Here is a 115,343-nt window from a genome sequence, read left to right as displayed (position 1 = left end):
CCGTATCGACGACAAGTACGGCAAGCTCTGGTTCACCATTCTCGACTTCAAGAAGGCCACCGAGCTGTTTGCAGATCCCCGTTTCGACGGTGAGCCGGAGCGCGTCATGGTGGTCAAACCGGCAGACATCAACAATCCGGATGAAGGCTTGGGCGATATCATCGATGGCGCCGATCCACTGCCTGCCGATGAACCCGGCGACCATTGCGATCCGTTTGCCCCCGGAGTCGATGAACAACCCGGCAGCTACACGACCGGTAGTGATGGTGGTCAGAGTGGCGCAGCTGGCCAGGGCACAGGCCCGCTGGGTGGCCCCGAGCCCGGAGTCAGCAAGTATTATGTCAACGGCGTGGCGGTCAGCGTCATCGCCGAGCGGGTGCAGTATTACGATGCCGATGGCAAGTTGGTGACCGAATCCTTCAAGGACTACACCAAGAAGACCCTGCTCAAAGAGTTTGCCACCCTCGATGCGTTCACCAAACGTTGGCAAGCCGCCGAACGCAAGCAAGCCATCATGGATGAATTGGCTCAGGCGGGCGTGCTGTGGGAGTTGTTGGAGCAGGAAGTGGGTAAGGAGCTCGACCCGTTCGACCTTATCTGCCACGTGGTATACGATCAGCCGCCACTGACCCGCCGTGAGCGGGCCAACAACGTCAAAAAGCGCAATTACTTCACCAAGTACAACGACACCGCCCAGCAGGTGCTTACCAGCCTGCTCGACAAGTATGCCGATCAGGGGGTGACCGAGATTGAGACCAAGGATGCGCTAAAGGTCGCCCCCTTTACCGAGTTGGGGCGCCCGCTGGAGTTGGCCAAGAAGGGTTTTGGTGGCCCCAAACAGTTCGAGCAGGCTATCACCGAACTGGAGCAAGAAATTTACCGTGAGCAGCAGAGCGCCTGACGGCCTGACTGCTTCTGAACTACCATGCGGCCATTCCAATGATGGCCGCTTGTTTGATCGATCTTCCTGACGCATTCGCCCCTGTATTCGTCACCATTTTTGTAAAAAGCAGAGAATCCCATGTCATCCATCAGCTCAGTCATCAAATCCATTCAGGACATCATGCGCAAGGACGCCGGTATCGACGGCGATGCCCAGCGCCTCGGCCAGCTCTCTTGGCTGCTGTTTTTGAAAGTGTTCGACGCCCAGGAAGAGGAGCTGGAGTTTGAGCAGGATAACTACCGCTGCCCCATCCCCGAGCGCTTCCTGTGGCGCAACTGGGCGGCCGATAGCGAAGGACTGACCGGCGATGCCCTGCTCGATTTCGTTAACAACGATCTGTTCGACAGTCTGAAAAACCAGCCTGCCAATATCGATCTCAACCCTCGTGGCTATGTGGTGAAAGAGGCGTTCAGCGATGCCTTCAACTACATGAAAAACGGCACCCTGCTTAAGCAGGTGATCAACAAGCTCAACGAGATCGACTTTACTGACAGCAGCGAGCGCCACCTGTTTGGCGACATCTACGAGCAGATCCTGCGCGACCTGCAAAGTGCCGGTAACGCGGGTGAGTTCTACACCCCCCGCGCCGTCACCCGCTTTATGGTCAACCGCATAGACCCCAAGCTTGGCGAGCGGATCATGGACCCGGCCTGCGGTACCGGCGGCTTTCTCGCCTGCGCCTTCGACCATGTCAAAGAGCACTATGTCGAGACCTCAGCCGACCACCAGACCCTGCAGCAGCAGATCCTGGGGGTCGAGAAGAAGCAACTGCCACACCTGCTCTGCACCACCAATATGCTACTGCACGGCATCGAGGTGCCGGTGCAGATCCGCCACGGCAACACCCTCGACAAACCGCTGTCGAGCTGGGATAGCGATATCGATGTGATCCTCACCAACCCGCCCTTTGGCGGTACCGAAGAGGATGGCATCGAGCAGAACTTCCCGGCCGATCTGCGCACCCGCGAGACCGCCGACCTGTTCCTGCAGCTGATTATCGAGGTCCTGAAAAAAGGCGGTCGCGCCGCCGTGGTGCTGCCCGATGGCACCCTGTTTGGCGAAGGGGTCAAAACCAAGATCAAGCAACTGCTCACTGCTGAGTGCAACCTGCACACCATAGTGCGGCTGCCCAACGGCGTGTTTGCCCCCTATACCGGCATCAAGACCAATATCCTCTTCTTCACCAAGGGCCAGCCCACCAAGGATGTCTGGTTCTACGAGCACCCCTATCCGGCTGGGGTGAAGAACTACAGCAAGACCAAACCGATGAAGTTCGAGGAATTTGAGGCCGAGATCGCCTGGTGGGGGGATGAGGCGGACGGCTTTGCTGTCCGGGTAGAGAACGAGCAAGCCTGGAAGGTCAGTATCGAGACCATTATCGAGCGCAACTTTAACCTCGATATCAAAAACCCCCATGTCGGCGAGCAGATAAGCCATGACCCCGACGAGCTGCTGGCGCGCTATGCCACAGAGCAGGCCGAGATCCAGACCCTGCGTGACCAGCTAAAAGCCATTCTGGGCGACGCTTTGGGCAAAGGTGCGGCCACGCAAGGGGGGCAGGCATAATGGCGATCGAGAAGCTGATTACCGACCACCTGGATCTCTGGACTGCGGCGGTGCGCCCGAAAAGCAGTGCCGGACGTGGTAGCAATAGCAAGCTGGAACTCACCGGCATCAAAAAGCTGCGTGAGCTGATCCTGGAGCTGGCCGTGCGCGGCAAGCTGGTACCGCAAGACCCCAGCGATGAACCGGCCTCTGTGCTGTTGGAACGAATTGCCGCCGAAAAGGCGCGGTTGGTGAAAGAGAAGAAAATTAAAAAGTCTAAAGCCTTGCCGGAAATAGGTGAGGAAGAGAAGCTGTTTGAATTACCCTATGGGTGGGAGTGGGCAAGGTTAAATGACCTTGGGGATTGGGGGGCGGGAGCTACTCCGACTAGAAGCAACTCAGATTTTTACGGCGGGAACATTCCATGGTTTAAATCTGGAGAGTTGACATCGGATTATATATTTAATTCTGAAGAGTCCGTGACTGAATTAGCTCTTAGCAAGTCATCACTACGTTATAATGATGTAGGTGATGTGCTAGTAGCCATGTATGGTGCAACAATTGGTAAAACAGCTATTCTTGGTGTTAAGGCTACAACTAACCAAGCTGTTTGTGCCTGTACAACATTTGATGGTTTTTTAAATTTATATCTGCTTCAACTGTTAAAAGCATATCGACCCAGGCTGATTGGTATGGGGGCCGGTGGAGCTCAACCGAATATATCAAAAGATAAATTAATAGCGACTATTGTTGCTCTCCCCCCATTTAATGAGCAGAAACGTATTGTTTCTAAAATTGATGAGGTTATGGCTCTATGCGATCAGTTGGAGCAGTGCAGCGAGTCGCAACTGGCGGCGCACCAGACTCTGGTGGAAGCCCTGTTGGCGACCCTGACAGACAGCACCGACGCCGATGAGCTGGCCCAAAACTGGACGCGGCTAAGCGCTCATTTTGATACCCTCTTTATCACCGAGGCCAGCATCGACGCCTTGAAACAGACCATCCTGCAACTGGCAGTGATGGGCAAGCTGGTACCGCAAGACCCTAGCGATGAACCCGCATCCGCCCTGCTGGAGCGCATCGCCGCCGAAAAGGCACGACTGGTCAAAGAGAAGAAAATCAAAAAAGAGAAACCGCTACCTGCGATCAGTGAAAACGAAAAGCCGTTTGAGCTACCGCAGGGATGGGAATGGTGCCATTTAAAAGACATCATAACCATAATGGATGCAGGCTGGAGTCCTGCTTGTCCTCCTGAATCCTCACCAGATATTGATACTTGGGGTGTCCTGAAGACAACAGCAGTTCAAACCTTGGAGTATCGAGAATATGAGAACAAAGTTCTTGATAAAACAAAGACTCCGAGACCAGAGTATGAAGTTATGGTTGGCGACATCCTAATTACTCGTGCTGGCCCTAAAAATAGAGTAGGGATTTCATGCTTGGTCGAAAAAACCAGACCAAAGCTGATGATTTCTGACAAGATAATTCGATTTCACTTGGTTGACGTTGGTTTGTCGGAGCGTTTTATATCTCTATGCCTAAATGCTGGTGCAACAGCTGTCTATATTGATGATTCCAAATCTGGCATGGCTGAAAGCCAAATGAATATATCTCAAGATAAGCTTAAACTTGCTCCTATTCCGTTGGGTCCTATAAAGGAGCAAAACCATATTATGGATAGAGTGGATCAGTTAATGACCCTCTGCGATCAACTTAAATCCCGCCTGCAAACCAACCAGCAGACCCAGCTTAAATTGGTTGACTCGCTTGTTGAGCAGGCCTTTTAATCATGGGCACCGTATACTATCAAGTTAAAAAGGTCGGGGCGCTGCTTGAGCAGCACCTCGAGATCCCCTCATATCAACGCCCCTACAAATGGCAACAAAAACACGTCAATCAATTGATCGATGATGTGTTGACCCATCGTAGTAAACAGTGCTACCGCCTTGGAACAGTGGTGTTGCACAGGGATGCGTTAAAGCCATCTTATAAAGGTGAACTTAATATTGTTGATGGTCAGCAGCGCCTGCTGACCTTAACTTTGCTTTGTTCATTACTTGACCATAGTTGTGAGTTTTCAACTCCGCTATTGGAACACGCTTTTGCGTCAAGGATCAGCATCAACAACCTTGAGCATAATGCCAAAGTCATTGAAAACCGCCTTGTGGGGCTAAAGGATGACGAACGTAAATCACTGCTGCACTTTGTGCTTAACAAGTGTGAACTGATCGAAGTGACGCTCGATGATTTGAGCGAAGCTTTTCAGTTTTTCGACTCGCAAAATGCCAGAGGCAAGGCACTTGCCCCCCATGATTTGCTAAAGGCATACCATTTGCGCGAAATGATGGATGCTACAAAGCAAGCCGAACGACTACATCACGTCAGCCTGTGGGAGCAAGGGGTCAGTCCAGATGATGAGTCCGCTAACCTTCACATTATTATGGGCGAGTTCTTGTTCCGTCTACGCCGATGGTTGGATGGTGATTATGGCGTTCAGTTTAGTCGCCATAATCTTGAGGTGTTCAAAGGCGTTAACCTGGCCACAGCGGATTATCACTATATACAGTCTATGCTCGCTCTGGATTTCGCTATTGAGCATTACAATACTGATCTTGCCAGGAAGTGGGATAAGCAAAGTAAACCTTATCCGTTTCAAGTTGATCAAGTAATGATTAACGGAAAGCGCTTTTTTGAGTATATCCAGCACTACAAAGCCCTTCATCACACTCTGTTTGAACGTGACAACGCGCGACTTGGCGAGTTTTTAACAAAATACACCAATTATGCTGGCAGTTCACGCAAAGGGGATATGTATATAAAAAATCTCTTTATGTGTGCGGTGATGGCTTATTACGACAAGTTTGGCGAGAAAGAGTTAGATAAAGCAGCAAGAGTCTGTTTTTGCTGGAGTTACTACTTACGGCTGCAATATCAAAAAATCGGCATGGATAGCGTTGATGGTTATGCGCGTGAACCCTGGGGGTTATTAAGAGTTCTCGGCAAAGCTGTTCATCCACAACAAGTACTAAATTTTCAACCACCGCGTTGTGAGAATATCCGCTTCAAAAATGCTAAACCCGTAGAAGATTCAATCGCTAAAATGCTGGGAGATGCTCATGCCACCGAGTAACGATTTAGCCTTGCTGACTATCGAAGAGTTATTTGGTGACAATAGTCATTATGTCATTCCCATTTATCAGCGTAACTACGCTTGGGGTGCATCAGAGATAGAGCAGCTGGTTCGAGATATAGCGGATGCTGCTCAAGCCGCCGATAATGCAGACAAGCCAGAAGAGTCTAAATACTTTTTAGGCAGCTTGGTGGTGTATGTTCGTGACAATAATGATGGCTTGCATAATAGAACGACGGTTTATGAAACCATAGACGGTCAACAACGGCACACCACGCTGTCGATTTTATTGGCGTATTTAAAACAGATTGCTGACAGCAGTCAGCAGGATTTGACCCCGCTCAACCTTAACCTTGATTTCGACAGTCGTCCTAAATCAGCGAGAACGCTGCAAAACCTATATCAACCAGTTCAGAGTGATGCACCAGAGGAGCCCTCAATCAGAGCGGCGTTTACCATTATAGAACGCTACTTTAAGACCCAAGCCATAGATATCTCCAAATTTTGCCAGCATCTGCTCAAGAACGTCACGATTTTGCGAGTTGCTGTGCCACAAGATACCGACCTCAATCACTATTTTGAGATCATGAATAACCGGGGAGAACAGCTAGAAAAGCACGAGGTGTTGAAAGCGAATTTGATGTCAGTTTTTAACGGTGAGGCTGCAGCAAGAAACTGCTTTTCTGCAATATGGGATGCTTGTGCCGATATGAGTCGCTATGTACAACTGGGTTTTAGCTCGGAGGCTCGCAAAGCGTTATTTGGAGAAAAGTGGTTAGGATTTCCTGCAGATTTTGAGTCGATCAAATGTGCGATAGACACCAATTGTGACACGGACGATAAGCCTACTCTTCTGAGTATTATCAAGAAGCGGCGCTTTCATCAGCGTGATGGCGATGATGAAAAAGCAAAGAAACAGCGGTTTGACTCGATCATCGATTTTTCCAACTTCCTACTGCATGTGCTAAAAGTAACTGTGGATGACGCAGTCTCCTTAGATGACAAAAAGTTACTTCAAGCGTTTGAAATCATAAAAAGTGATAGGGAGAAGATCATTCTATTTGCCTTTAATCTGCTGAAATTTAGAGCGCTATTTGACCGCTACATTATCAAGCGCGATCAGGATGAGAAGTGGAGCCTGCTGACACTTGAGTATTATGACAGAGATCGGAATTCAAGTTTTAGCTATAACAACTCCTTCGACAAAGATGAACGCTCGGATGTTAACGAACAACTGGTGATGATCTTGTCGATGTTCCATGTCTCGCATCCTGCCTATGTGTATAAGCGATGGCTCAATCGTTCGCTAGCCATTTTGAATGCTCTGGCGTTGGACGAGCTGAACGTTGATGGAGCTACTTATCTCAGTGAGCTTGAGCAGCTCAGCCATGAATTCTTGACTGAAATTTGTGGTGAAAAGGAACAATTCAATGCCGAGGCTTTACATCGTGGTACCGGTGTACAGAACTTTGTGTTCAATTTGCTCGATTATCGTTTGTGGCGTGAGCTTGCTGCTGGCCAATCATTCGATGGTAAGGGGATTAATAATCCCGAGATTAAGAAGCACTTTGATGGCTTCCAATTTTCACCGAGTCGAACGTCGGTTGAGCACTATTTTCCGCAAACAGATCCCTCCGGTGCAAACAAAATGGGGGATGATGTCCATCGGTTTGGCAACCTGTGCCTTATCTCGCCAAGCAGCAACTCGAGACTTAGTAACTATTCCCCAGCAGATAAAAAAGCCTTTTATCGTGATAGCAACCGTGCTGAGAGCTTGAAACAAGCCATCATGATGAGCTATGACGAGTGGGGGCCGGAGGGGCAAGGTATCAACAACATAGAAAGCCATGAATGTGCGATGTTGACGTTACTTCGAAGGCGTTGATATATCTGCAATGTCCGTACTTGCTGAGCAAGCTCCATGATTTTCGTCACGAACAGGTGCAACCTTGCTGCGATTGCACCTGTTTAGGTATTAACTGAACTCTCGCCAAAATTTCACATGTGAAATTTTTTCCATTTCATCTGGCTCTACCAACCCCCTTCCTGTTTCCATCTTAAATTTCACATCCGAAAAATTTTCCAGAAAACGCTGTAAGTGCCCGAAACGGGCAGTTACAGAGGCGAGGCTGAACGAGTCTGCATCTTATGATTGCTCATGACACATCACGATGTTATGGGAGGACATATGAATGCTCATTTTCAGTTCACGACCGACAATCTTCTTACCTATGAGGAAGTTTGCGCGGTCACTCGACTGTCTCAGCCGACATTGCGCCGATATGTAAAAGCTGGGCGCTTTCCCCACCCGATCAAACCCAATCCAGTTGGAAAAGCTGTGCGATTCCGGGCCGCCGACGTGCGTCGCTGGATGGCTGAGCTGTGATAGGGAGGCGGGATGGAGTTTCGATTGACGGATGATGGATTGGAGTGCCTGGACCGGGACCGATGGTTGCGTGTTGGTAGTTGGATCCGGGTGTCGGCCAGAACACGGGACGCCTCATATCAAAGGGGATTTGGCGCCCTGATCCAGTGGCGAAATCTGGATGGTGTGGTGCAGCAGGAAGTGATTTTCAACCGAGTGCTCTATGGGGAGCAGTCGCGACAAATCCGCGAAAAACTGGTCGATGCGGGTTATTGGCTGGAACCATATCCACAGAGCTGGCCTCGCCTGCAGCTCTATTTGATTCGAGAAATGGCAAAGGCACCCACCGGTATCTGTGTGGAACGCACAGGGTGGCATGAACGGGTATTTGTCACACCGGATTGGTCTGTGGGTTCGGCTGGGGAACCCTATTTTTATGCTGGCCAGCTGGGTGACGTAAGGCCGCAATGTTCAGGTTCATTGGCTCAGTGGCAGGCAAATATCGGTGAACACTGTATCGGTAATCCGATGATGATTTTTGCTGTGGGCGTGGCCCTGATGGCTCCTCTTCTGTATCCGGCGGGTTTGGAAAGCGGCTTATTTCATCTGGTGGGCCATTCATCCACAGGGAAAACGACCCTGTTGGCGGTCGCCGCATCTGTCTATGCAGGACATCAGTTTGTGAGAGGGTGGATTGCTACCGCCAATGGCCTGGCGGCAGTGGCCGCCGAACAGCATGACATGCTGCTGCCACTGGATGAGATCGGTATGGCTAAGCCTGAGGACGTGGATGTCATCATCTACCACCTTGTATCCGGGGCGAGCAAGCTGCGCGCCACGGAGAATGGTAGTCTCGCCAGATCAACCCATTGGCGCACACAGGCGTTGAGCTCTGGGGAGATATACCTGTCTGAGATTTTTGCATCGTTGGGCAAAAGGCCGTTGGCCGGTCAGCAGACCCGATTGATCGAGATTCCGACCTTTGGCAGGTATGGTGCATTTGATGAATTGCACAACCTTCAGAGCTCACAGCAGTTTGCCGATCACATAAAGCTTCAGACAGGCCAATATCATGGAAGCCTGTTTAAAGAGTGGATATATCTGCTGACATCCACCGATGAGTTGGCTCGCTATGTTTCAGGGGAGACCCAGCGACTCACCGATCTCTGGCGTACAAGTCAAATGTCCTCCCAGGTTGTCAGAGTGCTGAGGCGATTTGCGCTGGTTGCAACGGCCTTGGGGTTGGCATCACGCAATTATCTGGTGCCCTGGGAAGAGGAGGAATCCATCGCATCTGTACGAGCAGTGTGGCAGCAATGGCTGGTTGCCAGAGGCCATGTGATGAACCTGGAAGAGCATCAGGTGTTAGCGCGTTTGAAAGAGCTGTTGCCGAAATGGGAGAAGGGATTGCAGGCATTAGATCAACATCGCACCGTTTCGTCGCTGGGATATACCCGAGAGGTCAGTGGCGAGAGGCAGTGGCTGATCGATAAAAATCAGTTTCTGCAGCAATTGGGTTTGCCTAGCCAGTACATGCGGGAGGTAATGCCGCTGCTGCAGCGAGAGTGGTTAGCTACCAATGAACCGGAACGGGCGACAGTGAAGATCATGATTCAAGGGAAATTCTATCGCTTCTTTGCCCTGTGGCCGGATCGCATTTATGCGGGAATACAGGAGTTGGACTGCGATGAATGAATGTTTCCCACTTTCCCATTTTTCCCAGCGCTGTTTTGAGGTGTCATACCATGGATAAATCTCTATTTGCGGCTCCGAATGATGAAAGGAGAGCCCAAGTGCTTCACTGCTCTGGCCAATGTGAGCGGTTGGTTCGAGAAGCGGATCGCCGAGCCATTACTGGCGTTACTCGAACGCTGTGGTGGAAGATGGAGAGGGAGGGGCTGGCGCCAAAGCGGGTGAGGCTGAGCATCCATTGTGTTGCCTGGCGACTGTCTGATCTGCTTTGGTGGATTGAGCAACGCAAGGCTGCCTAGAGGTAGAGTTGAGCCCCTGTTATGGGGCTCTTGTATTAACTGACTTCATCAAGCTTGGCACCAGTGTAGTTGACCGGGCCATTGACGATGGGGGCCAACCATTCAGCGAGTTTTATGTGTGCCTCTGTGCGCTCTGCAAAGTAGGCATGGCGGTTGTAGATTTCATCAACACGACTCCCCGCTTGCTGGTTCAAGCAGCGTTTGGCGAGGGCATCATCAAATCCCATTTTGCCGAGCATTGTCCTCGCGGTACCGCGCAGGTCATGAACGCGTCGTTTATCAAACGAGAAGAAGTTCTGTTCGAACAACTTTTTGATTGCATGATTCAGAGTGTTTTCGCAGACATGGGGTGTTCGAGCCTGCTTGCTGATCCTCCTGGCCGGGAAAACCCACTCACTGCCACAGCTACGAATTTTCAGCTCTTTCAGCCAGGACATGGCAGGTTCACTGAGTGGAATGTCGATAGACTTGCGCTTTTTGGTGCGCTCTTTGGGGAGATGCCAAACCTTCTGCTCCAGATCAAACTCGCTCCATGGCGCAGCCAGCAGTTCCATTTTTCTGGTGCAGGTAGCGATCAGTAGGGCACAGGCCAGATAGTTTTCACGACTGAACTGGGCCGGGATCGCACGAAGCTTGGTGAAAAACTCGATCACCTCCGGTTCTGTCATTGGATAGTTGGCAGCCCGCTCTGGCCCACCTGCATCTCTGGGGCGGAATGGACTGGCAGGATTAAAGCGAGTGACATCCAGCTTCATACCATGATCAAAGGTACGTTTGAGCATACGCATCACATCATTCGAAATGGTCGGTCTTGGTGGTTTTCCGCCATATCCGTTGGTGATATCGCGCAGGATTTCACTGATATCCAGCGGCCTGATTTTATCTAGTTCAAGATGACCGATGCGCCCGGCGATCTCACGCTCATAGAGGCTGCGCTCTTTTTCATATGAGGTTATTTCGCGTTTGCGTAACTGGTGATAATCCTCAAAGAGATCGTTCAGTGTCTTGAACGGGTTCCTGTTGATCTTGAGGCGAACCTGAACCGGGTCAACACCGTCGCGCTTGATGGCCAGCCGCAGCTTGGTCGCTTCGTCCCGGGCATCTGCTAGAGACCAGTCAGATACCTGACCTATGGTGTACTCTCGCCGAAGTTTTGTCGTGGGCGTGGTGTAGCGCAGCATCCAATAAGCTTCACCGCGAGCAGGGGTCATCAGGTATAGCCCGTTACCATCGGCATGCCGGACGGCGGATTTTTCCTTGATCAGTTTTTTGACTGTTTTGTCGTACAGCTTACCCATTTTCCTGCCTTAAAAAATTGGGGAGTACAATTTCGCTAGCAAAACTATAGCGAGATTGAACTCCCCAATCTACTACCCATCACTACCCAAACTAAAATGCGTTTGGATGAATGTTGTGATTTTCAAAACAAGAAAGGCGTTTGATTTTAATAGATTTATTATCCTGCTTGGATAAAGAAAACCATCATTCAATATTTTGGATCTGCTCGCGCATCTGCTCGATCAGGACTTTCAGCTCGACGGCGGACTGGGTCACTTCGGCGTTGATGGACTTGGAGCCAAGCGTGTTCGACTCGCGGTTGAACTCCTGCATCATAAAGTCGAGACGACGGCCGCAGGCGCCACCCTTTTTCATGATCTTGTTGGTTTCGCTGATGTGCATCTCCAGACGATCCAGCTCTTCGGCCACGTCGATCTTCTGGGCCAGCAGCACGATCTCCTGCTCGATGCGGGCGGATCCAGCTCAACCTTGGCTTCGGCCAGACGGTCGGTGAGCTTCTGGCGCTGCCACTCGATGATCTGCGGCAGGTGGACGCGCACCTTCTTCACTTCCACCTGAATACCGGCCAGACGCTGCTCGATCAGCGCCTTGAGGTTGGCCCCTTCGCTGGCGCGGGAGGCGAGGAAATCTTCCATGGTCTGGTCAAAACCGCCGAGCAGCTCGGTGGCGACCGCGTCCATGTCCTGCTCGGCGGCAGCCATGACGCCCGGCCAACGCAGTACGTCGACCGGATTGAGTTGGCCCTGACCCGCCTCTTTCATTACCCAGCTGGCGCTGTCGATGATGAGCTTGGCCAGCTCTTCATTGATGTGCAGCTGGCTGGCTGCGGCCTGAGCAGCCTCGAAACGCAGGTTGCACTCGACCTTGCCGCGCTGCAGTTTGGCGCGGAAACGCTCACGCAGTACCGGTTCCAGGCTGCGCAGTTGCTCCGGCAGGCGAATGTAGGTCTCCAGATAGCGCTGGTTGACCGAACGAATTTCCCAAACGGCTGTGCCCCAGTCGCCCTTGAATTCCTTGCGGGCGTAGGCGGTCATGCTGTGAATCATTGATTGTTCCGGGCTTGATGAAGTGTGCGGCCAGTATACTCAGCCCAGCCCTGCTCGTCAGCCGATGCCGTGGTTTTAGCGGCTGATATTTGGGGCGGGATCACTTATAATCCCCCGCCAATTTGAGCCAGCCCAGAGGTCCGTTCCATGTCACGTCCAAGCGATCGCAGTGCCGCGCAACTTCGCCCGGTTACCATTACCCGCAATTTCACCAAACATGCAGAAGGCTCAGTGCTGGTGGAGTTCGGTAACACTCGCGTGCTCTGCACCGCCAGCGTTGACACCAGCGTGCCGCGCTTCCTGAAAGGGAAGAATCAGGGCTGGGTAACTGCCGAATACGGCATGCTGCCGCGCTCCACCCACTCCCGGATGAACCGCGAAGCGGCCTCCGGCAAGCAGAGTGGCCGCACTCTGGAGATCTCCCGGCTGATCGCCCGCTCCCTGCGCGCAGCGGTAGACCTGACTGCGCTGGGCGAGCACTCCATCACCGTTGACTGTGACGTGCTGCAAGCCGATGGTGGCACCCGCACCGCTTCCATTACCGGTGCCTGCGTGGCGCTGGTGGATGCGCTGAACTGGATGGTCGAGAAGGGCATGATCAAGCAGAGCCCGCTCAAGCAGATGATCGCCGCCGTCTCCGTCGGCATGTATCAGGGCGAAGCCATCTGCGATCTGGAGTACATCGAAGACTCCGCCGCCGAGACCGACATGAACGTGGTGATGACCGAAGATGGTCGCATCATCGAGGTGCAGGGCACCGCGGAGGCCGAGCCCTTCACCCATGAAGAGCTGCTGGAGATGCTGGCGCTCGCCAAGGGCGGCATCGCCGACATCATTGCGCTGCAGAAGCAGTCGCTCTCCTAATTTCTGTTTTGAAAAACGCGGCATTGACCGCGTTTTTTTATACCCCCACACCAGTAAACGACAAGCCAAGCAAGGAGCCAGAATGAAAGCCTACCAGCGTCAATTTATCGAGTTCGCCCTGGAGAAACAGGTCCTCAAATTCGGTGAATTTACCCTGAAATCCGGTCGTAAAAGCCCCTACTTCTTCAACGCCGGTCTGTTCAACAGCGGCCGCGATCTGGCCCGTCTCGGCCGCTTCTATGCCGCCGCCCTGATGGATGCCGGTATCGAGTTCGATGTGCTGTTTGGCCCGGCCTACAAGGGGATCCCCATCGCCTCCGCCACCGCCGTGCAGCTGGTGGAGCAGCACGATGTGGACGTGCCCTGGTGCTTCAACCGCAAGGAGGCCAAGGATCACGGTGAGGGTGGCAATCTGGTGGGCAGCCCGCTCAAAGGGCGCATCATGCTGGTGGACGACGTCATCACCGCCGGTACCGCCATCCGCGAATCCATGGATCTGATCCAGGCCAACGGCGCCTCGCTGGCGGGCGTGCTGATCGCGCTGGATCGTCAGGAGAAGGGTAAGGGTGAGCTCTCCGCCATTCAGGAGGTGGAGCGTGACTACGGCGCCCACATCATCGCCATCATCCAGATGAGCGACTTGATCCAGTATCTGGAAGAGAAGCAGGCCGAACAGCCGGAGCTGGCAGCGCAACTGGCGGCCATGAAGGCTTACCGCGCCCAGTACGGTATCTGAGCTCCGCTCACACCGCGCAATAGCTGAATGCGGCGCCTGTTTGCTCTCTGGCAGCAAACGGGCGCCGTTTTTTCATCTGCAAAAAGTGGATCATGTGGCTTGAGCTTGCCCTTACAGTAAAGGTTAGGGTTTGCCCGTCGGCGTTTTGTGGTGCCGACGGGTTCCGGGGAGGAACAACATGACCACTCATCTTCAATCACCCATTCATCTGCAGTTGCCGCTCAGCGGCATGAGCTGCGCCAACTGCGCAGGCCGCATCGCGACCAGCCTCAACAAACTCGACGGGGTATCGGCCACCGTCAACTTCGCGCTGGAGCAGGCGGCCATCGAGCTGGCCAGCCCCGATCGCCTGCCTGCGGTGCTCGAAAGCATCAAGAGTCAGGGTTACGACTACGGCAGCGAGACCTTTTTGTTCCAAATTACCGGTATGACTTGTGCCGGTTGCTCGGCTCGCCTCAACAAGATGCTGGCCGCGCTGCCCGGCGTTATCTCGGCCGAGGTCAACTTCTCCATCGAGCAGGCCCGGATCGTGCTGGTCCCCGGGATGCAGACGCCAGCCGCTTTGCGCGAGCAGATCGAGGCGCTTGGCTTTGGCGCCCAACTGGCACAGGGTTCGGCCAGCGGCCGCCGCCAGCAGTTGCTGGAGCGCGAAGCGCAGGAGGCCGCCACTGCCCGTCAGGCGCAGACCCGGGTCATCGTCTCGGCTTTGCTGACCCTGCCGCTGCTGGTGGGGATGCTGGCCATGGCCGGGTTGTTCCCCTGGCATCTACCCGCCTGGCTGGAGCTGCTGCTCGCCACCCCGGTGCAGTTCTGGATCGGTGCCCGTTTCTATCGCGGCGCCTGGCTCGCCATCAAGAACCGCGCAGCCAATATGGATGTGCTGGTGGCCACCGGCACCAGCGCCGCCTACTTCTACAGCCTCTATCTGCTGCTGACGCTGGGGATGGCTGCCAGCGGCAAGCTCTATTTCGAGGCGAGCGCCATCATCATCACCCTGATTTCTCTCGGCAAGTTGCTGGAGGCGCGGGCCAGACGCAGCACCCAGTCCGCCATTCGCGAACTGATGGCGCTGCGGCCGGAAACCGCCACCGTCTGGCGTGGCGAGAGTTGGCAGAGCGTCGCCATCGACGAGGTGCTGCGCGGCGATCGACTGCGGGTATTGGTGGGCGAGCGGGTGCCGGTGGATGGCAGAATCGTGAGCGGCGCCAGCGAGCTGGACGAATCGATCCTCACCGGCGAGAGCCTGCCGGTGCCGCGCGGTGAAGGCGACAAGGTGCTGGGCGGCGCTATCAACCGCTCCGGCGTGCTGGAGATCGAGGCCACTACCGTGGGGGAGGATTCCAGCCTCAGCAAGATCATCGCACTGGTGGAGAGCGCCCAGATGGGCAAGGCGCCGCTGCAACAGCTGGTGGACAAGGTCTCCGCCGTGTTCGTGCCGGTGGTGATGGCTATCGCCCTGTTCACCCTGCTGGTGTGGTACGCCATCAGCAACGACTTCGGTCAGGCGCTGCTGGCGGCGGTGGCGGTACTGGTGATCGCCTGCCCCTGTGCGCTGGGGCTGGCGACCCCGGCGGCCATCGTCACCGGTACCGGCGTCGCGGCGCGCCACGGCATTCTGATCAAGGATGTGGATACCCTGCAGAAGGCCCACGCCATCAAGGCGCTGATCTTCGACAAGACCGGCACGCTCACTCAAGGCAAGCCTGTGCTGGCCAGCTGGAGCGGCAATGGCGAGCAGTTGCATCTGGCCGCCGCCCTGCAGCAGGCGAGCGAACACCCGCTGGCGCTGGCCATGCGCGAGGCGGTCGGCAGCGGGGTGGCGCTGCCTCAGCCGGAGGCGGTCGAGGTGCGGGTCGGTGCCGGCATAGTCGGTCAGGTGGCGGGCCACAGTGTCGCCATCGGCAATGGTTCCCTGCTGGCCCAGCTCGGCATTGAACCGCCGCAACAGGATGAACAAGCCGCCGATGGGGCGACCCGGGTTTGGGTCACCATCGACGGCACGGTGGCTGGTATCGCCGCACTGGCCGATACCCTGCGCCCCGAGAGCCCGGAAGCCATCGCCACCCTGCGCCAGCGCGGTATCGCCAGCTGGCTGGTGAGTGGCGATGCACCGGCGCCGGTGGCCCATATCGCCGCCAAGCTGGGGCTGGACGGGGCCTTTGACTCCGTGCTGCCAGCGGGCAAGGTGGAGAAAGTGGAGGCGCTGCGGGCGCAAACCCGCGGGCTGGTGGCCATGGTGGGGGATGGAGTGAACGATGCCCCGGCGCTGGCGGCGGCGGACGTCGGTATCGCCATGGGCTCCGGCTCCGATGTGGCGATGGAGACAGCTTCCATCACCCTGATGCGATCTGACCCGCGGCTGGTGGCCGATGCCATCGATATCTCGGCGGCGACCTGGCGCACCATCCAGCAGAATCTATTCTGGGCCTTCGTGTTCAACATCATCGGCATTCCGCTGGCGGCGCTGGGTTACCTCAGCCCCGAGCTGGCGGGGGCGGCCATGGCCCTGAGCAGCATCACAGTATTGAGCAATTCCCTGTTATTGAAACGCTGGCAGCCTAGGGCGGCGCACGGGCCAGCATCCAATCCGATCAGTAAGGAGGCATAAATGAACATCAGCAAGGTTGCCAAGGCCACTGGGCTGACCGCCAAGACCATCCGTTATTACGAGAGCATTGGCCTCATCACAGCCCCGGTACGCAGTGACAACGGCTATCGCAGTTACACCGAGGGGGCGCTGCGTGAGCTGCGTTTCGTCAAACGGGCGCGGGAGACCGGCTTCAATCTGGAGGAGTGTCAGGAGCTGCTGGCGCTCTACCGTGACGAACACAGAACCAGCGCCCAGGTGAAGAAGCTGGCGCAGGAGAAGATCGTCGATCTGCGCGCCCGCATCGCCGGGTTGCAGGCCATGCTTACCTCCCTGGAAGGGTTGGTCTGCTGCTGCCACGGGGATGAAAATCCCGAGTGCCCGATCCTCGACGAATTGGAGAAGGGGTGAGCAAGGACTCACCTGCCAGCGCAGAAGAAATCGTTATTGATTGATTAACTTCTTAATAAGCGGCGCTTTATTGTTGCGGGTCAGGGGGTAATGGTAGACTGCTCGGCTCTTGTACAGGAGTACTCAGTTGACCCAGAGTGTGACACGCCAGGTTAAGCAGGCCATCATGGCCCAGCTCTATACCCATGCATCATTCAGTCTCCCCTGTTTGGGCGTGTTGGCATTTGGCTGGAGTCTGCTGTTTCACGACTATCTACCCGCCATCGAAGCGCTCGGTTGGCTGGCAGGCACTTTCCTGTGGCTGCTGGGTCGGGGCTGGCACCTGCGCTGGCGTCGAGCCCGCCTGCACCAGACTCCGTTGCCGGTGCTGGAGCGGGAGCTCTTTATCGGAGCCACCATCACCTCCATCATCTGGGCCCTCGGGGTGCTGCTCTACATGGACAAGCTGCCCGATACCTACCGGGCCGCCATGATGATGCTCTCCAGCCTCATTCTTACCGGCAGCGCCATCATGCTGTTTGGCAGCCGCCGTACCCTCTATGGTTCCGCCCTGCCGCTGGGTATGGCGATGCTGTTCGAGCTGGGTAATGGCAACGAGCAGGAGCGGATCGTATCCTGCATGCTGGCGGGCTATCTGTTTGTCTTTCTGCCGACCCTGCTGCGCCGGATGCGGCGGGATCAGATCGCCTCGCTCCACCACCGTTTCTCCAACGCCGAACTGGTGGCCGAGCTGAAGGCGGTCTCCGAGCATTTGCGTCTCACCTCCCGCCTCGACGGCCTGACCGGCATCGCCAACCGCGCCCATCTCGACGACTCTCTGGAGCGGGCCTGGCGCCGTTGCCATCGTGCCCGGGCGCCGCTGTCGCTGGTGCTGGTAGATGTGGATTACTTCAAGCAGTTCAACGATCTCTACGGTCACCAGCTGGGGGATGACTGCCTGCAACAGGTGGCGGGCTTGCTGGCCGAGGTGGAGCGGCGCGAGGACGATCTGGCGGCCCGTTACGGTGGCGAAGAGTTTGCCCTGCTGCTGCCCTGCACCGGCATGCAGGGTGCGTTGCAGGTGGCGGACAATGTGCGGCAGGCACTCAAGGAGCTTGCCATCCCGCACCAGAAGTCACTGGTCTCCGGTCGGGTCACATGTAGTTTTGGTGTTGCGACACTGATACCGGACAACAGCATGAAAATCGCCGATTTGATCCAAAAAGCGGATGCGGCACTCTATCAGGCCAAGCATAATGGGCGGGATCGAATCGAAGTAGCCTTGATGGGTAAGGTTGCCTGAATTTAACGTGACAGATTAAAGAGGTTGTCTATGCAATGTCATCGTATCGAAGAGCTGCTGGAGTTGTTGCAGCCTGCCTGGATCAAGGAACAGGATCTCAGCCTGGTGCAGTTTGTTGCCAAACTGGCCCAAGAAGCGGGATTTGAAGGGCCTCTGTCCGAGCTGACCGACGACATGCTGATCTATCACCTCAAAATGCGGGAATCCGACAAGCAGGCGATGATCCCCGGTCTGGCCAAGGATCATGTGCCCGATTTCAAAGAGGCGCTGCTCAAGGCTCGCGGAATCAAGTGAATCTTTAGCGGAAGCGTATCACCTCGTGGTGATGCGCTTTTTTGTTGCCGAAAATTGCGATCCAACCCCAATATTAGATACATCTAATCCACACAATTAGCATGCTGTTTAAGATATAATCCGCTCCATAACAAATAAGGGAGCGATGTCTTGCAATGGCCGACCACGATAAAATCGATATCAAGGACGTCACCGACAAGGGCGTAACCGGGACCTTCAACCCCAATACGTTCAAAGCCAGCGACGACAGATTCAACCCGGGCAACCGCATCTATGTGCGGGCCCAGAAAGGGTATTGGCAGCGGATGCGCAAGGCCATGGGCTGGTTCTTTGTGGCGCTGTTCGTGCTGCTGCCCTGGCTGCGTTACGACGGGCGACAGGCGGTGCTGTTCGACCTCGGTCACCAGCAGTTCCATATCTTTGGCGCCACCATCTGGCCGCAGGATCTGACCCTGCTCGCCTGGCTCTTCATGATCGCCGCCTTCGGACTCTTCTTTATTACCACCTTCCTCGGTCGGGTCTGGTGTGGCTATCTCTGCCCGCAGACGGTCTGGACCTTCATGTTCATCTGGTTTGAAGAGAAGCTGGAAGGGCCCGCCAATAAGCGGCGCAAGCTGGACGAGGCGCCCTGGAGCGGCGAGAAGCTGGCCCGCAAGGGAGCCAAGCATCTGGCCTGGCTGGCGATCTCGCTGGTGACCGGCCTGACCTTCGTCGCCTACTTCCAGGATGTAACTGAACTGGTGCCGGACCTCTTCACCCTGCAGGCCAGCGGATGGGTGCTGTTCTGGGTGATCTTCTTCACCATCATTACCTACGGCAACGCTGGCTGGATGCGTGCCATCATGTGTATCCACATGTGCCCCTATGCCCGCTTCCAGTCCGCCATGTTCGACAAGGACACCTTCATCGTTGGCTATGACACCAAGCGTGGCGAGACCCGTGGCGCCCGCTCCCGCAAGGCGGATCCCAAGGCGATGGGGCTGGGCGACTGTATCGACTGCGATCTCTGCGTGCAGGTCTGCCCGACCGGTATCGATATCCGCGACGGCCTGCAGTACGAGTGCATCAACTGCGGCGCCTGCGTCGATGCCTGCGACCAGACCATGGAGCGGATGGGCTACCCGAAAGGGCTCATCAGCTACACCACAGAGCACAAGCTGGCCAACGACTCGACCCATGTGGCGCGGCCCAAGCTGATTGGTTACGGGCTGGTGATGGCGGTGATGCTGGGGGTATTTGTCTACAACGCCATGTCCATCATGCCGATGGGGCTCGATATCCTGCGGGATCGCAACCAGCTGTTCCGCGAAAACAGCGAGGGGCTTATCGAGAACACCTACACCCTCAAGATCCTCAACAAGACCCTGCAGTCCCAGACCTACCAGCTGGATGTGGAGGGCTTGCCCGAGTATCAGTGGTTCGGCCCCCGTGAAGTGACCCTGAAGGCGGGTGAGATCTACACCCTGCCGGTCAGTCTGGCGGTCGATCCCTACAACCTGAAACGGCCGGCGCTGGATATCCAGTTCGTGCTGAAACGGGAGGGGGCGGCGCTCGATGACAGCAAGGGCAACCTGCGCCAGGGCAGCAAGTTTATCAGCCGGTTGTAACTGCGTGTGGCTGCGGGCCGAGCGTGACACCGGTCCGGTCACCAGCGAGCACGGCAATGGTGGGTAGTAGTGATAGAATGGGGCGCAACGGCGCCCCTTTCTTATGGTGGATGACATGCGTTTCAACTATTCCGACCTCAATCCCGACCTCATCATGGATGCGCTCGATCTCAGTGGCCTGCGGCTCGACTCCGGCCTTATCGAGCTCAACAGCTACGAAAACCGGGTCTACCAGTTTCAGGATGAGGATCGTCGCCGCTATGTGGTGAAGTTCTACCGTCCCGGCCGCTGGAGCCGGGCCCAGATCCTCGAGGAGCACGAGTTTGCCACCCGTCTCGCAGAGGCGGAGATCCCGGTCGCCGCGCCGCTCGCCTTCGCGGGCGAGACCCTGCTGGAGCACGAGGGCTACCCCTTTGCCATCTGGCAAAGCGTCGGTGGCCGCCAGTTCGAAGTGGATAATCTCGATCAACTGGAGTGGGTGGGGCGTTTCCTCGGCCGCATTCATCAGATCGGCGCCAGCAAGCCGTTTCATCATCGGGTGCGGCTCGATGTGGAGAGCATGCTGCACGAACCGCGTCAGCTGCTGGCGTCTGGCGAGTGGCTGCCAAGCGGGCTGGCGAAGCAATTCTTCGGGGTGCTGGACGAGCTGATCAAGCATGTCAGCGACGCCATGACCCTGGATGTGGCGCAGATCTCCCTGCATGGCGATTGCCACCCGGGCAACATCCTCTGGCGCGATGGCCCCATGTTTGTCGATCTCGATGATTGCCGCACCGGCCCCGCGATTCAGGATCTCTGGATGATGCTGAGCGGCGAGCGCCACGAGCAGCAGATCCAGCTCGACACCCTGCTGGCGGGCTACGAGGAGTTTATGGAGTTCGACTCGCGGGAGCTGGCGCTGATCGAGCCGCTGCGGGCGATGCGCATCGTTCATTACATGGCCTGGCTGGCACGGCGCTGGGAAGATCCCGCCTTCCCCCGTCACTTCCCCTGGTTCAATACCGATCACTACTGGCGTCAACAGATAGCGACACTGCACGATCAGCTGGAGGCACTCAAGGCGCCACCGTTGAGCCTGATGCCAAACTGGTGAAATAGAAGGGATCTTGCGCGGCAAGGGGGACTCGATCTCCGGCCCTGACCATTGACGTCAGCATGGCGAAACAATAGGCTTGGCACTGCTTCGGTTCGCCGGGCGTGCCTCACAGTGATCCCTTAACAGGAAACATCATGAAAAAAGTTCTATTTTTCCTTGCTGCCATGCTGATGATCCCCATGGTTCACGCCGCCCCCGAGTTCAAGGAAGGCGTCAACTACGATGTGGTCAAACAGACTGGCAGTGCCCAGCCGGAAGTGATGGAGTTTTTCTCCTACTACTGCCCGCACTGCGCTACCTTCGAACCGATCGTTGAGCAGTTGAAGGCCGGGTTGCCAGAGGGTGTGCCCCTCAAGAAGAACCCGGTTGCCTTCCTCGGTCGCGAGATGGGCCCCGAGATGCAGCGTGCCTATGCCGTTGCCAGCCTGCTCAATGCCGAAGCCAAGCTGACCCCGGCCATCTTCACCAAGATCCACACCCAGCGTCAGCCGCCGATGAGCCGTGACGATGTGAAGAAGATCTTCGTGGATAACGGCGTACCGGCTGAAGAGTTCGACGGTGCCGTCGACAGCTTCGCCGTCTCCGGCATGGTCTCCCAGTTCGATCGCAACACCGAGAGCTACAACATTCGCGGTGTACCGGCCTTCCTGGTGAACGGCAAGTACATGGTGAAGATTGAATCCATCACCTCTCAAGAGCAGTTCAACAAGCTGGTGCAGTTCCTGCTGGCCAAGAAAGACTGATACCCCTTGAGTCGATAAAAAAGCCCGCCGGTGCGAACCGGCGGGCTTTTTGTTTTCTGGTGCTCGGAAAGATCAGACCCCGACGTGGAACGCCTGTTTGAGGTTGCGGATAAACTCCGCATCCCGGCAGAGGGTCTTGCCCGGGCTGTCGGAAATCTTGGCAACCGGGCCGCCATTGCACTCGATCAGCTTGAACACGATGTTCATCGGGCTGACACCGGGCAGATCGCAGGTGAGCTTGGTGCCGATACCGAAACTGGTGTTGATGCGGCCACGGAAGTGGCGGAACAGCTGCACCGCCTTGTCGAGGTTGAGCCCGTCGGAGAAGACCAGGGTCTTGTCGGTGGGGTCGATGCCGAGACGCTGATAGTGGCTGATCGCCTTCTCGCCCCACACCACGGGATCGCCGGAGTCGTGACGCAAGCCCTGATAGCTGCTAGCCAGCTCGAAGTCGAAGTCCCGCAGGAAGGCATCCATGGTGATGCAGTCGGTCAGGGCGATACCGAGATGGTCGGTGAACTCGTCCAGCCAGCTGGTGAGGGCTGCGCGCTGGCTGTGCTCCAGCGGGAAGCCAAGCTGCTGGTGCGCCTGGAACCACTCATGGGCCTGGGTGCCGACCGCGGGCAGCTTGTACTTCTGGGCCAGCATGTAGTTGCTGGTGCCGCGAAACGCCGGCAGCCGCTCCTTGAGGCGACCCACTACCGCATCCTGTACCGCGTGAGAGAAGCGGCGGCGGGTGCCGAAGTCGATGAGGTTAAACTCGCTCATCTCGTCGCTGCTCAGCTCCTTCTCCAGCTTGTCGATCTTCTGATCGAGCCGCTCCAGCGCGTGGCTGACGCCGAACTGGGGGTAGCGGAAGCGGTTGCGCATCTCGCTGATGATGGCGAGCACCGGGATTTCCCACAGGATCACATCCTGCCAGGGGCCCTCGACCCGCACATTGATGCGGCCATCCTGCTCGAACACTTTGAGTAGCGAGGCGTCGAGCGGCTTGCGGCGCAGGTGGTCGAGGTAGTCAGGGGTGAAGAAGGGACGCTCGGCCAGAAAATCGAGCTCTGGCTTGGTCAGTCGCAGGGATCCGGCGAGGCGCAGTTGCTCTTCGATCTGCCCCATCATGGGCAGCAGATCCTCTTCATTGCGGCTGTGAAACTCGGCCACCACCTCGGCATCCGGATAGCGATGGAACACCGCCTGCTGCATATGCAGCTTGTAGGCATCGGTGTCGAGCAGGCTGGTGAGGATTGGGGGCATATCAGGCGTCCAGCAGGCGTTGTACATCGATCAGGGTCTGGGCCAGTTCGGCCCCTGCCTCGATCATCTGGGTGTGGGCGCTGGCAACCGTCTCGGGGGCGATGCCACGGCAGGCATCGAGATGGACGATCACCCGGAAACCGGCGCGGCGCAGTTGCAGCACGCTGGTTTTGACACAGTAGTCGGTGGCGAGGCCGCCGACCAGCACAGTGGTGACACCACGGGCTTGCAGGAATTCGATGAGGCCGGTGCTGCGCCGTTCGGCTAGATCGTGGAAACAGGTGCCATAGGGGTGCAGGTCCGGCTCGACTCCCTTCCAGATGAAGAAGTCGTAATCGATGGGAGCAGGCAGGCCGTCGAGCAGCTCAAAGCCCTTGCTGCCCGGAACGCAGTGCACCGGCCAGGTGAGGTCTGCGTTGGGCAAATCCAGCGGCAGCAGCATGCCGGCGGGGTCAGAGACGGCCCAGTCGGCATTGGCGGGGTGAGAGTCCTTGCTGCCGATCCGCAGCGTGGCGAGGGTGGCCTGAGCGTTTAGCGCAGCCACAATATCATCACCGCCCGCGACGGGCAGTTCGTTCGGGCAGAGGGGGGTAAAGCCCTTCTGCGCATCAATATCCAGGCTGGCGACGGTTCCCATGATTGGCTCCTGCACATACTATTCGTGTGATATTATCTACCAAACATTAATGGAAGGCGAGCAGGGCGATCGGCATGCTGAGAATGAGTCTGGATATGGTGGTGCTGCGGTTGCATGAGGAGCGGCTCGAGCTGCTCCTCGAGACCCGCGATCGCCCCCCCTTTGCCCACTGCTGGCAACTGCCTGCGCTGCGCATCGACGAGACCCGTGATCGGGATCTCGATGCCGCCCAGCGCCGCCTGCTGGCGGAGTGGGGGCTAGGTCACTGCTACAGTGAGCAGGTCTGCACCCTCGGCAATCTGGAGCGGGATCCCCGCGGCTGGTCCACGACCCTGGTCTATCTCTGTCTGGTGGATCCGGAAGTGGAGGCGATCCACGGCTGCTGGCATCCACTCGCCAACCTGCCGGGGCTGAGCCTCGCCTTCGACCATGTCCAGCTTATCGCCAAGGGGCTGGAGCGGCTGCGGATCAAGAGCCGCTACAGCACCCTGCCGCTGCAACTGCTGGGGCCCGAGTTCACCCTATCCGAGGTGCAGCGCGCCTTCGAAATCATCCTGCAGACCCCCATGAATACGGCGGCATTTCGCAAGCGGATCCATCGCGCTGACATTCTGGTGGATACCGGCCGCAAGCGCACCGGCAAACAGCGTCCCGCTATCCTCTACCGGCTGGAGAGCCCCTGCTGCGTGATGTTCGATCAGGTGATGCATGGAGCGGAAGCATGAGTGAGACCGGCGTGCACAAGGTGCTGGTGAGTGCCTGCTTGCTGGGTCAGCCGGTGCGTTACGACGGTCAGAGCAAGGGAATCGTCAGCGACTGGCTGAGTGCGCTGGGAGCCGAAGGACGGGCGCTGGCCTTCTGCCCCGAAGTGGCGGGCGGTCTGCCGACCCCGCGTCCTCCTGCCGAGCGGCAGGGCGAGCGTGTAGTGACGACGAGCGGGCTGGATGTGACTGAAGCGTTTGATCGCGGCGCCGAGCTGGCGTTGGCTATTTGTCAGGCGCAGGGCATTCGCTTCGCCCTGCTGAAAGAGGGGAGCCCCTCATGTGGCAGCGGCCGTATCTATAACGGCCGCTTTGAAGGTGTTTCTGTAGCGGGCGAGGGCAAGACCACCGCCCTGCTGCTCCGCCATGGGATTGCAGTCTTTTCCGAAGATCAGTTGGCCGAGTTGGCTTCTGCGCTCTCTTTGGATTCCTCCCCGGATTTGGCGGCAATCGGTAGCGGCACCTGACCGCTCTGCCACCCCTCCAGCACCTCGTCCTTCTCCTGCCAGCGCTGGTTTAGCCACTCCTGAAAACCGCGCTTGAACTGCTTGTCGTTGAAGTAATCTCCTATCAGCTGTTCATTCACCGGCAGCTCCTCAATCCGCACCTGAATGCGTTTTACCCGTCCCATCAGGAAGTCCTTGAACGGGGTCTCGGCGTTGTCCGGATAGCGGATGGTGACGTTGATCAGGCTGTCGAACTGTTCGCCCATGGCGGCCAGTGTGAAGGCCAGCCCCGCCGCCTTGGGCGGCATCAGGTGACGATAGCGGGAGCGGGCCGCATCCCGTTTCTGCTCGGTGAAGCGGGTTCCTTCCACGAAGTTGATGACGGTAGTGGGGATGTGGCGAAACTTCTCGCAGGCGTTGCGGGTGGTCTCGATATCCTTGCCGCGCAGGTGCGGGTTCTTCAGCAAAAACTCCCGTGAGTAGCGGCGCATAAAGGGCATATCGAGCCCCCAGCAGGCGAGCCCCAGCAGCGGGATGTAGATGAGCTCGTGCTTCATGAAGAACTTGGGCACCGGCAGCCTATCGCGGAACAGGTGGCCGAGCACCACGATATCGGTCCAGCTCATATGGTTGCTGATGATGAGATACCAGCCATCCTTGCGCAGCTTGGTATTGTCCTCCACCTGCCAGTCAATACGGGTGGTGAGGCGGATCACCAGCGCATTGCAGGCCAGCCACAGTCTCATGAAGCGGTTGTTGAGCCGGCTGCAGGCACGGCCAAAGGCCGGGATCGGCAGTGCTAGTTTGGCCAGCGACACCAGCAGGATCAGGCTGGCGCACAAGGCGGTGAAAAGGATGGTCAGGCCCGCGCTGATGATCAGCACCAGCGGGCCGGGAAGCAGGGATAGCATGAATGTTTACTGCGCCTTGGTTGCCAGCAGTTGGCTCAGGGTCTGGTCCTTTTCGTGCCAGATCCCGTTCAACCACTGTTGAAACTCTTGTTGGAACTCGGGGTCATTGAAGTAATCCCCCACCAGCTTACGGTCGATCGGCAAATAGCGGACCTGAACCTTGATTTGCCCGACCCGGCCACACATGAAGTCCCAGTAGCTGGGGATGCCGTCCGGATAGGCGATGGTGACATCCACCAGTTGATGCAACTGATCACCCATGGCGGCCAGAGTAAAGGCGATGCCCCCCGCTTTCGGGAGCAGCAGATGACGATAGGGCGAGCCCTGCTTCTGATGCTTGCTGCCGGTGAAGCGGGTGCCTTCGACGAAGTTCATCACACTCACCGGAATGTGGCGGAACCTGGCGCAGGCCTTACGGGTTGTTTCTATGTCTTTTCCCTTCAGATGGGGATGCTTTTCCAGAAATTTCCGGGAATATCGCCGCATGAAGGGGAAGTCGAGCGCCCACCATGCCAGACCGAGAAAAGGTACCCAAATCAGCTCTTTCTTGAGGAAAAACTTCAGGAAGGGGATTTTTTGGTTAAAAACCCGCTGCAGTACCAGTATGTCGACCCAGGATTGATGGTTGGCAATCACCATATACCACTCATTCCGGCGCCCTTTGTCCACTCCGACCACCTCGAAAGGGGTTTTGATGATGGTTTTCTGGATCAGATTGTTGAAACCGATCCAGCAGCTGGCACAGCCATCGAGCAGCCAGTTGCAGAGGGTGCGCCACCCCTTGAGGGGGAGCAGGAGCTTGAGCAGACCCAGCGAGAAGATGGGGACAAACCAGAAGAGGGTGTTGAAAAAATAGAGCAGGGTGGAGAGGCTGCCGCGCAGTCGCTCTGTCAGCTTGTTGGGCATGAGTCGGGTCCGTCTTGCTGTCGATAAAGGGCCATCAAGTGGTCAGATCTGTGGCCATAATATCAGCCGATTGCCTGCGAGACCATTCAGAGCCTTTACGGGGTTGGACTCACCCTTTCCCTTCTGTCAGCTGCTGCGCAGTCGCGACAGCAGCCTGTCCATGGCGCGATAACCGAGCGCCTCGATAAGATGCTCCTTGCCGATGGCGGGTTGCCCGGCCAGATCGGCGATGGTGCGTGACACCCGCAGGATGCGATGCCAGGCCCGGATGCTGAGCCCCAGCTTCTGGATGGCGTTCTCCAAAAATTCGGCATCTTGCGGTGATAAGCGGCAAATATCCTCTATCTCACGGCTATCCAGCAGGTTGTTGAGCTTGCCGTTACGGCTCAGCATGCGCTCTCGCGCCGCCAGTACCCGATCGCGGATCTGCTGACTAGACTCCCCCCGCTCCGCCTTGCCGGTCAGGCTCCCCTTGGGTAGCAGTGGCACTTCCACAGTCAGATCGAAGCGGTCGAGAAAGGGGCCGGAGAGTTTGCCGAGATAGCGCAGGATCTGATCCGGGCTGGAGCGAGTCTGGCCGTCGCCATAGTGGCCGCAGGGGCTGGGATTCATGGCGCCCACCAGCTGGAAGCGAGCGGGAAAATCCACCTGGCGGGCGGCCCGGCTGATGGTGATGTGGCCCGTCTCCAGTGGCTCGCGCAGTGAGTCGAGCACCTTGCGCTCGAATTCGGGCAATTCATCCAGAAACAGCACCCCGTTGTGGGCCAACGAAATTTCGCCGGGCCTTGGGTGGCTGCCGCCGCCCACCAGCGCCACCGCCGAGGCGCTGTGGTGGGGTGTGCGGTATGGTCTGTGGTGCCAGTGACCGGCGCGCGGGGTGAGGCCGCCGATGGAGTGGATGGCGGCGGTCTGCTGCGCCTCCTGCTCGTTCAGCGGCGGCAGAATGCCGGGCAGACGGCTGGCCAACATGCTCTTGCCGGTGCCGGGCGGGCCGATGAACAGCAGGTTGTGGCTGCCGGCGGCAGCGATCTCCAGCGCCCGCTTGGCCTGTGACTGGCCGATCACATCCTGCAGATCCGGTACATCGGGCAGGCTCTCCGCGCTTTGTTGAGCCGGCAGCGGCAGTTCGTACTGACCGGCCAGCCAGGCGGTGACGGCCAACAGCTGGTGAGCGGTGCGCACCTCTGCATCCTGAATGAGGGAAGCTTCGGGGCCGTTCTCCCGCGGTACCAGCAGGGTGCGCCCCGCATCGCGGCAGGCGAGTACGGCGGGCAGTACCCCGAGCACGGGACGAATTTCGCCGGTCAGGGCCAACTCCCCTAAAAATTCGTGATCGAGCAGGTATTTTGCCGGTATCTGCTTGGAAGCGGCGAGAATGCCGATAGCGATAGCCAGATCGAAGCGGCCCCCCTCCTTGGGTAGATCAGCGGGGGCCAGATTGACCGTGATGTGTTTGCTTGGGAACTCGAAATTGCCGTTGAGCAGGGCGCTGCGGACCCGATCTCGCGACTCCTTCACCGAGGTTTCCGGCAGGCCGACCATGTTGAAGGCGGGCAGGCCGTTGGAGAGGTGAACTTCCACTGTAACTTGCGGGGCCGCGATCCCGAGGCTGGCACGGCTATAAACCACAGCTAATGACATAAATCCCGTCCTTGAGTTGATATATGTTCTGACTAACTGCTTGTTGTTGGTTTTTTATTCCAGAGTTCCGGCTGGGGACTAGCCAAAATCAGTGGGTTGTCACAGAAAAAAGGCTTGCCCAATAAAAATCACCGTGCTAGTTCTAATAGCCATTCGCGGTAGAAACCGCCCCAATTTCACAGGATTTCCGGTTGTAACTATGAACATGGCCTCCCGTTTCGTCAGCATTATTGTGGTCCTAGTGGTGATTATTATCTCACCGCTCGGGGCTCGTTTAGCTGCACGGAACAAGGGATAGACCCACCACCGGACAGAACGAAACAAGCGACCCCCGAGCCTCACAGCCCGGGGGTTTTTTTTCGACCAAAGGACAGGATTTTCCACATGAACGGCGCGCAGTTTTTGGTACAGGCTCTCAAAAAACAGGGTGTGACCCAGGTGTTTGGTTACCCGGGCGGGGCCATCATGCCGGTCTACGATGCCCTGTATGACGGTGGTCTGGCCCATCAGCTCTGCCGCCACGAGCAGGGCGCCGCCATGGCGGCGGTGGGCTACGCCCGCGCCTCCGGTCAGGTGGGGGTCTGCATCGCCACCTCCGGCCCCGGCGCCACCAATCTGGTGACCGGTCTGGCGGAGGCGCTGCTCGATTCGGTGCCGCTGGTGGCCATCAGCGGTCAGGTGCCCTGTTCTGCCATCGGCACCGATGCGTTTCAGGAGGTCGACGTGCTCGGCATGTCCCTCTCCTGCACCAAGCACTCCTTCATGGTGACCGATGCCGCCGATCTGGGGCGGGTGTTGGCAGAGGCTTTCGCCATCGCCACCGAAGGGCGCCCGGGCCCGGTGCTGATCGATCTGCCCAAGGATGTGCAACTGGCCGCGGTGCCGCCCCAGAGCCCGCTGTTTGCAGTGGAGGAGCCGGAGGCGCTCAACCCCTCGGAGCTGACTGCAGCCCACACCCTGCTGGCTGCCGCCAAGTGTCCGGTGCTCTACGTTGGTGGCGGAGTGGGCATGGCCAATGCCGAGCAGCAGTTGCGTGACTTTGCCGCCGCCACCGGCATGCCTGCGGTCACCACTCTTAAGGGGATTGGCGCGCTCGACCCCGATAGCCCCGTTTACCTCGGCATGCTCGGCATGCACGGCACCAAGGCGGCCAACTATGCGGTGCAGCAGTGCGACTTGCTGCTGGTGGTGGGCGCCCGTTTCGATGACAGGGTGACCGGCAAGCTGGAGGAGTTCGCCCCCGAGGCCAAGGTGATCCATCTCGATGTGGATGCCGCCGAATTCGGCAAGCGCCGCGCCGCCGAGGTGGGTATCACCACGGATCTCAAAAAGGTATTGCCACGTCTCGCTATGTCCCTCGACATCGCCCCCTGGCGTGAACACTGCGCCGCCATGGCCCGCGAATATGCGTTTCGCTACGACCATCCGGGGCAGGCCATCTATGCGCCGGCCCTGCTCAAGCAGCTCTCTACCCGGCTGGCGGAGAGCAGCGTGGTGGCCTGCGACGTGGGCCAGCACCAGATGTGGGTGGCCCAGCACATGCGCTTCACCAGCCCGCGCAACCACCTCTCCAGCGCCGGTCTCGGCACCATGGGCTTTGGTCTGCCCGCCGCCATCGGCGCCAAGATGTCGCGCCCGGAGGATGAAGTGGTGTTGGTAAGCGGTGATGGCTCTTTCATGATGAACGTGCAGGAGCTCGGCACCATCCGCCGGGCCCAGCTCAAGGTGAAGATGGTGCTGCTGGATAACCAGCGCCTCGGCATGGTGCGCCAGTGGCAGGAGCTGTTCTTCGACGGCCGCTACAGCGAGACCATCCTCTCCGACAACCCCGATTTCGTCGCCCTGGCTGCCGCTTTCGGCATTCCGGGTGAGACCATCACATGCAAGGAGCAGATAGCCGGTGCCCTCGATCGCCTGCTGGCAAGCGAGAGTGCCTACCTGCTGCATGTGGCTATTTCAGAGGAAGAAAACGTCTGGCCCCTGGTTCCGCCGGGAGTCGCCAACCACCAGATGATGGAGCAACGCCCATGAACCCGCACACCCTTGCCCAGCCAGCATTTGCACAGCACACCCTGCATATCCATGCCCAGCCCAGACCGGAAGTGATGGAGCGGGTGCTGCGGGTGGTGCGTCACCGCGGCTTCAATCTCTGCGCCCTCACTATGGAGACGAGAGCTGAGCAGGATTGCCAACAGCTGCGGATCACGGTTACTGTCGAGTCGGTGCGTCCCATCCAGCAGTTGTGGAGCCAGCTGGTTAAGCTGGTGGACGTCTCCCGGGTCGATGCACTGGAACAGCAACCCCGGATCAGAGCTTAAGGAGCCAAGCCAATGTCACAGCCTTCCCAATCCGCCACTCACCCCCAATACATCTGGTTTAACGGTAAACTGGTGCCCTGGCAAGATGCCCAGGTGCACGTGATGAGCCACGCCCTGCACTATGGTTCCTCGGTGTTCGAGGGGGTGCGTGCCTACGATACCCCCAAGGGCACCTGCATTTTCCGTCTGCAGGAGCACACCCGCCGCCTGTTCGACTCCGCCAAGATCTACTGGATGGACGTCCCCTACAGCGAGTCTGAAGTGAATGAAGCCTGCCGCACCGTGGTGCGCGAGAACGGCCTGAAGAGCTGCTACCTGCGCCCGCTGGCCTTTGTCGGCAACGTGGGGCTGGGGCTGCATCCGCCGCTGGATGCCAAGGCCGATCTGATGGTGGCGGCTCTGCCGTGGGGCGCCTATCTGGGGGAAGAGGGACTGAAGAACGGGGTGGATGTGTGCGTCACCTCCTGGAACCGGCTCGCTCCCAACACCATCCCCACCGGCGCCAAGGCGGGTGGCAACTATTTGTCCTCCCAGCTGATCAGCCGCGAGGCCAAGCGCAACGGCTTCGCCGAGGGGCTGGCGTTGGATGTGAACGGCTACCTGAGCGAAGGGGCGGGGGAGAACCTGTTTCTGGTGAAGAACGGCGTGCTGTTTACCCCGCCTGCCACCGCCGCCATCCTGCCCGGCATCACCCGTGACACCATCATGACGCTGGCCCGTGACTTGGGTTACGAGGTGCGCGAGCAGGCGCTGCCCCGTGAGGCGCTGTACGTCGCAGACGAAATCTTCATGACCGGCACTGCCGCCGAGGTGACGCCGGTGCGTTCCGTCGATCGGATGAAGGTGGGCGCTGGCAGCCGTGGCCCGGTGACCGAGCAGCTGCAGAACGCCTTCTTTGGCCTGTTCAACGGTCAGACCGAAGATAAGTGGGGCTGGCTGACGCCCGTCAACGACTGATAAGAGAGGGGAGGCGTCATGCCTCCCCGAGTCGCTTCCGGTGAGCGCTTCCCAGAGGAGTCTTCACCAGGGTCGATTCCGATCCACTCGTATCATCACCGCATAACGCATCGAGCCCATATGGGCATTCAGGGAGTAGAGACATGCCGAAGTTGAGATCCGCCACCACCACCCACGGACGTAACATGGCCGGGGCCCGCGCCCTGTGGCGTGCCACCGGAATGACCGATCAGGATTTCGGCAAGCCCATCATCGCCGTGGTCAACTCCTTCACCCAGTTCGTGCCGGGCCACGTCCACCTCAAGGATCTGGGCCAGCTGGTGGCCCGCGAAATCGAAGCTGCGGGTGGCGTTGCCAAAGAGTTCAACACCATCGCCGTGGATGACGGCATCGCCATGGGCCACGGCGGCATGCTCTACTCCCTGCCATCGCGCGAACTGATTGCCGACTCGGTGGAGTACATGGTCAACGCCCACTGCGCCGACGCCATGGTCTGTATCTCCAATTGCGACAAGATCACCCCGGGGATGCTGATGGCGGCCCTGCGCATCAACATTCCGGTGATCTTCGTCTCCGGCGGCCCGATGGAAGCGGGCAAGACCAAGCTCTCCGACCAGATCATCAAGCTGGATCTGGTGGATGCCATGATTCAGGGCGCCGACCCCAAAGTTTCCGACGCCCAGAGTGAACAGGTTGAGCGCAGTGCCTGCCCTACTTGCGGCTCCTGCTCCGGCATGTTTACCGCCAACTCCATGAACTGCCTGACCGAAGCGCTCGGCCTCTCCCAGCCGGGCAACGGCTCTATGCTGGCTACCCACGCCGATCGCGAGCAGCTGTTCAAGCTGGCGGGTCAGCGCATCGTGACTTTGGCCAAGCGCTGGTATGAGCAGGACGATGCCTCGGCACTGCCGCGCAATATCGCCACCAAGGCGGCGTTCGAGAACGCCATGGCGCTCGATATCGCCATGGGCGGCTCCACCAATACCGTGCTGCACCTGTTGGCGGCGGCGCAGGAGGCTGGGGTCGACTTCACCATGGCCGATATCGACCGCATGTCGCGCAAGGTGCCGCAACTGTGCAAGGTGGCGCCCTCCACCCAGAAATACCACATGGAAGATGTGCACCGCGCCGGTGGCGTGGTCGCCATTCTGGGCCAGCTGGAAAAAGCGGGTCTGGTGCATGGGGATACCCGTACCGTGCTGGGTTGCTCCCTCGTCGAACAGCTCAATGAATATGACGTTAGCCGCCAGCCGAGTCAGGAGGTGGTGGACTTCTATCGCGCTGGCCCGGCCGGCATCCGCACCACCAAGGCGTTCAGTCAGGATTGTCGCTGGCCGGAGCTGGATCTGGATAGGGCCGAAGGGTGCATCCGCTCGCTGGACAACGCCTACAGTCAGGAGGGCGGTCTGGCGGTGCTCTCTGGCAACCTCGCTGTCAATGGCGCCATCGTCAAGACTGCTGGGGTGGATGAGGAGAACCTCACCTTCCGTGGCCCTGCCCGGGTGTTCGAGAGTCAGGAGAGCGCGGTGAACGGCATCCTCGACGGTACCGTGAAAGCGGGCGAGGTGGTGGTGATCCGCTACGAAGGGCCGAAAGGGGGCCCGGGCATGCAGGAGATGCTCTACCCCACTACCTATTTGAAATCCATGGGATTGGGCAAGGCGTGTGCGCTGATCACCGACGGCCGCTTCTCCGGCGGCACCTCGGGTCTCTCCATTGGCCACGTCTCGCCGGAGGCCGCTTCCGGCGGCACCATAGGTCTGGTGGAGGATGGCGACATCATCAGCATCAACATCCCGGCCCGCAGCATGGTGCTGGAGGTGGCCGACAGCGTGCTGGCCGCCCGCCGTGTCGCCGTAGAGGCTCGGGGCTGGAAGCCGCTCGATCGTCAGCGTCAGGTCTCCTTTGCCCTGCGCGCCTATGCCATGTTCGCCACCAGCGCTGATAAAGGCGCGGTGCGCGATCGCTCAATGCTGGGGGAATAAATCATGGTCTCTGCGGCTGATTATCTACGCAAGGTGCTGCTCTCCCCTGTCTATGAGGCGGCGCGGGTCACCCCATTGCAAACCCTGAAGAAACTCTCCGAGCGGCTCGGCAACCACGTCAGCCTGAAGCGGGAGGATCTGCAACCGGTCCACTCCTTCAAGCTGCGCGGTGCCTACCACAAGATCGCCACTCTGAATGAGGAGCAGAAGGCGCGTGGCGTCATCGCCGCCTCCGCCGGCAACCACGCGCAGGGGGTCGCCCTGTCGGCCGCCAAGCTCGGTATCAAGGCGATCATCGTGATGCCCAAGACCACGCCGGACATCAAGATCGATGCGGTGCGCCGTCAGGGCGGCAACGTCATGCTGTTTGGCAACAGCTTCGACGAGGCCTACGGCGAGAGTCGCCGCCTCTCCGAGCTGGAGGGCTACACCCTGATCCCGCCGTTTGACGACGTTGAGGTGATCGCTGGGCAGGGCACCATCGGCAAGGAGCTGCTGGAGCAGGATACCCACCTCACCCACGTGTTCGTGCCGGTGGGGGGCGGCGGCCTGGCCGCCGGGGTAGCTGTTTACATCAAGCAGCTGCTGCCGGACGTCAAGGTGATAGGGGTGGAGGCCGAGGGCTCCGCCTGCCTCAAGGCCGCCATGGAGGCCGGCGAGCCGGTCAACCTGGAGCGGGTCTCGCTGTTTGCGGACGGGGTGGCGGTCAAGCGTATCGGCGAGGAGACCTTCCGCCTCTGCAACCAGTATCTTGATGAAGTGGTAACCGTCTCCAACGACCAGATCTGCGCCGCACTGAAAGACATCTTCGACGACTGCCGTGCTATCGCCGAGCCGTCGGGCGCCCTGTCGCTGGCGGGCCTCAAGGCCTACAGCGAGCGGGAGCAGGTCAGGGGTGGCCGGATGGCAGCCATTCTGTCCGGCGCCAACGTCAACTTCCACAGCCTGCGCTACGTGTCGGAGCGCTGCGAGATTGGCGAGAAGCGCGAGGGCATGCTGGCGGTGACCATACCCGAGCGCAAGGGAGCCTTCCTCGACTTTTGTCGTCAGCTGGGGCCGCGCATGGTGACCGAGTTTAACTACCGCTACGCCGATGCCGAGCAGGCTTCGCTGTTCGTCTCGGTGCGCCTCACCGGCGGTGACGAAGAGCTGGGCCAGATCATCGATCAGCTCGGCGGCAACGGCTACCCGGTGGTCAACATGACCGAGAGCGAGCTGGCCAAGAATCATGTGCGTTACATGATTGGCGGCCGCCCGGCCCGGCCCCTTGGTGAACGTCTCTACAGCTTCAAGTTCCCGGAGCAGCCTGGCGCCCTGATGCGTTTCCTCGAGACCCTGGGCTGTCGCTGGAACATCAGCCTGTTCCACTACCGTAACCACGGTGCCGACTACGGCCGGGTGCTCTGCGCCTTCGAGCTGCCGGACGAGGACGTGGCGGCCTTCCACGACTACCTGCACGAGATTGGCTACGGCTGGAAAGAGGTGAGTGACGACCCCGCCTACCGGCTGTTTCTGGCCAGTTGAGTAAGGGGGCTTCAACAACTCATCAGGAGGGAGGCGTTATGCCTCCCTTGTTTTTAAATTACCCCATAAATATCGCTTTCATCAAAAGAAACAAGCGTCATGGAATGACGCTTGGTCGCAGATAATGTCTCCAGCAAGAATGAAAGAACCTGCACATTTCGTTTAGAGGTGTTCCATGCGGCAGTTATTGAAGAATTGCCTTGTGTTTTCCTCTTCATCAATCCTGCAGTCAGTATAATTTAAAGGGCCGATAAGCATCCAAGGCCAGTTATCGTAATGTTGAGCAGAGGGGGGGGGAGAGGGCATTAATATAGATTATTTCATATACATAAAAATAAATAGTCTAATGATCTATTAATTCCATACATATCATAATCATGAAGAAAACTATTATTTCAATAAATTCTACACGATTAAAAATGCAGATGAAAATAAACGGCAGTATTTATTGACTCGATATCAGGTAGAGAATTCTCTAAAGATGATCTTTTCTTCTACATTAAAAAAGAACATGGGTATTGCTTTGTGTACACATATCTTAATGATAGAAATACGAAGATTGTATATGGCATGTTATTTTTTAATGAAGAATCGGTTTATGACTTTCATGTTCACATAAGCAATCTGATGCTATGACGAGCACATATCCCATTTATTTAACAAAGAGTTTATTAACCATGTTAGTTAATGCAGAAGAATTGCTAAAAAACAAACTCATTGAGCACAACATTCCGTACGAGCATGTTGGAGATCACACGTGGATTGCATTAAGAGCAATCGACAGTCGTGTTGTTGAAATTATAAATAATGTGTTTTCGCCATACTTTTCATTCATAGCCTCAAAAGGCCTTGTTGCCTATTCATATAGTGATAAGCCGACGTTGTATTTTGCTGAACAATTTAATTTAAAAGCGATTAACAGCTATGGAGGATTTAGAGTCGTGGGCTCCCGCCTCGAAGCTGCGTATTCAACGCGGCAGCGAATAGCCGATGAACAAAAAACGTTCATGCAGGTAGCTGATGCGTCAGGTTTCTGTAAGCCTCACAATGAAAAAAAAGATTGGTATTATGCCAATCTAGATATGGCCGCAGCGTCTGAGTTAACAGCGCTAAACGAGGTGTGGTTCTCTTCATTCTCTGAAATTAGTAAGAATGTGGTTGCGGTTACAGGAAAAGTCACCATGCCTAGCCCGACCTCAATGGAAATTGCTATCAAGACGCTTGATAATGAAGTACTGGGTTTCAAGTTGAACAGCCCAAATGATATTAATTTGTCTATTGGTGATATTAGCTATCAAGCTGTTTTAAGACACACTGATAACAACAGCTATTGGATTAGTCCATTTTGTTTTAGAAATAGTAACAAGCTCAAACTTATTGATGTCTTGAGTAGCGCCGGTTTCAATAAAAATGATTCTGTAGATATTTATTTTACAGGACATAACGGGCGTATCTCTCCGGCAAAAAACAGTTCATCTGAGGCTGTTATTCTAAGTGCCAAGGTTATTAATAAAATAGAAATTAACCAGATACTATTTGGCCCTCCTGGGACAGGCAAAACCTATAACACAGTAGCAGAAGCGCTCGATATTATTGAGCCAGGGATTGTTGAGTATCATATTGATGACCGCGATGAACTGCAGGGCCGATTTGGTGAGCTGCTCGCTGAGCAGCGCATCCAATTTGTTACCTTCCACCAAAGCTTCAGTTACGAAGATTTTATCGAGGGTATCAAGGCGGAGAGCCAAGAGGGGGGGTTGCATTATCGAGTAGTCGACGGTCTGTTCAAACAGATCTGCCAACTGGCCGAGGCTGATCCAGAAAATCCCTATGTGTTGATTATCGACGAGATCAACCGGGGTAATATCTCCCGTATTTTTGGTGAGTTGATTACTCTGCTGGAGCCGTCCAAGCGCCTGGGTGCCGAAGAGGAGCTTGAAGTGGTTCTCCCCTACTCGAAGAAGCCTTTTGGCGTGCCCAACAACCTCTATCTGATCGGTACTATGAATACGGCAGATCGCTCGCTGGCTGGCTTAGATTTGGCGTTGCGTCGCCGCTTCTTCTTTAAAGAGATGCCGCCCCGTCCCGACTTGCTCGACAACTTGTATGTAGAGGGGATCCAGATCGGTAAATTGCTGCGGACCATCAACCGTCGCATTACTGCCTTGCTGGGCCGTGACTATTGTCTGGGACACGCCTTCTTTATGCCGCTGCAAAAGGATCCCGACTTGCAACACCTGGGGCGGATTTTCCAAAAACAGGTGCTGCCCTTGCTGCAGGAGTACTTCTTCGAGGATTGGCAGAAGATAGCCCTGGTGCTGAATGACCATCGCAAGTCCAAGGGTGACCGTTTTGTGACTCAGGATGATGATCTCGATCTGCAGAAGCTATTCGGTGAGGAGGCTGAACTGGGCAACTTGTCCGCCGGCTGGAAGATTAAACCGGAAGGGGATGCCGTCTGGTCACTCGCTCCAGCATACGCCGGAATAATATAATCATAGTAAGAACCTGTTGCTATTGTATACACAGAGAATTCATATGAAAGTTGAAGATATTTTAACCAACAACAGATTGGAAAAGCTATATCGGCAATGGCCAGAGGTTACCAAGAAACTATTTTCAGACTTTATTGATATCTTTGACGCTATTTTTCCGGTCTATGATGCTTTTGCTGTTAATAGTCCATCGACCCCTCTCCGATTTGGGGTGAAAGAGCCGAGTCTAAACCAAAAAGGAAAAGTCTTAGTTCGGGTTATATTTAAAAGTCGCACCTTTGGGATAAAAGTAAATAAAAGCGTATGTTCATCTTTTATTCCCAGCTTCGAACAGATGAGAGAAGTGAATGGAAAGTTAATTGTTGATGCTATCAGTGACGAAAGCACGTTGAAACATGTTTCAGCGTTTCTTCGCCAGCTGTGTCAAACGACAGATTTTATTTTCCCGTCAGGTCGCAAAGGATATGTGCCATCCGACTATCAGGAAAGTGAAGATCCTGATGATGATGTGAACATTGTACCTCAAGGAAAAAGTGGTGTAACACAAGCTATAAATCAGATCCTATTTGGTCCGCCAGGGACCGGCAAAACCTATAACACAGTGACAGAGGCACTCAATATTATTGAGCACGACTTTACCGACCACAATCACGATGATCGCGATGAATTGCAGGACCGATTTGGTGAATTGGTCGCTGAGCAGCGCATCCGGTTTGTCACCTTCCACCAAAGTTTCAGCTACGAAGATTTTATCGAAGGCATCAAGGCGGAGAGCCAGGATGGCGTATTGCACTACCGGGTGGTCGATGGCCTGTTCAAGCAGATCTGCCAGCGGGCAGAAGCGGATCCCGAAAATCCCTATGTGCTGATTATCGACGAGATCAATCGGGGCAATATTTCCCGTATATTTGGTGAGTTGATTACTCTGCTGGAGCCTGCCAAGCGCCTGGGGGCCGAAGAGGAGCTTAAAGTGGTTCTCCCCTACTCGAAGAAGCCTTTTGGCGTGCCCAACAACCTCTATCTGATCGGTACCATGAATACGGCAGATCGCTCGCTGGCTGGCTTAGATTTGGCGTTGCGTCGCCGCTTCTTCTTTAAAGAGATGCCGCCCCGTCCCGACTTGCTCGACAACTTGTATGTAGAGGGGATCCAGATCGGTAAATTGCTGCGGACCATCAACCGTCGCATTACTGCCTTGCTGGGCCGTGACTATTGTCTGGGACACGCCCTCTTTATGCCGCTGCAAAAGGATCCTGACCTGCAACACCTGGGGCGGATTTTCCAAAAACAGGTGCTGCCCTTGCTGCAGGAGTACTTCTTCGAGGATTGGCAAAAGATAGCCCTGGTGCTGAATGACCATCGCAAGTCCAAGGGTGACCGTTTTGTGACTCAGGATGATGATCTCGATCTGCAGAAGCTATTCGGTGAAGAGGCTGAACTGGGCTACTTGCCCGCCGGCTGGAAGATTAAACCGGAAGGTGATGTAGTCTGGTTTCAAGCGGGCGCTTATATGGGCATTACGGCTCACAACTGGCGCAAGGTTGAGCAATCGGCAGAGGTGGGGAGCGCGCAGTGAAAGGTCACGTCATCGTCCGTGAATACGCTCGTCTGACCTGTGAGCCGCTGGATACGCCTTCACTGGACCGCGCCCATATTAGCCGCTCGGCGTTTATGTGGTTGTGCGAGCTGGCGGGACAATTTAGCAAGCAGGGGGCGCCCATGCTCCATCTGGATGGGCGTCAGTGGCTTCGTCTCGACAACTATGTGGGTGTGTTGGAGTCACCCTGTGGCCAGATCATCGAGATCCTGCCCAAGACCCATGATGCGGCGCCGGATGAAAATATGGCGAGCGAGGTAAGCCGTAGCCGACGCATGCTCAAGAAGATGCTGGCCAGCGCGATGGATCTTCCTCTGCGCGAGGCAGAAGAGGCCGGTCTCGAGCTGGGTGAAGGTTCCTTGAGCGAGTGGGTGATGGGGCGATTTCTCTCCGAGCTGGAGCATCTGGTCAGGCACGGGCTGCGCTTTGATTATGTGCAGGTCGAAGAGGAGGCACCATTTCTGCGTGGGCAACTGGATATGGCGAGGCAACTGCGCCAACCCGCCGGGCGACAGCATAAATTCCGGATCCGCCACGACCTGTTCCAACCAGAGAGCGCAGAGCACAGATTGATCCGCCTTGCGCTCGATCTGGTCTGCAAAGCAACCAGAGTGGCGCATAGCTGGCGGTTGTCCTACGAGTTACAAGGCATGCTCCATGAGTTGCAGCCATCCCGCGAAATAGAGCGAGATCTGCGAGCCTGGCGCACCGACCGCTTGATGGCTCGTTATCAAGCCATCAAGCCCTGGTGCGAATTGATTCTGCAGCGACAGATGCCTATGGCGCTCCACGGGCAGTGGCGAGGACTCAGCCTGCTCTATCCCATGGAGCGACTATTTGAGGCTTATGTTGCTCGCCAACTGAGGCGTCAGCTCCCCTCAGGTCTTGGCCTGAAAACTCAATCGAGCGCTGAATATCTTTGCCACTATGGTCAACTGGGTCATGCTGAGGGAGCCATGTTCCAGCTCAAGCCGGATTTGCTGCTTGAAGGGCACGCCAGTCTGCGGGTTATGGATACCAAGTGGAAACGGCTCGAGCAGGATAATCGTCGAGACAAGTTCGGCCTTGGCCAGCAAGATTTTTATCAAATGCTGGCCTATGGGCAGACCTATCAGAAAGGGGTGGGAGATATGCTCCTTATTTACCCCAAATGGCGTGGGCTGAACCGGGTCATTGGACCATTCTTGCTGGCGAATGCGGCCAGGCAGCCTTTGCGGCTTTGGGCCGTACCGTTTGACCTGGATTCCGGGCAGATGCACCTTCCCGATGAGATAAGTTGGTCGTCACAGCGTCCAGTGGCCAGCTAGCAGTGTGCAGAATAATTGGCCAGCCCTTTACGCAGGCTGGCCAGCATGGTGTCGCGCAAGTCGGGCGGAGATATCACCTCGCTGATATCGGCAATAGACATCAGCCACCAGCGCAACTCTTCCGTGTCATTGACGGTGGCATGGATGATGAAATGGTATGAGCCGTCTGGTTCGATGCGCTGGTTTTCACTTAGCCAGCTCTCTTGCAGGTGATACCCCTTGATATAATCAACTCGCAATGCCAGCTCAATGCTGCGATGGCGGGCGAAGGCCAGGTTCCCCTTGGCCAGATAGTCGGTAAGACTAAATCCTGGGGGCGTGGTGACTGGCTTATCAATGATCTCGATCCGGGTTGCTCTATGGAGGGCAAAGTTTCGATATTCCCCGTTATCTACCAGCGTTGCGATGAGATAGAGGGTTGACCCCTTGGTTACCAAGGCAAGAGGATTAACCAGATAATGCTTGGCCGCGTTTGGCGGGCGGGGGGTATATTCGATATCGATAACCCGCTTTTCCAGCAGCGCCTGTTCGACACCTTCGAGCACAAGTGTATTCACTTTGGGTGGACATAACTGAAAACCTGCCGGATGGGAGGCAATGCAGTTGGGCCACATCGCCAGCTTCTCGTGGGAATTGGCGAGCCGCTGTTCCGCTTGGGCAAAGAAATCGGCCAGATTACCTTGTAACTGGCGTGGCAACAGCCCCTGCAGGTGTTGCTTGGCCATACAAAGTGCCAAGGCTGTACTGGGTGTCATATCCAGCCAACCTTTACTGCCTTGTTTGCGTGACCAGCGATACGGACGCACTGTCTCATCGCTGAGGATGCTATGACGGCAGCTCAGGCTCTCTAGGTCGCGCTGCACTTTGCGCAGGGTGACATCAAAGCCATCGCGCTCCAGTTTGAGTACGATTTCTGTCGTAGAAATTGATTGGGGTTCGTAAGGCAGATAGCTAAGGATAGCGAAATGGCGTTGGGTCTGGATATCGGACATGGCAATGGAGTCAGAGCCTATTGAAGAGGGGGCATACTAGCCCCCGGCTTTAGTCTGACTCAAGTGACACGTTGATATTTTCTGAACCAGAGCCAAGTTTGTTGCCAGAACAAGCTGTTGTTAGGTCTGATGTCATTTAACTCTTACGATTCCACCACGATGATCGACCTGAATGCGCACCAATTTTCGGCAATTGCGACACTGGCCGACACCGGTACCATTACGTGCTACGGAGGTGGAAACTGTGGTTGTCGTACCACAATGTGGGCAGAGGATGGTGAAGTAATGACTCATAGAACTCTCCTGCTAACTTTGTTGCTGTGATGTGTGCAACGTTATAAACGGGAGTTGCGTCACTCAGAGTTGTTGCGGCAAGCGTCACCGGATGACGTCAGTGTGTTATTCAATAACTGCCAGCCGATTAACCCGGAATGCTCCCATGCTGATGTTGATTACCGAGTCGCCGCCAATAGGTGTTGAGCCTGAAGGCATCCTTTATCGCACCCCGGATGAGTTGGCACATACAGATGCCAATACCCCTGTTGCTGTAGTGATTGACCTAGCTTCTCCCTCTCTCGCCTTTTTGGAATGGGTGGCAAACCGCACCAGGATTACTATCTGGTTATCCCCCTCGTTTCTGCCCCCGGAACACCAGTCACAGCTACATGCTCCTGGGCTTGATGGGGTGGCTGTTATCAATTGGTTGTATGGCTGGATGGCACCGGATGATTACTTGCAACCAGATCAATGTCATGAGGTTCAGACATTATTGCAGTCTCATCGTTATGGTTGGTTGTTGGCGCAGAATGATTTGCCGCGCCATGCCGCGTCTCTGCAAGGAATTGATTACTCACTGAAGATTGCTTCAGAGGAGGAATGCATAGGGATGACGTTAGAGGGTTTTGAGAGCCAGTATCAGGAACTTAAAGCAATGCTGGCACCCAAGGTGTTACACAATGCCCTGTTTAACTACTTACCGCAGGAAAGTTGCTTATTGCTGTCGAGGCATCCACGTCATGTCTTGCTCTGATAAAGCTAAAAAGCGGCGATTGGCGAGACTATGCAATCTCGGGATTGAATTCTATTACGGGGTCGGGTCGTCATTTGAGCGTAAACAGATCGATAAAAACCACGCTCGCCAATTGTGGCTACAGGGGGCGAGCGAAGGCTGTGCCGATGCCATGAATATGTTGGCGGGCACCAGTGAACACCCGATGGAAGGCCGCTACTGGTATGAGGCCGCTGCGCGGCAGGGAAGCGTAATCGCTATGTGTGCCCTGGGCGATATCCACTCTCTGGCGGGAGAGTGGGAGCAGGCAAACGCCTGTTTTCTGCAGGCAGCACAATTCGGGTCAGATAGTGCGATGTATTCTCTGGCTTTCAACATCCAGCATGGGCGGGGGTACCGTCAGGATGAGAAGTTGGCGATGTATTGGTATCGCCGGGCGGCAACCAAGGGGCATACATGGGCTATCTACTGCCTTGCCAGATTGCTTGAGTCCGGATCGCCGACAGAGCAGAAGGCATCTCGTGAATGGCTCAAGAAAGGTGTTAGTTTGCGGCATAAGGCGAGTGTCATGTGTTTTGCTTTACTGGAAGCCAAGAAGGGTAAGCGGGGGATGCAATGGTTAGAGATGGCATGTGTGATGCGGCATGTAACGGCAATTTCCTGGCTGGTTCGAGAAGTTGAGCAGGGAAGGCTTGCCCTAAGGGGGGACGTGACTTGCTGCCAGCTACGTACCTTGATTAGCGAGCTTTCATCCTTGCCTGATGACCTGTTGCCTGAAGAGCGATGTTTCTTGCCCTCAGATTATTGGGCCGAGATCACCCCCATGATTGATGAACAGTTGCCAGCTTGGCCGTTGGTACAAAACAGACCACTTTCCATACACCTGCCGCTCTCAAGCTGTTGGATGAAGATATAGTTAGCGACTACCTGCGTGAACTTGGTTGCGTTTGGAAAGAGGTGTACGACGCCCCTGCCTACCGGCTGTTTCTGGCCAGTTGATGCTGCGATGAGGAGAGAGGGAGGTGTTGGCCTCCCTCTGTTTTTAGGCTGCAATTGGCCACTTCTGTCTGAGCCATTGAAATCCATGAGCCAGCACCATCAGTAGCAGGGTTCCGGGTAGTACCGTTTGCCACAGGAAAGCTGGCTCTTGTCCTGTCATCAGGATCAGCAAGGGATTGGCGCCCGCCGGAGGATGGAGGATATTCAGTCCCTGCATCAGGGCGATGGCCAGCCCGGTTGCCAGCGCCATCTGCACTTCAGCGGGGAGCGGAAGCAGGCCGATAACCAGTCCGACGCAGGCCGTCAGCAGGTGACCGCCCAGCACGTTTTTGGGGCGCGCCAGCGGACTATCTGGCAGGGAAAACAACAACACACAGCTGGCCCCAAAAGGTGCCATGACTAGCGCGACATGCCAGCTCAGATTGAGCCATCCCAATATGCCGATGGTGAGTGCGGCGCCCACACCTGCCCATAACGGGCCATACCATTTTGTCATCATGCTTTCCTCTTGGTTTGCCAGAACTGATTAGGCACATTAGGTAGACAGATCGGTGTACTTCAAGAGGCAAATCATGAGTGAGAAGCGTCAACAACTGGTGGCGACGGCCTACCGTCTGTTCAACCGTCATGGCTTTCATGCCACCGGCATAGATCGCATCTGGACCGAGGCGGGGAGTACCAAGCGTACCCTCTATCGCCACTTCCCGACCAAGGATGCCTTGATTGAGGAGGTGCTGCTCGCTCGTGACCGGGAGTTCTTCGCCCTGCTTGACCAACGGCTGGCCGACGTGACCGGACGCGAAGATCGCCTGCAGGCGCTGTTTGATGGCTTTGCAGAGTGGTTTGGCCGCTCTGATTTCTATGGCTGCAACTTTATCAACGCCAGCGCCGAGTTTGCCGACCCACGCCATCCGGTGCGCAAGCTGGTGATGGCCCACAAGCAGGCGTTACTGGGCTGGGTGATAAACCAGCTCAACTGTTCTCTGGCACAGGCCACCGAGCTTTGCCTGTTGCTGGAGGGGGCTATCGTGATGGCTCACAGCTATCAGCAGCCACTGGCGCTGGAGCAGGCCAGAATGCTGGCGAAGACCATTTTGACCGACGATACCACGATAATGCAGGCCGCTTCACACTCCTGAGCTGCTGGTCATTTGAGGCTGCGTTCGGATGGGATACCCTGAATAGCGGAGAGGCCGCCTGACGGCTTCACACAGGGAAAGTGCGCACTCAGGCGCCCATAACGACTTATTGCAGAGGCGAAAATATGAATAAATCCATGCTTGCCGTATTGGTCAGTGGTTTGCTGGCGGCCGGAGCCGTGCAGGCCGCCGCTCAGGACAATACCTGGTATGTCGGTGGCAAGGCCGGTTGGTCCAATTACTATGGCGTTGACCACAACCAGTATGCCGAGTCGATTGCCCAGACGTTGGGTAATACCAGCGAGAACACGGATGATCTGGGTCTGGGCCTGTTCGCCGGTTACCAGCTCAACCCCAACCTGGGTTTCGAGCTGGGTTATGACTGGCTTGGCAAATACGACACCACTTCGGGCACTGGCGCCAATACCCTCAAGACCGAAGCCAAGAGCCAGATGATTCAGGCCACCATGAAGATCAGCTTCCCGGCAACGAACGTGCTCGATCTTTATGGCCGACTGGGCGGTGCTTATGCCTGGACGGATAGCGAGATCAGCTTCGCCAATACCAGCGAGACCGGCAAGAAGCATGGCGCCGCCTTCGTTGGTGCGCTGGGTGCCGAATACGCCATCGATCGTGACTGGGCTGCCCGTCTGGAGTACCAGTACACCACGCCGCTGGGAGATGCCTCTCTCGATCGCTCCGGTATCGAGATGGATAACGGCCTGATTTCGTTCGGGATGCTCTATCGCTTCGGTCAGCAAGGTGGCGAGGTCGTAGCACCGGCTCCCGCTCCGGCCGCCGAACCGGCACCTGTAGCCGTGGTTGAGCCCAAGACCTTCAGTCTGAGTTCCGATGTGCTGTTCGAGTTCAACAAGGCGACCCTGAAACCGGCTGCCAATCAGGCGCTCGATGCCCTGTTCAGCCAGATTGTGGCGGCCAATCCGAAAGATGGTGTCGCAACTGTCATCGGTTATACCGACCGCATCGGTTCCGACAACTACAACCTGGCCCTCTCCGAGAAGCGGGCCCAGAGCGTGGCCAGCTATCTGGTATCCAAAGGCTTGTATGCCGACAAGGTACGGGTCGAGGGACGTGGCAAGGCCAATCCGGTCACTGGCAGCAGCTGTGCCAGTCGCTCCAAGCAGGAGCTGATCGCCTGTCTGGCACCGGATCGCCGGGTGGAAATCCATCTGGAAGGGGTTTCCCAGCCTGTCCAATAAGCAGAGCGACGGGAGCAATAAATGTAAAAACGGGAGGCTTGGCCTCCCGTTTCTTATGGGGTGTTTACGATGTTGAGCCTCAGAGCCCGAACAGCGGCCGCAGGCGAATGCCGATCAAGCTGCCAGCGAGGGCCATCAACATCCAGACCCAGCCGTGCAGGCTGCCGGAGGCGGTGCCATCGAAGAAGCCGCCGAGGTTGCAGGCGGCGTACATGGCACCCATCCCCATCAGCAGACCGCCGATGATGGAGGCCAGGCTGTTGCCGAGTCGCATCGGGGCGAAGTTGCCGCCACCGCTGATGCAACGAGCCAGCATGGCCCCCAGAATGCCGAGCCAGAACATGCCGACCATGGGATTGATGAAGAGTGGCTGGGCCAGCTTGGGGTTGCCCTCGAACAGGCCGAACAGAGAGGCGCAGCGCAGCGCCATGTCATAGACGGCGCCGGTGATGGTCCAGGCCGAGCCGTGCAGAGCGACCACGGACGAGTTGAGCAGAGCTATGATGATGCCGCCGGTCAGCACGGTAAAGCGGCCATCGCGCCAGAACAGATTGCCGCCGCTGAAGAGGGGCTTGAGCTCGCCGGTACGCTTGAGTTCGCTCTTGCGAAACAGCAGAAACAGCGCGGCGACCAGCGCCAAGTTGAGCAGCATGCCGCTCCAGATATTGCCGGTCAGATCCCGGGCCAATACCACATGGCTGGAGAAGGTGGCCTCCAGTTCGGGGCGGAACTGGTTGCTGATAAGGGTGCCGATGCCGTAGCAGATCAGCACCAGCCAGAAGCGGGGTTGTCCCTCGCCGCAGCAATAAAGAGTGCCGGTGGCACAGACGCCTGCCAGCTGCATACCGATGCCGAACAGGAAGGCACCGACGATGAAGGGAATGCCGATAGCCATCACGTTACCCACCATGGCATCGCCAAACAGGGCGTGGCTAAAAGAGAGGAAGGTGGTGAACAGCAGAATTTCGATAGCGATGGTGAGCAGGTGAACCCGCACATAGTAACTGTTGCGCTTGGTCAGCATTTCGCGCCAACCGAAGACGATGCCGAAGCGGCTGAAGGAGAGGGTGAAGCCGAAGCCGAATCCGATCAGGGCCATCAGAGCCCATTTCATACCAAAGGTGTTGCCAAGCCAGAGTAACGCTCCCCCCGCGATTGCCACGATGGGGAGCGACCATTTTCGATTCATGTCTGTTGATCCTTGCAGTTGGTTTTCAGAGGGGCGGATCCTATTCCCTCGTGGAGTCCAATGCTACCCATTTAGTCAATGCAGAGAAAAAGGGGGGTGCTGACTCCCGTCAGCGCCGGGGATCAATGGTGGGTGGTGTCGAGATGGAAGTGGTGAGTCTGCCTGGTCAGGATGCGGGCGTGCTGGGCGACCATGGTCGCCTCTTCGGCGGCGTGGCTGGCGCTCTGATTGACTTCGGCCGCCAACCGCGACATCTCGCCGACCTGATGGTGGATCCCCTGCACCAGCCGGGTCTCATCGCTCATCAGCTGATCGACCTGAGCGATGCGCTGGTTGATCTCCTCGCAGCTCTGCGCGATCCGGGCGACGCTCTGGCGCGCTGTCATCGTGTGAGTGACTGCTTGTTCGACCCGTGCCAGTTCGGTATCCATCTCGCTGGCGGCGCGCAGACTGACATCCTGGATCTTGCCGATGATGGTGTTGATCTCGGTGGTGGCGCTGCCGGTGCGGGTCGCCAGCGAGCGCACTTCATCGGCCACCACGGCAAAACCGCGTCCCTGTTCACCTGCCCGTGCCGCTTCAATGGCAGCGTTCAGCGCCAGCAGATTCGTCTGCTCCGCAATATCGTGAATGGCGCCCGCCAGCCCGGCAATCTGCTGCGAGAGGCCGGCCAGATCCGAAATGGTATGGGAGACCTGCTTCACTCCCGTGACTTGCTCCCCGATCACCTGTTCCACTGTGTGGATGGCGAGTGTCGCCTCTTGTGCCCGCTCTGCTGACTGCAGGGTTTGCTCCCCTACCTGATGCAGCTGGCTACCCGCCTGTTCAATGGAGTGGGTGAGCTGTTCGATGGCCTGTTCGATATGGTGGGCCGCCCCGACCTGCGCCTGACTGTCATCGGTGTGCCGTTGTGCCATGGCGGTCAGGCTGGTGGCGCGATCATCCAGCGTACTGGCGCTGCGCTGCAGTGACTCCACCAGGGTTGCCAGCTGGTCACGCATGGCCCCGATCTGGCGGATCAGCTCGCCGATGGCATCGAGGCCCGGCTCCGGCATGGGGCGGTTCAACTCCCCTTCGGCGATGGCGGCGGTCGCCTTGCCAGCGGCCAGCAGCCGCTGTTGGGTGGGGCGTCCCAGCCAGAAGATGAGTCCGGCCCCCAGCAGTGCGGCGCACAACAGCAGGCCGTAGCAGAGTCGGGTGGTGTTGGCGAGATGGGCCATCTGCTCGGCGGCATACTGGTTACCGCGGATGACGGTGGCGTCCACCCCTAGCCGGTGGGCGTTATAGAGGGTGTGCAGGCGCGCCGCAATCGCGCCCGCCTGCGCCAGATCCGCCTTGATGGCGGGGACAAACTTGTCGTTGAGCAACTGCCAGAACAGCTCCCCCTGCACTTTTTGCTCCCCCAGCAGCAGCTCCCTGAGGGGCTCGTTCAGGCTGCTCTCTTGCCAGAAACGGTTACGGCTCTCGAACTCTTGCTGCAGTCGGGCGAGGGTTTGCAGCAGGGCCTCCCGCTCCTCCGGTTTGGCATGGAGCAGGGTGTAGACCTGCAACTGGGATTCGATAAGGTAGAGAGGCGGCGGCAGAATATCGGCTACCACATCCTTCCCCTGTCCCATCTGATCGGCTGCGCTCCGGACCGAGTAAAGCCCGAAAAAGCTGATGGAGATCAGCGTGATAATGACCATGATCCCCAGAACCTGACCAAAAAGCAGGGATCTGTCGTGAATGTGCTTGAGCATGTTGCCTCCATTCGGCTCCGTTCATGGATAGCATAGCTCTCTGGCGGGATAGTGAGACTCGGGTGTGGTCTGTTGATGGTCAGTCGGCTCTGGAGAAGGAGAAGTCGCAGTCAGAAGGCCGCTGGTGGCACGAAAAATAACCCCGGCTGATGAGCCGGGGTCGCTGGTGGTGAGGCTGTGTCAGGTCCGGCTTGGCGCGGCTTTGCCGCTGCGCAGCCCATCCAGACTGAACAGCACCAGCGCACTCCAGATGCAGGCAAAGGTGAGCAGTTTGTCCATCGCCAGCGCTTCCCCATAGAGGGTGACCGCGAGGATGAACATCAGGCTGGGGCCTATGTACTGGAAGAAGCCCAGGGTGGAGAGCTTGAGCCGGGTCGCGGCGGCGGTGAAGCAAAGCAGGGGGGCCGTGGTGACGGCGCCTGCGGCGATCAGCAGCAGGTTGAGGTGCCAGTCATTCTGGGTGAGATGGCTGGTGGGGCTGTCGGCAAAGCCCCACAGATAGATGGCCGCTGGCGGCAGCATGATCATGGTTTCGATCAGCAGACCGGTGAGGGCATCGAGGGCCAGTTTTTTGCGCACCAGCCCATAGATGGCAAAGCTCGACGCCAGCACCAGCGCAATCCAGGGCAAGGAGCCAAAGGCGATAAGCTGGATCGCCACCCCGGCAAAGGCCAGCGCCACGGCCCACCACTGCAGGCGGCGTAGCTTCTCGCTCAGAAACACCATCCCCAGCAGCACGTTGAACAGCGGGTTGATGTAGTAGCCGAGGCTGGCATCCAGCATATGGCCGTTGTTGATGGCCCAGATGAACAGCAACCAGTTGCCGCCGACGGTGACCGAGGTAAACGCCAGGGTGAGCAACACTTTTGGCTGGCGCAGCACCGCCTGCACCTTGTGCCGCTGGCGCCCTGCCAGGGTCAGTACCATCAGCAGCACGCAGGACCAGATCATCCGGTGGGTCAGGATCTCAGCGGCCGGAACGGCAGAGATGGTCTTGAAATAGATGGGGGCTATGCCCCAAAGGGTATAGGCGCACAGGGCGTAGATGACGCCCTGACGCTGGATCTGTTGCGGCATGCGGATGACCTTTACTGAAGCGTTGAATGCGGGAAAACATCGCAAAAAATCAGTGTAGCGATCCTTTTGCGGGGACAGAAGCGAATAAACGAAGTTTGAGGGAAAGGAGGTGTGTTGCTGGCCGGTCAGCCTTTACCACGGCGGATCTTGTCGACGTCCATCAACAGCCACAACATCAGGGCGATGGCGGAGATCCAGGGGCCCCAGGTCACGTAGGCCTCGCCGTGCCCCAGCACGAAGAACAGCAGGGGCAAACCGATCACCAGAAAAAGTACGCTTCCCAGAAAAAATAGCATTTTTGTCTTTATATTTAACATGTTGGCTTTTTTATCATTATAAGGATTGAGCCCGGTGATGGAAGGCCAAAAATGCAAAAGGGGGATTTCTCCCCCTTTTTGATCCGATAGTGCTGCTTTGTCGTGTTATTCCAGCTGAATCCAGGTGCTTTTCAGCTCGGTGTACTTCTCCAGCGCATGAAGTGACTTGTCGCGACCGTTGCCGGACTGTTTGAAGCCGCCAAACGGCATGGTCATGTCACCACCGTCCCAGTTGTTGACGAACACGGTACCGGCGCGCAGGGCGCGGGAGCCCTTCACCGCCTTGTTGAGATCCGCCGTCCAGATCGCCGCGGCCAGGCCGTAGTCGGTGTCGTTGCCCAGCGCAATGGCCTCTTCCAGCGTATCGAAGCCGGTCACTGCCAGCACAGGGCCGAAGATCTCCTCGCGGAAGATGCGCATCTGCGGGGTCACGTCGTCGAAAATGGTGGGTTCGATATAGAAGCCGCCACTCTCCATATTGGTGCGGTTGCCGCCCAGCAGCAGCTTGGCTCCCTCCTGCTTGCCAATCTCGATATAGCGCAGCACCTGCTCCATCTGGATGTGATCCACCATGGCGCCGATGCGGGTCGCAGGGTCGAGCGGGTTGGCCGAGATCCACTCGCGGGCATGGGCCAGCAGTCGCTCCATAAATTGCGGTTTGATGCTGTTTTGCACCAGCAGGCGGGAGGCAGCGGTGCATACTTCGCCCTGGTTGTAGAAGATAGCGCCAGCGGCGCTCTTGGCCGCAGCGTCCAGATCCGGCGCATCCGCAAGTATGATGTTGGGGCTCTTGCCGCCGCACTCCATAAAGGCGCGCTTGAGGTTGGACTTGCCGGAGCACTCCACCAGATGTTTACCGATCTTGGTGGAGCCGGTGAAGGTGATGCAATCCACATCCATGTGCATGGCCAGCGCCTCGCCCACGGTGTGGCCAAAGCCCGGCAGCACGTTGAACACGCCGTCCGGAATACCCGCCTCCTTGGCCAGACCTGCGATACGCAGGGCGGTCAGGGGGGATTTTTCGGAAGGCTTGAGAATGACCGAGTTGCCGGTAGCGAGCGCCGGGCCCAGCTTCCAGCAGGCCATCACCAGCGGGAAGTTCCATGGAACGATGGCGGCAACCACCCCGAGCGCTTCGCGGGTCACCAGCGCCAGTGCTGACTCCTCCACCGGGGCGACCTGATCGTAGATCTTGTCGATCGCTTCGGCGTTCCAGGCGATGCAGTTGGCGGCGGCGGGGGCGTCATAGCCCATGGCATCGCCGATGGGTTTGCCCATATCCAGCGACTCCAGCAGCGCCAGCTCAACCTTGTTGAGGCGCATCAGCTCGGCGAAGCGCTGCATGATCTGCTTGCGCTGTTTCGGCGGTAGGCCGCTCCAACGCTTGTCGTTGAAGGCGTCACGTGCAGCCTGTACCGCCAGTTCGGCATCGGCGGCATCGCAGGCTGCCACCTTGGTCAGCAGCTTGCCGTTGGCCGGGTTGATGCAATCGAAGGTGGCGCCATTGACGGCATCCCGATAGCTGCCGTTGATAAAGGCTTGCGAGGGCAGGGTCAGATGGGCGGCCTTGTGTTGCCACTGGGCCAGGGTCAGGTCACTCATGTTCACTCCTTGAACCGGCAAAAGTCAGTTTCCGCGTATCAATATGCTAAACATCCTGCCGCTTGTAAATCCATCCTGTAACAATTCATTAAACATTGCTCCCCCGCCGATGCGCGTCTGAATGTCAGAAACTGGCGGGGGTGTTGGCCGAGATCAGCACGCACTCCTGTTCACCACTATTGCGAAAACGGTGGGGGGTGCGGCTGTCGAAGTAGTAGCCATCCCCGGCGCCCAGCAGGTAGATCTGCTCGCCCACTGTCACTTCAACTTCGCCCTTGATGACGATGCCGCACTCTTCACCCTCGTGGCTCAGCATGTCGTCGCCGGTATCGGCACCCGGTGGCAGTACCTCCTGCAACATGCCGATGGCGCGGTTGGCGCGGCTGTGCCCGACCAGCCGGTAGCTGATGGGATGGGTGCCGAGATCCGGCATATCGGCGGCGCGAAAGATCACTTCGGTGCCCATTTCGGTCTCTTCGGTGAAGAAGCTGGCCAACGACATGGGGATCCCTTCCAGCACCTTGCGCAGGGAGGCGACAGAGGGGCTCACCTGATTTTTCTCGATCTGGGAGATAAATCCGTTGGTCACACCGGAGCGCTTGGCCAGCTCGCGCTGGGAGAGGGCTGCCTTGGTGCGAACCGCCTTGAGGCGGTGACCGATATCCATCTATAGACACTCCTTGACTGTTTACTATTATTAAAATTGTGTTAAATATCTTATACCACCCTGCTGATGCGTCTAGCTAGGGGTGGCACCAGACAGGGCGATAACGGGCCCTTTTTTATGGATTCAGGTGTTTAATTTAATAGGCATTGGCCGACAGTTGCTAAACACCTTAAGGATGAGGTGACCATGAAACCGATCAGCGACATCAATACGCCCTCCGACATGTCCGCCTTCTGGATGCCGTTCACCGCCAACCAGCAGTTCAAGGCGGCGCCGCGTATCCTGAAGTCGGCAGAGGGGATGTATTATCACTCAGAGGATGGCCGCAAGATACTGGATGGCACAGCCGGACTCTGGTGTTGCAACGCGGGCCATGGTCGGCGCGAGATTGCCGAGGCGGTCTCCCAGCAGATTTCCCACCTCGATTTTGCCCCCACTTTCCAGATGGGCCACCCCCTGCCGTTTGAGCTGGCCAACCGGCTAGTGGAGATCGCCCCCAAGGGGTTTGGCCACGTCTTCTATACCAACTCAGGTTCCGAGTCGGTCGATACCGCGCTCAAGATTGCGCTGGCCTGGCAGCGGGCTCGCGGTCAGGGCACCCGCACCCGGCTGATTGGCCGCGAGCGTGGCTATCACGGGGTTGGCTTTGGCGGCATCTCTGTGGGGGGGATTCCCGGCAACCGCAAGTGGTTCGGCTCCCTGCTGACCGGGGTGGATCATCTGCCCCATACCCTCAACATCGCCAAAAACGCCTTCACCAAAGGGCTGCCCGAGGAGGATGTGGCGCTGGCCGACGAGCTGGAGAAGATCGTCTTTCTACACGATGCCAGCAATATCGCGGCGGTGATCGTCGAACCCATCGCTGGCAGTACCGGCGTGCTGATGCCCCCCAAAGGCTACCTCAAGCGGCTGCGGGAGATCTGTACCAAGCATGGCATCCTGCTGATTTTTGACGAGGTGATCACCGGTTTCGGCCGCCTCGGTTCCCCCTTCGCCGCGCAGGAGTTCGATGTCATTCCCGACATGATCACCTGCGCCAAGGGGCTCACCAACGGCGCCATCCCCATGGGGGCGGTGCTGGTGCAGAAGCACATTTATGACGACATGATGGCGGCAGGCAAGGGGGCCATCGAGCTGTTCCACGGCTACACCTACTCCGGCCATCCGGTGGCTGCGGCTGCGGGGCTCGCGACCCTCGAGATCTATCGCAACGAGAACCTGCTCAGCCGCGCCGCCGATCTGGCGGGCTACTGGGAGGAGGCGGCCCATTCGCTGAAGGGCTGCAAGCATGTGAAGGATGTACGCAACTACGGGCTGGTGGCGGGTATCGAGCTGGAATCGATGCCGGATGCACCGGGCAAACGCGCCTACGAGGTGTTCGTGCGCTGCTTCGAGAAGGGGGCATTGATCCGGGTGACCGGCGATATCATCGCCCTGTCGCCACCCCTTATCATCGAGCGCAGTCAGATCGACGATCTCTTCACCCTGCTGCAGGATGCCCTGCAGGCACAACCCTAACCCATTTGATGGCCCCGCACTGGCGGGGCCTTGCGTTGGTTTGCTCAGCGCATTTACCACATCAGTTATCACGGAGGATACATGACATACAGGGTCAGCAACTTCATCAACGGCCAGCCGCAGGAGAGTCGCAGCGAGCGCCAGGGTGCCATCTTCAATCCCGCCTGCGGCAAGCAGCAGGGGAGTGTGGGGCTGTCCAGCGCCGCCGAGTGTCAGGAGGCGATCGCCATCGCCGAGCGCGCCTTTGCCGACTGGTCGCAAACCCCGCCGCTGGTGCGTGCCCGGGTCTTTTTCCGCTTCAAGGAGTTGATGGAGCAGCACAGGGACGAGCTGGCCCAGCTCATCAGTCGCGAGCACGGCAAGGTCTTCTCCGATGCGCAGGGTGAGCTGACCCGCGGGCTGGAGGTGGTGGAGTTTGCCTGCGGCATCCCCCATCTGCTCAAGGGGGAGCACTCCCTCAACGTCGGTCGCGGGGTAGACAGCTACTCCATGATGCAGCCGGTCGGGGTCTGCGCCGGTATCACCCCGTTCAACTTCCCGGCCATGGTGCCGCTCTGGATGTTCCCGGTCGCCATCGCCTGCGGCAACACCTTCATTCTCAAACCTTCCGAGAAGGATCCCTCCCTCTCGCTGCGGATGGCCGAGCTGCTCAAGGAGGCCGGTCTGCCGGACGGCGTGCTCAACGTGGTGAACGGTGACAAGGAGGTGGTGGATGTGCTGCTGACCGACCCGCGAGTAGGTGCCGTGTCGTTTGTCGGCTCTACTCCCATCGCCCAGTACATCTATGCCACCGCGTCGACCCACGGTAAACGGGTACAGGCGCTGGGCGGCGCCAAGAACCACATGGTGGTGATGCCGGATGCGGACCTCGATCAGGCGGTCTCCGCCCTGATGGGGGCCGCTTATGGGGCGGCGGGTGAGCGCTGCATGGCTATTTCGGTGGCCGTGGTGGTGGGTGACGAGACCGCCGATGCGCTGGTGGCCAAGCTGACGCCGTTGGTGGAAAAACTGCGGGTGGGTCCGGGGCAGGGCCAGAGCCCGGAGAACGAAATGGGGCCGCTCATCAGCAAGGAGCATCTGGCCAAGGTGCGCGGCTACGTTGATCAGGGGGTAGCCGAAGGGGCCGCGCTGCGGGTCGATGGTCGCACGCTGAGCCACGACGAGGGTTACTTTATCGGTGGCTGCCTGTTTGACGAGGTGACCCCCGAGATGCGCATCTACCGCGAGGAGATCTTCGGCCCTGTGCTCTCCATCGTGCGGGTGCCGGACTACGAGACGGCGCTGCGCCTCATCAACGAACACGAGTACGGCAACGGTACCGCCATCTTTACCTGTGATGGCGACACCGCGCGGGACTTCACGGCGCGGGTGCAGGTCGGTATGGTAGGGGTGAACGTCCCCATTCCGGTGCCGATGGCGTTTCACAGCTTTGGCGGCTGGAAGCGCTCCATCTTCGGGCCGCTCAACATGCACGGGCCGGACGGGGTTCGCTTTTATACCCGGATGAAGACGGTGACGGCGCGCTGGCCCCAGAGCCTGCGCAGTGGTGCCGAGTTCTCCATGCCGACCATGAAGTGACGCGCTGGCGCGTGCTCATGGCCTAACCTCTTGCCCCCGCCGGTCGCTGATTGGCGGGGGCGAACTCTGTAAAGGAACAACAGATGCGATTGGGAATTCTCGATTGTGACCGGCTCGATCCCGATCTGGCGGATCGTTTTGGCCCCGTTTACTCCGAGATGTTTATCAGGGGCTTTGCGGCCCTGGCCCCCGAACTGGAATTTCGGGTCTGGTCGGCTCTTGATGGGGAATTGCCGGAGGATCTGCACGAGTGCGATGCCTGGCTCATCACAGGCTCGCGCCACGACGCCTATAGCGATATCCCCTGGATTCAGGCACTGCGGGCGTGGATCCGCCAGGCGCACGATGCTGACGTCAAGCTGGCCGGTGTCTGCTTCGGTCATCAGGTGATCGCCCAGGCGCTGGGCGGAGAGGTGGTGAAGTCCACCAAGGGATGGGGGCTGGGAGTGTCGGTGCACCCCATGCTGGCAGATGAGCCCTGGATGGCGCCTGCGCGGGATCAGATCCGCATTCTGGCCAGCCATCAGGATCAGGTGGCCCTGCTGCCGCCGGGGGCGACCCGGTTGGCAGGCAATGATTTTTGTCCCAACTTTATGTTTTTGCAGGGGGATCACATCGTGGCCATTCAGGGGCATCCGGAGTTCTCGGTGGAGTACAACCGGGCGCTGATCGAGCGGCGCCGCGGCCTGTTGCCCGACGAGCGCTACCAGAGCAGCCTCTCCTCGCTGGAGGGGGAGGTGGATTCGGCGACCATGATGCAGTGGCTGCTGCAGTTTCTGGGGATCCTGCCGCTGCGGGCTGGCGCGGCCTGAACCCGGTTTGTCAGCCACCCCTTCGGATGCTAGATTTTGTAGCAAAATGAAGGATCAAGCGCTGAGATGTCGGGATCGGATGGTACACTGGCCGCCCATGTGGCGGCCTGTTTGTCTGGCTTGATTGCCGTCCCGGCCTGAGCCAAACCTGTCTGAGCCAAACCAGTGTGAGAGTGTGACGCCTTGAAACTACAGCAATTGAAGTATTTGATCGCGATCCGGGACCACAACCTCAATGTGTCCGTGGCTTCTGATGCGCTCTTCACTAGTCAGCCGGGGGTCAGCAAACAGATTGGCCTGCTGGAGAGCGAGCTGGGGGTGCGGATCTTCGAGCGCCGTGGCAAACACCTGCACCGCATCACCCCGGTGGGGGAGGAGATCATCAAGTGTGCCGAGGCGATGCTCAACATCGAGAGCAAGATCAAGGCGATCTCCCGCGAGTATCTGGATCCGACCGTGGGTACCCTCAATATCCACACCACCCATACCATCGCCCGCTATCTGCTGCCCAAGTCGGTTACCTACTTCACCAAGAAGTACCCCAAGATCTCGTTCCACCTCCATCCGGTAATGTCGGCAAGCAAGGAGCAGATCAGCAAGGGTTACTCCGATTTCTCTATCGTTGCCCACGAGATTGGCTTCGACAAGGAGCTGATCGCGCTGCCAGCCTACCTCTGGACCCTCTCGCTGGTGGTGCCGCAGGATCACCCGCTGGCCAAGGTGAAGAAGCCGACGCTGGAGCAGCTCTGCCACTACCCGATCCTCAGTTACGAGAGCGGTGCCACCGGTCGGCAGGTGCAGGACGAGGTGTTTCAGGCGGCGGGGCTGACCCCAAGCTACTACATGACGGTAATGGATGCCGGGGTGATCAAACGCTACGTGGAGCTGGGTTTTGGTATCGGCATCATCTCCTCGCTGGTGGCCAACGACACCGACAGCCCCGGGCTGGTCTCCATCAATCTGGAGCACCTGTTCAAGCCCTGTCCGGCCCAGATCTGTTTCAGCAAGAGCATCTTGCTGCAGAACTACATGTATGACTTCATCAGCTCCTTCTCACCCCACCTCACCAAAGAGGTGATCCAGAGCGTGATGCAGCAGCCGAGTCAGGCGCGCATCGACGAGCTGCTGGCCGGGGTGGAGCTGCCCATCTATTGATCCCGATCGGATTCCCGATCGCTGCCGGTTGTCTCTTCTGTCAGGCTGGGCTCTACTCGGGGTTCAGCCTGTCTCTTTTGGGCTATCTCCATCGTCCGAGGTCTCTATGTCCCGCATTCTGCTGCTTGCCAATCTCAACTGTGATCATGTGCTCTCCCTCTCCGAACCGCTGGTGGCGGGGGCCCGGCTGCAATATGTGGATCAGGGGCGCAGGCTCGGCGGTGGCGCCGCCAACACCGGCATAGGGCTGGTATGGGCGGGTCACGAGGTGACCATCGCCTCCCGTATCGGGCTGGACGAGACCGGCGACTGGCTGCTGGAGCAGGCGGCTGGTTACGGGCTGGATTGCAGCCATGTGGAACGCTTTGGCGGCGAGACCGGCGAACTGCTCATTCTGGTGGACTCCACCGGCGAGCGCACCATACTGCGCCGCCCGCGGCGTCCCGATCTGCCCGGCGATCTGCCGCTGGAGGGGGTGGATTGCCTCTATGTGAACTATCCCGGCACCTCCATCATCAGCTACATGCGCCAGATGCTCGGCAAGAGCTTCGTGGTGGCCCAGTATCCCAAGGGCGGCCAAGCGCGCCGTCCCTGCCATGTGCTGGTGGCCTCCCGCTCCGATCTCGGCGAGGTGAGCGACCCCTGGCAGCATGCCCGACAGCTGGCGGGGGAGCAGCTCGAATGGCTGGTGCTGACCGAAGGAAAGGAGGGCGCGGTGGCCATCCATGGCGACGAGCAGATCCGGGTTGCCGCCCGGCCAGTATCTGTGGTTGATACCACGGGGGCGGGGGATGCTTTCGCTGGCGGATTGATCCATGGTCTGGCGCGGGGCATGGCGATCAAGGATGCACTACAGTGCGCGGTGGACTGGGGGGCGTTTGCCGTCGCCTCCGAGAGTTCCATCCCCTCGATCGCGCTGAAAAACTGGCTGAAACAGCCCCACTGAACCACCTTTCTGGCGGTCGATTCAGGGGCGGCTCGCAGGCCATATGGCTGCTGGTCGAAGGGGCTTGGTGAGGGGGATGGTTCGGGAGATTTACCCGCTATAAAGCGGGTAAACGCCGGGCTAACCCGGCAAGTTTGCGATCAATCAAAGAAAGTGTCGATTTATGTGCATCTTCATCGACACCCGGTTGTGCTGCTCTTAACCTGTCACTCCGCAACTCAGATTAAGAGACAGGCCCCCTCTGGCGAACCAATGGGCAAACAGAGGCAAACCGGTTGTCTCCTGCCTCTTAGCTCAATGTTGTCGTCCTGATTCCTGGCTTGTAGTAAGAGGCAAGTGCGACCATGCAACTGACACGATTTACCGACTACGCCCTGCGTACCCTGACCTTCCTGGCGGTTCAGCCGGGGGATCGTCTGTCGACCATTACCGAAGTGGCCGATACCTTTGGCATCTCTCGCAACCACGTGGTCAAAATTGTGCACCAGCTTGGCATCAAGGGGTACATCGAGACGGTACGCGGCAAACATGGCGGTATCCGCCTCGGTCGATCGGCGGTCTCCATTAACCTGCGGGATGTGGTGATGGACATGGAGCATGTGCTCTGTCCGGTCGACTGCAAGCGAGAAAACTGCCGTCTCTCCGGCGGTTGCCGCATTCAGGGCATTTTGCGCCGCGCCATGAACGCCTTCCTCGAAGTGCTGGGCGAGTACACCCTGGCCGATGCGGTGCGCGATCCCAACCGTCTCTGCCATCTGCTGGGTATCGAGCAAGAGACTATTGTGACCATGGCCTGACGGGGCGCGGAATATTGAACAAGATGTGAAAGGGGCCTGATGGCCCCTTTTGCTTTTGTAGGCAGGTGGTTTTTAGCGACTGCCCGGCTGTCGGATCAGGGTGATGGCGCCGTGCAGGCAGGCGAGGCCGCAGGCACCGCAGCCATTGCAGGCATCCATATTGACGTTGATGCCGTCGGCGGTGGCCTTGATCGCCTGCTGGGGACAGGCATCTTCACAGAGCAGGCAGTAGAAGCCCTGCCGTGCCTGACAGCTCTCTTCAATCTGCACCCGGGTCTGCACCTGCCGACCCAGTTGCAGGTCGAGGGCGCCAGTGGGACAGGCTCTGGCGCAGCTGCCGCAGTAGCTGCACTGGCCGCAGGCGAGATCGAGCACCGGGGTACCGGCGATGGGGCTCCCCTCGTACTCCTCCTGGGTGGCCGGTTTGAGCAGACCACGCGGGCAGGCCTTGAAACACTCGCCACAGCGGGTGCAGAGGGAGAGGTACTGGGACTCCTCGATGGCCCACGGCGGGCGCGCTTCATGGCAAACCACGGCGGGCTTGCGGGAAGCTTGCCAACCTTGTGTCAGCCAACGGAGGAAATAGTGAGTCATGCTCGCCCCTGATACCTATTAGGGGTTAATTTTATCGAAGTTTCGGGAAGCAGGCCAGAGAATAGCGGCCGTCAGGATCGCAAGCGCAGTTGCCCTTGTGTAAGCTAGGCGGGTCTTTTTACGTGGTTGAATGAAATCATATGTGGCTATTTCTCTGGCGTGCGTCCCTGCTCTATGTCTTTCCCCTGCTGATGTGGGCCTACTGCCGCATCAAGGATATCGAGTTCGCCGAGCTCGATACCGGCGTCAACACCCACAAGTGGGTGGTGCTGGCCGCCTACCTTATCTACGTGGTGCTCTGGATCCTGGTTAACCGCTATCTCGAACTCTTCCTGCGTCAGCGGAGCCGCAAATGATTGACCCCGGACTCTGGGGGATCTTGTTGCCCGCCGCCGTGCTGGCCCTCGGGCTTGGCTGGCTGATCGGGCGACGGGCCGCCACGGCACAGGCTCAGGAGCTGATGCTGGCGCAGGAGCGGCATCAAGCGCTGCAGGATCGCTTCGACGAGTTGCAGGATGAGCGGATGCAGGGCCAGCAGAAGCTGGATCAGCAGCAGACCCTGCTGATCAAGCTCACCGCCCGCCTCAAGGATGCGGAAGCGACCCTGCGCAGCGAACGGTTGGCCGCCGCTGAGAAGCTGCAACTGCAACAGGAGGCGGAGCAGCGCCTCAGCCAGCAGTTCGAGAACCTTGCCAACCGGATCTTCGAGCAAAACTCCGGCAACTTCCGCGAATTGAACCAGAACAGCCTCGATCTGCTGCTCACCCCGCTCAAAGAGCAGCTCGAGGGCTTTCGTCGTCAGGTAGGCGAGACCCACGCCCAGGAGACGGCCCAGCGCCACAGCCTCAAGTTCGAACTGGAGCGCCTCGCCGAGCTCAATGCCCGCATGACCGAGGAGGCGGCAGCGCTAACCCGCGCCCTCAAGGGTGACAGCAAGCAGCAAGGCAACTGGGGGGAAGTGGTGCTGGCGCGGATCCTCAGCGAATGCGGCTTGCGCGAGGGCCACGAGTACCACACCCAGGTCAATATCGAGGTGGAGAAGGGCAAGCGCTACCAGCCCGACGTGATTGTCCACCTGCCGCAGGAAAAAGACATCATCATCGACGCCAAGGTGTCGCTGACCGCCTACGAACGCTGGTACAACGCCGATGACGAGCTGGAGAAGGCGGTGGCGCTCAAGGAGCACGTCGCCTCGGTGCGCAACCATATCCGCGAGCTGGGCCGCAAGGATTACCAGCAGTTGCCCGGGGTGCGTACCCTCGACTATGTGCTGATGTTCGTGGCGGTAGAGCCCGCCTTCCTCACTGCCATGGAAGCCGATCCCTCGCTGGTGCGTTACGGCCTCGACAACAACATCCTGCTGGTGAGCCCCACCAACCTGATGGTGGCGCTGCGCACTATCGAAAACCTGTGGCGTTACGAGCGGCAGAACCAGAATGCCCGCCAGATTGCCGAACGGGCCGGTCGTCTCTACGAAAAGCTGCGGCTGTTTGTCGAGGAGATGCAGCAGATGGGCGGCAGCCTGCACAAGGCGCAGGAGAGCTACGACAAGGCGATGGGACGGCTGGTCAACGGCCGTGGCAACCTGATTGCCCAGGTCGAGCGTTTCCGCGAGTTGGGGGTGGAGGTGACCAAGAGCCTGCCCGAGCCGCTAGTGGAACGGGCGCTGGAGCGCGACAAGGAGCGGGAGTAGTTTTTCCCCTTACAGCCATCAGCAAAAGGCCCAAACCTGGTTTGGGCCTTTTGCCATTTAACTTTGTTAACAGGCGATGGCTCCCATTCCCACTCGTCTTCTGAGTTTTTGGTATTGCTGGCCAAAGCTGGTTGTTTTTAGATCTGCACTGGTTGGTTGAGTCAATATATGAGCTGCGAGATAAAACATCCCTCGTTGTTTTAATGTCTGCGATCCATATTCCCCCCAACGGCTACCCCCTGTCTCATAGCTCGCTTCTTGCAAGGCGAAGATAACTTTCTCGGTAGGGTATGTATCTTCCTTACCGAATTGACCGAAAAACGAAGCGCGGAAGTGCCCAACAATATCTGGTGTAATATCCATCAAAAAACCTCTTTGTAAGAAGTAACCTCACGGTTACGCAATTAGAATGAGGGTGTTTGGAGTATTGCTCAACTCATTGTTTATAATGGTTTTTCATTGACGAATTCGTCATGTGAGGCTTTTTGTTTTATGTCTGACCATGTAACAGGCAAATAGAAACGGCCCACCGAAGTGGGCCGTTTTTATTCGTACTGCGGGTGTTAATCAGCGGCTGGCGGCGCGGGCGCTCAGCTCGGTTTTCTCGCTATCGCTCAGGAAGGCCAGGGTCAGGCCGTTCTGCTGGGCAGTGCGGATTTCGCTTGCCGTCATGCCAGCGGCCGGGGCAGCCACCTCATATTCGTGGGGCAGGTCGATGCCCTCTACTGCCGGGTCGTCGGTGTTGAGGCAGGCCAGTACACCGGCAGCCAGGAACTGGCGGATCGGGTGTTCGGTCAGGCTCGCCACCGTGGTGGTCTGGACGTTGGAGGTGAGGCAGGATTCGATGCCGATGCGGTGTTCGGCCAGATAGGCCATCAGGGCCGGATCCTGAATCGCTTTGACGCCGTGGCCGATACGCTCGGCGCCCAGCTCGCGAATGGCCTGCCACATGCTCTCGGGGCCAGCGGCTTCACCAGCGTGTACGGTGACGCGCATACCTGCATCGCGCACCTTGCGGAAGTGGTCGACAAAGAGTTCGCCTGGGAAGCCCAGCTCGTCACCGGCCAGATCGATGGCGACCAGCTTGTCGCGGTGAGCCAAGCAGGCGGCCAGCTCCTGATTGCACTGCTCGGTGCCGAAGGTGCGGCTCATGATGCCGATCAGGTTGGTCTTGATACCGAAATCGCGGCTGCCAGCGGCCACGCCGTCGATGATGGCTTCCACCACGCCCTGAGGGTGCAGCTTGTGGGCCATCGCCATATAGGCTGGGCTGAAGCGCAGCTCTGCATAGTCGATACCGGCGCGCAGCAGATCTTCCACGTTTTCGTAGGCGACCCGGCGGCAGGCGTCATAGTCAGCCAGCACGGCCACACCCCAGTCCAGTTTCTTCAGGAAGGCAACCAGACTCGGCTCGTTTTCGACGATCTGTACGTGGGGGCGCAGCGCTTCCAGTTCAAAGGCGGGCAGCTGGATATTGTGTTGGCGACCCAGCTCGAGGATGGTTTGCGGGCGGATGTTGCCGTCCAGATGGCGGTGCAGGTCGGTCAGGGGGAGAGATCTGTCAATCATGGGGGCGCCCTCGTCGAGTCAGGTTTGAAAGCCTGCCATTCTAGGCGGGGCTTTCAAAAAAGATACCCCGTTTATGGTTAAACGGGGTTCTGGCGGACGGTGATTTGTCAGGGCGTGATGGGAATCGTTTTTCCCCGGGACTCAGGAGAGATCGAGTTCCTTCAGCTTGCGGGTCAAGGTATTGCGGCCCCAACCGAGCAGGCGGGCTGCCTCCTGCTTGTGGCCATGGGTGTGCTCCAGCGCCGTCTCCAGCATGATCCGCTCGAACTGGGGCATGGCATCGGCCAGGATGTCTGTCTCTCCCAGCGCCAACTTGCTGGCCACCCACTCTTGCAACTGTTGCTGCCAGCAACCGGGCAACGCCGGTTGGCCCGGTTCGGCGTTGTGGGTGATGGGGGTGAGCAGCTCGGCAGGCAGGTCGCCGACCAGCACTTCTTGCCCCGAAGCCATCACGGTAAGCCAGCGGCAGACGTTCTCCAGCTGGCGCACGTTACCCGGCCAGGGCAGGCGGCTGATATAGGCCTGGGTATCCGGGTGCAGGCTCTTGGCCTCGACGTTCAGCTCTTTGGCGGCGCGCAGCAGGAAGTGTCGGGCCAGCTGGGGGATATCCTCACGGCGCTCCTTGAGGGCGGGGATGTGGATGCGGATGACGTTGAGGCGGTGGAACAGATCCTCGCGAAACTCGCCATCGGCGACCCGCTTCTCCAGATTTTGGTGGGTGGCGGCGATGATCCGCACATCCACCTGCACCGGCTGGTGGCCACCGACCCGGTAGAACTGGCCGTCGGCCAATACCCGCAGCAGCCGGGTCTGCACATCCAGCGGCATGTCGCCGATCTCGTCGAGAAACAGGGTGCCGCCGTCGGCCTGCTCAAAGCGGCCGTGGCGGATGTTGTTGGCGCCGGTAAAGGCCCCCTTCTCGTGACCGAACAGCTCGGATTCGATGAGGTCTTTCGGAATGGCAGCCATGTTGAGGGCGATGAAGTTCTTGTGGGCGCGCGGGCTGTGCTTGTGCAGCGCATGGGCGACCAGCTCCTTGCCGGTACCGCTTTGGCCGTTGATCAGCACCGAGATGCTGGAGCGAGACAGGCGGCCGATGGCACGGAACACCTCCTGCATCGCTGGTGCTTCACCGATGATCTCGGGAGTGGCGGTGGCTTCTTGCTGGCGAGACTTGCGCTTGGTGCGTTGCTCCTTGAGATGATTCTCGGCGCGGCGCACCAGGGTCACGGCTTCGTCGATGTCGAACGGTTTGGGCAGGTACTCGAAGGCGCCGCGCTGGTAGGCGTTGACCGCGCTGTCGAGATCCGAGTGGGCGGTCATGATGATGATGGGCAGATCGGCCTGACGGCGGTGGATCTGCTCAAGCAGGCTCAGGCCGTCGATACCGGGCATCCGGATATCGGAGAGGATCACATCGGGCGAGCGCAGCTCAAGGGCGTGCAGCAGGGCTTCGCCATCGGCAAAGCTCTCGCAGTTGAAGCCTTCGCTGCCGAGAGTGCGCTCCAGCACCCAGCGGATAGAACTGTCGTCATCGACGATCCACACTTTGGCGGTCATGGGGTTCCCTTACTTGCGAAGCGGTAGAAAAATGGTGAATTCGGTGTGACCCGGCCAGCTGATGCAGTCAATTCGCCCCTTGTGCTGGTCGATCAGGTTCTGGGCGATGGAGAGGCCGAGCCCGGTTCCCCCCTCCTTGCCGGTGATCATGGGATAGAACAGGGTGTCGCGAATGGCGTCCGGAATACCGGGGCCGTTGTCGATGATCTTGATCTCCGCCGCCAGCCGGTAGCGCTGGCCGTGGATGGTGATCTGGAATGCAGTGCGGGTTTTGATACGAATAAGCCCGGTTTGATCGCCCAGTGCTTCGGCGGCATTGCGCACTATGTTGAGAAACGCCTGCTGCAGCTGATCCGGCTCCATCTCGAATTCGGGGATGCTGGGGTCGTAATCCCGCTCGATGCGAACAGAGGGAGGGAGTTCGAGCTCCACCAGTCGGCGTACCTGCTCCAGCACCGAATGGACATTGTGCATCTGGTGACGGCCGGGGCGCTGGGGGCCGAGCAGCCGATCGACCAGTACCCGCAGCCGATCGGCCTGTTCGATGATGATGCCGGTATATTCGCGCAGCGCCGGGTCCGGCAGCTCCTTTTGCAGCAGCTGGGCCGCGCCGCGCAGGCCGCCGAGGGGATTCTTGATTTCGTGGGCCAGCCCGCGCACCAGCTCCTTGGCCGCCAGCTGCTGGGCATGTTGCTGCTGCTCCTGACTGATCTTCTTCTGCTGGTCGATCTTGCGCAGCTCCACGACCAGTAGACGCTGTTCGTGGTCGGCCATCGGGGTCGCGCTCAGCTCCACCAGTCGCGGTTCTCCTTCCACCACCAGAGTCACTTCGCTGTCGGTAAAGCCCTGCCCTGAAACGAGGCACTGCTTGAGCCGCTGCAAATCGAGGGAGATATGTTCCAGTAGATGGGGCAGTTCGATGCCGATCAGCCGGCGTTCACTGAGAGAGAGCAGCTGTTCAGCCGCCGGGTTGACGAACTGGATGCAGAGCCGCTCATCCATCAGGATCACGGCGGTCAGCAAATTATCCAAGAGTGTTTTGGCGTTGTCCGAGCGGGTTGGCACAGGTTTCTCCCTAAAACGGTGCTACACACCTGTCATGCACCGATATGGTGCATAGAGTTTACCCGCATCGGTGCGCTATATCACCCCTAGTCGGCTTTGGGGGTGGGTTTGGGAGCCGGCGTCACGCTCGCTCTATGCAGGTAAAAGGTGACTGCACTGGATTTAGCAAGGATCGTACCGTCTTTGGCGAGCAGCTCGAGTTGAGCCTCGTGGGCGCCGCGATCGACGTTTTCGACCCGGACAGAGAGGCTGTTGCTGACGATGGGGGCGGCTTTGCCATCCAGGGTCAGGCGCACATCATACTGGGTCGGAGGTTTGGGGCTGATGGTGCCCTGAAAGACGATGTTGCCTGTGTTGTCGCGCAGGGTGCTGCCCTGTTCCGGGGAGAGCAGTTCGATGGTCAGCTTGGCCGCCTCTTTCTCTTTCTTGGCATCGGCGCCAGTCAGGCTGTTGAAGTTATCCACCTGCACCGATCTGGGGGCGCTGCTGCCCAGCAGCGGGGCGACCCGCAGATCGACCTCTTTGGCGTTTTTGCCGGGTGGTGGCGCATCCGAGTAGTGGGTGATGCCATTGCCATCGACCCAGGAGTAGACCTTGGCCGCGTCCGCACCGAACGAGGTCAGCAACAGGAGGCCGAGCACCCCTATGCCATGCTTGTTGTTCATCCATCTCTCCTTGACGGTATTTTGCTTAATCCTATCAGAGAAAAAACCCGCCAGATGGCGGGTTTTGTCACGATTAAGCAAGCTGACCAGATTTAAACGGCCAGTCTGCTGAGACTTAGACGGAGTAGTACAGTTCGAACTCCAGCGGGTGCGGGGTCATGCGCACACGGTCAACATCCTGCTGTTTCAGTTCCAGATAGGAGTTGATGAAGTCATCGCTGAACACGCCGCCACGGGTCAGGAACTCGCGGTCAGCATCCAGAGCGGCCAGTGCTTCGTCCAGAGAACCGGCAACGGTCGGCACTTCTGCGGCTTCTTCCGGCGGCAGGTCATACAAGTTCTTGTCCATGGCATCGCCCGGATGGATCTTGTTGATGATACCGTCCAGACCGGCCATCAGCTGGGCGGCGAAGGCCAGGTACGGGTTGGCAGCCGGATCAGGGAAGCGCACTTCGATACGACGGGCTTTCGGGCTTGGTACCACCGGGATACGGATGGAAGCAGAGCGGTTGCGGGCAGAGTAGGCCAGCATGACCGGTGCTTCATAACCCGGAACCAGACGCTTGTAGGAGTTGGTGGTCGGGTTGGCGAAGGCGTTGATGGCCTTGGCGTGCTTGATGATACCGCCGATGTAGTGCAGCGCCATCTCGGACAGACCGCCATACAGGTCGCCAGCGAACAGGTTGACGCCGTTCTTGGCCAGAGACTGGTGGCAGTGCATGCCGGAGCCGTTGTCACCGAACATGGGTTTCGGCATGAAGGTAACGGTCTTGTTGTAGGCGTGAGCCACGTTGTGGATCACGTACTTCAGTACCTGTACTTCGTCAGCTTTCAGCGTAAGAGTGTTGAAGCGGGTAGCGATCTCGTTCTGACCGGCAGTGGCCACTTCGTGGTGGTGAGCTTCAACGACCTGGCCCATCTCTTCCAGCACCAGACACATGGCGGCACGGATATCCTGGGAGGAGTCGACCGGTGCAACCGGGAAGTAACCGCCTTTAACGAACGGACGGTGACCCTTGTTGCCATGCTCATAGGCAGTGCCGGAGTTCCATGCGGCTTCTTCAGATTCGATTTTCACGAAGCTGTGGCCCATGGTGTTGGAGAAGGTGATGTTGTCGAACATGAAGAATTCCGGCTCCGGCCCGAACAGCACGGTGTCAGCGATGCCGCTGGACTTCAGGAAATCTTCTGCACGCTTGGCGATGGAGCGCGGATCGCGGTCGTAGCCCTGCATGGTGGCAGGCTCCAGCACGTCACAAACGATGTTCAGGGTGGTCTCTTCGGTGAACGGATCCAGCTTGGCGGAGGCTGCGTCCGGCATCAGTACCATGTCGGATTCGTTGATGCCCTTCCAGCCGCCGATGGAGGAACCATCGAACATCTTGCCGTCTTCGAAGAAATCTTCATCAACCTGGTGAGCAGGGATGGATACATGCTGCTCTTTACCCTTGGTGTCGGTAAAGCGCAGATCAACAAACTTGACTTCGTGTTCCTGGATCAGGGCCAAAACGTTCTGGGCTGACATGCTAAGTAACCTCCGGTGTTAAAACTCTCTGGGTGAATGCGTCGTCGTATTCACATAAGCCAGTATCGTGCCAAGTTTGTGACAGCTTGATTTCAGGGCAATCTCGCTGAAGAGGCTCCCCAAAATCAGGCGATCTCGACTCGCGTTGCATCAATTTAGTGCGATGGTGGATCGTTTTGGTGCACTGTAATGGTGCGCGAAATATGGTCACCGCCCATCTAAGCAGGGTTTGTCAGAGAGGTCTATGATCCAGATCTGTTGTTATGCGCGAATGTACTGCAATTCTGCTAGGCAGATCACAAAGGCAAGAGTACAATTAGCGCCCAATTTTACCCGGTGATTGAGGCGAGAATGTTAGAGAATTTACGCAATATTGCGATTATTGCGCACGTTGACCACGGCAAAACGACTCTGGTTGATAAGCTGCTGCAGCAGTCCGGCACCCTGGACCGCTCCACGGAAGGCCAGGAACGGATCATGGACTCCAATGATCTGGAACGGGAACGTGGCATCACCATTCTCGCCAAGAACACTGCGATCCGCTGGAATGACTACCGCATCAACATCGTTGATACCCCGGGTCACGCCGACTTCGGTGGTGAAGTAGAGCGCGTACTGTCCATGGTTGACTCCGTGCTGCTGCTGGTTGACGCCGTAGACGGCCCGATGCCGCAAACCCGTTTCGTGACCCAGAAAGCGTTCGCTCAGGGTCTGAAGCCGATCGTGGTCATCAACAAGGTTGACCGTCCGGGTGCTCGTCCTGACTGGGTAATGGATCAGGTATTCGACCTGTTCGACAACCTGGGCGCAACTGACGAACAGCTGGATTTCAAAGTTGTTTACGCCTCTGCACTGAACGGTTGGGCCACCATGGACCAGGACGTCGAGTCCGAGAACATGGAGCCGCTGTTCCAGGCTATCGTTGACAACGTTGAAGCGCCGAAGGCTGATGCCGAAGGTGGTTTCCAGATGCAGATCTCCCAGCTGGACTACAACTCCTACGTGGGCGTTATCGGTATCGGCCGTATCACTCGTGGTCGCGTCAAGACCAACCAGCAAGTCACCATCGTTGGTGCTGACGGCAAGACCCGTAACGGTAAAGTCGGTCAGGTGCTGGGTTACCTGGGTCTGTCCCGTACTGAAGTTACCGACGCGCAAGCGGGTGACATCATCGCTATCACCGGTCTGGGCGAGCTGAAAATCTCCGACACCATCTGTGACAACGGTGCCGTTGAAGCCCTGCCGCCCCTCTCCGTTGACGAGCCGACCGTGAACATGACCTTCCAGGTCAACACCTCACCGTTCGCCGGTAAAGAGGGCAAGTTCGTGACCTCCCGTAACATTCTGGAGCGTCTGAACCAGGAGCTGGTCCACAACGTGGCCCTGCGCGTGGAAGAGACTGATGATCCGGACAAGTTCCGTGTATCCGGTCGTGGTGAGCTGCACCTCTCCATCCTGATCGAAAACATGCGTCGCGAAGGTTACGAACTGGCTGTGTCCCGTCCGGAAGTAATCCTGCGTACCGTTGATGGCGTTCTGCAAGAACCGTTCGAAACCGTAACTGTGGACGTTGAAGAAGCGCACCAGGGTTCCGTAATGGAGCAACTGGGTCTGCGTAAAGGCGAAATGACCAACATGACGCCGGATGGCAAGGGTCGTGTCCGTCTGGACTTCATGATCCCGAGCCGTGGCCTGATCGGTTTCCAGACCGAGTTCATGACCATGACCTCAGGTACCGGTCTGCTGTACCACACCTTTGACCACTACGGTCCGCACAAGGGTGGCAGCATCGGCGAGCGTCAGAATGGCGTGCTGATCTCCAACGCTACCGGTAAAGCACTGACTTACGCCCTGTTCGGTCTGCAAGACCGTGGTCGTCTGTTCATCGGTCACGCGACCGAAGTGTACGAAGGCCAGGTGATCGGTATCCACTCCCGTTCCAACGACCTGACTGTTAACTGCCTGAAAGGCAAACAGCTGACCAACATGCGTGCCTCCGGTACCGACGAAGCTCAAGTGCTGACTCCGCCGATCCGCATGACTCTGGAACAGGCTCTCGAGTTCATCGATAACGACGAATTGGTAGAAGTGACTCCGAAGAACATCCGTATCCGCAAGAAATTGCTGACCGAGCTGGATCGCAAGCGCTCTGGCCGTGGTTAATGCCATGTGCTGAGCCTCGACAGCCTTCGTGGCCGCTGACGGTTCACTGATAAACGGACCCAAACCTCTGGTTTGGGTCCGTTTTTTTATGCCTGTGATCCGCTCTGGCCATCCTGATGAGCTCGTTCAGGCCATCCGGTAATGGGGCTGATGAGCGTTGAGCGAAGGTCGTGGGGGTGGGTGAGATAAAAAAGCCGCAGCGGATGAACGCTGCGGCTTTTTGCCGGCTTGCAGTAAGGGGTTACTGGCGCCAGAAGGAGGGGAAGAAGAGCACGGCGACCGTCAGGATCTCCAGTCGTCCCAGCAGCATGCCGAATGACAACAGCCATTTGGCCGATTCCGGCAGGCTGGCAAAGTTGGTGCTGGGGCCGACCACCGGGCCCATGCCCGGGCCAACGTTGGCAACGGCTGTGATGGAGCTGGATATGGCTGTCAGGGGGTCAAGCCCGATGGCGCCCAACAGTGCGGCTATCACCAGAATGATGGCGAAGTAGGCCAGCACGAATGAGATCATCGAGCGGATGATGGCGTCATTGACCGTCCGGCCGTTGTACTTCTGCGGGAAGACAGCGGAAGGGTGCATCAGTTGGCGCATCTGCTTTCTGAACAGGGCGAATGCCACCTGTACCCGGAAGATCTTGAGACCACCCGCAGTGGAGCCAGAGCAGGCTCCCAGCGCCAGCAGCACGATGAAGACGATGCTGGCGAGCGGCCCCCAGGTGCCAAAGTCACCAAGGCCGTAGCCGGTGGTGGTGAGCACCGAGACGATGTTGAAGCAGCTGATGCGCAGGGCATCCCAGAAGCCAAACAGATCTCTCTCCCACAGATAGAAGGTCATGATGACGGTGACCCAGACCACCAGCCAGAAGAAGCCGCGCACCTGGGCATCCTTGAACAGGCTGTAATCCCTGTGGTTGAGGCTTTGCACATAGAGCAGGAAGGGCAGGCCGCCGAGGAACATGAACAGGGTGCCAATCCAGTGTGCCGAGTTGGAGAAGTGGGACATGGATTGATCGGAGGTGGAGTAGCCGCCGGTACTGAGAGTGGTCATGGCGTGGTTGATCGCCTCGAACATGTTCATGCCGCTGGCCCAGTAGGCCATGAAGCAGAGCATGGAGAGCACCAGATAGACCACGACGATGTTGTTGGCGACTGTCTTGGCACGCGGTGCGCTTTTGTCCGACCAGTCCGAGCTCTCGGTCTGGAACAGCTTCATGCCGCCGACGTTGAGGTAGGGCAGCACGGCTACCGCCATCACGATAAAGCCGACCCCGCCCAGCCACTGCAGGATGGAACGCCACAACAGGATGCTGTGGGCCATGTTGTCGAGGCCGGAGAGCACGGTAGAGCCCGTGGTGGTTACCCCCGACATGGTCTCGAAGTAGGCGTCGGTAAAGTTGATGTGGGTGATGAAGACAAAGGGCAGGGCGCCGAAGGCGCAGGCCACCACCCAGACCGAGGTGGTGAGCAGGAACATCTCCCGCACCCCCAGATGAAACTCCGCCTTGCGGCCGTAGTGGAGGCAGAGCAGGGCGGCGCCGTGGGTGATCAGCACGGACTTGAGAAACTCGACAAATCCCTCTGACCCGGTAAGCAGTGCCAGCAAGGTGGGCAGCCACATGAAGAGCGCCAGCTTGGAGAGCACCAGCCCGAGGGTGAAGATAATGGGACGCAGCTTGATCATGTTCGATAACCTGGTCGTTGATTAACAAAAGACCCGGACCATCCCCTTGGGGGAGCTGAGCCGGGTCTGGTTTGACAGCCTGTGCGCATGAAGACGTTACAGGAAGAAGGGGCTTGGCTGGAACAGCCGCTCCACTTCCGGGATGTACTTCTTGTCCACCAGGAACATGACCACGTGGTCATCCTGCTGGATCTTGGTGCGATCGTGGGCGATCAGTACCTCATCCCCGCGCACTACGGCACCGATAGTAGTGCCCGGCGGCAGCTTGAGCTCACCTACCGTCTTGCCGACCACCTTGGAGGTGTTCTCGTCACCATGGGCAATCGCCTCGATCGCCTCGGCAGCACCGCGGCGCAAGCTGTAGACGTTGGCGATATCGGCCCGGCGCACGTGGGTCAGCAGCGCCGAGATGGTGGCCTGCTGCGGCGAGATGGCGATATCGATGGAACCACCCTGCACCAGATCGACGTAGGCGCCGCGCTGGATCAGCACCATGGTCTTCTTGGCGCCCATTTTCTTGGCGAGCAGCGCCGACATGATGTTGGCCTCATCCTCGTTGGTCACGGCGATGAAGACGTCGATCTGGTCGATGTGCTCCTCGGCCAGCAGCTCCTGATCCGCCGCATCGCCACAGAAGACGATGGTGTTCTCCAGCAGTTCGGAGAGCTGCTCCGCCCGCTTCTGGTTGCGCTCGATGAGCTTGACGCTGTAGCGCTTCTCCAGCTGGCGGGCGAGACCCGCGCCGATGTTGCCACCACCGACGATCATGATGCGACGGTAGGGGCTCTCTAGGCGCTGCAGCTCCGACATCACGGCGCGGATATGGCCCGCTGCGGCGACGAAGAAGACCTCGTCATCCGCTTCGATGATGGTGGTGCCTTGCGGACGGATCGGGCGGCCCTGACGGAAGATGGCCGCTACCCGAGTTTCGATGTTGGGCATGTGCTCGCGCAGGGTGGAGAGGGCGTTGCCCACCAGCGGGCCACCGTAGTAGGCCTTGACCGCTACCAGACCGACGCGACCACCTGCAAAATCAACCACTTGCAGGGCACCCGGATATTCGATCAGGCGACGCACATAGTCGGTCACCAACTGCTCCGGCGCGATCAGGTGATCCACCGGCACCGATTCCGGCAGGAACAGGCGATCCCGCTCGGTCAGATAGGCTGGCGAGCGGATCCGCGCCACCTTGTTCGGGGTATTGAACAGGGAGTAGGCCACCTGACAGGCGATCATGTTGGTCTCGTCACTGTTGGTGACGGCGACCAGCATGTCGGCATCCTGAGCCCCCGCTTCGCGCAGCACTTTGGGGTGGGCGCCGTGCCCGTTGACTACCCGCAGGTCAAACTTGTCCTGCAGTTCGCGCAGGCGCTCGCTGTCGGTGTCGACGATGGTGATGTCGTTGTTTTCCCCGGCCAGGTTCTCGGCCAGGGTGCCGCCGACCTGGCCGGCTCCCAAAATGATGATTTTCATAGGGAACGTCTACTCACGTTGAGGCTGTAAAGGGGAGCGCCAGAACGGAGCTGGCGGCTCTCCCGAATGAGGTTTGTCATGTCCGGCTCAGAGCTTGACCAGTTTGGCGTAGTAGAAGCCATCCATTTCGGCTTCACCCGGCAGGAACTGGCGACCCGGGCAGTCCGGGGTGTCCTGTTCGTGCAACGGTACCAATTTGGCATCTTTGGTCGCGGCAAGGAAGGCGCGGATCTGTTCGCGGTTCTCTTCCGGCAGGACGGAGCAGGTAGCGTAGAGCAGGGTGCCGCCGCTTTTCAGCTTGCCCCAGAGGGCATTGAGAATGCGGCGCTGCAGCTCGGCCAGCTCGCGAATGTCCTGATCACGGCGCAGCCACTTGATGTCTGGGTGGCGGCGGATGACGCCGGTGGCGGAGCAGGGGGCATCCAGCAGGATGCGGTCGAACTGGCCCTCCGGCCACCACTGTTCCGGCGCCGCCGCATCGCCGTGGATCACCTTGGCGGTGAGGCCGATGCGGTCCAGGTTCTCCTGCACCCGCTTGAGGCGGTTTTCATCGGCATCGACGGCAACCACGCCAGCCAGCTTGGGTTGCCGCTCTAGCAGGTGGGCAGTCTTGCCACCGGGGGCCGCGCAGGCATCCAGCACCCACTCGCCCGGTTGCGGGTCGAGTAGTGCCGCGGCCTGTTGTGCTGCTCCATCCTGTACCGAGCAGTCACCCACTTCAAAGCCGGGCAGTTTGGTCACATCGCAAGGACGCTCCAGCAGGATGCAATCCTCGCCCTCTTCACCGGCCACTGCATTGATGCCGGCTTCGGCCATGCGAGCCAGCATGGCATCGCGGCTCTGGCGCTGGCTGTTGTTGCGGATCCACATGGGGGGACGCTGGTTGTTCGCCTCCATGATGAATTCCCACTCATCGTGATAGGCCTGACGCAGGCGCTTGGTGAGCCACTCCGGATGACCGAGGCGAATGCTGGGAACGCGGTCGATACGCAGCAGAATGACTTCGGCGCTGCGCTGGAAGTTGCGCAGCACGCCGTTGATGAGGCCACGCAGGGAGGTGCCCTTGAGCAGTTTGACGGCGTTGACGGTCTCGGCCACCGCGGCGTGAGCCGGAATGCGGGTGTAGATGAGCTGATAGAGACCGACCAGGATGAGGTAGTGGAAAATGCGGCTCTTGTTTTTGAGCGGCTTGTCCATCATCTCGTTAACTGCCGCATCGAGGCGGGGCAGCCAGCGCAGGGTGCCGTAGCAGAGTTCTTGCAGGAGAGCGCGATCACGGGGCGCAACTTTCTCCTGGGCAGCAGGCAGAACAGCGGAGAGGGATTGACCCTGATCCAGCACCTGTTGAATAACGAGAGCGGCCTGTGCACGTGTTTTCATAGAGTTACCTTAGATGCGCAAGTCGGGGCCTGGGCCCCGCTTGTGTCAATTCAATCCAGTTCAATTCAATTGCGTGCCGGGTTCAAACCAGTCGCGGCGAGAGTTGAGCAGATCCGCAACGGACATCGCCTTCTTGCCGGGCGGTTGCAGGGTCAGCAGGCGCAATACCCCTTTGCCGGTGGCGATATCGATCCCCTGCTTGTCGGCCTTGAGCAGGGTGCCGGCGGGTTGGCCGTGGTCGCTGTCAATGACGGCGGCTTGCCATACCTTGACGGTCTGGTCAGCCACTTCAAACCAGCTGATGGGCCAGGGGTTGAACGAGCGGATGCAGCGTTCGATGGCAACAGCCTCCATCGACCAGTCGATGCGGGCCTCTTCCTTGGAGAGCTTCTCGGCGTAGTTGGCCAGCGCATCATCTTGTGCCTCGGCAGCGGTTTCACCGGCGGCCATGGCATTGATGGTGTCGACCAGTGCCTGCGGGCCCAGCTCGGCCAGTTTGTCATATAGGCTGGCGGAGGTCTCGTCGGCGGCGATGGGGCAGGTCACTTTGCGGATCATGGCGCCCGTATCCAGTCCCACATCCATCTGCATGATGGTGACGCCGGTTTCGGCATCGCCCGCCCAGATGGAGCGCTGGATCGGTGCCGCGCCGCGCCAGCGGGGCAGCAGGGAGCCATGGACGTTGATGCAGCCCAGACGCGGGGTATCGAGCACCACCTTGGGCAGGATCAGGCCATAGGCCACCACCACCATCAGGTCGGCGCCAAGGGCGGCCAGTTCGGCTTGCGCCTCTTCCTTGCGCAGAGAGGCAGGTTGGTAAACCGGCAGGTTGTGGGTCAGTGCCAGCTCTTTGACCGGGCTGGCGGTGAGCTTCTGGCCACGGCCAGCAGGCTTGTCAGGCTGGGTATAAACGGCAACGACCTCGTGGTCGGAAGACAACAACGCCGCCAGGTGACGGGCGGCGAAGTCGGGAGTACCGGCAAAAATCAGTTTCAGCTTATTCAATGGGGCAGATCCTCAGAGGACTTTGCGATCTTCACGGGCCATCTTTTCCAGCTTCTGGCGAATGCGCTGGCGCTTGAGCGGGGACAAGTAATCAACAAACAGCTTGCCGACCAGATGATCCATCTCATGCTGGATGCAGATGGCGAGCAGATCATCGGCTTCCAGCTCGAACGGCTTGCCGTTGCGATCCAGGGCGCGGATTTTGATCTGTTCGGCGCGAGGCACCAGAGCACGGCTGCCGGGCACGGAGAGGCAACCCTCTTCAATGCCGGTGCTGCCGCACTGTTCGATGACCTCCGGATTGATCAATACCAGAGGATCTTCACGGTTTTCAGAGACATCGATCACTATGATGCGCTGGTGAATGTCGACCTGAGTCGCGGCCAGGCCAATGCCTTCCTCCGCGTACATGGTTTCGAACATATCATCTACAATCTGTTGTAACTCGGGTGTAAAGGTCTCGACAGGGGCTGCAACAGTGCGCAGGCGCTCATCGGGAAAACGCAATACATCTAGAATGGCCATAGTTTTTTCTTTAGTTTCGTATAAATGCAGTCAATATTGGCGTAATTCTAGTCATTTACGCCGACAAAAAACAGCAACACTTTGCGTACAGAAGTAACAGGGAGTGTTATGTATCTGAAGCAAACCATCTTCGCCTGCCTGCTGGTGACAGTGAGTCAGGCAGCACTGGCCGATCAGCTGAGGCTGAAAGCGGGTTACCCCGAAAGCTATGTAGTGCAAAAAGGCGACACCCTGTGGGATATCTCCGGCAAGTATCTTTCCGAACCTTGGCTCTGGCCCCGTCTCTGGAACATCAATCCGCAGATAGCCAATCCTCACTGGATCTACCCCGGTGATGTACTGCATCTGAGCTGGGTCAATGGTGAACCCCGGCTCGGCAAGGCGATGCAGGGTAGCAAGCAAGTTATCCGTCTCGGCCCGAAAACCCGTTACGAAAACAAAGCCAACCCCATTCCGACGCTGCCTATCAGCGAGATCGGCCCCTTCCTGCAAACCGACCATATTCTGGCTGACAGCCAGCAGCAGAAAACCTTGCCCTATCTGCTGGGGTCGGATCAGAAACATATCGGCATGCTGGAGGGGGACACCCTCTATGTGCAGGGCTCCCTGACGCCGGGGCAGGTTTATGGCATTTATCACCCCGGAGTGGTCTACAAGGATCGCGAAACTGGTGAACTGCTGGGCCAGGAGGCGATCTTTGCCGGTGTGGTGCGGGCCGTTGCGCGTCTTGATGGCGATCGGACCGAGGTGATGCTGACTCATAACCAGCGCGAAGTGCTGCAGGGCGACAAGGTGATGCCGCTGCCCGCTCAGGAGAACATGCCCGCCGTCTTCACACCGAAAGCGGCACCTGCCATCACGCCGGGCTATATTATCGATTTGCCGAACAAGACCCGGGGCGGTGGCAAGTTTGATGTGGTGCTGATCAACCGGGGTGGCCGCGATCAACTGGTCGCCGGGGATGTGTTGGATGTCAGACGGCCCGGTGCTGCTCTGGTCACCAAGAATGGCGATGTACAGTACAAGGAGCTCTCGTCGGTTTTTAACCGGGTGTTTTACAGCAGTAACAAGAAGGCACCACTGCCCTCTGAAGCGATTGCCCGTGTCATGTTGTTCAAGGTGTATGACAAGCTGAGTTACGGTCTCATCATGCAGAGTAACGACATGGTGAGTGCGGGCTATCAGGTCACTCACTTCTGAGGTGAACTACCCCGACGCGCGTCTGGCGCTCTGGCTCACTCTCGATGCGGTCACCGGTATCGGTCCGGTGACCGCTGCACGTCTGTTGGAGCGGGCCGGGGGAAGTATTGAGACCCTGTTCCAGAGCGATGAAGCGCAACTGCATGGTATGGGGTTATCGTCAGAGCAGATCAAACAACTGCGCTGGCCCTCGCTGGTGGTTGAGCAGAGCCTGGCTTGGGCCGCTTTGCCTGACAATCTCCTTATTCCGCAAGATCACCCGATTTATCCACCCTTGTTGCGGGAAATTCCCGCGGCACCCCTGCTGCTCTACTGTCGTGGCGATCTTGCTGCGCTGTCGCTACCCCAGTTGGCAATGGTGGGGACACGCCATCCTACCTATGCAGGCAAAGATAATGCGTCCCGCCTCTGTAATGAGCTGGTTGGATGCGGGTTAGCCATCACCTCGGGCCTTGCGCTCGGTATCGATGGTGTCTGCCATCAGCAGGCGCTGGCTTGTGGCGGTATCACCCTTGCCGTGTTGGGTTCCGGGCTGGATTGCCTCTACCCCAAACGCCATCAGGGGCTGGCAGGACAGATTCTGGAGAGTGGTGGTTTGCTTATCTCCGAGCTGGCGCCGGATAAAGGGCCGCTGGCTGAACATTTTCCTCGTCGCAACCGTATTATCAGTGGTCTGTCGCTGGGAACTCTGGTGGTGGAGGCGACCGAGCAGAGCGGTTCGCTGATCACCGCTCGCTATGCGCTTGAACAGGGGCGCGAAGTGTTTGCGGTACCCGGCGCCCCGCAAAACGCCCAGGCGATAGGGTGCAACAGATTAATTCAGCAGGGGGGCAAACTTGTGCTGAGTGCGGCCGATATAGTGGAAGAGCTGCCAGAGTGGGTCGCACGGCCACATTCGTCGGTCATACCATCTGAGCAACCGAATAATAGCGAATTGCCTTATGCCGATTTGTTGGATAACGTAGATTATGAGACCACGAGCGTGGATACCGTTGCCGAGCGGGCCCAGCTTCCTGTCGAAGTGGTATTGGGCAGGTTGGTAGAGCTGGAGCTGGCCGGTGCAGTGATGGCGGTAGCCGGTGGATACGTCAGAGCGAGGAGGGCGAATCATGTTTGATGTATTGATGTACCTTTTCGAGACCTACATCCACAGCGATGCAGATGTGATGGTCGAGCAGGATGAGCTCACCGACGAGTTGAGCCGGGCCGGTTTCGATAAAGAAGAGATCGACAAGGCGCTCGACTGGCTGGAGCGGCTGGCCAATCTGCACGATAGCGAGCGGGAGGTCTATGTTACCGCCAGCGCGCAAGGCTCGATGCGTATCTATGCTCCGCAAGAGCTGGCACGCCTCAGCACCGAGTGCCGCGGCTTCCTGCTCTTTCTGGAACAGGCCCAGGTGTTGAATGCCGAAACCCGCGAGATCTGTATCGAGCGCCTGCTCGAGCTGGACAAGCCGGATATCGAGCTGGATGACCTGAAGTGGGTCGTCATGATGGTGCTGTTCAACGTACCGGGCAGTGAAAATGCCTACCAGCAGATGGAAGAGCTGGTGTTTGATGAGTCAGACGGCGTCATTCACTGACAGTCCGGTGCCGCGCTGGTAGAATTCAGGCCATCTGGATTTCAAGGCGCAGCCCATGTCAAAAATCGATCATCACCTCTTTTCAGCCCACGAACATGCCTTCGAGCGCGAGCCGTGCCCGCAGTGCGGGGCCGAGCTGGTGATCCGCCAGGGCAAACATGGCCCCTTTCTTGGCTGTTCTGCTTATCCTGCCTGTGATTACATACGCTCCCTGACGCCATCCGGCCGCGACATCGAAAAGGTGCTCGAAGGTTCTGCCTGTCCCGATTGCGGAGAGCCGCTGGCGATCAAGAAGGGGCGTTATGGTCTGTTTGTCGGTTGTACCCAGTATCCGGCCTGCCAGCATATCGAATCCCTGCAGGAGAGCGACGATACCCAGATCCTCTGCCCCGAGTGCGGCAAGGCTCATCTGGTGAGCCGTACCTCCCGCTACGGCAAGCAGTTTTACTCCTGTGATGGCTATCCACACTGCAAATATGTGGTGAACGACAAGCCGATCCCCATGCCTTGTCCCGCGTGTGGTTGGGGCATCATGGTAGAGAAAAAAGTGAGGGGAACTCTGCGTTGGGTCTGTCCGCAAAAGAAATGCGGCCACCAAAGTGAGCAGGTATAATCCCGCCGCCGCAACCGGATTGAAACGTTTTCGGTGAACTTCAACCCCCCACTTGGAGTAAGGAAATTCCCACCATGAATAAACCCTTTGTTGCCGTATTGATGGGCTCTGATTCTGATTTCCCCGTGATGCAGACTACCCTCGAGGTGCTCAAGTCATTTGATATCGCAGTGGAAGTCAAAGTCACCTCCGCGCACCGCACGCCGGCTGCGACCCATCAGTATGTGACCGATGCCGAGGCCCGTGGCTGCAAGGTCTTTATCTGTGCTGCCGGTCTGGCGGCGCATCTGGCGGGTGCCGTAGCCGGCATCACGACTCGTCCCGTGATCGGGGTGCCCATCGATGGTGGCCCGCTCAAGGGGCTGGATGCGCTGCTCTCCACCGTGCAGATGCCGGGTGGTGTACCGGTAGCGACCGTGGCGATCGGCAAAGCCGGTGCCAAGAACGCAGGTTATCTGGCAGCCCAGATGCTGGCAGTAGCCGATGATGAACTGGCGGCCAAGGTTCGGGCCGAACGCCAGAAGAATGCCGAAGAGGTGATGGCCAAGGATGCCGCCCTGCAGGCTCAACTCAAGTAAGTGAACGGGTGGCGCTCCGGATGTGTCGTATTTTTCCTGTGCTACAGCAAAACGTCATTTTGCCATGGTCGCCGCCATACGGATTCAACTTGCTACTAAGTGACGAGGCGGCAGCTTGGCTGCCGCATTTTTCCTATGCCAAATGAATTTGAACAGGCGGTTGCTGCTCTCCAACAGGAAGGGGTGATTGCCTATGCGACCGAGGCCGTGTTTGGTCTGGGGTGTGATCCCGACTCCGAAGTTGCGGTGCAGCGACTGCTGGCCATCAAACAGCGTCCGGTAGAGAAAGGGTTGATCCTGATTGCTGCCGACGTGGCGCAATTACAGGATTACATCGATCTGAGTCAGCTTAGCGGTGAGCAACTGGCTCGGGTTGAAGCCAGCTGGCCCGGTCCTTTTACCTGGATCATGCCTGCCCGTGCAACGACGCCGGCCTGGCTGACCGGGCAGTTCGAGACCCTCGCGGTACGCGTGACGGCTCATCCTCAGGTGCAGGCGTTGTGTCGCGCCTTTGGCAAGCCGCTGGTCTCTACCAGCGCCAACCTGACCGGTGAGGAGCCTGCCCGTCGGGTGGCCGATATCGGTGAGCGGCTGGCAAGCAAGTTAGCCTATATCCTGCCCGGTGAAGTGGGTGGTCAAGCTAACCCGTCCGAGATCAAGGACGCCCGAACCGGAGCCATTATTCGCCCCTCCTGAGCAGGCGGATACGTCATGATTTGCTATCAATCCGCTGAGCGGTGAGCTCATCGGATTGATTTAACTATAAAAATGGACAGGGCGTTCACGATCCTGCCTGACTGGAGACAAGATGAGCAAACCGGATGTGGCCCAGGTCAAGGCCTTCCTGTTGCAGTTGCAGGACGAGATCTGCCGTGGTCTGGAGCAGGCCGACGGCAGTGGACACTTTGTGGAAGATACCTGGAGCCGTGAAGGCGGTGGCGGTGGTCGCACCCGTGTGCTGCGCCACGGCGCGGTGATCGAGCAGGGGGGCGTCAACTTCTCCCATGTCTATGGCGATGCCATGCCTGCCTCTGCTACAGCCCATCGGCCCGAGTTGGCCGGTCGCAAGTTCGAGGCGATGGGCGTGTCGCTGGTGATCCATCCGCACAACCCCTATGTGCCGACCAGCCACGCCAACGTCCGTTTCTTCATCGCCGAGAAAGAGGGTGAAGAGCCCATTTGGTGGTTTGGCGGTGGCTTCGATTTGACGCCCTTCTACCCGTTTGCCGAGGATGTGCAGCACTGGCATCAGGTCTCCCATGATCTCTGCCAGCCCTTTGGTGATGAGATCTACCCCGAGTTCAAATCCTGGTGCGATCGCTACTTCTTCCTCAAGCATCGCAACGAGACGCGAGGGGTGGGCGGCCTCTTCTTCGACGATCTGAATCGCTGGCCTTTTGCCGACGGCTTTGCCTTTATGCAGGCGGTAGGTCGGGGATATCTTGATGCTTACCTGCCGATCATCGAACGACGCAAGGCGCTGCCCTATGGCGAGCGGGAGCGGGAGTTCCAGCTCTATCGTCGCGGCCGTTATGTGGAGTTCAATCTGGTGTATGACCGTGGCACCCTGTTCGGGCTGCAGACCGGCGGACGTACCGAGTCGATCCTGATGTCGATGCCACCGCTGGCACGTTGGGAGTATGACTGGCAGCCGGAGGCGGGCACTCCTGAAGCCTTGCTCTACACCGATTACCTAACGCCGCGAGAGTGGCTGTGACCAGAGGGACCATGATGGTCCCTTTTTACTGGCCGTTATTCGGCTTGTTCCCGAGTGCGAAAACCCGTTAAATCGGAATATTGCCCTCTGATGGAACTCTTTGATGGATCGTTATCTGGTTTTTGGCCACCCGGTGCGCCACAGCAAGTCCCCCTTCATTCACACCCTGTTTGCCAGACAAACCCAGCAAGAGCTGGAGTATGGGCTGGCTGAACCCGCCGTCGACGAGTTTGCCCAAGCCCTGTGCACCTTCTTTGACCAAGGGGGCAAGGGCTGTAACGTCACTGTGCCGTTCAAGGAGCAGGCATTCGCGCTGGTTGATCGGTTGAGCCCAAGGGCCAAGCGGGCGGGCGCGGTCAATACCATCAAGCTGACCGATGATGGCGTGTTGCTGGGGGATAATACCGATGGCGCCGGATTGGTCGCCGATCTCAAGTCCCATGGTGTGACGCTGGCGGATAGCCGGATCCTGCTGCTGGGGGCCGGTGGCGCGGCTCGTGGTGCATTGGCGCCGCTGCTGGCTGAGTTGCCGAGCGAGCTGGTGATCGCCAACCGTACCCACACAAAAGCGCAACAGTTGGCTGCCGAATTCCACGATCTGGGGCCTGTGACTGCCCAGACCTATGAGCAGTTGGCTGGTCCGTTCGATCTCGTCATCAATTCGACTTCAGCCAGCCTGCAAGGAGAGCTGCCGCCGTTGGCCCCTGCCCTGATCCACACTGATATTGCCATCTACGACATGATGTATGGCGCCTCGGATACGGCGTTTATCTGTTGGGCCAAACAGCATGGGGCCCGTCAAACCATGGATGGACTCGGCATGCTGGTGGAGCAGGCTGCCGAAGCGTTTACCGTGTGGCGCGGAATTCGTCCCGGGACTAAACAGGTATTGAGAGAGTTAAAGCGTAACTTGGGGGTGATATGAACCAGGGTATTCTGTTTCCTGATCTGATGGAGTGGCAGGCTGACGAACAGCGGGTGCGTTTTCCTGCCCAGCAGATGGGGGCGCTGATAGATTGTTACATCAGTCAGCGGCGGCTGGAGAGAATGACCGGTCTGGCGCTGACGAGAGAGGATGACATCGTTAGAGCCTTCGAAAGTGTACGTTTTGATATTGAAGATATGGCTGAAAAACTCATTGAAGAACAAGAGTTTGCTGAAGATGGCGCTATCTATCTCTGATTTTTCAAAGTTTTTTTGTTTTGTAGCGGAACTACTTTGAAATGGCGCTGACTAACTAGATAGTTGAGGAAGTGCTAGCTAGTCACCTTTATAACTCCCCGGTATTCGTACTGGGGATTTTTTTATCTACATGAAAATAAAAGATTTTTTCTTAATCTGTAAGTTGTGAAACTAAATTACATAAATTACTTTCACTTTCTGCTGCTTTGCTGTACAGTTGTCTGCGTAGGGTACAGAGGTAAGATGTTCTATCTTTCAGACCTTTTATTTCACGTAATTGAATGTGGCTGAATAGCTGCCCCGATGAGGTTCTCGTCGGGGTGTTTTTTTATGCGCATCATTTAGAGTAAATGCTTTAAATTGGCGATGCATTTGATAGAATGAGGCTGCTTCTTGAGGAATACCTGTCGTCTGGTACTCAAGATTCAGCTTCTTCCCAATTTTTTGAACTTATTATTTCAGGCTGGATGGCATCACTGTCGTCCGGCCTCATTTTTGTCCCTTTCGGTTAGATCTTGTAATTAAATTTCATTTTTGTCTCTTTTTGTAATTCTGGTTCGTTTTGAAAGAACGAATTTGAAAACGCTCTCAACGTCTTTAGAGGTTAATTCCTTGTGTAAATTAACTGCCATCTATATGAACTGTAAGCGGTAATGGATATAGCAGGGGAGGCGAATGCAGGGTGTTTGTTGTGAGGCAGGTGAAAGCGGCAATCTGAAACCCTTTCAATCAGCGGAGGAGTGCTCCGCCAATTGCAAGGAGAGCGAGGAGTAGATTACTCCTCGGCAGGTTGCTGTTCGTCAGCGTCCAGCAGGTCGGTATCGTCACCACTGACGTACCATTCGGTCAGGGTTTGCGCCAGCTTCTCCACACCGATATTGGTGAGGGAGGAGAACGCTTCGACCTGGATCTGGGAACCGAGGTTGGCAACGGCCTGGCGCACCTTGATCACCTGGTTGTTGCGCGGGCCGGGGCTCAGTTTGTCAGCCTTGGTCAGCAGCAGCATGACGGGCAACTGACGGTGCGAGCTCCACTCCAGCATGTTCATGTCGGTATCTTTGAGCGGGTGGCGGATGTCCATCAGGATCACCAGACCTTTCAATGACTCACGGCGCTGCAGATACTCTGCCAGTGACTTTTGCCACTTGAGCTTCATTTCCAGCGGAACTTGCGCATAACCATAACCCGGCAAGTCGACCAGACGCTTGCCCGGTTCCAGCTCAAACAGGTTGATCAGCTGGGTACGACCGGGTGTCTTACTGGTGCGCGCCAGGTTCTTGTGTTTGGTTAAGGTGTTCAATGCAGATGACTTACCGGCGTTGGAACGGCCGGCAAACGCGATCTCGACACCCCCATCATTTGGCAGGTGACGGATGTCGGGTGCGCTGGTCACAAAATGCACCTTATTGAAATTCAGAGTTTGTGTATCCAACGTAAATTCCCCATTGAGATAGAGGGTTATAGAGTTACTTTTTTGTAAAATGGTGTAAAATAGCGTCGCTTAAACGCGTTTATTTTAACATGCCTTCAGCGGCATGGGATCTGGAAGCCTAATAACGAAAAGTTGGAACGCCATGAAGAACCTAGTCATTACTCTTGCTCTGATGGTTGGCGTAACGGGGATGGCACAAGCCAAGGGCGATGCCGCTGCGGGACAGACCAAGGCTGCCGTTTGTGCGGCTTGTCATGGACCGGACGGAAACAGCCTGGTTGATATGTACCCCAAAATTGCTGGTCAGCACGCATCATATATCAAAAAACAGTTAGTTGAACTGAAGGCTGCCGCTTCTGGTCAAATTGGCCGGGTTGCGCCAGTGATGGGGCCGATGGCGTTACCTTTGTCGGAACAGGACATGGATGACCTGGCGGCTTATTTCTCCAGCCTGAAGGTTACCCCTATCGCTGTCCCTGACGACGTGGTCGAAGTGGGCAAGGCACTCTATATGGGTGGTGACATGAGTCGCGGTCTGGCAGCTTGTACGGCTTGCCATGGTCCCCGTGGCTCGGGTGTCGAACAGGCGAAGTATCCAAACCTGTCCGGCCAGCATCCTGCCTATATCAAGGCTCAGCTCACCGCATTCCGTGCCGGCACGCGTGACAACGATCCGAATGGCATGATGCGGGACGTTGCCAAGAAACTGACTGATCAGGATATCGAAGCCCTCTCCAAATATGTGGCGGGTCTGCACTGATATAGTCGATACGGTCGATTTTAGTTGAAACGGGGAGCCTGGGCTCCCCGTTATTTTTATGGCTTTCAGATAATTCTCGGTTTAATCCCCCCGTTCTGTAAGAGATCTCCCATTCTCAAGGCAGGCCAAGGCTCATAAAATTGCATAAAATATTAAATAATCATTATTTATCAACAGATTATATAAATATTGATATTTTTCGACATGTTGAGAATGTTTTGAGTGGATTGAGCCGCTTTATAGAGTTGGTACAGTAGGCTTAATGGATTCACCCACGGATTGGGTGGCGGTTTCACGACAGGGTGTTGTGAGCAGAGGATGGCTGGCGTGGCGGGATGCCATGGGCTCGGATGAGCTGGCAAAGGATTGAAGGATCAGGATGGTGACCATCTCCGGAGCGGGATGGGGTTGCGGGATGCAGACTCCCCGGCACGATGGCAGGATGCGGTCGAGACGGGTCAAACAAGCACACGCATATTCAGGAATGACCAATATAAGGTCAGGATGACCACACAACGATATGATGCGGCGACAAGTTGTCACGAAGAGGACGAAACAGATTGTTTTGCCATTCAGGATGGCGCACGCATGAACATATCAAGGCAGCTTCGGCTGCCTTTTTTCTTTTGGGTCATTAACCCGATTAGCCATTCTGTGTCAAAATAGCAGCAACATGCCCAGAGGATACCGATCCTGCGGTGTTCAGTGGCCTGATTTGGCCGGATTGGTGCGGGATCCTGCTCTTGTTCCAGCCTTACTGTTCCTCGCATCGTATCCCACCGGGTGAGATCATCCCGGGTACGGGTCAAACCAGTTATTTTCGGAGTTAGCCATTCATGTCTGCCAAACAACCCACTCGCAAGCCTACTGGCAAGCGCAAAGAATCTGATGTCAGTGCTCAGGAAGGCCGTGAGCGTAAACGGGCTGCCAAGCGCAAGGGCCTGAAGGCTGGTTCTCGTCAGCAAGTTGAACAGCCGAAGAGCAAGTCTGGCAACAGCCAGTCCAAAGATCCGCGTATTGGTTCCCGCAAGCCGGTAGTACTGGTAGTTGATGACAAACAGAAGAAGCCGGCAGCACCCAAGGCGGTGAAAGAGAAGAAGCTGGTGATGACCCCCGAGCAGGAGCTGGCTTCCATCGAAAACGATGACCGCTTGAATGATCTGCTGGATCGTCTTGATGCCGGTGAAACCCTGGAAGCGGCCGAGCAGGCCTGGGTTGATCAGCGTGTCGACCGTTATCAGGAGCTGATGGATGAGCTGGGCATCATCGACAACGACGATGATGAAGATGATGAGCTGCCGTTTGATGATGGCGATGACGCCGAGTTCGACGAGCAGAAACCGGCCTCCGAAGAGGAGTTGTGGGACCGTTTCAACCAGGTCGATTTCAAGCCGGAACCCAAGCCTGAGCCGAAGAAAAAGTGATGAGTGGATGGATGCTGGCCGCCCTGTTGGGCGGCCTGATTTTGTCAGGATTGGCCATCTATGCAGGCATGCTGCTGGCCAGGCTGAGACGACAGCAAGCGATGCAGTGGCAGGCGATTACCGCTCGCAATGAACGAATTCTGGAGAGCGTGCGGGTCATTGCTCATGCGGTGCAGGAGGGGCAGTGCGATTACTCCGAAGGCGCCATTCGGCTGACCAATCTGCTGGATGCGTTGCAGATCAAGGGGGGGCGAGCATTCGTTGCCGAGTTCCCGGGTCTGTACGGGCTGTATGAGAAGGTGAAAGATATGCCGACTCATGAGGCCAGACGTGCCCTCAAGCGCAATGAAGTGATGAAGATGGATCTCGAACGAAGCGGCTACGAGGCCGAGCTGGAGGCTCAGATCCTCAAGGATGTGGCCCAGCTGAAGGATTTTCAGTTAGGTCGGTGAGCCAACAATAACAACAAGAGAGGAAGCGAGCGTGCAAGCAGAACAGATTGTGTGGGATCAGGCCCTGATCGAAAAATATAACTACAGTGGCCCGCGATACACCTCTTATCCCACTGCGCTGGAGTTCAACGAGAGCTTCGGCTATCCGGATTTTGTCCGCGCTGCCGGCCAGTATCCCAAGCGCAATCTGTCGCTCTACGTGCACATCCCTTTCTGTCACAAGCTCTGCTACTACTGCGGCTGCAACAAGGTCATTACCCGCCATCAGCACAAGGCTGACGAGTACCTCGACTATCTGGAGCAGGAGATCAAGGCGCAAGCCCCGCTCTTCAAGCACCGTATGGTCACCCAGCTGCACTGGGGTGGCGGTACACCCACCTATCTGGATGAAGCGCAAACGCGCCGCCTGATGGCCATGCTGCGTGAGCACTTCCATTTCGCCGAAGAGGGGGAGTTCAGCATCGAGGTCGATCCGCGCGAGATTGCCATTACCATGCTGGATGTGTTGCGAGATGTCGGCTTCAACCGCATCAGCCTTGGGGTGCAGGACTTCAACAAGGATGTACAGGTCGCAGTCAACCGCGAGCAGGACAACGACTTTATTAAAGCCATGTTGGAACGGGCCAGAGAACTGGGTTTCCGCTCGACCAACCTCGACCTTATCTATGGCCTGCCGCATCAGGATCGTGCCAGCTTCCACCATACGCTGGAAGAGGTGCTCAAAACGGATCCGGCGCGCCTCTCCATCTTCAACTATGCCCATCTGCCGAGCCGCTTTGCCGCCCAGCGCAAGTTGAAAGAGGTGGATATGCCTGCGCCGCAGGAGAAACTGGCCATGCTGCAGGACACCATCGCCTTCCTCACCGGTCAGGGTTACCAGTTCATCGGCATGGACCATTTTGCCAAACCCGATGACGAACTGGCGGTCGCGCAGCGCGAGGGTAAGCTGCACCGCAACTTCCAGGGCTATACCACTCAAGGTGATTGCGATCTGCTGGGGCTGGGGGTCTCCTCCATCAGCATGATCGGTGATGCCTACTCCCAGAACCAGAAAGAGCTCAAGGCCTATTACGCACAGGTTGCAGAGCTGGGTCATGCCCAGTGGAAAGGCTGCTCGCTCAATCAGGATGACCTGATCCGCCGTGAGGTGATCAAGCGGCTTATCTGTGATTTCCGTCTGAACTTTGCGTCTGTCGAGCAGGCGCACGGTCTCAATTTCAGAGAGTATTTTGCCGACGATCTCAAGCTGCTGCAGACCTTCATCAACGATGGATTGGTGCGTATGACGGAGGATGGCCTGGAGGTCTCCTCCACGGGGCAGCTGCTGATCCGCAATATCTGCATGTGCTTCGACGTGTACCTGCGCAACAAGGCGCGTCAGCAGCAGTTCTCTCGCGTGATATAAGCTTGTTTGCCGATTAGAAAACAGAAAAGGGTGCCATAGTGGCGCCCTTTCATATGTATTTTGCTTAGGCAGCGGGTCGGGAAGGTTCTGGCAAGAAGGCCGTGGGCTGAGGCAAGCGATAGGGCTGTGAAACGCAGATAAAAAGATGGGGGCGACTTGCGTCGCCCCCGGTAGTCGTATCGCTCAGATCCTTGAACGAAGTTGCTCCCTGCAATCCCTGACTGTTTACCTCTTCCTTTAGGTTTCCCCTTCCCAATCCTTTGGGGTGTCCTTTAGCCATCTTGGCCTGACGAGTCATCCTGTCCCGTCGCACTTTCTCCGTCCTGGGAGGTGTCCTTTACCACATCCTGTGGTGAGTCCATTTGCCCAACCCTGGCAGCCAATCTTCCTGACCGACTTCATTGCGTCCGTGCATGAGTAACTATAAGGATTTTCTAACCGGCTACAACGCCAGATTGGAAAACGTTTTTGTCATTAGCTGTTTCGAAAGTGATGAGTTTCGATTTATTCATTTATAAACAGATAGTTAAGTTTATCGTCTTCATGTTTTAAGATCTTATCTTCCGATTATCTCGGGGATCTTTTCGGCTGTTGGCTTACATATGGAATGGCAGATCTCTTACACGGCGTTTTGGTTGCTTCAGAAACAGATGTCGCAGTCTGATGATGGTCATTCGGGGTGAGTTGGCGAGGCACACAAAGAGCGGTTGAATGGAGAAATTATTAGCGCTGGTTGAGCCGCTCATAGATGGTCTGGCGCTCTTCAGGAGTCAGCGAAGAGAAGTAATGGGTAAAAAGGCGCAGCAACAGGGACTTGTTCATTCCATCTTGCTGGGTCAGATTACCCAGCTCGTCGATGGCCACCGTGCTCATGGAGAAGGTGGCCTTTTTGTAGCTGGGCTTCAGGTGCTCGCCACTCTCGATAAAGGCCAACGCCGACAACGCCTCGTCACGGTGCAGGCCCAGTTCAAGGCTGACCACCTTGGGTTTGCCCTTGGCGTAGAACTCCGCATCTTCGATAAATTCGTCGACGGTGAACTTCTTCTGGTGATGCAACTGGTGCTTTTTCTTCAGATCGGCCAGACCCATCTCACACCCCCACTTGCAGGAACTCTTTGGCGATGGCCCGGATCTCTTCGGCGGATTTGCCATCCGGCTCGATCTCCATCACCGACAGTCCCTTCTCTTCGCTGTCGTCATAGACGTTGCGGCCATAGGTGATGGCGTTCAGGACGTCGACACCGAACGAGGAGCAAACCTCTTTCGCTTCCAGAATGCGTTTTACCTGATTGGGCAGGGCGGGGCACTGGGTCAGCACTACGGCTGCATTTAGGGTCGGGTTGACCATCTTGCAGGTGGTGATGAGATCTTCCATGTGGGGCAGGGTCTTGAGGTCGCGGCGTTTCGGGCGCAAGGGGATCAGGGCGTGGGTGGCGACAGCCATGGTGGAGCGCAGAGCCCGGTTGTCTTGCCCGCCGCAATCGACGATGACGTAGTCGTAGCGGTTTTTCAGGCTGAGCAGGTCGTTGCGAATATTGCCATAGAGCTGCACGCAGTTGATTTGTGGTAGCTCCGGGTTGTCATTGCGCTCCTGAATCCAGTCAGAGGTGGTGCGCTGTGGGTCGCAGTCGACCAGTAACACCTCCCCCTGAAATTGGGATCTGAGGTAGACCGCCAGATTTTGTGCCAGGCAGCTCTTGCCACTCCCCCCCTTCTCTCCACCGACCAACAAGATCATGACGTTCCCCTATCCATGAGAAAACCGCTGATTTCAGTATAGGAGGGGCCAGTCTCATCACAAGGCGAGAGGAGTGATGCTCCTCTCGTTGTTTCGACTAGTAATGAACACTGCCTCCCTGCCAGCGGCAGATATAGTCAGGCACCAGCATCTGGGGGGCCTTGTCGACATGGCATACCACCATGGGCATGGCAGGGGCTCCTTCAGCCTGACTGAGGGTGGGGAGCGCAGAGAGCAGCAAAGTCGCGAGCAACAGCATGGGTTTCATCTTCATAACAACTCCTTGGTAGTGCCATTCCTGTGTGATCTGGATCACTTTCTGAGTTAAGTCGAGGTTGGCGCCAGTGCAAGGTGAGACGAATAAATTCAATTAATGAAAAAAGTATCAAAAGGCGTTGTGGTGACCGACGAGGATGGTTGCCCACCTTGATGCGGACTTTGTGCATATTAAGTTGAACCGCACAAAGAGGTGGTGACTTATGGGGCCGAGCCTGATGGGGTTGGCATCAATGCCATGATCTGGAACAAGAAAAGATTTATGCAGTGAATGTGGTCGATGTGAGTATTTATTTCTCACGTGTTCATCCCGTCACGGCGATGTATTCAATACCTAGGGAATAATATTCAAATTATATTTGTAAAGTTACTTATGGTAATGATTTTTAACGGTTTTTGTTATTTGCATTTAATCGCTCCAGTGAACTGGCATGAATAAAAAATGAATCAACTTGAAATATAGCGGGGTGGTTTTGCATGGTTATTCGGTGCGCTTTGTGTGGAAAATGCGCAATTTGCTACCGGTGTCATAGAATGGATGGTGAATATATTCAGTTCTGAGTGAATGTGATCAATGTCTAAGTTTGTCGTGATTCGCAGGGCTAACCTCGGTCTCGAAAGGCAAGGGCAGGATAGAACATAAGCTGATTACCCTACATAAAGAATATCCCGCCTTAGCCACGAGCATGAATAGAAGGAATCTATTCAATCACTCGCAGGGACCACTGCTAGACGGAATATAATCATGAGCAAATTTTATGTAGGTTCTGAAGTTGGCCAATTGCGCCGTGTCATGTTGCACCGCCCCAACCTCAGTCTGAAGCGTCTGACTCCTTCCAACTGCCAGGATCTGCTGTTCGATGACGTCCTGTCTGTTGAACGCGCCGGTCAGGAGCACGACAAATTCGCTCAGGTACTGCGCGATCAGAATGTCGAAGTTTTCCTGCTGACCAATCTGCTGGCGGAAACCCTGGATGTGCCGGAAGCCAAAACCTGGCTGCTGCAACATCAGGTCTCCGACTATCGCCTCGGCTCTTCTTTTGCCAACGACGTGCGCTGCTTCCTGGCTGACATGCCGCACCGCGAACTGGCCCGCATTCTCTCCGGCGGCCTGACCTACTCCGAGATGCCCTACAGCGGTGTCAACATGGTAGTGGGCATGCACGCTCCGACCGATTTCATCATCGAGCCGCTGCCCAACCACCTCTTTACCCGTGACACCTCCTGCTGGGTTTATGGTGGCGTCTCCATCAACCCGATGGCCAAGCCGGCTCGTCGCCGCGAAACCAACCATGTGAAGGCCATCTACCGCTGGCACCCGATGTTTGCCGGTCAGGACTTCATCAAGTACTTCGGTGACGAGGAGCGTGACTACGACAACTCCACCATCGAGGGTGGCGACGTACTGGTTATCGGCCGCGGCGCCGTGCTGATCGGCATGTCCGAGCGCACCACCCCGCAAGGTGTCGAGCATCTGGCTCGCAGCCTGTTCAAACACGGTCAGGCCAAGCAGGTCATCGCCATGGAGCTGCCGAAACACCGCAGCTGCATGCACCTGGATACCGTGATGACCCACATGGATATCGACACCTTCTCCGTCTATCCGGAAGTGATCCGTAAGGATGTGCAGTGCTGGAGCCTGACTCCGGGCGGCGCCACCGGCATGAACATCAAGGAAGAGGGTTACTTCGTCACTGCTATCGAGAAAGCACTGGGCGTGGATCAGCTGAAGATCATCACCACTGGCGGTGACAGCTTCGAAGCCGAACGCGAGCAGTGGAACGACGCCAACAACGTGTTGACCGTGCGTCCCGGCGTGGTGGTGGGTTACGAGCGCAATACCTACACCAACGAGAAATATGACAAGGCCGGTATCACAGTTCTCTCCATCCCGGGTGATGAACTGGGCCGTGGCCGCGGCGGCGCCCGCTGCATGAGCTGCCCGATGGAACGCGACAGCATCTGATGAGACGGCGTGGCGCCGGCAGAAGCTGGCGCCACACAGAACCAAACTCGAGATTAACCACTATGAAAAAACCAACTGTCGTCGTCGCTCTGGGTGGCAATGCACTGCTCCGTCGTGGTGAGCCACTGGAAGCGGATATCCAGCGCAAGAATATTGCAACTGCCGCCAAGACCATCGCCCTGATCGCTCAGGAGTACAACGTGGTGCTGGTGCATGGCAACGGCCCGCAAGTCGGCCTGCTGGCCCTGCAAAACAGCGCCTACACCAAGGTATCCCCCTATCCGCTGGATGTGCTGGGTGCCGAGTCCCAAGGCATGATCGGCTACATGCTGATCCAGGAGCTGAAAAACCTGATGCCGAGCCGCAACGTCACCGCGCTGCTGACTCAGGTGCAGGTTGATCCCAAGGATCCGGCATTCGCCAACCCGACCAAATTTATCGGCCCCGTCTACGAAGAGGCTGAAGCCCGCACCCTGGCAGAAGAGAAGCACTGGGTGGTCAAGGCTGACGGCAAGTTCTTCCGCCGCGTAGTGCCGTCCCCGCTGCCCCAGCGCATCGTTGAAGGCGATGCCATCGAAACCCTGATTGCCCAGGGCCACCTCATCATCTGTACCGGTGGTGGCGGCATCCCTGTGACTTGGGATGGCCAGAGCCTGACTGGTATCGAAGCCGTCATCGACAAGGACATGTCTGCCGCCTATCTGGCCAAGCAGATCAAGGCCGACGCCCTGCTGATCCTGACCGATGCCGATGCCGTCTATCTGGATTGGGGCAAACCGACCCAGCGTCCGCTGCGGGTCACCAGCCCGGACGAGCTGGCCGGGGTCAAGTTCGATGCAGGTTCCATGGGGCCGAAAGTCGAAGCCTCCTGTGAATTTGTCAAAGCGACCGGCGGCATGGTTGGCATCGGCTCGCTGGAAGATGGTCTTGCCATCCTCAAGGGTGAAGCCGGCACCAATATCGTCGCCACCCGCACCGTACATGCGTAATTACCGATATCTGTACTGAGAATGCGTAGTCAACACTACTGCCCGAATTGGTCTGAAACAAATATAGAGAGAACTCATCATGGCTTTTAATCTGCGTAACCGTAACTTCCTGAAACTGCTGGACTTCACCCCGCGCGAAATCCAATACATGATCGACCTGGCCATCGACCTGAAGAAAGCCAAATACGGTGGCTACGAGCGCAAGCATCTGGTCGGTAAAAACATCGCCCTGATTTTCGAGAAGACCTCCACCCGTACCCGTTGTGCATTTGAAGTGGCGGCCTTCGACCAGGGCGCGCAAGTCTCCTACCTTGGCCCAAGCGGTTCCCAAATCGGTCACAAGGAGTCCATGAAGGACACCGCCCGTGTACTGGGTCGCATGTATGACGGTATCGAATACCGCGGCTACGGTCAGGAGATCGTGGAAGAGCTGGGCGCCTACGCCGGTGTCCCGGTCTGGAACGGCCTGACCAACGAATTCCACCCGACCCAGATCCTGGCCGACTTCATGACCATGCTGGAGCACGGCAAGGGCAAGCGTCTGGATCAAATCAAGTTCGCCTACCTGGGTGATGCCCGCAACAACATGGGTAACTCCCTGATGGTCGGCGCCGCCAAAATGGGCATGGACATCCGTCTGGTTGCGCCGAAAGCCTTCTGGCCGGAAGAAGAGCTGGTTGCCAAGTGCCGCCTGATCGCCGAAGAGACCGGCGCACGCATCACCCTGACCGAAGATGTGAAAGAGGGTGTGCTGGGTGCGGACTTCCTCTACACCGACGTCTGGGTATCCATGGGTGAAGCGAAAGAAGCCTGGGATCAGCGCGTCAAACTGATGACTCCGTATCAGGTCAACATGGATGTCATCAACGCCACCAAGAACCCGGATGTGAAGTTCATGCACTGCCTGCCGGCGTTCCACAACGACGAGACCACCATGGGCAAGGAAGTGGCTGACAAATATGGCATGAAAGGCCTGGAAGTGACCGAGGACGTGTTCGAATCCGAGCACAGCATCGTGTTCGACGAGGCCGAAAACCGGATGCACACCATCAAGGCAGTGATGGTTGCTACGCTGGGCGACTAAGGTCGCAGTAGTGGTGCCGGGGGGCGACCCCCGGCTTTTCGACCATGTGACAGCGGCATAATACCTCTAACCCTACAACCCGCAGCCTGCATGGATACCACACCCACAGAAGGAAGCTGGACCATGACCAAATTCAAGTTCCCGTCAGCCTACACGATACTGTTTGTGCTGATCGCCCTGGTGGCCGCCCTGAGCTGGATAGTGCCGGCCGGCAAATACGAGATGACCATGAACGAAGCCCTCGGCAAAGAAGTGCCGGTGGCGGGTACCTACAAACTGGTGGAGGGGAATCCCCAGGGGATCGTCGACGTGCTGCTGGCACCTATCGATGGCCTCTACAACCACGACACCTATGAGGCAGGCGCCATCGACGTCTCCCTCTTTATCCTGATCATCGGTGGTTTTCTTGGCATTGTGACCAAGACAGGTGCCATCGATGCCGGTATCGAACGTGTGACCGACCGTCTGCGTGGCCGTGAAGAGTGGATGATCCCGATCCTGATGGCGCTGTTCGCCGCAGGCGGCACCATCTACGGCATGGCCGAAGAGTCGCTGCCTTTCTACACCCTGCTGGTGCCGGTGATGATGGCCGCCCGCTTCGACCCTGTGGTGGCAGCGGCAACCGTATTGCTGGGCGCCGGTATCGGTACTCTCGGTTCCACCATCAACCCGTTTGCGACAGTGATTGCCGCCAACGCCGCCGGTATCTCCTTCACCGATGGTATCTGGCTGCGCGTTGCCATGCTGGTCGCCGGTTGGCTGCTCTGTGTTGCCTACGTCATGCGTTACGCCAAGATGGTGCGCAGCGATCCGAGCAAATCCCTGGTGGCTGACAAGTGGGAAGAGAACCGTGCCCACTTCCTTGGCAACAAGAGCGACCAGATGCTGGAGTTCACCCTGACCCGTAAAATCGTGCTGGGTATCTTCGTCGCCGCCTTCGCCGTGATGATCTACGGTGTGGCCGTGCTGGGCTGGTGGATGGCGCAGATCTCCGGCGTGTTCCTGGCTGCCGCCATCATAGTCGGTGTCATCTCCCGCATGAGCGAAGAGGAGCTGACCTCCAACTTTATCGACGGTGCTCGCGACCTGCTGGGTGTGGCGCTGATCATCGGTATCGCCCGCGGTATCGTGGTAGTGATGGATAACGGCATGATCACTCACACCATTTTGCACAGTGCAGAAGGGATCGTGACCGGCCTCTCCACCATCGTCTTTATCAACGTGATGTTCGTGCTGGAAGTGGTGCTCTCCTTCCTGGTGCCGTCCTCCTCCGGTCTGGCTGTACTGACCATGCCGATCATGGCGCCGCTGGCCGACTTCGCCAACGTGGGCCGCGATCTGGTGGTGACTGCTTACCAGTCTGCCTCCGGTCTGGTGAACCTGGTGACCCCGACCTCCGCCGTGGTCATGGGCGGTCTGGCCATCGCCAAGGTGCCTTATGTGCGCTGGCTGAAGTGGGTGGCTCCGCTGCTCGGTATCCTGACCGTGCTGATCGTGGTCTGCCTGAGCCTGGGCGCCGTGCTCTCCTGAGGGATGACAAGCAAGATGAAACGGGAGCCTGCGGGCTCCCGTTTTTTATGGGCGCAAGAAGTGATGGACACAAAATAGCAGGCAACAAAAAGGCGACCGCGGGTCGCCTCGATGTATTTAGGGGGAAATGGCTTAGCGGGCCTGCGCCAGCGTGCGCACCACGGCGGCATGGGCCTGACGGGTACGGCTGATATGGCGCGGCGCGACCAGCACCACGTCATTACCTGCGACGGCACCCATGATCTCGGGATTGGCGTTGCGATCCAGCAGGCGAGCCACCACGGTGGCGGCCCCCGGAGTGGTGTGGATCAGCACCATCTGCTGGTTGTGTACCACTTCGCGCACCATGTCGTGGATAGAGCGGGTACTGCCGGCGGGTTCCAGCTGCTCGTCGACCAGGGTGTAGACCTTCTTGCCGTTGGCATTCTGCGCCTTGGCCACGCCGAGGCGGCGCAGCAGGCGTGAGATGGTGGACTGGCTGATGTCGGCAAAGCCGCGCTCCGACAGCTCGCGGCGGATCTCTTCCTGGGTGCTGTAGCAGTGCTGACCGATGATCTGGCGACAGGCATCCAGCTGGGCCAGATCGGGCTCTTGGGCAACGGGACGACTGAGGGTTTTGACCACGGCGAATTCCTTTGATGATGACCGGAGGTAAACGCGCGATATCTGCCATAGCAGTCAGTTATCAGGTAAAAACACTGATAATCCATCTATATGCAGGGAATGAGCGGGCGTTACCATCTTGCGATGGCAAATTATAGCTGACTGGAAATTCGGTGATGTGACAGGGTTCAAAAATGGGCCCCGCGGGGCCCAATCAGATATCAGTAACGCTCGCTGACGATGTCCTGAGTGAAGGACTTCTCGCAATATTTGCACTTCATCCGCACCACGCCTTTCACTTCGCGCACCCGGAAGTAGCTGTCAACCGGCTCGTTATGGGAGATGCAGTTGGAGTTGGGGCAGTGGAACACCCCGGCGATGAACTCCGGCAGCTCCAGCTGGTGCTTCTTCACCACATTGAAGTCTTCGATGATGTTGACGGTCGCTTTAGGGGCGAACAGCGCAAGCTGGTTGGCTTGTTGCTCGGTCAGGCGGGTGTTCTCAATCTTGATGAGATCCTTCTTGCCCAGTGCGCCGGATTTCAGGTTGAAGCCGACGGTGATCCGCTCCTGGGTTTCGACCAGCTGGAACAGCTTGAGGATCTTGATGCCCTGGCCAGCGGGGATGTGATCGATGACGGATCCGTGACGGATGGCTTCGACTTGCAGTTGGTTCTTGTCAGACATGATATTCCCCTAAGCTCAGACAGTTTCGTTCAGTACCAGTGCCAGCAGCGCCTGGCGTGCATAGACCCCGTTCTCCGCCTGCTGGAAGTAGCAAGCGTGGGGAGTCTTGTCGACAGCTACATCGATCTCGTCGACGCGGGGCAGGGGATGCAGGATCTTCATGGTGGGCTTGGCCCCTTCCAGAGTCGCCAGCTCCAGAATGAACTTGGCGGCCATGTGCTTGTATTCGGTCTCGTCGAAGCGCTCTTTCTGGACGCGGGTCATGTAGAGAATGTCCAGCTCCGGCATCACCTCTTCCATGGTCTGGTGGACGCTGAACTGGATACCCTTCTCTTCCAGCTCTTCGCAGATGTAGTCCGGCATCGCCAGCGCTTCCGGGGAGATGAAGAAGAAGCGGCAGTTGAACAGGCTGAGGGCCTGGGCCAGCGAGTGCACGGTCCGGCCATATTTCAGGTCACCGACGAAGGCGACGTTGAGGTTGTCCAGACGACCCTGGGTCTCATGGATGGTGAACAGGTCGAGCAGGGTCTGGCTCGGATGCTGGTTGGAGCCGTCGCCGCCGTTGATGACCGGCACGCGGGAGAATTCGGAGGCCAGACGGGCCGCACCCTCTTTCGGGTGGCGCATCACCACCGCATCCGAGTAGGAGCCGATGATCTTGATGGAGTCAGCCAGCGTCTCGCCCTTCTTGGCGCTGGTGTTGCCACCGTCGGCGAAGCCGATGATGTTGCCGCCAAGGCGCTGTACCGCGGTCTCGAACGAGAGGCGGGTGCGGGTGGAGGCTTCGAAGAAGCAGCTGGCAACCAGCTTGTCTTTCAACAGGCTGGTGTCAGGTTCAGCCTTCAACCTTTGTGCGGTTGAGACTACCAGTTCCATTTCTGACCTGGTCAGGTCCGAAATGGAGATGACATGTTTCTTATAGAGTGGATTGGTCATCGTCTGCATTCCCTTTGACATCATTGGAGGTTTTTCGGGCACAAAAAAAAGCCCCTGAAACAGGGGCTTTTTTTAAAAATAACTGGGGATCGTTGGGGTGGGAACCGGAAACAACGGGGCCGCTCTGGTGCGCACCACCCGTCTGCAAGGCTGTTTTCTGAATCAAAAACTGCATCGTTTCGTCCCGACCTTTTTCAAAACCGGACAGATTATAGGGCCGCTTTTTTAATTGTCAAAATTTTATTTCCGATGCCAATTTCAGCATGAAAAACGTTTAAGTGGCGGAAACATGACGACAAATCCACACCTTGTGCGTCTCTTGCAGCGATTCCCCATCGCGGGCCATGGCGCGCAAATAACCGAGTCTGTGGTGTCCTTCCAGCAGGCAGTAGGGGCGGGGCAGGGGATGGCCGTTCGGGTAGCTGGCACCCTCTTCCGGCACCAGCACGATGACAGGTTCGGGCCAGGTGCCTTCGCTCAGCATCTTCTCGCCGAGCCAGGAGCGACGCACATAGCGGTTGCTGCGCAGCATCTCGCCCCAGCGCTCGATCACCTCCATATGGCGGGAGTCCACCTGATCCACCAGTTGCGCGGTGGGCCAGCTTTCACAGGTGAACTGATGGCTGGCGAGATCGATAAAGCTCCAGTTGGACTCAAAACCGCGCCAATGACGGTAAATCCACTGGGAGAGCACATTTTCAGGAATAAAGGGCACCAGCGGCGCGACCCGTTCAAGATAGGTGGGCAGGGACTCTGTCTTGCGTTCATCCCTGAAGTTGAGGGGCGCCAGTTGTTGGAGCAATCGGTAATTGAGCATAAGTGGCCTCCCGGTACCTGATTTCACCCTACCCCCATTTATGTCCCATTCCTACCCCGGCAGGGCTGCAAATACAGCAAGTTATCCCGCTTTGCTGCACAAACAACCGCGACTTGTTCGGGATTTGTGCAATCGCATCGAAAGCGTAAAAAAAGCCTTTACCTTTGATCTCCACTTTGTATACTACGCCTCGTTTGTTGCAGGGGCGTAGTTCCAATTGGTAGAACAGCGGTCTCCAAAACCGATGGTTGCGGGTTCGAGTCCTGCCGCCCCTGCCATTTTCAGAGAGGCCAGCTCATTGAGCTGGCCTTTCGCATTTCCGGCGTTCGCCAATTTATCCCTCTCTCCTTTCTCTTCTCCTTCTTGCCGTTAGCAGTCCGGTGACTGTGGCCAGATTGATCTCGATGTCTGCCGCAAGAGCGTTCAGTGTGCAGCAACCCGCTGTTTCAGGATGGTGACCAGCCGCTGGTGGCGGGCGGGGAGCGGCCACTCGGCGCGGTAGATCAGCCAGAGGGTGTCGATCACTTCAATGCAGCTCTGGATCACCCGGATCTTCTCCTGCTGGGCAAAGGCGGTGACGGCGAAGCGGGGCAGCACGGTAAAACCGAGGCCGCGGGCGACCGGTTCCAGGATCAGGCCGATCTGGTTGGTAAAGCCGCGCAGCGGGATCTCGTCAACGCGCTGGCCGGGGTAGCGTCGTCCCAACAGGCGTTGTGCCATGCTGCGGCCATCCGGATGGTCGATAAAGCCGAGCTTGCAGAGGTGCTGCCAGCTCGGCTCCTCGCCATCGTTGGGCACCACCAGACAGAGGGGTTCGCGGGCGAAGGGCTCGGCGGCGATGCTGGGGTGCTCCGGCGGTTGATCCACCAGTCCCAGATCGCTGCGCCCCGCCAGTACCGCCTGCACTATGTCGGGGGTGGGGGCAAAGCGGTGCTGGATAGTGAGTCCAGGGTGCTCCTGTTGCTGGTCGAGCAGCAGGGGATAGAGCAGCAGGCCGATGCTGCCCGGGGTGGTGAGGGTGATGGCGCCGCGGTGAGGGTCATCGTCAGAGAGGCGCGCCCGCAGCTGTTCGGCGGCCTGCGCCTGCTGGCGGGCGAAGTCGAGCAGCACCAGCCCGCGCGGAGTGAGCTCCAGCTGACGGGGCTTGCGCAGCAGCAGAGGGCCAAATTCGGCCTCGAGACGCGAGATATGCTGGCTGACGGCGGCCTGGGTGAGATCCAGCCGCTCGGCGGCGCGGGTAAAGCTGCCGGTTTCATGCACCACCACCAGGGTGTGGAGCCAGAGTGGATTAACCATAAATTTAATTTATGCCTTACATTAGTTTGACCTTATTTTTCATTATGTCGCCCCTTCCTATCATGTCACCTGTTTCCCACACACAATTTCAAGGTGACTTATGACTTACCCGCGCAACTTCTCCCACATCGGCATCACGGTGACTGACCTCGACAAGGCGGTCGAGTTCTATACCAAGGTGATGGGCTGGTATCTCATCATGCCGGCCACCACCATCAGCGAGGATGACTCCGCCATCGGCGTGATGTGCAACGACGTGTTCGGCCCGGGTTGGGGTTCTTTTCGCATCGCCCACCTCTCCACCGGCGACAAGATCGGCATCGAGCTGTTCGAGTTCCCCAACAGCGAGCGCCGTGAGAACAACTTCGAATTCTGGAAGACCGGGGTATTCCACTTCAGCGTGCAGGATCCGGATGTCGAGGGGCTGGCGGCGCGCATCGTCGCGGCGGGCGGCAAGCAGCGGATGCCGGTGCGCGAGTACTACCCGGGCGAGAAGCCCTACCGCATGGTCTACATGGAAGATCCCTTCGGCAATATCGTCGAGATTTACAGCCACAGCTATGAGCTGACCTACTCCGCCGGTGCATATCAGGGGTAAGTGACAGGCCGCCTTCGGGCGGGCTGCTGCTTTGTTGTTACAAGAGTCAGTAGCATGGAATAGCGATCTGGTTCACACGAATAGCGCGTTCTGTTGTTGATAGATGGGAAAATATACAGATTCACTAAAGTCTGTTCATATTGCGGCCGATAGCCTTTGATACATCAGGGTTTTCCCTGCCTGACACAACAACAAGGATTCGTCGTCATGACCCTCTCTCTGCGCGGCAAGCTGCTGGCCACCAGTCTTGGCGTAGTGCTGCTGATGGCATCACTGCTCGGCATCGTTGCCTTTCACACCCTAAAATCCCGCACCATGAGCGCCATCCAGAGCGAGGCGGTCAACTATGGCCACGCCTACTCGGTCGCCATCGGCGAATGGATGACGGATCGCAAGAACACCGTCCATGCGCTGGTCAACCTGATCAGCGATAACCCCCAAGCCGAGCTGGTGCCGCACCTGAAGCAGGCCTATACCTCCGGCGGCTTCGGGCTCACCTATTTTGGCTCCGCGCAGGGGGTGATGACCCGGCAGGACCCCTCCCTCAACACCGGCAACTATGACCCGCGCGAGCGCCCCTGGTATCAGGATGCGGTGAAAGCGGGTCAGCTGATCGTCACCGCCCCCTATGTCAGCGTCACCATGCAGAAGCTGGTGGTCACCCTCTCCGAGCCGGTACGCCATCAGGGTGAGCTGGTCGGTGCCGTGGGGGCCAACCTGGCGCTCGACAAGCTGATCGACGAAGTACTGGCGATGAAGGTGCAGGGTGAGGGCTACGCCATGCTGCTCGACAGCAGTGGCCTCATCGTCGGCCATCCGCAGAAGGATTTGGCGCTCAAGCCCATCGCCGAGCTGGCGCCGGGACTCTCTGCCGCCACCTTCCAGCAGTGGGGCCGCGAAAACAGCGAGCTGCACGCCGCCACCCTCGACGGGCGGGATGTGCTGCTGGCGGTACAACCGGTACCGGGCACCGACTGGCTGCTGGCAATGGTGATGTATCGCGATGTGCTGGAAGCGCCGCTCAGCAGCCTGCTGTGGGAGCTGGTGGGGCTGACCCTGGTGCTGATGCTGGTGTTCAGTGCCCTGCTCACCGCCACCTTCAAATACCTGTTCGCCGATCTCGGTCGGGTCGCGCACGCCCTGCACGACATTGCCCACGGCGAGGGGGATCTCACCGTTCACATCAACACCCACAGCAAGGATGAGGTGGGTCAGCTGGCCCAGAACTTCAACCAGTTCGTGGCGCGGCTGCACGGCATCGTCAGCCGGTTGCGGGATGTGACCGTCGAGCTGGCGGCACAGTCCCGCGCCCAGGCGGCCGGGGCGCAGGCCCGCAGTCAGCGGGTACGCCAGCAGCAGGATGAGATCGTGATGGTGGCGACCGCGGTGACCGAGATGGCCTCCGCTACCCAGGAGATCGCCGGCAACGCCGAGTTTGCCGCCACTACCGCCACCGATGCGGTTGCACTGGCGGTTGCTGGTCAATCCCAGGTTGGCCAGAGTCAGCGCAGCATTACCGGTCTGGCGGACGAAGTGGCCGATGCCAGCCAGATCATCAACGAGCTCGACAGCCATGCCCAGAAGATCAGCGGCATTCTGGCGACCATCAGCGGCATCGCCGAGCAGACCAATCTGCTGGCGCTCAACGCCGCCATCGAGGCGGCCCGGGCCGGTGAGCAGGGCCGCGGCTTCGCGGTAGTGGCGGACGAGGTGCGGGTGCTGTCGCGCCGCACTCACGACTCTACCGACGAGATCCAGCAGATGATCGAGACCCTGCAGCAGACCACCCGTCGCGCCGTGGGTGGCATGGAGACCAGCCGTCAGCTGGCGGGTACCAGCGTCGAGGATGCGGAAGCGGCCAACCAGAGCCTTGCCCGGATCAACGAGGCGATCGGCTCCATCAGCGACATGGCGACCCAGATCGCCGCAGCTGCCGAAGAGCAGACCTCGGTGACCGGCGAAATCAGCCGCAATACCGAGAATATCCGCCACGTCTCGCAGAGCTGGCCGAGCAGGCGGGCAACGAGGCGGCGCAGGCGGCCGAGCTCAAGTCGCTGACCGAGCGGCTGGAGCAGGAGATCGGTCGCTTCCGGCTCTGATCATCCCGCCACGCCAGCAACAGAAAGGGCAGCCCGCGGGCTGCCCTTTGTTATTTTACGGCTGGCTTAAGGGGTCTGCTTGACCCAAATCAGCTGGTCGGTGGCAAAGCCCAGCGACTTCGCTTTGGCGACCAGCGCATCCACCTTCGTCTTGGGCGGGTTGGGTGAGCGGGAGAGGATCCAGAGGTAGTCGTGGTTGTAGCTGGTCACCAGCGAGAGCTGGTAATCGGGGTCGAGGTCGATGACGTTGTAGCCGCCGTAGAAGGGGCCGAAGAAACTCACCTTGAGCCGCGCCTCGTCCGGGTTGCCGACGAAGTAGGCCTTGCCCTCGGCTTCGCGCCAGCTGCCATCGCTCTGCTTGCCGCGGTTGAGCACCTTGACGCCGCCATTATCCCGCAGGCTGTAGGTGGCGCTCACCTGCTCCAGCCCCCGTTCGAAGCTGTGGTCGAGGCGGGCGATTTCGTACCAGGTGCCGAGATAACGGTCGAGCTGGAAGCCGGTAACGGGGCGAATGCCGTCGGCAATCCCGGTACAGGCCGTCAGCAGTAAAGCGGTGAACAGGCAAAGCAGTGAACGCATAAGTAATCCCTCTCTTGTTATCCCTCGATGATGCGCAGCTGGCCATCCCGGAAGCGGGAGGCCTGATCCGTCGGCGTGCTGCCGAAGAAGCGCTTGTACTCCCGACTGAACTGGGAGTTGCTCTCGTAACCGACTCTGGCCGCCGCGGTGCCCGCCTTGATGCCATCGTGCAGCATCATCATCCGCGCCTTGTGCAGGCGAAACGACTTGATGTACTGCAGCGGCGAAGTGGCAGTGACCGCCTTGAAGTGGTGGTGAAAGGCGGAGACGCTCATGTTCACCTCCCGCGCCAGCTCCTCCATGGTGAGGTTGTCGGCATAACGGGACTCTATCATACGCAGCACCCGGGCGATCTGGCCCACATGGTTGTGGCGATTGGCGAGCGCCTGCAGCGCCGGGCCGCCCCCCTCGGTGAGGGCGTGGAACAGCATCTCGCGCACCGTCTGCGGCCCCAGCACCTTGGCGTGCAGCGGGTTGTCCATCAGCTCGATCAGCCGCTCGGCGGCGCAGAACATGGTCTCCGACAGGGGGACCGAGTGGACGCCGCTCTTTTGCGGAGCGGGGGCGGGCAGGGCATCGCCCAGCTCAAGCAACAGCTCCTGCAGGATGACCAGATCGATCTCGATGGTAAAACCGATAAGCGGCTGCTCGGGGGAGGCGAAACACTCGCACTCGCAGGGCAGCGGCAGGGTCATCAGCAGGTAGTGGTTGGGGTCGTAGCGAAATACCTGATCCGCCAGATAGCCCACCTTGTGCCCCTGCAGGATCACGATCATCCGCGGCTGGTAGAGCACCGGAGTACGGCCGTGGTACTCGGTGGTGTAGATGAGATTGACCTGTTTCACCGGTGACGGGGATATGCCGGGAGTGGTGACGTGGCGGGTCAATCTGGTTGCGAGGTCGCTGTAACGGTTTTGCATGGGCGCTCTTTGATTCGACAGTTCCGGTTTTCGCTGCTTTGTAGAAATAGGCAAGAATCAAGCAGGATGTTGTCTTGATGGTAGGGTGGTTCTGGAGAAAAATGCAATCACGATTTCGCGGCCTGGCCGCCCTGACTATCAGAAGAAGGCAATGTCGATGAACAACTTTACTCTCCATACCCCGACCAAAATCCTGTTCGGCCAGGGGCAGATCGCCCAGCTGCGCGACCAGCTCCCGAGCGATGCCCGTGTCATGATCACCTACGGCGGCGGCAGCGTGGTACGCAGCGGCTTGCTGGAGCAGATCCGTAACGAGCTGGCTGGCATGACCCTGTTTGAATTTGGCGGCATCGAACCGAACCCGGCCTACGAGACCCTGATGGGCGCCGTGGAGCTGGCCCGTGCCGAGCGGGTCGACTTCCTGCTCGCCGTTGGCGGTGGTTCCGTGCTCGATGGCACCAAGTTTATCGCTGCTGCCGCGCACTACGATCTGGCCAAGGATCCCTGGCACATTCTCGAGACCGTCGGCAGCGAAGTGCGTTCCGCCATCCCGCTCGGCTCAGTGCTGACCCTGCCGGCGACCGGTTCCGAAATGAACATGGGCGCCGTCATCACCCGTCGCAGCAGTGGCGACAAGGTGCACTTCTTCTCGCCGTTCGTGATGCCGCGCTTCGCCGTGCTGGATCCGGTGCTCACCTACACCCTGCCCGAGCGTCAGGTGGCGAACGGGGTGGTGGATGCGTTCGTCCACATCGTGGAGCAGTACCTCACCTATCCGGTCAACGCCAAGGTGCAGGATCGCTTCGCCGAAGGCTTGCTGCTGACCCTGATCGAAGAGGGCCCCAAGGCGCTGGCCGAACCGCACAACTATGAGGTGCGCGCCAACATCATGTGGAGCGCCACCATGGCGCTGAACGGTCTGATCGGTGCCGGTGTGCCGCAGGACTGGGCGACCCATATGCTAGGTCACGAGCTGACCGCCTTGCACGGCCTCGACCACGCCCAGACTCTGGCGGTGGTGCTGCCTGCCCTGCTGCAGGCCAAGCGCAAACAGAAACATGCCAAGCTGCTGCAATACGCAGAGCGGGTGTGGGGTCTGAACAGCGGCAGCGAAGCGGAGCGCATCGACGATGCCATCGCCGCGACCCGCGACTTCTTCGAGCGGATGGGAGTCAAGACCCGACTGCGCGACTATGGTCTGAAAGATCTGGGTATCGACACCCTGATCGGCAAGCTGGGTGAGCACGGCATGACCCGTCTGGGCGAGCACAGCGACATCGATCTGGTGCAGAGCCAGCATATTTATGAAGCGGCCTGGTAAGGGCCGCCAATCGGTGCCAAACGGGCGAAACGATTGAATTGCCGGGGCCCTCTCCCGCTATCTGGCGGCTGAGCGGCCCCGCTTTTGTTGGGAAAATGTTACTTTTCGGCGTTTCGCTGCGAGAAGTGAGACGAAAGCGGATTTCGTAAGAACAAAAAACGCTAAGATAGAGGGCCGGTAAAACATTTTTTTTGACTGGTTGGATCACTTTTTTTCAGCCGTTTTTACTGGTATAAGCCTCTAATTTGGTTTGTTTTTTTTAATCCTCGGCGGGGATGGGCTGAAATCTGTACGCGTGCTGTCGGGCGTGCGGTTGTAATAAAACTCCAAAATTTGATACTAATCACCTTCGCGCCTGAAAAGCGGGGGCCTGACCATGACAGGAGGTTGAGGTAAAGCCTACTGATTTTCATAACAAAGAGCCCTGGACCTGCACTTTGGTCATGTCTTGTTTCGTCAGAAGTGAGACACTGGGCAGCGATTGTTTATTAACCATCAGGGAATAGTCATGCAGATTGGAATACCGAGAGAGAGTCTCGCCGGTGAGACCCGGGTCGCAGCGACCCCGGCTACCGTCGAGCAGCTGAAAAAGCTCGGCTTCGAGGTCGCCATCGAGACCGGCGCAGGCCTGTCGGCCAGCTTCGATGATGCCGCCTTCGAGGCTGCCGGTGCCAGCGTGGTGCCGAATGTCTGGCAAGCCGACCTTATCTTCAAGGTCAATGCGCCGACCGATGCCGAGATCGCACAAATTAAAGATGGCGCCACTCTGGTGAGCTTCATCTGGCCTGCCCAGAACCCTGAGCTGGTCAAGAAGCTGTCCGAGCGCAACATCAATGTGATGGCGATGGATATGGTGCCGCGGATCTCCCGTGCCCAGTCCCTCGATGCCCTCTCCTCCATGGCCAACATCGGTGGCTATCGCGCCGTGGTTGAAGCTGCGCACCAGTTCGGTCGCTTCTTCACCGGTCAAATCACCGCAGCCGGTAAAGTGCCGCCTGCCAAGGTACTGGTGATCGGTGCCGGCGTAGCCGGTCTGGCCGCCATCGGTACGGCCGGTTCCCTCGGTGCCATCGTGCGTGCGTTCGATACCCGTCTGGAAGTGGCCGAGCAGATCGAATCCATGGGTGGGGAATTCCTCAAGCTGGACTTCGGTGGCGAAGATGGCGCATCCAGCGATGGTTACGCCAAAGTCATGTCCGATGAGTTCATCAAGGCCGAGATGGAGCTGTTCGCCCAGCAGGCCAAAGAGGTGGATATCATCATCACCACCGCCCTGATCCCGGGCAAGCCGGCTCCCAAGCTGATCACCAAAGAGATGGTCGACAGCATGAAGCCGGGCTCCGTCATCGTGGACATGGCCGCTCAGGCTGGCGGTAACTGTGAATACACAGTGCCGGGTGAGCTGCATGTCACCGCCAACGGCGTCAAGGTGATTGGTTACACCGATCTGCCGGGTCGTCTGCCTGCCCAATCCTCCCAGCTCTACGGTACCAACCTGGTCAACCTGATGAAGCTGATGTGCAAGGAGAAGGACGGCAACGTTGCTATCGACTTCGAAGACGTGGTTCAGCGCAACATGACGGTGATCCAGGCCGGTGAAGTAACCTTCCCGCCGCCCGCCATCTCTGTCTCTGCTGCCCCGCAGAAACCTGCCGCCGCCAAACCGGCCGCCAAGAAAGAAGAGGCCAAGCCCTCCAACAAGAAGTTCGTGTTCGGTGCCCTCGGTATCGCCGCCTTCGGCTGGATTGCGTCCGTTGCCCCGGCAGCCTTCCTCTCCCACTTCACCGTATTCATCCTGGCCTGTGTGGTCGGTTATTACGTGGTGTGGAACGTCTCTCACGCCCTGCATACGCCGCTGATGTCGGTCACCAATGCCATCTCCGGCATTATCGTGGTCGGTGCCCTGCTGCAGATCGGGCAAGGGTCGACCCTGGTCACCGCGCTGGCGTTCATCGCCGTGCTGATTGCCAGTATCAACATCTTCGGCGGTTTCACCGTCACTCAGCGCATGCTGAAGATGTTCCGTAAGGATTAAGGGGGTTTAACGTGTCTCAAGGACTGGTAACAGCATCCTATATCGTTGCCGCCGTGCTCTTCATCCTCAGTCTCGCGGGACTGTCGAAGCAAGAAACGGCCAAGCATGGCAACCTGTTCGGTATCGCGGGTATGGCTATCGCCCTGCTCGCCACCGTATTCAACCCGGAGACCAGTGGTGTTCACTGGATCATTCTGGCCATGGTGATCGGCGGTGCCATCGGCGTGCGTCTGGCACTCAAGGTCGAAATGACCGAGATGCCCGAGCTGGTGGCCGTGCTGCACAGCTTCGTGGGTATGGCGGCAGTACTGGTGGGCTTCAACAGCTTCATCGATCTGCACCCCTCTGCACCTGCTGAGGTGGTCGTCTCCGTCGGTTCCAACCTGGATGCCACTCTGGCAGCCGCCCGTGCGGCGTTCGAGCAGGCCAACAGCGTTGCCCAGGTCGAGCACCTGACCGGCGCCATGCTGAACATCCACCTGGTCGAGATCTTCCTGGGCGTCTTCATCGGTGCCGTAACCTTCACCGGTTCCGTGGTGGCGTTCGGCAAGCTGCGTGGTCTCATCTCCTCCAAGCCGCTGATGCTGCCGCACCGCCACAAGCTGAACCTGCTGGCTGTGGTCGCCTCTCTGGCGCTGATGGTCTACTTCGTCAACGCCGGTGGCTCCACCTTCGCTCTGCTGGTGATGACCCTGATCGCCTTCGCCTTTGGCTGGCATCTGGTTGCCTCCATCGGCGGTGCCGACATGCCGGTAGTGGTCTCCATGCTGAACTCCTACTCCGGTTGGGCGGCAGCGGCGGCGGGCTTCATGCTCTCCAATGATCTGCTGATCGTCACCGGTGCGCTTGTTGGTTCCTCCGGTGCCATCCTCTCTTACATCATGTGCAAGGCGATGAACCGCTCCTTCATCTCCGTGATCGCCGGTGGCTTCGGCTCCGACGGCGTAGCCTCCACGGCTGATCAGGAGATGGGCGAATACCGCGAAACCAGCGCCGAGGAAGTGGCCGACCTGCTGAAGAACTCCAGCTCCGTCATCATCACCCCGGGCTACGGCATGGCGGTGGCGCAGGCCCAGTATCCGGTGGCTGAAATCACCCAGAAGCTGCGTGATCGCGGCGTCAAGGTGCGCTTCGGTATCCACCCGGTTGCCGGTCGTCTGCCTGGCCACATGAACGTGCTGCTGGCGGAAGCGAAAGTCCCGTATGACATCGTGCTGGAAATGGACGAGATCAACGACGACTTCGCCGATACCGACACCGTGCTGGTGATTGGTGCCAACGACACCGTTAACCCGGCTGCGATGGAAGATCCGGGCAGCCCGATCGCCGGTATGCCGGTGCTGGAAGTGTGGAAAGCGCAGAATGTCATCGGTTTCAAGCGCTCCATGAACACTGGCTACGCCGGCGTCCAGAACCCGCTGTTCTTCAAGGAAAATACCCAGATGCTGTTTGGCGATGCCAAGGCCAGCGTCGAGGCAATCCTGAAAGCGCTGTAAGTGCCATTCAGAGAGTGAATATCAAGGAGGCTTCGGCCTCCTTTTTTATTGCTCATCCCTTGTATATCCTCAATCCATACGGACCATGAGGGACCTCCATGATGTGGTGTCAGGGTTGGCGAAGGATCGGGTTGTACGGCTGGCTGCTGGCCTCCCTGTTTGGTGCTGGTTCGGCCGTGGCGGCGGACGAGCCGCCGACTCTGACGCTGCTGACCGAGCTGTGGCCCCCTTATGTGATGCGTGGTGACAATGGCGAGCTGGCCGGCGCCGATCTCGATCTGGCCTGTACCGTGTTGCGCCAGATGGGTTATCGCACCGAAATCAGGGTGCTGCCCTGGAAGCGGGTTCTGCAGCAGGCCCGTCTCAGGCAGGGGGATGCGGTGCTTGATGTCTTCTTTGAACCTTCCCGCCAGCATTGGCTCCACTATCCCGAAGAGCCGCTCTCTTACAGCGGTGAAGTACTCTTCTATCCGACGGTTCGTCCGGTGGATTTCAGGCAGCTCTCCGACCTCAAGGGGCTGCGGATAGGTATTCAGGAAGATTATGCCTACAGCCCCGATTTTCTGACCGATCCCGGGGTGATCCGGATGCCGATGACGGGGGAGGGGAATGCCATCAAACAGCTGCATCTGATGATGGCCGGTCGGCTGGACGGGGTGGTGCTCAACGAGCGGGTCGGTCGCTATTTGCTGCATACCCAGGGGTTGCAGGATCAGGTGAGCCACGGCTCGCGCCTGCTGACCGACGACAACCGCAACTTCCTCGCGTTTACCCACAAGCCCGGCCACGACCAGCTGGCTATCCGCTTCTCCTCTGCCCTCAAGGCGTTCAAACAGACCCCCGCCTACAAGCAGTTGCTGGCTCGCTATCACCTCTGAGTTGCCGCCCTGCTGTGCGCCGCTTCACAATTTGTCGCACTTTGTTAAAAGGTGGGCATAATGGCGAACAAAAAGGGGATGCCGCTCAACATTAGTTGAACTTGTTGATAGTAGAATCAACTGCGGTTTACTCAAAGTTACTCATATATGTCCACAGCAGCCACCACTGACCAGATCAATTCGTTAACGGATGAAGAACGTCATCTGATCGACAGTTTCGAGCCCGCGGTCGAGGCGTTGGCCGCGCTGTTTGGCTCAGGGTGCGAGGTGGTGTTGCATGCGTTCGATACGCTGGATGCGTCGGTCATCAAGATTGCCAACGGCCATGTCACCGGTCGTCGGGAGGGGGCGCCGGTCACCGACTTTGCCCTCAACCGCTTGCAGGGGGAGGCGGGCAGCCAGTGGAGCAGTTACTTCAGCCGTACCCGCGACGGGACGCTGATGAAGTCCTCCTCCATCACTATCAGCAACCGGCAGGGCAAGCCCATCGGCATGCTCTGCGTGAACTTCAGTCTGGATACCTCCCTTGGCAGCTTGCTCGATACTTTTGCGCTGCCCGCGGCACCGGCGCCGCTCAACAACGAGACCTTTGCCAGCTCGGTGGATGATCTGGTGACTCAGGTGATTGAGAAGGTGGATCGGGACGATTCGCTCTCCTGCACGGTGCGCAACAAGGAGATAGTGACCCGGCTCTTCGACATGGGGATCTTCGAGATCAAGGAGGCGGCACAGCTGGTTGCCCGGATGCTCGGCATCTCCCGTCATACTGTTTATCTGCATATCCGCAACCACAAGGCGGATCTGAACAAGCAATAACTGCCTGCGGGCACCCTGAACATGAGAAACACTGCGATGAAAGCACAATGGACCGACTTTATTACCCTGCTCAAGCGTGAAGTGGTGCCGGCCCTTGGCTGCACCGAGCCGATGTCGGTCGCCCTGGCTGCGGCCAACTGCCGCAAGCTGCTGGGGCAGGATCCGACCCTTATCAGTGTCTGGGTCAGCGGCAACCTGTTCAAGAACGGCATGGGGGTCGGGGTGCCGGGCACCGGCATGATCGGCCTGCCGGTGGCCGCTGCAGTCGGCATCACCGGCGGCAATCCTGATGCCGGGCTGGAGGTGCTCAAGACTCTCACGCCAGATCAGGTGGAAGCCGCCAAGGCGCTGCTGCCCGCCATCAAGGTGGATGTGAAGGATGTGCCGGACGTGCTCTACGCCGAGGTGCTGGCCGAGGTGGAGGGTCACAGCGCCCGGGTGGTGATCTGTACCGACCACACCCGCATCATCCTGATGGAGAAGGATGGCGAGGTGTTGATGCAGCAGGACAACGCTCCCGGCGTGCAGATCCAGCCAGCCAAATCCGCCAAACCGACCATGACCCTGCGCGAGATCGTCGATTTTGCCCTGCAGGTACCGCTGGCGGAGATCGACTTCATCCGCGAGGCCGCCACCATGAATCAGGCGCTGGCGGACGAGGGGTTGCAGGGCTATGGCCTGCGCATCGGCAAGATCCTCACCGAGCAGGTGGAGCGCAAGCTGCTCTCCGATGACCTGATGACCCTGGCGATGCGCCTCTCCTCCGCTGCTTCCGATGCGCGGATGGATGGCGCCATGCTGCCCGCCATGTCCAACTCCGGCTCCGGCAATCAGGGTATTGCCGCCACCATGCCGGTGGTCGCGGCGGCCCGCTTCCTCAAGGCGAGCGACGAGCAGCTGACCCGGGCGCTGGTGATGAGCCATCTGGTGGCTATCTACATCAAGACTTATCAGAACAAGCTGTCGGCCCTCTGCGCCGCCAGCACCGCAGCCATGGGCTCCGGCGCGGCCATCACCTGGCTACTGGGCGGCCAGTATCAGCAGATCAGCCACTGCATCAACAACATGATTGGCGATGTCTCCGGCATCATCTGTGACGGCGCGGGCAGCGCCTGCTCCATGAAGGTCTCCACCTCCACCTCGGCCGCAGTGAAGTCTTCCCTGATGGCTATCAACAACCTGCATGTCCCCCAGAGCGAGGGGATCGTCTCCGACGATGTGGACCAGACCATCGCCAATCTGGGCCGCCTCTCCAAAGAGGGGATGCTGGATACGGATATCGAGATCATCAAAATCATGCGAGCGAAACAGCAGAAGCCATAAGTTTGTAGAAACAAAGGGGGCTAAGACCCCCTTGTTTATGTCGTGACGGGTCAGGCCGTCCGACACGGTTGCCAGGGCATGCGTCGTGCTTGCTCTTGTTTCCCGGGCATTGCCCGCTTTTTGGGGGGTCATCTCATGACACTTAGCGTTATCGGTAATCTGGCCATTGCGGCCTTCTTGCTGTTCTTCCTCTATCGGTTGCAGCAAAAACATGTGAGCTTCACCCGCCGGGTGTTTGCCGGTCTGGGGCTGGGTATCCTGTTCGGGGCTGCCCTGCAGCTGCTCTACGGAGCGGGGTCTGCGGTGATTGGCCAGACCATCGACTATCTCGATATCGTCGGTAGCGGCTATGTGAAGCTGCTGCAGATGATCATCATCCCGCTCATCATGGTCTCCATCATCAGCGCCATCCTCAAGCTCAATGGCGGTACCGCCCTTGGCAAGATCAGCGCCATGACCATCGGCGTGCTGATCTTCACCACCGCTATCGCGGCAGGGGCTGGCATCCTGATGTCCAACCTGTTTGGTCTGACTGCAGAAGGGCTCACTGCCGGTGCTGCGGAAAGCGCTCGCGGTGCTGCGTTGCAGAGCACCCTCGGCAGCGTCGAGAGCATGTCCTTTGCCAAGATGGTGCTGGAGTTCATTCCGGCCAACCCCTTCCTCGACATGACCGGCGGTCGCAAGACCTCCACCATCGCCGTGGTGATCTTCTCCATCTTCATCGGTCTGTCGGCTACCGGCATTGCCCGCAAGAAGCCGGAGATCTTCGCCAGCTTCAGCCACTTCATCGCCGTGGCCCACGCCATCGTGATGCGGATGGTGACCCTGGTGCTGCGCCTGACCCCGTTCGGTGTGCTTGCCCTGATGACCAAGGTGGTATCCGGTTCCAACTACGCTGACATCATCAATCTGCTCAGCTTCGTGATGGCCTCTTACGGCGCGATTGCCATCATGTTCGCCGTGCACCTGCTGCTGGTCGGCATGGTCGGTATCAACCCGGCTCGCTTCCTCAAGAAGATCACGCCGGTGCTGGCCTTTGCCTTCACCTCCCGTACCAGTGCGGGCTCCATCCCGATGAACGTGCAGACCCAGACCAAGTCGCTGGGTATTCCGGAGGGGATCGCCAACTTCGCCGCCTCCTTCGGTTCCACCATCGGTCAGAACGGCTGTGCCGGTATCTATCCGGCCATGCTGGCTGTGATGATTGCACCGACTGTCGGGGTCAACCCGATGGACCCGAGCTTCATCATGACCCTGATCGCCATCATCACCGTCAGCTCCTTCGGGGTGGCCGGGATTGGCGGCGGCGCCACCTTTGCCGCGTTGATCGTGCTCTCCGCGCTGGACTTCCCGGTGGCGCTGGCCGGTCTGCTCATCTCTATCGAGCCGCTGATCGACATGGGCCGTACCGCGCTCAACGTCTCCGGCTCCATCACCGCGGGCACGGTTACCAGCCGCCTGCTGGGGGAGACCGACATGAACGTATTCAACAGCGATCACGAAGTGAGTCTGGACGGCGAAGAGTCCACCATCTGATCCGCTGCGGGAGGGGCAACCTTCCCGCCATCAACCACAGGGAGGGCATGCCCTCCCTGCGTCATTGACAGGAGCAACTATGAGAATCGTGATCATCGGTGGCGAAGCCGCCGGTATGAGTGCGGCCGCCAAGGCGCGTCGACTGGCCAAAGAGGCCGAGATCGTGGTGTATGAGGCATCCGAGGTGATCTCCTTCGGTGCCTGCGGCCTGCCCTACTTCGTCGGCGACGAGTTTCAGGAGCCCGGCTACATGGCCGAGTTCACCCCGGAGCAGTTCGCTGCCAAGGGGATCGAGGTAAAGATTGGCCACCGGGTGCAGAGTCTGGATGCTGCCGCGCAGACGCTGACTGTCGAGCACAACGGCGACACCTTCACCGATCGCTACGATCGGCTGATGATCGCCACCGGCGCCCGCGAAGTGATGCCCCCCATCCCCGGCTTGCAGCAGCAAGGGGTATTCGGTCTGCGCCGGATGGCCGACGGACTGGCGCTGAAGGCGGCGGTACAAGACAAGAACAATCGCCGCGCCGTGGTGATCGGTTCCGGCTTTATCGGGCTGGAGGTGGTCGAGGCGCTGGTGCATCAGGGCAAAGAGGTGCGTCTCATCGAGCTGGCGGATCGGGTTATTCCCGATGCGTTTGATGGCGAGATCACCCAGCATATCGAAACAGAACTGCGCGAGCAGGGAGTCTCCCTTCATCTGGGTGAGCGGGTTGAAGCGCTGCTGGGGGAGGGCCGGGTGACCGGCGTGCGTACCAGCCTGGGTGAGTACGAGGCAGATATCGTGGTGGTCTGTACCGGGGTCAAGCCCAACACCGAGTTTCTGGCCGATACCGGCATCGAGCGGCTCGGCAACGGCGCCATCAAAGTTGACCGTCAGGGGCGCAGCTCGCTGGCCAACGTCTGGTCGGCCGGTGACTGTGCCAGCGTCTGGCACGCCGTGAAGCAGCAGCAGGTCTATGTGCCGCTCGCCACCATCGCCAACAAGCTGGGGCGCATGGTAGGCGAGAATCTCGCAGGTGCCGAGCAGGAGTTCCCGGGTACTCTGGGTTCCGCCGCGCTCAAGGTGCTGGGGCTGGAGGCGGGCCGTACCGGCCTCTCCGAGCAGGAAGCCAGGGCGATGGGGATCGACTATCGCACCGT

Annotated in this window: 104 protein-coding genes, 1 tRNA gene and 2 pseudogenes (2 of these 107 running past the window's edge); 68 read left to right on the top strand and 39 right to left on the bottom strand. The window is 58.1% G+C overall.

Annotated features, from left to right (window positions below; translation table 11 throughout):
* The 8 genes from hsdR to ACTG27_RS15735 all read left to right on the top strand — a co-directional run.
* Positions 1-901, top strand: the final stretch of a protein-coding gene (gene hsdR / locus ACTG27_RS15770; RefSeq protein ID WP_439979943.1) for an EcoAI/FtnUII family type I restriction enzme subunit R. Its footprint begins 1,565 nt before the window's first position; only the last 901 of its 2,466 coding nucleotides appear in the window; its start codon lies beyond the left edge, outside the window; it ends in the stop codon at positions 899-901.
* Positions 902-1,021: 120 nt separating this feature from the next.
* The gene (locus ACTG27_RS15765) at positions 1,022-2,509 is read left to right on the top strand and encodes an N-6 DNA methylase (protein WP_439979942.1); all 1,488 of its coding nucleotides are present in this window, start codon (positions 1,022-1,024) and stop codon (positions 2,507-2,509) included.
* On the top strand, positions 2,509-4,275 hold the full coding sequence (locus ACTG27_RS15760) for a restriction endonuclease subunit S (RefSeq protein ID WP_439979941.1): 1,767 nt from the start codon (positions 2,509-2,511) through the stop codon (positions 4,273-4,275). Before ACTG27_RS15765 ends, ACTG27_RS15760 begins: the two co-directional genes overlap by 1 nt.
* A gap of 2 nt (positions 4,276-4,277) precedes the next feature.
* Positions 4,278-5,618, top strand: a complete 1,341-nt coding sequence (locus ACTG27_RS15755) for a DUF262 domain-containing protein (RefSeq protein ID WP_439979940.1) — start codon at positions 4,278-4,280, stop codon at positions 5,616-5,618.
* Positions 5,605-7,503, top strand: a complete 1,899-nt coding sequence (locus tag ACTG27_RS15750; RefSeq protein ID WP_439979939.1) for a GmrSD restriction endonuclease domain-containing protein — start codon at positions 5,605-5,607, stop codon at positions 7,501-7,503. The genes ACTG27_RS15755 and ACTG27_RS15750 overlap by 14 nt, the downstream gene beginning before the upstream one ends.
* A 273-nt stretch (positions 7,504-7,776) precedes the next feature.
* The gene (locus ACTG27_RS15745) at positions 7,777-8,004 is read left to right on the top strand and encodes a helix-turn-helix transcriptional regulator (protein WP_322112437.1); all 228 of its coding nucleotides are present in this window, start codon (positions 7,777-7,779) and stop codon (positions 8,002-8,004) included.
* A gap of 12 nt (positions 8,005-8,016) precedes the next feature.
* Entirely contained in the window at positions 8,017-9,678 is a 1,662-nt protein-coding gene (locus ACTG27_RS15740) for a DUF927 domain-containing protein (RefSeq protein ID WP_439979938.1), read from the top strand.
* Positions 9,675-9,974, top strand: a complete 300-nt coding sequence (locus tag ACTG27_RS15735) for a helix-turn-helix transcriptional regulator (protein WP_323581515.1) — start codon at positions 9,675-9,677, stop codon at positions 9,972-9,974. Before ACTG27_RS15740 ends, ACTG27_RS15735 begins: the two co-directional genes overlap by 4 nt.
* 35 nt (positions 9,975-10,009) lie before the next feature.
* Here ACTG27_RS15735 and ACTG27_RS15730 read toward each other — a convergent pair whose 3' ends face one another.
* Complete coding sequence (locus ACTG27_RS15730; RefSeq protein ID WP_439979937.1) at positions 10,010-11,272, bottom strand: tyrosine-type recombinase/integrase; 1,263 nt, start codon at positions 11,270-11,272, stop codon at positions 10,010-10,012.
* Positions 11,273-11,456: 184 nt separating this feature from the next.
* Positions 11,457-12,319: pseudogene (locus ACTG27_RS15725) on the bottom strand (YicC/YloC family endoribonuclease).
* A gap of 147 nt (positions 12,320-12,466) precedes the next feature.
* Between ACTG27_RS15725 and rph the strand changes: the two are divergent.
* The 9 genes from rph to ACTG27_RS15680 all read left to right on the top strand — a co-directional run bounded on the left by rph (position 12,467) and on the right by ACTG27_RS15680 (position 21,939).
* A complete protein-coding gene (gene rph, locus ACTG27_RS15720) occupies positions 12,467-13,183 on the top strand; it encodes a ribonuclease PH (RefSeq protein ID WP_005339589.1) in 717 nt (238 codons plus the stop codon).
* An 82-nt stretch (positions 13,184-13,265) separates the two neighbouring features.
* Entirely contained in the window at positions 13,266-13,919 is a 654-nt protein-coding gene (pyrE, locus tag ACTG27_RS15715; protein WP_010676102.1) for an orotate phosphoribosyltransferase, read from the top strand.
* A 178-nt stretch (positions 13,920-14,097) separates the two neighbouring features.
* Positions 14,098-16,527 carry a heavy metal translocating P-type ATPase gene (locus ACTG27_RS15710; RefSeq protein WP_439979936.1) on the top strand — a complete coding sequence of 810 codons (2,430 nt, stop codon included), beginning with the start codon at positions 14,098-14,100 and terminating at the stop codon, positions 16,525-16,527.
* Entirely contained in the window at positions 16,528-16,917 is a 390-nt protein-coding gene (gene cueR / locus ACTG27_RS15705; RefSeq protein ID WP_005356117.1) for a Cu(I)-responsive transcriptional regulator, read from the top strand. It abuts the gene before it with no gap.
* A gap of 127 nt (positions 16,918-17,044) precedes the next feature.
* Entirely contained in the window at positions 17,045-18,199 is a 1,155-nt protein-coding gene (locus ACTG27_RS15700; RefSeq protein ID WP_005339596.1) for a GGDEF domain-containing protein, read from the top strand.
* 30 nt (positions 18,200-18,229) lie between these two features.
* Positions 18,230-18,493, top strand: coding sequence for a YihD family protein (locus ACTG27_RS15695; RefSeq protein WP_005339598.1), 264 nt, complete (start codon positions 18,230-18,232; stop codon positions 18,491-18,493).
* Positions 18,494-18,648: 155 nt separating this feature from the next.
* Positions 18,649-20,100 carry a cytochrome c oxidase accessory protein CcoG gene (gene ccoG / locus ACTG27_RS15690; protein ID WP_439979935.1) on the top strand — a complete coding sequence of 484 codons (1,452 nt, stop codon included), beginning with the start codon at positions 18,649-18,651 and terminating at the stop codon, positions 20,098-20,100.
* 103 nt (positions 20,101-20,203) lie between these two features.
* Positions 20,204-21,193 (top strand): serine/threonine protein kinase, encoded by a 990-nt coding sequence (locus ACTG27_RS15685; protein ID WP_040095068.1) that lies wholly within the window; start codon positions 20,204-20,206, stop codon positions 21,191-21,193.
* A 137-nt stretch (positions 21,194-21,330) separates the two neighbouring features.
* The gene (locus ACTG27_RS15680; protein WP_005339604.1) at positions 21,331-21,939 is read left to right on the top strand and encodes a thiol:disulfide interchange protein DsbA/DsbL; all 609 of its coding nucleotides are present in this window, start codon (positions 21,331-21,333) and stop codon (positions 21,937-21,939) included.
* Positions 21,940-22,011: 72 nt separating this feature from the next.
* On the opposite strand, the gene pncB is transcribed toward ACTG27_RS15680, so the two are convergent.
* Together pncB and ACTG27_RS15670 are read right to left on the bottom strand one after the other, a co-directional pair.
* Positions 22,012-23,190 (bottom strand): nicotinate phosphoribosyltransferase, encoded by a 1,179-nt coding sequence (gene pncB, locus ACTG27_RS15675; protein WP_005339605.1) that lies wholly within the window; start codon positions 23,188-23,190, stop codon positions 22,012-22,014.
* A gap of 1 nt (position 23,191) precedes the next feature.
* Entirely contained in the window at positions 23,192-23,827 is a 636-nt protein-coding gene (locus ACTG27_RS15670) for a nicotinamidase (RefSeq protein ID WP_144715788.1), read from the bottom strand.
* A 74-nt stretch (positions 23,828-23,901) separates the two neighbouring features.
* Between ACTG27_RS15670 and ACTG27_RS15665 the strand changes: the two genes are divergently transcribed.
* Together ACTG27_RS15665 and ACTG27_RS15660 are read left to right on the top strand one after the other, a co-directional pair.
* Entirely contained in the window at positions 23,902-24,552 is a 651-nt protein-coding gene (locus ACTG27_RS15665; RefSeq protein WP_005339607.1) for an NUDIX hydrolase, read from the top strand.
* A complete protein-coding gene (locus tag ACTG27_RS15660; protein WP_420939288.1) occupies positions 24,549-25,055 on the top strand; it encodes a DUF523 domain-containing protein in 507 nt (168 codons plus the stop codon). Before ACTG27_RS15665 ends, ACTG27_RS15660 begins: the two co-directional genes overlap by 4 nt.
* On the opposite strand, the gene ACTG27_RS15655 is transcribed toward ACTG27_RS15660, so the two are convergent.
* The 3 genes from ACTG27_RS15655 to ACTG27_RS15645 all read right to left on the bottom strand — a co-directional run bounded on the left by ACTG27_RS15655 (position 24,980) and on the right by ACTG27_RS15645 (position 28,492).
* A complete protein-coding gene (locus ACTG27_RS15655; RefSeq protein WP_439979934.1) occupies positions 24,980-25,945 on the bottom strand; it encodes an acyltransferase in 966 nt (321 codons plus the stop codon). The two genes, ACTG27_RS15660 and ACTG27_RS15655, sit on opposite strands and share 76 nt — an antisense overlap.
* A 6-nt stretch (positions 25,946-25,951) precedes the next feature.
* Positions 25,952-26,851: an acyltransferase gene (locus ACTG27_RS15650; protein WP_043823224.1), complete on the bottom strand. Its 900-nt coding sequence runs from the start codon at positions 26,849-26,851 to the stop codon at positions 25,952-25,954.
* A gap of 126 nt (positions 26,852-26,977) precedes the next feature.
* Entirely contained in the window at positions 26,978-28,492 is a 1,515-nt protein-coding gene (locus tag ACTG27_RS15645) for a YifB family Mg chelatase-like AAA ATPase (protein ID WP_439979933.1), read from the bottom strand.
* Positions 28,493-28,876: 384 nt separating this feature from the next.
* On the opposite strand from ACTG27_RS15645, the gene ilvG reads away from it, so the two are divergent.
* The 8 genes from ilvG to ACTG27_RS15605 all read left to right on the top strand — a co-directional run bounded on the left by ilvG (position 28,877) and on the right by ACTG27_RS15605 (position 40,675).
* On the top strand, positions 28,877-30,523 hold the full coding sequence (ilvG, locus tag ACTG27_RS15640) for an acetolactate synthase 2 catalytic subunit (RefSeq protein WP_439979932.1): 1,647 nt from the start codon (positions 28,877-28,879) through the stop codon (positions 30,521-30,523).
* Entirely contained in the window at positions 30,520-30,810 is a 291-nt protein-coding gene (gene ilvM / locus ACTG27_RS15635) for an acetolactate synthase 2 small subunit (protein WP_042079763.1), read from the top strand. Before ilvG ends, ilvM begins: the two co-directional genes overlap by 4 nt.
* A 12-nt stretch (positions 30,811-30,822) precedes the next feature.
* Positions 30,823-31,767, top strand: a complete 945-nt coding sequence (locus ACTG27_RS15630; RefSeq protein ID WP_279476567.1) for a branched-chain amino acid transaminase — start codon at positions 30,823-30,825, stop codon at positions 31,765-31,767.
* A 143-nt stretch (positions 31,768-31,910) separates the two neighbouring features.
* Positions 31,911-33,752 (top strand): dihydroxy-acid dehydratase, encoded by a 1,842-nt coding sequence (gene ilvD / locus ACTG27_RS15625; RefSeq protein ID WP_104016262.1) that lies wholly within the window; start codon positions 31,911-31,913, stop codon positions 33,750-33,752.
* A gap of 3 nt (positions 33,753-33,755) precedes the next feature.
* Complete coding sequence (gene ilvA / locus ACTG27_RS15620) at positions 33,756-35,276, top strand: threonine ammonia-lyase, biosynthetic (protein ID WP_439979931.1); 1,521 nt, start codon at positions 33,756-33,758, stop codon at positions 35,274-35,276.
* Positions 35,277-35,953: 677 nt separating this feature from the next.
* Positions 35,954-37,771 carry an McrB family protein gene (locus tag ACTG27_RS15615; RefSeq protein WP_439973783.1) on the top strand — a complete coding sequence of 606 codons (1,818 nt, stop codon included), beginning with the start codon at positions 35,954-35,956 and terminating at the stop codon, positions 37,769-37,771.
* A 43-nt stretch (positions 37,772-37,814) separates the two neighbouring features.
* Complete coding sequence (locus tag ACTG27_RS15610; protein ID WP_439979930.1) at positions 37,815-39,347, top strand: McrB family protein; 1,533 nt, start codon at positions 37,815-37,817, stop codon at positions 39,345-39,347.
* Positions 39,344-40,675, top strand: coding sequence for an McrC family protein (locus ACTG27_RS15605; protein ID WP_236342118.1), 1,332 nt, complete (start codon positions 39,344-39,346; stop codon positions 40,673-40,675). The genes ACTG27_RS15610 and ACTG27_RS15605 overlap by 4 nt, the downstream gene beginning before the upstream one ends.
* Here ACTG27_RS15605 and ACTG27_RS15600 read toward each other — a convergent pair.
* Positions 40,672-41,667: a helix-turn-helix transcriptional regulator gene (locus ACTG27_RS15600; RefSeq protein ID WP_439979929.1), complete on the bottom strand. Its 996-nt coding sequence runs from the start codon at positions 41,665-41,667 to the stop codon at positions 40,672-40,674. The genes ACTG27_RS15605 and ACTG27_RS15600 overlap by 4 nt on opposite strands.
* A 439-nt stretch (positions 41,668-42,106) precedes the next feature.
* Here ACTG27_RS15600 and ACTG27_RS15595 point away from each other — a divergent pair, with 439 nt between their 5' ends.
* Both ACTG27_RS15595 and ACTG27_RS15590 read left to right on the top strand, forming a co-directional pair.
* Positions 42,107-42,697, top strand: a complete 591-nt coding sequence (locus ACTG27_RS15595; RefSeq protein ID WP_160882413.1) for a hypothetical protein — start codon at positions 42,107-42,109, stop codon at positions 42,695-42,697.
* Complete coding sequence (locus tag ACTG27_RS15590; RefSeq protein WP_439979928.1) at positions 42,684-43,592, top strand: tetratricopeptide repeat protein; 909 nt, start codon at positions 42,684-42,686, stop codon at positions 43,590-43,592. The genes ACTG27_RS15595 and ACTG27_RS15590 overlap by 14 nt, the downstream gene beginning before the upstream one ends.
* Before the next feature lie 126 nt (positions 43,593-43,718).
* Here ACTG27_RS15590 and ACTG27_RS15585 read toward each other — a convergent pair whose 3' ends face one another.
* Positions 43,719-44,171: an HPP family protein gene (locus ACTG27_RS15585; RefSeq protein WP_076492734.1), complete on the bottom strand. Its 453-nt coding sequence runs from the start codon at positions 44,169-44,171 to the stop codon at positions 43,719-43,721.
* 76 nt (positions 44,172-44,247) lie between these two features.
* On the opposite strand from ACTG27_RS15585, the gene ACTG27_RS15580 reads away from it, so the two are divergent.
* Entirely contained in the window at positions 44,248-44,814 is a 567-nt protein-coding gene (locus ACTG27_RS15580) for a TetR/AcrR family transcriptional regulator (protein ID WP_076492654.1), read from the top strand.
* A 125-nt stretch (positions 44,815-44,939) separates the two neighbouring features.
* The gene (gene ompA / locus ACTG27_RS15575; protein ID WP_100647095.1) at positions 44,940-46,034 is read left to right on the top strand and encodes a porin OmpA; all 1,095 of its coding nucleotides are present in this window, start codon (positions 44,940-44,942) and stop codon (positions 46,032-46,034) included.
* Positions 46,035-46,113: 79 nt separating this feature from the next.
* Here the strand turns inward: ompA and ACTG27_RS15570 are convergent, their stop codons facing one another.
* The 6 genes from ACTG27_RS15570 to ACTG27_RS15545 all read right to left on the bottom strand — a co-directional run bounded on the left by ACTG27_RS15570 (position 46,114) and on the right by ACTG27_RS15545 (position 52,625).
* A complete protein-coding gene (locus ACTG27_RS15570) occupies positions 46,114-47,223 on the bottom strand; it encodes a YeeE/YedE thiosulfate transporter family protein (protein WP_439979926.1) in 1,110 nt (369 codons plus the stop codon).
* A gap of 122 nt (positions 47,224-47,345) precedes the next feature.
* Positions 47,346-48,962: a methyl-accepting chemotaxis protein gene (locus tag ACTG27_RS15565; protein ID WP_439979925.1), complete on the bottom strand. Its 1,617-nt coding sequence runs from the start codon at positions 48,960-48,962 to the stop codon at positions 47,346-47,348.
* A 180-nt stretch (positions 48,963-49,142) separates the two neighbouring features.
* Positions 49,143-50,039, bottom strand: a complete 897-nt coding sequence (gene rarD / locus ACTG27_RS15560) for an EamA family transporter RarD (protein WP_439979924.1) — start codon at positions 50,037-50,039, stop codon at positions 49,143-49,145.
* A gap of 125 nt (positions 50,040-50,164) precedes the next feature.
* Positions 50,165-50,335 carry a hypothetical protein gene (locus ACTG27_RS15555; protein WP_005341999.1) on the bottom strand — a complete coding sequence of 57 codons (171 nt, stop codon included), beginning with the start codon at positions 50,333-50,335 and terminating at the stop codon, positions 50,165-50,167.
* Between the two features lie 126 nt (positions 50,336-50,461).
* The gene (locus ACTG27_RS15550) at positions 50,462-51,958 is read right to left on the bottom strand and encodes an aldehyde dehydrogenase (RefSeq protein ID WP_042079772.1); all 1,497 of its coding nucleotides are present in this window, start codon (positions 51,956-51,958) and stop codon (positions 50,462-50,464) included.
* 124 nt (positions 51,959-52,082) lie between these two features.
* Complete coding sequence (locus ACTG27_RS15545) at positions 52,083-52,625, bottom strand: cupin domain-containing protein (RefSeq protein ID WP_005339643.1); 543 nt, start codon at positions 52,623-52,625, stop codon at positions 52,083-52,085.
* 186 nt (positions 52,626-52,811) lie between these two features.
* Between ACTG27_RS15545 and ACTG27_RS15540 the strand changes: the two genes are divergently transcribed.
* The 6 genes from ACTG27_RS15540 to ACTG27_RS15515 all read left to right on the top strand — a co-directional run bounded on the left by ACTG27_RS15540 (position 52,812) and on the right by ACTG27_RS15515 (position 59,431).
* On the top strand, positions 52,812-54,143 hold the full coding sequence (locus tag ACTG27_RS15540) for an aspartate aminotransferase family protein (RefSeq protein WP_064337567.1): 1,332 nt from the start codon (positions 52,812-52,814) through the stop codon (positions 54,141-54,143).
* Between the two features lie 81 nt (positions 54,144-54,224).
* Entirely contained in the window at positions 54,225-55,721 is a 1,497-nt protein-coding gene (locus tag ACTG27_RS15535) for a CoA-acylating methylmalonate-semialdehyde dehydrogenase (RefSeq protein ID WP_236317129.1), read from the top strand.
* 83 nt (positions 55,722-55,804) lie between these two features.
* Entirely contained in the window at positions 55,805-56,533 is a 729-nt protein-coding gene (locus ACTG27_RS15530) for a glutamine amidotransferase-related protein (RefSeq protein ID WP_005357481.1), read from the top strand.
* Between the two features lie 183 nt (positions 56,534-56,716).
* Positions 56,717-57,688, top strand: coding sequence for a LysR substrate-binding domain-containing protein (locus ACTG27_RS15525; RefSeq protein WP_005339651.1), 972 nt, complete (start codon positions 56,717-56,719; stop codon positions 57,686-57,688).
* Positions 57,689-57,794: 106 nt separating this feature from the next.
* Positions 57,795-58,634 (top strand): PfkB family carbohydrate kinase, encoded by an 840-nt coding sequence (locus tag ACTG27_RS15520; protein ID WP_236317130.1) that lies wholly within the window; start codon positions 57,795-57,797, stop codon positions 58,632-58,634.
* Positions 58,635-58,978: 344 nt separating this feature from the next.
* Positions 58,979-59,431: an Rrf2 family transcriptional regulator gene (locus tag ACTG27_RS15515; protein ID WP_005339654.1), complete on the top strand. Its 453-nt coding sequence runs from the start codon at positions 58,979-58,981 to the stop codon at positions 59,429-59,431.
* Positions 59,432-59,503: 72 nt separating this feature from the next.
* Here ACTG27_RS15515 and ACTG27_RS15510 read toward each other — a convergent pair whose 3' ends face one another.
* Positions 59,504-60,025 (bottom strand): ferredoxin-type protein NapF, encoded by a 522-nt coding sequence (locus tag ACTG27_RS15510; protein WP_005339657.1) that lies wholly within the window; start codon positions 60,023-60,025, stop codon positions 59,504-59,506.
* Positions 60,026-60,165: 140 nt separating this feature from the next.
* Here ACTG27_RS15510 and ACTG27_RS15505 point away from each other — a divergent pair, with 140 nt between their 5' ends.
* A complete protein-coding gene (locus ACTG27_RS15505) occupies positions 60,166-60,381 on the top strand; it encodes a hypothetical protein (protein ID WP_005339659.1) in 216 nt (71 codons plus the stop codon).
* A complete protein-coding gene (gene rmuC / locus ACTG27_RS15500; protein WP_182938669.1) occupies positions 60,378-61,718 on the top strand; it encodes a DNA recombination protein RmuC in 1,341 nt (446 codons plus the stop codon). Before ACTG27_RS15505 ends, rmuC begins: the two co-directional genes overlap by 4 nt.
* 66 nt (positions 61,719-61,784) lie before the next feature.
* On the opposite strand, the gene ACTG27_RS15495 is transcribed toward rmuC, so the two are convergent.
* The 6 genes from ACTG27_RS15495 to glnA form a co-directional block, all read right to left on the bottom strand.
* A complete protein-coding gene (locus ACTG27_RS15495; protein ID WP_019445770.1) occupies positions 61,785-62,081 on the bottom strand; it encodes a DUF4054 domain-containing protein in 297 nt (98 codons plus the stop codon).
* 204 nt (positions 62,082-62,285) lie between these two features.
* Positions 62,286-63,287, bottom strand: coding sequence for an adenosine deaminase (add, locus tag ACTG27_RS15490; protein ID WP_236317131.1), 1,002 nt, complete (start codon positions 63,285-63,287; stop codon positions 62,286-62,288).
* A gap of 141 nt (positions 63,288-63,428) precedes the next feature.
* Positions 63,429-64,847 (bottom strand): nitrogen regulation protein NR(I), encoded by a 1,419-nt coding sequence (gene glnG, locus ACTG27_RS15485; protein WP_005339666.1) that lies wholly within the window; start codon positions 64,845-64,847, stop codon positions 63,429-63,431.
* A gap of 9 nt (positions 64,848-64,856) precedes the next feature.
* Positions 64,857-65,912, bottom strand: coding sequence for a nitrogen regulation protein NR(II) (gene glnL, locus ACTG27_RS15480; RefSeq protein WP_005356202.1), 1,056 nt, complete (start codon positions 65,910-65,912; stop codon positions 64,857-64,859).
* Between the two features lie 86 nt (positions 65,913-65,998).
* Positions 65,999-66,577, bottom strand: coding sequence for a DUF4124 domain-containing protein (locus tag ACTG27_RS15475; RefSeq protein ID WP_069527009.1), 579 nt, complete (start codon positions 66,575-66,577; stop codon positions 65,999-66,001).
* Positions 66,578-66,692: 115 nt separating this feature from the next.
* Positions 66,693-68,102 (bottom strand): glutamate--ammonia ligase, encoded by a 1,410-nt coding sequence (glnA, locus tag ACTG27_RS15470; RefSeq protein ID WP_005339672.1) that lies wholly within the window; start codon positions 68,100-68,102, stop codon positions 66,693-66,695.
* Between the two features lie 351 nt (positions 68,103-68,453).
* Here glnA and typA point away from each other — a divergent pair, with 351 nt between their 5' ends.
* Entirely contained in the window at positions 68,454-70,265 is a 1,812-nt protein-coding gene (typA, locus tag ACTG27_RS15465; protein WP_005339679.1) for a translational GTPase TypA, read from the top strand.
* Between the two features lie 241 nt (positions 70,266-70,506).
* Here the strand turns inward: typA and ACTG27_RS15460 are convergent, their stop codons facing one another.
* From ACTG27_RS15460 to def, 5 genes are all read right to left on the bottom strand, one after another.
* Positions 70,507-71,949: a TrkH family potassium uptake protein gene (locus ACTG27_RS15460; RefSeq protein WP_042054858.1), complete on the bottom strand. Its 1,443-nt coding sequence runs from the start codon at positions 71,947-71,949 to the stop codon at positions 70,507-70,509.
* Between the two features lie 96 nt (positions 71,950-72,045).
* Positions 72,046-73,422: a Trk system potassium transporter TrkA gene (gene trkA / locus ACTG27_RS15455; protein ID WP_005339689.1), complete on the bottom strand. Its 1,377-nt coding sequence runs from the start codon at positions 73,420-73,422 to the stop codon at positions 72,046-72,048.
* Between the two features lie 87 nt (positions 73,423-73,509).
* Positions 73,510-74,802 (bottom strand): 16S rRNA (cytosine(967)-C(5))-methyltransferase RsmB, encoded by a 1,293-nt coding sequence (gene rsmB / locus ACTG27_RS15450; RefSeq protein WP_005356215.1) that lies wholly within the window; start codon positions 74,800-74,802, stop codon positions 73,510-73,512.
* 60 nt (positions 74,803-74,862) lie between these two features.
* The gene (fmt, locus tag ACTG27_RS15445) at positions 74,863-75,807 is read right to left on the bottom strand and encodes a methionyl-tRNA formyltransferase (protein ID WP_236293038.1); all 945 of its coding nucleotides are present in this window, start codon (positions 75,805-75,807) and stop codon (positions 74,863-74,865) included.
* 12 nt (positions 75,808-75,819) lie between these two features.
* Positions 75,820-76,332 carry a peptide deformylase gene (gene def / locus ACTG27_RS15440; RefSeq protein ID WP_005357510.1) on the bottom strand — a complete coding sequence of 171 codons (513 nt, stop codon included), beginning with the start codon at positions 76,330-76,332 and terminating at the stop codon, positions 75,820-75,822.
* A gap of 108 nt (positions 76,333-76,440) precedes the next feature.
* On the opposite strand from def, the gene ACTG27_RS15435 reads away from it, so the two are divergent.
* The 9 genes from ACTG27_RS15435 (at position 76,441) to ACTG27_RS15395 (ending at position 83,205) form a co-directional block, all read left to right on the top strand.
* Positions 76,441-77,532, top strand: coding sequence for a LysM peptidoglycan-binding domain-containing protein (locus ACTG27_RS15435; RefSeq protein WP_439979923.1), 1,092 nt, complete (start codon positions 76,441-76,443; stop codon positions 77,530-77,532).
* Position 77,533: 1 nt separating this feature from the next.
* Positions 77,534-78,649: a DNA-processing protein DprA gene (dprA, locus tag ACTG27_RS15430; RefSeq protein WP_439979922.1), complete on the top strand. Its 1,116-nt coding sequence runs from the start codon at positions 77,534-77,536 to the stop codon at positions 78,647-78,649.
* Complete coding sequence (locus ACTG27_RS15425; RefSeq protein WP_005339699.1) at positions 78,642-79,115, top strand: DUF494 family protein; 474 nt, start codon at positions 78,642-78,644, stop codon at positions 79,113-79,115. The genes dprA and ACTG27_RS15425 overlap by 8 nt, the downstream gene beginning before the upstream one ends.
* A gap of 55 nt (positions 79,116-79,170) precedes the next feature.
* Positions 79,171-79,728: a DNA topoisomerase family protein gene (locus ACTG27_RS15420; protein ID WP_021231483.1), complete on the top strand. Its 558-nt coding sequence runs from the start codon at positions 79,171-79,173 to the stop codon at positions 79,726-79,728.
* 74 nt (positions 79,729-79,802) lie between these two features.
* Entirely contained in the window at positions 79,803-80,306 is a 504-nt protein-coding gene (gene purE, locus ACTG27_RS15415) for a 5-(carboxyamino)imidazole ribonucleotide mutase (protein WP_005339704.1), read from the top strand.
* Positions 80,307-80,441: 135 nt separating this feature from the next.
* On the top strand, positions 80,442-81,002 hold the full coding sequence (locus ACTG27_RS15410) for a Sua5/YciO/YrdC/YwlC family protein (protein ID WP_005357519.1): 561 nt from the start codon (positions 80,442-80,444) through the stop codon (positions 81,000-81,002).
* A gap of 112 nt (positions 81,003-81,114) precedes the next feature.
* A complete protein-coding gene (hemF, locus tag ACTG27_RS15405; protein WP_439979921.1) occupies positions 81,115-82,023 on the top strand; it encodes an oxygen-dependent coproporphyrinogen oxidase in 909 nt (302 codons plus the stop codon).
* Between the two features lie 103 nt (positions 82,024-82,126).
* A complete protein-coding gene (gene aroE, locus ACTG27_RS15400) occupies positions 82,127-82,948 on the top strand; it encodes a shikimate dehydrogenase (RefSeq protein ID WP_439979920.1) in 822 nt (273 codons plus the stop codon).
* On the top strand, positions 82,945-83,205 hold the full coding sequence (locus tag ACTG27_RS15395; RefSeq protein ID WP_019445781.1) for a DUF1488 domain-containing protein: 261 nt from the start codon (positions 82,945-82,947) through the stop codon (positions 83,203-83,205). Before aroE ends, ACTG27_RS15395 begins: the two co-directional genes overlap by 4 nt.
* A gap of 775 nt (positions 83,206-83,980) precedes the next feature.
* Here the strand turns inward: ACTG27_RS15395 and yihA are convergent.
* Positions 83,981-84,637: a ribosome biogenesis GTP-binding protein YihA/YsxC gene (gene yihA / locus ACTG27_RS15390; protein WP_026034975.1), complete on the bottom strand. Its 657-nt coding sequence runs from the start codon at positions 84,635-84,637 to the stop codon at positions 83,981-83,983.
* 142 nt (positions 84,638-84,779) lie between these two features.
* Between yihA and ACTG27_RS15385 the strand changes: the two genes are divergently transcribed.
* The 4 genes from ACTG27_RS15385 to hemN all read left to right on the top strand — a co-directional run bounded on the left by ACTG27_RS15385 (position 84,780) and on the right by hemN (position 88,678).
* A complete protein-coding gene (locus tag ACTG27_RS15385; RefSeq protein ID WP_201976677.1) occupies positions 84,780-85,397 on the top strand; it encodes a c-type cytochrome in 618 nt (205 codons plus the stop codon).
* Positions 85,398-86,233: 836 nt separating this feature from the next.
* Positions 86,234-86,821, top strand: a complete 588-nt coding sequence (gene yihI, locus ACTG27_RS15380; RefSeq protein WP_047438995.1) for a Der GTPase-activating protein YihI — start codon at positions 86,234-86,236, stop codon at positions 86,819-86,821.
* A gap of 11 nt (positions 86,822-86,832) precedes the next feature.
* Positions 86,833-87,273, top strand: a complete 441-nt coding sequence (locus tag ACTG27_RS15375; protein ID WP_005339712.1) for a DUF2489 domain-containing protein — start codon at positions 86,833-86,835, stop codon at positions 87,271-87,273.
* Positions 87,274-87,304: 31 nt separating this feature from the next.
* Positions 87,305-88,678, top strand: coding sequence for an oxygen-independent coproporphyrinogen III oxidase (gene hemN / locus ACTG27_RS15370; RefSeq protein WP_439979919.1), 1,374 nt, complete (start codon positions 87,305-87,307; stop codon positions 88,676-88,678).
* 723 nt (positions 88,679-89,401) lie between these two features.
* Here the strand turns inward: hemN and ACTG27_RS15365 are convergent.
* From ACTG27_RS15365 to ACTG27_RS15355, 3 genes are all read right to left on the bottom strand, one after another.
* A complete protein-coding gene (locus ACTG27_RS15365) occupies positions 89,402-89,767 on the bottom strand; it encodes a CopG family transcriptional regulator (protein WP_139405392.1) in 366 nt (121 codons plus the stop codon).
* A 1-nt stretch (position 89,768) separates the two neighbouring features.
* Positions 89,769-90,416, bottom strand: a complete 648-nt coding sequence (locus tag ACTG27_RS15360) for an AAA family ATPase (protein ID WP_005339716.1) — start codon at positions 90,414-90,416, stop codon at positions 89,769-89,771.
* A gap of 97 nt (positions 90,417-90,513) precedes the next feature.
* Positions 90,514-90,690, bottom strand: coding sequence for a hypothetical protein (locus tag ACTG27_RS15355; RefSeq protein ID WP_162838750.1), 177 nt, complete (start codon positions 90,688-90,690; stop codon positions 90,514-90,516).
* A 747-nt stretch (positions 90,691-91,437) separates the two neighbouring features.
* Here ACTG27_RS15355 and arcA point away from each other — a divergent pair.
* The 4 genes from arcA (at position 91,438) to ACTG27_RS15335 (ending at position 96,261) form a co-directional block, all read left to right on the top strand.
* Positions 91,438-92,658 (top strand): arginine deiminase, encoded by a 1,221-nt coding sequence (gene arcA, locus ACTG27_RS15350; protein ID WP_005339718.1) that lies wholly within the window; start codon positions 91,438-91,440, stop codon positions 92,656-92,658.
* 62 nt (positions 92,659-92,720) lie between these two features.
* Positions 92,721-93,647 carry a carbamate kinase gene (arcC, locus tag ACTG27_RS15345; protein WP_005339719.1) on the top strand — a complete coding sequence of 309 codons (927 nt, stop codon included), beginning with the start codon at positions 92,721-92,723 and terminating at the stop codon, positions 93,645-93,647.
* Between the two features lie 79 nt (positions 93,648-93,726).
* Positions 93,727-94,731, top strand: coding sequence for an ornithine carbamoyltransferase (gene argF, locus ACTG27_RS15340; protein WP_005339721.1), 1,005 nt, complete (start codon positions 93,727-93,729; stop codon positions 94,729-94,731).
* A 123-nt stretch (positions 94,732-94,854) separates the two neighbouring features.
* Positions 94,855-96,261, top strand: coding sequence for a YfcC family protein (locus ACTG27_RS15335; protein WP_040070076.1), 1,407 nt, complete (start codon positions 94,855-94,857; stop codon positions 96,259-96,261).
* Positions 96,262-96,393: 132 nt separating this feature from the next.
* Here the strand turns inward: ACTG27_RS15335 and ACTG27_RS15330 are convergent, their stop codons facing one another.
* From ACTG27_RS15330 to ACTG27_RS15310, 5 genes are all read right to left on the bottom strand, one after another.
* A complete protein-coding gene (locus ACTG27_RS15330) occupies positions 96,394-96,885 on the bottom strand; it encodes an arginine repressor (protein WP_005339728.1) in 492 nt (163 codons plus the stop codon).
* A gap of 200 nt (positions 96,886-97,085) precedes the next feature.
* Positions 97,086-97,550: an aspartate carbamoyltransferase regulatory subunit gene (gene pyrI / locus ACTG27_RS15325; RefSeq protein ID WP_005339730.1), complete on the bottom strand. Its 465-nt coding sequence runs from the start codon at positions 97,548-97,550 to the stop codon at positions 97,086-97,088.
* Between the two features lie 15 nt (positions 97,551-97,565).
* Positions 97,566-98,486 carry an aspartate carbamoyltransferase gene (gene pyrB, locus ACTG27_RS15320; RefSeq protein ID WP_005339735.1) on the bottom strand — a complete coding sequence of 307 codons (921 nt, stop codon included), beginning with the start codon at positions 98,484-98,486 and terminating at the stop codon, positions 97,566-97,568.
* A complete protein-coding gene (locus tag ACTG27_RS15315; protein WP_013724188.1) occupies positions 98,467-98,661 on the bottom strand; it encodes a hypothetical protein in 195 nt (64 codons plus the stop codon). Before ACTG27_RS15315 ends, pyrB begins: the two co-directional genes overlap by 20 nt.
* Positions 98,662-98,760: 99 nt before the next feature.
* Positions 98,761-99,303 (bottom strand): hypothetical protein, encoded by a 543-nt coding sequence (locus ACTG27_RS15310; protein ID WP_439979918.1) that lies wholly within the window; start codon positions 99,301-99,303, stop codon positions 98,761-98,763.
* Between the two features lie 201 nt (positions 99,304-99,504).
* Between ACTG27_RS15310 and ACTG27_RS15305 the strand changes: the two genes are divergently transcribed.
* Positions 99,505-99,581, top strand: a tRNA-Trp gene (locus ACTG27_RS15305).
* A 145-nt stretch (positions 99,582-99,726) separates the two neighbouring features.
* Here the strand turns inward: ACTG27_RS15305 and ACTG27_RS15300 are convergent.
* Complete coding sequence (locus ACTG27_RS15300) at positions 99,727-100,599, bottom strand: LysR family transcriptional regulator (RefSeq protein WP_439979917.1); 873 nt, start codon at positions 100,597-100,599, stop codon at positions 99,727-99,729.
* 100 nt (positions 100,600-100,699) lie between these two features.
* Here ACTG27_RS15300 and ACTG27_RS15295 point away from each other — a divergent pair, with 100 nt between their 5' ends.
* Both ACTG27_RS15295 and ACTG27_RS15290 read left to right on the top strand, forming a co-directional pair.
* Entirely contained in the window at positions 100,700-101,197 is a 498-nt protein-coding gene (locus tag ACTG27_RS15295) for a lactoylglutathione lyase family protein (RefSeq protein ID WP_005357546.1), read from the top strand.
* A gap of 207 nt (positions 101,198-101,404) precedes the next feature.
* Positions 101,405-103,296 (top strand): annotated as a pseudogene (locus ACTG27_RS15290) (methyl-accepting chemotaxis protein).
* Between the two features lie 66 nt (positions 103,297-103,362).
* Here ACTG27_RS15290 and ACTG27_RS15285 read toward each other — a convergent pair.
* Both ACTG27_RS15285 and ACTG27_RS15280 read right to left on the bottom strand, forming a co-directional pair.
* Positions 103,363-103,875: a lipocalin family protein gene (locus tag ACTG27_RS15285; RefSeq protein ID WP_439979916.1), complete on the bottom strand. Its 513-nt coding sequence runs from the start codon at positions 103,873-103,875 to the stop codon at positions 103,363-103,365.
* Between the two features lie 17 nt (positions 103,876-103,892).
* The gene (locus ACTG27_RS15280; RefSeq protein ID WP_439979915.1) at positions 103,893-104,795 is read right to left on the bottom strand and encodes an AraC family transcriptional regulator; all 903 of its coding nucleotides are present in this window, start codon (positions 104,793-104,795) and stop codon (positions 103,893-103,895) included.
* 157 nt (positions 104,796-104,952) lie between these two features.
* Between ACTG27_RS15280 and yqhD the strand changes: the two genes are divergently transcribed.
* The 8 genes from yqhD to ACTG27_RS15240 form a co-directional block, all read left to right on the top strand.
* Positions 104,953-106,116 carry an alcohol dehydrogenase gene (gene yqhD, locus ACTG27_RS15275; protein ID WP_439979914.1) on the top strand — a complete coding sequence of 388 codons (1,164 nt, stop codon included), beginning with the start codon at positions 104,953-104,955 and terminating at the stop codon, positions 106,114-106,116.
* Positions 106,117-106,624: 508 nt separating this feature from the next.
* Positions 106,625-108,151, top strand: coding sequence for a Re/Si-specific NAD(P)(+) transhydrogenase subunit alpha (gene pntA, locus ACTG27_RS15270; RefSeq protein ID WP_040070064.1), 1,527 nt, complete (start codon positions 106,625-106,627; stop codon positions 108,149-108,151).
* An 11-nt stretch (positions 108,152-108,162) separates the two neighbouring features.
* The gene (gene pntB, locus ACTG27_RS15265) at positions 108,163-109,647 is read left to right on the top strand and encodes a Re/Si-specific NAD(P)(+) transhydrogenase subunit beta (RefSeq protein WP_005339759.1); all 1,485 of its coding nucleotides are present in this window, start codon (positions 108,163-108,165) and stop codon (positions 109,645-109,647) included.
* A 98-nt stretch (positions 109,648-109,745) separates the two neighbouring features.
* The gene (locus ACTG27_RS15260; protein WP_263717799.1) at positions 109,746-110,525 is read left to right on the top strand and encodes a substrate-binding periplasmic protein; all 780 of its coding nucleotides are present in this window, start codon (positions 109,746-109,748) and stop codon (positions 110,523-110,525) included.
* Between the two features lie 147 nt (positions 110,526-110,672).
* Positions 110,673-111,341, top strand: a complete 669-nt coding sequence (locus ACTG27_RS15255; RefSeq protein WP_439979913.1) for a helix-turn-helix transcriptional regulator — start codon at positions 110,673-110,675, stop codon at positions 111,339-111,341.
* Between the two features lie 21 nt (positions 111,342-111,362).
* A complete protein-coding gene (locus tag ACTG27_RS15250; protein WP_439979912.1) occupies positions 111,363-112,664 on the top strand; it encodes an L-cysteine desulfidase family protein in 1,302 nt (433 codons plus the stop codon).
* Between the two features lie 135 nt (positions 112,665-112,799).
* The gene (locus ACTG27_RS15245) at positions 112,800-114,200 is read left to right on the top strand and encodes an L-cystine transporter (RefSeq protein WP_042031893.1); all 1,401 of its coding nucleotides are present in this window, start codon (positions 112,800-112,802) and stop codon (positions 114,198-114,200) included.
* A gap of 79 nt (positions 114,201-114,279) precedes the next feature.
* Positions 114,280-115,343: the 5' portion of a CoA-disulfide reductase gene (locus ACTG27_RS15240; RefSeq protein WP_439979911.1), read on the top strand. Its footprint extends 265 nt past the window's final position; the window shows 1,064 of its 1,329 coding nt (coding positions 1-1,064); it begins with the start codon at positions 114,280-114,282; its stop codon lies off the right edge, out of view.

Origin of the sequence: Aeromonas sp. 97A (assembly GCF_051919185.1) — a bacterium.
GTDB lineage: Bacteria > Pseudomonadota > Gammaproteobacteria > Enterobacterales > Aeromonadaceae > Aeromonas > Aeromonas veronii.
The sequence above is the reverse complement of the archived record's forward strand: the minus strand, read 5'-3'. Positions and strand labels throughout refer to the sequence as shown.

Coding starts and splice junctions, on each gene's coding strand:
- ACTG27_RS15765 (WP_439979942.1), top strand. CDS start 1,022: ATGTCATCCATCAGCTCAGTCATCAAATCCATTCAGGACATCATGCGC.
- ACTG27_RS15760 (WP_439979941.1), top strand. CDS start 2,509: ATGGCGATCGAGAAGCTGATTACCGACCACCTGGATCTCTGGACTGCG.
- ACTG27_RS15755 (WP_439979940.1), top strand. CDS start 4,278: ATGGGCACCGTATACTATCAAGTTAAAAAGGTCGGGGCGCTGCTTGAG.
- ACTG27_RS15750 (WP_439979939.1), top strand. CDS start 5,605: ATGCCACCGAGTAACGATTTAGCCTTGCTGACTATCGAAGAGTTATTT.
- ACTG27_RS15745 (WP_322112437.1), top strand. CDS start 7,777: ATGACACATCACGATGTTATGGGAGGACATATGAATGCTCATTTTCAG.
- ACTG27_RS15740 (WP_439979938.1), top strand. CDS start 8,017: ATGGAGTTTCGATTGACGGATGATGGATTGGAGTGCCTGGACCGGGAC.
- ACTG27_RS15735 (WP_323581515.1), top strand. CDS start 9,675: ATGAATGTTTCCCACTTTCCCATTTTTCCCAGCGCTGTTTTGAGGTGT.
- ACTG27_RS15730 (WP_439979937.1), bottom strand. CDS start 11,272: ATGGGTAAGCTGTACGACAAAACAGTCAAAAAACTGATCAAGGAAAAA.
- rph (WP_005339589.1), top strand. CDS start 12,467: ATGTCACGTCCAAGCGATCGCAGTGCCGCGCAACTTCGCCCGGTTACC.
- pyrE (WP_010676102.1), top strand. CDS start 13,266: ATGAAAGCCTACCAGCGTCAATTTATCGAGTTCGCCCTGGAGAAACAG.
- ACTG27_RS15710 (WP_439979936.1), top strand. CDS start 14,098: ATGACCACTCATCTTCAATCACCCATTCATCTGCAGTTGCCGCTCAGC.
- cueR (WP_005356117.1), top strand. CDS start 16,528: ATGAACATCAGCAAGGTTGCCAAGGCCACTGGGCTGACCGCCAAGACC.
- ACTG27_RS15695 (WP_005339598.1), top strand. CDS start 18,230: ATGCAATGTCATCGTATCGAAGAGCTGCTGGAGTTGTTGCAGCCTGCC.
- ccoG (WP_439979935.1), top strand. CDS start 18,649: ATGGCCGACCACGATAAAATCGATATCAAGGACGTCACCGACAAGGGC.
- ACTG27_RS15685 (WP_040095068.1), top strand. CDS start 20,204: ATGGTGGATGACATGCGTTTCAACTATTCCGACCTCAATCCCGACCTC.
- ACTG27_RS15680 (WP_005339604.1), top strand. CDS start 21,331: ATGAAAAAAGTTCTATTTTTCCTTGCTGCCATGCTGATGATCCCCATG.
- pncB (WP_005339605.1), bottom strand. CDS start 23,190: ATGCCCCCAATCCTCACCAGCCTGCTCGACACCGATGCCTACAAGCTG.
- ACTG27_RS15670 (WP_144715788.1), bottom strand. CDS start 23,827: ATGGGAACCGTCGCCAGCCTGGATATTGATGCGCAGAAGGGCTTTACC.
- ACTG27_RS15665 (WP_005339607.1), top strand. CDS start 23,902: ATGCTGAGAATGAGTCTGGATATGGTGGTGCTGCGGTTGCATGAGGAG.
- ACTG27_RS15660 (WP_420939288.1), top strand. CDS start 24,549: ATGAGTGAGACCGGCGTGCACAAGGTGCTGGTGAGTGCCTGCTTGCTG.
- ACTG27_RS15655 (WP_439979934.1), bottom strand. CDS start 25,945: ATGCTATCCCTGCTTCCCGGCCCGCTGGTGCTGATCATCAGCGCGGGC.
- ACTG27_RS15650 (WP_043823224.1), bottom strand. CDS start 26,851: ATGCCCAACAAGCTGACAGAGCGACTGCGCGGCAGCCTCTCCACCCTG.
- ACTG27_RS15645 (WP_439979933.1), bottom strand. CDS start 28,492: ATGTCATTAGCTGTGGTTTATAGCCGTGCCAGCCTCGGGATCGCGGCC.
- ilvG (WP_439979932.1), top strand. CDS start 28,877: ATGAACGGCGCGCAGTTTTTGGTACAGGCTCTCAAAAAACAGGGTGTG.
- ilvM (WP_042079763.1), top strand. CDS start 30,520: ATGAACCCGCACACCCTTGCCCAGCCAGCATTTGCACAGCACACCCTG.
- ACTG27_RS15630 (WP_279476567.1), top strand. CDS start 30,823: ATGTCACAGCCTTCCCAATCCGCCACTCACCCCCAATACATCTGGTTT.
- ilvD (WP_104016262.1), top strand. CDS start 31,911: ATGCCGAAGTTGAGATCCGCCACCACCACCCACGGACGTAACATGGCC.
- ilvA (WP_439979931.1), top strand. CDS start 33,756: ATGGTCTCTGCGGCTGATTATCTACGCAAGGTGCTGCTCTCCCCTGTC.
- ACTG27_RS15615 (WP_439973783.1), top strand. CDS start 35,954: ATGTTAGTTAATGCAGAAGAATTGCTAAAAAACAAACTCATTGAGCAC.
- ACTG27_RS15610 (WP_439979930.1), top strand. CDS start 37,815: ATGAAAGTTGAAGATATTTTAACCAACAACAGATTGGAAAAGCTATAT.
- ACTG27_RS15600 (WP_439979929.1), bottom strand. CDS start 41,667: ATGTCCGATATCCAGACCCAACGCCATTTCGCTATCCTTAGCTATCTG.
- ACTG27_RS15595 (WP_160882413.1), top strand. CDS start 42,107: ATGCTGATGTTGATTACCGAGTCGCCGCCAATAGGTGTTGAGCCTGAA.
- ACTG27_RS15590 (WP_439979928.1), top strand. CDS start 42,684: ATGTCTTGCTCTGATAAAGCTAAAAAGCGGCGATTGGCGAGACTATGC.
- ACTG27_RS15585 (WP_076492734.1), bottom strand. CDS start 44,171: ATGACAAAATGGTATGGCCCGTTATGGGCAGGTGTGGGCGCCGCACTC.
- ACTG27_RS15580 (WP_076492654.1), top strand. CDS start 44,248: ATGAGTGAGAAGCGTCAACAACTGGTGGCGACGGCCTACCGTCTGTTC.
- ompA (WP_100647095.1), top strand. CDS start 44,940: ATGAATAAATCCATGCTTGCCGTATTGGTCAGTGGTTTGCTGGCGGCC.
- ACTG27_RS15570 (WP_439979926.1), bottom strand. CDS start 47,223: ATGAATCGAAAATGGTCGCTCCCCATCGTGGCAATCGCGGGGGGAGCG.
- ACTG27_RS15565 (WP_439979925.1), bottom strand. CDS start 48,962: ATGCTCAAGCACATTCACGACAGATCCCTGCTTTTTGGTCAGGTTCTG.
- rarD (WP_439979924.1), bottom strand. CDS start 50,039: ATGCCGCAACAGATCCAGCGTCAGGGCGTCATCTACGCCCTGTGCGCC.
- ACTG27_RS15555 (WP_005341999.1), bottom strand. CDS start 50,335: ATGCTATTTTTTCTGGGAAGCGTACTTTTTCTGGTGATCGGTTTGCCC.
- ACTG27_RS15550 (WP_042079772.1), bottom strand. CDS start 51,958: ATGAGTGACCTGACCCTGGCCCAGTGGCAACACAAGGCCGCCCATCTG.
- ACTG27_RS15545 (WP_005339643.1), bottom strand. CDS start 52,625: ATGGATATCGGTCACCGCCTCAAGGCGGTTCGCACCAAGGCAGCCCTC.
- ACTG27_RS15540 (WP_064337567.1), top strand. CDS start 52,812: ATGAAACCGATCAGCGACATCAATACGCCCTCCGACATGTCCGCCTTC.
- ACTG27_RS15535 (WP_236317129.1), top strand. CDS start 54,225: ATGACATACAGGGTCAGCAACTTCATCAACGGCCAGCCGCAGGAGAGT.
- ACTG27_RS15530 (WP_005357481.1), top strand. CDS start 55,805: ATGCGATTGGGAATTCTCGATTGTGACCGGCTCGATCCCGATCTGGCG.
- ACTG27_RS15520 (WP_236317130.1), top strand. CDS start 57,795: ATGTCCCGCATTCTGCTGCTTGCCAATCTCAACTGTGATCATGTGCTC.
- ACTG27_RS15515 (WP_005339654.1), top strand. CDS start 58,979: ATGCAACTGACACGATTTACCGACTACGCCCTGCGTACCCTGACCTTC.
- ACTG27_RS15510 (WP_005339657.1), bottom strand. CDS start 60,025: ATGACTCACTATTTCCTCCGTTGGCTGACACAAGGTTGGCAAGCTTCC.
- ACTG27_RS15505 (WP_005339659.1), top strand. CDS start 60,166: ATGTGGCTATTTCTCTGGCGTGCGTCCCTGCTCTATGTCTTTCCCCTG.
- rmuC (WP_182938669.1), top strand. CDS start 60,378: ATGATTGACCCCGGACTCTGGGGGATCTTGTTGCCCGCCGCCGTGCTG.
- ACTG27_RS15495 (WP_019445770.1), bottom strand. CDS start 62,081: ATGGATATTACACCAGATATTGTTGGGCACTTCCGCGCTTCGTTTTTC.
- add (WP_236317131.1), bottom strand. CDS start 63,287: ATGATTGACAGATCTCTCCCCCTGACCGACCTGCACCGCCATCTGGAC.
- glnG (WP_005339666.1), bottom strand. CDS start 64,847: ATGACCGCCAAAGTGTGGATCGTCGATGACGACAGTTCTATCCGCTGG.
- ACTG27_RS15475 (WP_069527009.1), bottom strand. CDS start 66,577: ATGAACAACAAGCATGGCATAGGGGTGCTCGGCCTCCTGTTGCTGACC.
- glnA (WP_005339672.1), bottom strand. CDS start 68,102: ATGTCAGCCCAGAACGTTTTGGCCCTGATCCAGGAACACGAAGTCAAG.
- typA (WP_005339679.1), top strand. CDS start 68,454: ATGTTAGAGAATTTACGCAATATTGCGATTATTGCGCACGTTGACCAC.
- ACTG27_RS15460 (WP_042054858.1), bottom strand. CDS start 71,949: ATGATCAAGCTGCGTCCCATTATCTTCACCCTCGGGCTGGTGCTCTCC.
- trkA (WP_005339689.1), bottom strand. CDS start 73,422: ATGAAAATCATCATTTTGGGAGCCGGCCAGGTCGGCGGCACCCTGGCC.
- rsmB (WP_005356215.1), bottom strand. CDS start 74,802: ATGAAAACACGTGCACAGGCCGCTCTCGTTATTCAACAGGTGCTGGAT.
- def (WP_005357510.1), bottom strand. CDS start 76,332: ATGGCCATTCTAGATGTATTGCGTTTTCCCGATGAGCGCCTGCGCACT.
- ACTG27_RS15435 (WP_439979923.1), top strand. CDS start 76,441: ATGTATCTGAAGCAAACCATCTTCGCCTGCCTGCTGGTGACAGTGAGT.
- ACTG27_RS15425 (WP_005339699.1), top strand. CDS start 78,642: ATGTTTGATGTATTGATGTACCTTTTCGAGACCTACATCCACAGCGAT.
- ACTG27_RS15420 (WP_021231483.1), top strand. CDS start 79,171: ATGTCAAAAATCGATCATCACCTCTTTTCAGCCCACGAACATGCCTTC.
- purE (WP_005339704.1), top strand. CDS start 79,803: ATGAATAAACCCTTTGTTGCCGTATTGATGGGCTCTGATTCTGATTTC.
- ACTG27_RS15410 (WP_005357519.1), top strand. CDS start 80,442: ATGCCAAATGAATTTGAACAGGCGGTTGCTGCTCTCCAACAGGAAGGG.
- hemF (WP_439979921.1), top strand. CDS start 81,115: ATGAGCAAACCGGATGTGGCCCAGGTCAAGGCCTTCCTGTTGCAGTTG.
- aroE (WP_439979920.1), top strand. CDS start 82,127: ATGGATCGTTATCTGGTTTTTGGCCACCCGGTGCGCCACAGCAAGTCC.
- ACTG27_RS15395 (WP_019445781.1), top strand. CDS start 82,945: ATGAACCAGGGTATTCTGTTTCCTGATCTGATGGAGTGGCAGGCTGAC.
- ACTG27_RS15385 (WP_201976677.1), top strand. CDS start 84,780: ATGAAGAACCTAGTCATTACTCTTGCTCTGATGGTTGGCGTAACGGGG.
- yihI (WP_047438995.1), top strand. CDS start 86,234: ATGTCTGCCAAACAACCCACTCGCAAGCCTACTGGCAAGCGCAAAGAA.
- ACTG27_RS15375 (WP_005339712.1), top strand. CDS start 86,833: ATGCTGGCCGCCCTGTTGGGCGGCCTGATTTTGTCAGGATTGGCCATC.
- ACTG27_RS15365 (WP_139405392.1), bottom strand. CDS start 89,767: ATGGGTCTGGCCGATCTGAAGAAAAAGCACCAGTTGCATCACCAGAAG.
- ACTG27_RS15360 (WP_005339716.1), bottom strand. CDS start 90,416: ATGATCTTGTTGGTCGGTGGAGAGAAGGGGGGGAGTGGCAAGAGCTGC.
- ACTG27_RS15355 (WP_162838750.1), bottom strand. CDS start 90,690: ATGAAGATGAAACCCATGCTGTTGCTCGCGACTTTGCTGCTCTCTGCG.
- arcA (WP_005339718.1), top strand. CDS start 91,438: ATGAGCAAATTTTATGTAGGTTCTGAAGTTGGCCAATTGCGCCGTGTC.
- arcC (WP_005339719.1), top strand. CDS start 92,721: ATGAAAAAACCAACTGTCGTCGTCGCTCTGGGTGGCAATGCACTGCTC.
- argF (WP_005339721.1), top strand. CDS start 93,727: ATGGCTTTTAATCTGCGTAACCGTAACTTCCTGAAACTGCTGGACTTC.
- ACTG27_RS15335 (WP_040070076.1), top strand. CDS start 94,855: ATGACCAAATTCAAGTTCCCGTCAGCCTACACGATACTGTTTGTGCTG.
- pyrI (WP_005339730.1), bottom strand. CDS start 97,550: ATGTCTGACAAGAACCAACTGCAAGTCGAAGCCATCCGTCACGGATCC.
- pyrB (WP_005339735.1), bottom strand. CDS start 98,486: ATGACCAATCCACTCTATAAGAAACATGTCATCTCCATTTCGGACCTG.
- ACTG27_RS15315 (WP_013724188.1), bottom strand. CDS start 98,661: ATGCAGTTTTTGATTCAGAAAACAGCCTTGCAGACGGGTGGTGCGCAC.
- ACTG27_RS15310 (WP_439979918.1), bottom strand. CDS start 99,303: ATGCTCAATTACCGATTGCTCCAACAACTGGCGCCCCTCAACTTCAGG.
- ACTG27_RS15300 (WP_439979917.1), bottom strand. CDS start 100,599: ATGGTTAATCCACTCTGGCTCCACACCCTGGTGGTGGTGCATGAAACC.
- ACTG27_RS15295 (WP_005357546.1), top strand. CDS start 100,700: ATGACTTACCCGCGCAACTTCTCCCACATCGGCATCACGGTGACTGAC.
- ACTG27_RS15285 (WP_439979916.1), bottom strand. CDS start 103,875: ATGCGTTCACTGCTTTGCCTGTTCACCGCTTTACTGCTGACGGCCTGT.
- ACTG27_RS15280 (WP_439979915.1), bottom strand. CDS start 104,795: ATGCAAAACCGTTACAGCGACCTCGCAACCAGATTGACCCGCCACGTC.
- yqhD (WP_439979914.1), top strand. CDS start 104,953: ATGAACAACTTTACTCTCCATACCCCGACCAAAATCCTGTTCGGCCAG.
- pntA (WP_040070064.1), top strand. CDS start 106,625: ATGCAGATTGGAATACCGAGAGAGAGTCTCGCCGGTGAGACCCGGGTC.
- ACTG27_RS15260 (WP_263717799.1), top strand. CDS start 109,746: ATGATGTGGTGTCAGGGTTGGCGAAGGATCGGGTTGTACGGCTGGCTG.
- ACTG27_RS15255 (WP_439979913.1), top strand. CDS start 110,673: ATGTCCACAGCAGCCACCACTGACCAGATCAATTCGTTAACGGATGAA.
- ACTG27_RS15250 (WP_439979912.1), top strand. CDS start 111,363: ATGAGAAACACTGCGATGAAAGCACAATGGACCGACTTTATTACCCTG.
- ACTG27_RS15245 (WP_042031893.1), top strand. CDS start 112,800: ATGACACTTAGCGTTATCGGTAATCTGGCCATTGCGGCCTTCTTGCTG.